Origin of the sequence: Chitinophaga niastensis, assembly GCF_003014755.1 — a bacterium.
Lineage (GTDB): Bacteria > Bacteroidota > Bacteroidia > Chitinophagales > Chitinophagaceae > Chitinophaga > Chitinophaga niastensis.
On the sequence record NZ_PYAW01000004.1, the window covers coordinates 461,372 to 576,714 of the forward strand.

Genomic DNA, 115,343 nt, shown 5'->3' on the forward strand with positions numbered 1-115,343 from the left:
GCCAGCAGCGAATTTTCTGTATGCGTACCGTCTGCCAGCACGGCTGCTAGTATACTTTCTTCATTTGCCAGTATAGACATGAAGGTGGTATTTGCATGTAAATCTGGCCGGGCTGTTGCCGTAGCGTGCAACTGGCGCACCTGTGAAGGATATGCCTCCATGGCAACTACCGAATCACGAATGTTTTCACCTTCACCCAGGCTTTTTTGTGATATAGCTTCATGGGCGTGAATATTGCTCATGCCAACACCAAAATCAAGACGTAGTCTTGTTAAAAGCAGGAAGGAAGAACGACGCTGTTGCGCATTGATATCTGCATATATCAGCCAGTTGGTATCCTTCATGGTTTGAAACAGGACATGGTCGTTTAATGCAGCCAGGCGTGCATGCATAGGTGGGCTCAGGTGTAATGCTGCGATTTCCGTTCTTACACGGGTCATTTCTGCTGGTAATGCTGCTGTCCATGCAGCCATTGCTGCTCTCCATGTTACTAGTTCAGCAGCAGTGGCTGTATGAGCAGGGTGACTGGGATGTGTGGGACGGTTTGGAACGGGGGTTATATGATGAGGGACGCCCACGTGTTCTATCCCTACGGAGTTGGAATTGACAGCAGTGGGATTGAGACGTGTTTGTTCAACCCGTCGGTTAACAGGAGATATCAGCGATATCTCACCGGTTTCACTAATCAGGTATTGTGCACCAACATGCTCACCATTGTCCATACGACTCTGGTAGGTATTTAATGTTGACGATTGTGTAGGACTCTCTGTTTGATGCAATATAATGTTATGCACGTTGGCCCGCGGCAGATTACCAGATTCCAGGTTTGCAAAAGTGCGGCTACGGTCTGTGATTTGTAAATCACGGTACATACCCAGTGTCATATTGGTCCAGGAACGTTGTATCCAGCCTGTTTGCGGAGTTGGTACAGCTACTGGTGGTTGTGTATTTTCAAATGCAGGCCCGGTTACCTGTATCCACTGCGGATCTGTAGGATGTATTGCCACAAAAGTAACGGTTGCATTATTCTCAAAAAACAGGTTGTGATGGTTGTTTTGCATGATGGTGTGCAGGTCTGTTTCACGGAGGAAACTCTGCTCATGCATTTCACCAGTGGCATAATCTGCTCCTGGCTGATGGCCGGCTGCGTGTGCAGGTGTTGTTGCAGGTGTTGGTATATGTGTTGGCGTTGGTGTATGTGTTGCAGGAGCTGGCGCAGGGGTAACAGCTATGGGTGCAGGCCCGGTAGGAGAAGGTGTAGGATGAGCAGGTGTCGCAGGTGTAGGGATCGCAGGTGTAGGGGTTGGTGTATGTGCAGGTGATGGCGATGGTGTAGGTGTAGGTGTAGGTGTAGGTGTAGGATGAGCAGGTGTTGGAGGCGCAGATGTTGCACCTGCTATTTGTCTTAGTGGTATACGAAGTTTCAGTCCTGCATGAATGTCGTTACTGGTAAGACGATTCACGGTCATCAGATCATTCACGGTCACACCAAATGAGCGACTGATCGAATATAAATGATCACCGTCGATCACCGTATATAACTCAGGGATCACCAGATGACGGCCTTCGAGGATAGTGTCGCTGTTTAAATGATTGGCAGCCCGGATAGCCGCAGCAGATACATGATAGAGGTGACTGAGTGAAAAAAGTGTATCGTCATGCGTTACGGTATGATTAACATCTCTTTGGATAAAAGGTGTCATACCTTTACGCTGCACAGGAGAGATGGGAGGTAATGAAGATCCTGCCTTATCTGTATTATCCGCATTTTGTTGTATCACATGTACCAGTTCGTGGGCCAGCAATCTTTTACCATCGAAAGAAGATGGGGCATATTGTCCCTGTCCGAATACAATATCATTACCGGTGGTGTAAGCTTTTGCCTGTATAGATTCCGCAGCGCCGGCGGCCGTATCATTTGTATGCACCTTTACGCCGCTGAAATCCCTGCCAAAACGGGATTCCATAAATGAGCGTGTTTCCCGGGGTAACGGATCTCCACTACCGGAAAGATCACCTGGTTGCACTGAAGCTGCTACCGGGCTTGTACCTGGCTTTTCTTTCCGCTGCAACTGAGGAGGTTCGGTCATACGCATTACCTGGTCGGCAATCTGGTCCGCTTGTAACTCATGTTCATCGCCGGGGTTACTAACGGTTATAGGTGTTTGATCAGCATTACTTCGCTGTTGCTGGGGGGTATTAACAATCGGGCGCATAACTATTTATTTAGGCATGAGGAAAACAGATGAAACTATGCTGAGTCCAGGGGTTAAATATTGTTCTGCTATTTCACTTTTGGGTGTTATGTATAAGATATAATAAAAGAGGGAGACTACAAAATATAATTGCTACCAGTACGCTTGTATCAGGAATTTTTCGCATGATGTTTATGATGCGCTTAATTTTTTTTCATTATTTTTAAATTAAAAAATGACGTATAATTCTTCCGTGATCCTCGCTGATAGCGCTGCTGCGCTGGCATCTCAATTGAATGCATTTTTTGAAGCCAATAAGAATATTGATGTTGTTTCTGCTACTCAAAGTCACAGTGACCGGGACGGGAAGCTGCAGATTGTTCATACAGTTATCTATAAAGAAGGCAGCCAAAAGAAAGCTGTATCGGGATTTGCAGCAGCTAAATAGTTATTATATTGCCGGCATTAAATTAATAGCCCTGATTTCATGGACCATGCACCACTGATCGTTACCTTAGAATTGCATCCAATGCATCAGCCATTTTTTAATGGGCTACGCAAGGCGCATTTCCCTGCTCATGCCAATTACCTGGATGCACATATTACCTTGTTCCACCATCTGCCGTCTAATGAACCATGCATCTATGAAACATTGACGGTACTTTCAAAACAGACCCCTTTCACCCTTAAGGTAAATGGGCTGCATCGTTTTGAAAATGGAGTAGCCTATACGCTGGCTTCAGATATACTGCAAACGCTCCATCAATCGATGCAGGAAAAATGGAAAGCATGGCTGGTATGGCGCGATCAGCAGCCACTGTGGCCACATATCACTATCCAGAATAAGGTAACTGCCTTCAAATCGCAGCAGCTACATGAAAAGTTGGGGGCGGCATTTGTTCCCTTTGAAGTGGCCGCCGTCGGTATTACTACCTGGCTTTATCTGAACGGGCCATGGGAGCGGGTGGCATATTTCCCGTTTACCAGCCAGGAGAAAGAGATCCCCACACAAAACCAGCAATAATTTTTTTATAGCACGTTTTTGTTCAATAAACTTAATACCTTATATTACCTGCGTTAAAATTCAGACAATGGCGATCAATTTACAAAAAGGACAGCGGATAGACATCGGTCTTTCCAAGATCAGCGTAGGACTTGGATGGAATCCCAACGAAGGAACAGGCGCAGATTTCGACCTGGATGCTTCTGCATTTATGATTGATGAAACCAGGCTCATTCCCCGGGAAGAATTTTTTATTTTCTATGGCAATACCGACTCTCCGGATAGCGCTTTGCATCATACAGGTGATGACCCTACAGGCGGCAACAGCGCAGATGGAGATGATGAAACAATAGAAGTGGATCTGACAAAAGTAGATCCCAGGGTGAAAGAAATTCTTTTCGTGGTAACAATTCACGATGCTGCTGCCAGAAGACAAAACTACGGACAGGTAAGAAATTCTTACATCCGTATCGTTGATCACAGCACTGGTCAGGAGATAGCCAAATATGAACTGGGAGAAGACTTTTCAATAGAAACCGGCGTGGAATTTGGCCGCCTGTACAACAAAGACGGCAAATGGAAATTTGAAGCTTCCGGTATCGGTTACAAACAGGACCTGGCTTTTTTTCTGTCAAAATATTTCAAAGGCCAAATTATTAAATAACCCTGTAAACGCTGTTATATGGCTATTAATTTAGTAAAAGGTCAAACAATTGACCTGCGCAAAAACGATAAAGGTGAAGAATTTGACCTGTCTACTGTAACTATCGGTTTGGGATGGGATGTGAAACAACAAAAGAATGAAACCGGTTTTTTTGGTAAACTATTTGGTGCCCCACAAAAAGAAGCGGAGTACGACCTAGATGCTATTGCCATGCTGCTGGACAGCAACGGAAAAGTAGCCAACTTAGGCAGGAAGGTAGCCACCAACGATGGCAGAACAATCAATTTATTTGAAGGCGATGTTATCTTCTTTAATTCTATGAAACACCCTTCCGGTCATATCTGGCTGACAGGTGATAACAGAACAGGCGCAGGTGATGGCGATGATGAACAGATCATTATTAAACTGGATTCACTGGATGCAAAATATCAGAAAATATTGTTCATGGTAACCATTTACCAGGGACGTGCAAATAATCAGCATTTTGGTTTAATCGATAATGCTTTCATTCGCGCAGTAGACAGCAGGGGTAAAGAAATTGCGAAGTTTAGTTTATCCGGAAACAATACCTACAACGGTATGTGCTCCATGACATTTGCTGAATTATACAGAAAAGATGGTGCCTGGAAATTCAGGGCTATCGGTGATCCGCATCAATCAGACAGCTTTGTGGATGAACTGAAAAAGTTGACGTACTCCTGATCATTTGTTTTCCCGGGTATTGTAGCAAATAACCTGATTATCGGCGCGGTCCATCCTCCGGATCGTTGCCTTAAGCCGTTTGTACAAATGAGAAAATTTCCGGTATACCTGCTATTGGATACACCCAACAACCTATATTAAAACAGCATAAAAATGAGTGAACTAATCCAACAAATTATTGACAATCCGCTTCCATCACTGATCGTAGTTGGTAACCTGGTGATTATTGAAAGTTTATTATCTGTAGATAATGCTGCAGTATTAGCTACCATGGTAATGGATTTACCTGAAAAGCAAAGAGACCGTGCCCTGAAATATGGTATTTTTGGAGCTTATTTTTTCCGTGGCCTGGCCATGATATTTGCTTCTTTCCTCATTAAGATCTGGTGGTTAAAACCTATCGGTGGTTTGTATCTGTTATACCTGGTGTACGGCTGGTGGAAAGGAAAACAGGCAGAAGGAGAAAAGGAAGAAGAAACAGTAGATAAAGGCAGCAACTGGCTATACAAGGCTACAGTAGGCGCTATCGGGCCATTCTGGGCCACGGTGGCACTGGTAGAACTAATGGATATGGCTTTCTCTATCGATAACATTTTTGCAGCGGTAGCCTTTACAGATAATATCGTGTTGGTTTGTACCGGGGTATTTATTGGTATTCTGGCGATGCGGTTTGTGGCACAGGCTTTTGTAAAGCTGATGACTAAATACGTTTTCCTCGAAGCAGCAGCTTTCATAGTAATCGCTATCCTGGGTATTAAGCTTACGATGTCTTTGTTTGAGCATTTCTTCCCTGAGTCGCCTGTTACGCAGTTCCTGGAAAGTTCTAAAGCAGATGTTATTACTTCTATTTTGACGGTAGGTATTTTCCTGATCCCGATTATTACCTCTGCCTTGTTTAATTTCCCGAAGAAAACAGTGGCTGCTAAAACAGAAGTGTAGTATATTAATTAATAGTCCTAATGTATTAATCATCTATTTCAATATATTGAAATAGGTGATTAATATATTGATCTGATTTTAAATTTTAGCTGATTATATTTTAATTAAAAAGTTCTTCGCATTATATATCAGCAATAACATTTTTATCAATAACTTCGCAGTCATTTTTAACATCTTCATCACATATGCGGAAACAATTAATAACGGCTTTCTTAATGCTGATATGGCTTTGCCAGCTATCAGGCCGTTATTTTGTGATGCTCGACTTCTATCTGAACCAACAATACATCGCTGCAAATCTTTGTGAAAACCGCAATAAGCCAGAGATGCATTGTAATGGTAAATGTCATTTGAAGAAACAGTTAAACGAAGAAGATAAAAAAAATCAGGAGAACCCTGAGCGTAGAGCCGATAATAAAAGTGAAATTTTTTATCCCCTTACAAACGAAGCTCATATTGCATCTCCGCCGATGACGGCTGATAATAAAAGTTATCACTATCCTAATGTAATAGGTATTCCTGTAGATCAACCTTCTGATTTATTTCGTCCCCCGGCTACTTGCTGATTTTATATTTTCATTTCTTTTTATCAAAAAATAATGCGTCATAGCTACTGCTTTGGCATGCCTGTACGGTATCATGGTATGGCACCCTGACAGTATTTTGCTGACGGTTATATTTCCTTGCTGATGCTTTGTAATAAAGGCGTTCAGCGTCTTTATTGCTATTGCTGAAAGAACAAAATAATTTTCTTTCAAAGGTGCCTTCTCTTGTTTATAGGGGAGATGCCATGCTATTGTCTTTACATTTCCTTATCTGCTTAAAAAACATTTTATGAAGCATATTTTAATATTGACCACTATAGCTGTTTTATTACTCACTGCCTGTGCAAAGAAAGATGATCCAATACCATCTAACAATAATAAGGCTACATTATCTATTCAATTTGATAACATCGTTGGTGCTAAAAATTTACAACTGAATACCGGTACCTATATCAATGCTGCCGGCGAAACATTTACTATCAGTTTATTACAATACTATATCAGTAATATAAAAGTTAAAACCGGCGATGGGAAAGAGTTTGTGGTGCCGCAGGATAGCAGTTATTTCCTTGTATCGGAAGCTGCGGGTGCTTCTCAGTTTGTGAAAGTACAGGTGCCGGAAGGAGATTACACTTCCCTGAGTTTTGTATTAGGTGTAGATAGTTTGCGCAGCACCATGGATATCAGTAAACGCACTGGTGTGCTGGACCCTTCCACTGGCATGGATGGCGCTATGTACTGGGGCTGGAACAGCGGTTATATCTTTTTCAAAATGGAAGGCATTTCCGCTGCGGCGCCTGCTGATCCAAGCGGACAACATAAATTCCGTTACCACGTAGGTGGCTTTGGTGGCTATGCTGCGGTTACTATGAACAATATCAAAACTATCAGTATTGATCTGAATGCAGGTGGTATTCCTAAAGTACGACAGGGGAGAGAGTCCAATGTACACCTGATGGTAGATGTGTTGAAGATGTTTAATGGTGCTACCAATATCAGCATTGCCAATAATCCTACAGTGATGTTCAGCGATTTCAGTGTAAAGGTGGCAAACAATTATGCCAGCATGTTCTCTCACGATCATACAGAAAATTAATATGAGTAAGCAACCCTGGATAGTGTTGGCAGTACTGGCGACGGGAATGTATGCCTGTAGTAAAAGTGCTGATGTGGTGGCCGCTTTCATTGGTTTCCGGCAGCCCGCTAATTTTCCGGCACCCGTATATCATCTTGATGATAACCATATTACCCAGGCTGGATTTGAGCTGGGACGTAAGCTGTTTTATGAACCGCGTTTGTCGCGCAACAATACTATTTCCTGTGGTGATTGTCATATTCAGACAGCTGCATTTACGCATCACGGGCATGATGTCAGTCATGGTATCGACGATAGGTTAGGCAGCAGAAATGCACCGCCTATCATGAACCTGGCCTGGCATACCACCTTTATGCTGGATGGCGGCGTGTTTGATCTGGACCTGCAGCCCATTGCGCCCATCACCAATTTTGTGGAAATGGATGAAACACTGGATAATGTCCTGAAAAAATTAAAGGCACATCCGCAGTATCCGGCCTTGTTTAAGAAAGCATTTGGTTCGGAAGAAATTACTACTGCACGTATGATGAAAGCTTTATCGCAGTTTATGGTGATGCTGGTAAGTGCCGGCTCAAAGTATGATAAAGTAATGCGCAAAGAAGGCAAAACCTTTACTGCGGACGAACAGGCGGGCTACACTCTTTTTCAGCAAAAGTGTAGTGCCTGTCATGCTGAACCACTTTTTACAGATCATTCCTTCCGCAATAATGGCATTGGTGCGGGGCCTAACAACGATGAAGGTCGTTATCCGATTACGTTAAATACGGCAGATAAATACAAGTTTAAAGTGCCCAGCCTGCGTAACCTTGCTTACACAGCACCATACATGCATGATGGCCGTTTTTACACATTGGACGGCGTGTTGGATCACTATACATCGGAAGTGCAGAATATGCCTACACTGGACCCTTTGCTCAAACAAAACGGACGCCTGGGGATTTCATTGACAGCAGCTGAGAAGCAACAGGTATTAGCGTTTCTGAATACTTTAAATGATAAAGCATTCATTACTGATAAAAGGTTTTCAGAACAGGCGCAGTAATATTAAAAAAGTATAAAATTTTTGGAAGATGAAAAGAGCGGTTTTTCTGATTATATTTTTTATAACAATCGTCTATGAGTCCCGTGCCTGCGATATTTGCGGCTGCGGCGTAGGTAGTTATTATATTGGTATTTTACCTGATTTCAAGAAACGTTTTATTGGTATAAGATATCAGTATAAAACATTGCGTACGCATCTTGGGCCTGCCGGTACAACTTCTTATCTCACCACAGATGAAACTTATCAAACGGCTGAACTATGGGGTGGCTGGAACATTGGTAGGCGCTTTCGTGTATTGGGATTTGTACCGGTTAACTTCAACGGGCGCAGCAACCAGGGTGTCAGTCAGCATAAAAACGGCCTGGGTGATATAGCAGTAGTAGGCTATTATCAACTGTTGGATAAACAACAAACGGTAGGGCGCAAACTATTGGTACAATCGCTCTGGATTGGTGGAGGAATAAAATTGCCTACCGGCAGATATGAACCTGTAGAAAAAAAGGAGAATGAAGAAACACCGAATAGTTTTCAGTTAGGTACCGGTAGTATGGATTTTACCCTGAATGCCATGTATGACGTGCGTTTGATGGATTTTGGCATCAATGCAAATGTTAGTTACAAAATAAATACTGCTAATAAATACGATTATCAGTATGGCAATAAATTTACCGCTAATGTGCTGGGCTATTATAAAATCAAAGTAGCGCAACAACTAACGGTGGCGCCTAATGTAGGTTTGTTGTATGAAACAGCAAAAAAGGATACAGAAGATAAACGCTTTACCATGGATGTTTCCGGCGGATATGCTTTACTCGCAACAGCGGGTGCGGAAGTGAGCTATAAAAATATAGCCATCGGCGGAAATTTTCAGCCGCCTGTTTCCCAGCAGCTGGCGGATATGCGGGTAAAATCCGGTAACAGGGCCATGGTACATGTAACGTATCTCTTTTAAAAATTATCTTATTAAATTAAAAAAGATGATCAGACATATTTGTATAATACTGTTAAGTGCATTCGGGTTTATGAGCTGTAATACGCCTGTGAAGCAGTCGCACACAGCTGCTAAGGCGGATAGTACAACAATAAGAGTAGCTGTTTTGGTATATCCGGGTGTAGAGCTGCTGGACTTTTCAGGTCCGGCGGAAGTGTTTAGTAATACCACCGGATGTGAAGTGTATCTTGTATCTACGGTGAATGGCCCTGTTGGCTCACGGCATAATATACTCACCATGATGCCGGACTATACTATTCATAATGCACCACAACCGGATATCCTGGTAATACCCGGTGCGCTGGTAGATTCCGTTACCGCTGCTTACAAAGATCCTGAAGTGTTGCGTTATATCAACCAGGTAAATAAAGGCACAAAGATGACGATGTCTGTATGTACCGGGGCGCTCTTACTCAGTAAAGCAGGCCTCACCAAAGGAAAAATAATTACCACGCATTGGGCCGTGGTGGATACACTGCAGGCAATAGATACAATGGCTACGGTGGTAAAAGACAAACGATTTGTAGCAGATGGAAAGATAATTACTACTGCCGGTATTTCGGCCGGTATAGATGGTGCTTTGCATGTAGTGGAAATGTTGAAAGGCATTAAAGAAGCTAACGCTGTATGCCGCGCTATGGAGTACGACAAGTGGAATCCTGCTGCCGGCCTTGTTGTGGGCAAAACAACTGTGATTTCATCTCCGGTTAAACAGTCCACTACCGGGGCGTTGCCTGCAGCAGGTACTGATCCGGTTTGTCATATGCCCATGAAAAAGGGAACCCTGATAACAGCTATGTATAAGGGAAAGATGTATGGATTTTGTTCAGATTATTGCAAGGCTGATTTTGTGAAGAACCCGACAGAATATGTGATGGATAAAAAATAGCGCACAGCATTTCAGCTTACATAAAATGCCTTTTATATTCCAATGGCTTCCTGCCGGTAGTGAGTTTAAACTGATGGAAAAAATGCGAAAGGTTATTATAACCGCATGCATAGCAGATCTCCGTGATGTTGCTGTCAGATTCAATTAACAACCGGCAGGCTTGTCCTATTCTTACCTCCGTTAAAAACTGCACATACGTTTTTCGTGTTTTAAGTTTGAAATAACGGCAAAAGGAAGGTTTGGTCATGTGGAGTAGTGCAGCTACGTTGTCGAGACTTATTTTGTCCCGGAAATGACTGTAGGTGTATTCGAAGATGGTGTTCAAACGATCGTTGTCGTTATGATCATGGTCGTAGCTGAAGCTTTTGCTGGTCAGCAACGTATAGTCGCTGCTCTCCGCAATCAGATGCAGGATTTGCAATAACAGCAACAATCTGCCGCCGGGCGACTGTGCCGGCAGTTCTTCCATCATATGCGCTATCTTCCTGCTGGTGGCGCCTTTTAGCTTTATACCTTGCCGGGCCGATGTTAGCAGTTGCGTGAGCTTACGCATCTCTGGCAAGGCAGCAAAGGTGGCGCCCAGCATATCCTGTTTAAATAATGCTACCACTGCTTCGCCGGGTTGCCCTTTCTGCTCGCGGATATAGGCATATTCATGCCGGAAGGAATGCGGTAAATTAGCGCCCAATAAAACTATATCTCCACTACGAAACGGACCAATAAAATCGCCGATCAGCCAGGTGCCGGAGCTTCTTTTTATAAATAATAATTCCAGCTCCGGGTGGTAATGCCAGTTGTTACGCATGTTTTCCCCGATATCTCTTCTCACAATAAAGGAGCTCTCCGGGTGTGGTGTTACTTTTCTTAATGCTGGTTTCATTACCGGTAATATAAATAGTTGTAGCTACAATAGGGTAATATTCCACACTTTTTTGCAAAAATGCTGAAAAAAAATCCGGATCGGCCTTCCTAGTTTTACGATTCAATTCCACGCGTATCAACTATGAAAAAGTATTTATCATTACTCATCTGCTGTATCCTGCTCCTGTGGGGGCATTACAGCTTTGCCCAGGAAAGATACCAGGCTAACTGGTCGTCACTGAAGCAATACCAGACACCGGAATGGTTCCGGGATGCCAAGTTCGGGATCTTTATTCACTGGGGAGTATACTCGGTTCCCGCCTGGGGCAGTGAATGGTATCCGCGAAATATGTACCAGCAAGGTTCCAGGGAAAACAAGCACCAGGTGGACACCTATGGCCCGTTGAATAAATCCGGCTACAAAGATTTTATTCCGCAGTTTAAAGCGGAGCAATTTAATGCGGATCAGTGGGTGGCTTTGTTTAAACAGGCAGGTGCAAAGTATGTGGTGCCGGTGGCAGAACATCATGATGGTTTTGCTATGTACAAAACAGTGCTCTCCAAATGGAATGCCGCTGAAATGGGCCCTAAACGGGATATTATAGGAGAGCTGGCAGCTGCCACCCGCAAGGAGGGGCTTATATTTGGACTGTCCTCTCACCGCATTGAGCATTGGTGGTTTATGAATGGTGGTCGTAAATTCGATAGTGATGTCAACGATCCGAAGTATGCCGATTTTTATGGTCCGGCCAGGGAAGAAAATGAAACCATGTCGCCTGAGTATATGAACGACTGGTTAATGAGATGTACGGAGCTGGTGGATAAATATCAACCGCAATTATTTTGGTTCGACTGGTGGATAGAGCAGCCGGCACTGGAGCCTTACCGCAAATCATTTGCAGCGTATTATTATAACAAAGGACAGGAGCTGAATAAAGGTGTGGTGATCAATTATAAAAATAACATTGCTTATCCGGATGGTACTGCGGTACTGGACCTGGAACGCGGTAAACTGGGTGGTATCCGGCAGCTGCCGTGGCAAACAGATGATGCCATTGGTAACCAATCCTGGGGATATATTAATAACAACACTTTCAAATCTGCGCAATATGTGATCACTAATCTCATAGATATTGTGAGTAAGAACGGGAACCTGTTACTCAACATCGGTCCCAAGCCAGATGGTACTATTACCGCAGAAGAAACAGCCGTATTGCTTGGTGTGGGCCAATGGCTTTCTGTCAACGGAGAAGCCATTTACGGCACCCGCCCCTGGAAGGCATATGGGGAGGGGCCTACCGAATCGGCCAGCGGATCTTTTGCTGATCAGAAAGTGCCCTATACCGCGCAGGATATACGCTTTACTACCAAAGGAGAAATTTTGTATGCGATTGCTTTGGGCGTACCTTCAGCAAATACAAAAATACAGGCCTTATCCTTAAAGGCGGGTCATGGTACTATTGAGAGGATCTCCCTGGTAGGTAGTGAGGAAAAAGTACGTTGGGCGCAAAAGCCTGATGGGCTTATCATTCAGCCGATGCAAAATTACCCTTCCACCAATGCGGTAACGTATAAAATTACTTTTAAGAAATAATATGAAATCATTAGTGTGCACGACACCGGGGCGATTGGCTTATGGTGAGATGAATGCGCCGGTTATCGTTCCGGGTCATGCCATTATTAAGATTAAAAGAATAGGAATTTGCGGCACTGATTTACACGCCTGGGAAGGAACCCAACCCTTTTTTAATTACCCCAGGATATTGGGACATGAATTATCCGGAGATCTTGTTGTAGCAGACAATGCACCTGGTTTTGTACCCGGCGAAGCCGTTACTATTATACCTTATTTCAGTTGTGGCACCTGTATTGCCTGTCGCAGCGGTAAGTCCAATTGCTGTACAAAAATACAGGTATGTGGTGTACATATAGATGGTGGTATGGTGGAATATTTATCTGTACCGTCCGATGCACTGGTACATGGCAACGGCCTAAGCTATGATGAGCTGGCCCTGATAGAACCATTGGCGATAGGAGCACATGGCATTCAACGCGCCGCAGTAAAGCCCGGTGAGTTTGTACTGGTAGTGGGAGCAGGGCCTATTGGACTGGCTGCAATGGAGTTTGCGCGTATCGCGGGGGCACAGGTGATAGCAATGGATGTGAATGTACAACGACTGTATTGCTGCAAAGAAAAACTGGATATCTTACACCTCATTCATGCTACATCCACAGCTGATGTATTGAAAAGAATATCGCACATTACTAACGGTGACATGCCTACGGTAATTATTGATGCTACCGGAAATTTAAACGCCATCAATAATAGTTTTCACTACCTCGCACATGGCGGCCGTTATGTACTTATAGGATTACAGAAAGAGGACATTGTATTTTCCCATCCCGAATTTCACAAGCGGGAAGCTACATTGATGAGCAGCCGTAACGCTACCCGCGCGGATTTTGAGCAGGTGATCGCTGCCATGAAAAACGGGTTAATAAATCCCGCTGCATATATTACCCATCACATTGCTTTTGATGAGCTGAAAGATGCATTTCCCGGATTGCTGCAACCTGAAGCAGGCGTGATCAAAGCGATGGTAACCTTAACGTAGGTAACTGTTCTGCGCATGATTTTGTATAAGCGGTATTAAACACATTAAATATTTGACTATATTTCGGTTCGATATAACTATGCTTATCCTGATTCAATAAACCGGAAACCTATGAAACATCTTTACTTTATTTTTACTGTGCTGCTCACAGTATCTTTATTTACTGCCACTGCACAGCAATCCGGTAATGCCGGCACAAGAGCCAAAGCAGCGATACAATTAACCAAAATACTCAACGACGCAGCAACAGCCTTTCCACCTCAATTATCTTATCAGACGGAAGCCAGTGCAGTCATAGAAAAACCTTTTAGCATCAGTCCCGAAGGCATATTATCTGTTACCTTCCGTTATCCGGTAGAGAAGAGTTTTATGCTGTATAAATTAACCGCACCGGTGAGTGCCATCAAAGGTGTATTCTACGATTATTATATTGGTCTTGAGTTTGATGGCGCTGTAGTACAAATATCAGAAAGCGAAAAAGGTAGCCGTGAATTAAAAGAAGATAATATCCTGGCACTTTTTCACGTGGCCAAACCTGGTGACGGTCCGGCTGGTGAATCCCTGAAAGTGAAAATGCAGAAGGGGTTAGAGACATTCAGAGAGAATTATAAGTAGGAATTTATCCTGATGAGCGAAGATTGTCTGAACTGTGATTTTTATGATTTTTGTGATTATCCTGATGAGCGAAGATCTTAGCGGATATTGTCTGAACCAGGATTTAACAGATTTAAAAGATTACCCTGATGGATGTTATGTTGTTTTATGTGAAAGATATACGTGAATATCTATGCTTAGATCTCCGGCACCCATCAGGGTAATCTTTTAAATCTGTTAAATCCTGGTTCAGACAATATCCGCTAAGATCTTCGCTCATCAGGATAATCCCCCTAATCATAATAATCACAGTTCAGACAATCTTCGCTGAATTCTTTCCGCGGGAAATAATATCAAACGATAAGATATGAACAGGAACAAATTATTGACAGGGTTATTACTATTATTATGCACCACTGTATTTGCACAGATACAAAAGGTGCCTGTATTTGTATCCGGCACGGAAGGCCACGCCAGCTACCGGATTCCGGCGGTGATCAGTTTGCCTGGCGGACAGCTCCTTGCTTTTGCAGAAGGGAGGGTGCACGACTCGGATGATTTCGGTGATATTAATATTGTGATGAAACACAGTAAAGATGGTGGTAAAACATGGTCGGCACTTACACAGGTGGTCGACTATGATAACAAACAAGCTGGTAACCCTGCGCCAGTGGTGGATCTTAGCGATCCGGCTTTTCCAGGTGGCAGGATCTTTCTTTTTTATAATACCGGCAACGCTCATGAAGGAGATCTGCGCAAAGGCCAAGGCTACCGCGAGGTATGGTACATCACATCTGCCGATGGAGGTATTACCTGGTCCGATGCAGTGAACATCACCACGGAGGTACATCGGCTCAACCAGCCGGCTGTTAATCCGGCTTATAATTTTAAGGGAGACTGGAGAGCCTATGCCAATACACCCGGGCATGCGATGCAGTTCAGTACCGGTAAGTACAGGGGACGTATGTATGTAGCCGCCAATCATTCTGAAGGAACGCCCCAAAAGGCTGCTGGGGATTATTGCGCACATGGTTATTATACAGATGATCACGGTAAAACTTTTCATCTCGGACAAAGCCTGCCTATGCCGGGTTCCAATGAATCTACCGCTGCGGAGCTGTCCGATGGAAAGCTGATGATCAACTCGCGTAACGAGCGTCATGATGTAAAAGCCCGCTTGATAGGTATCAGCAACGACGGCGGCGCTACCTGGAGCAAAACATATGTGGATCATCAGTTACCGGATCCCGTATGTGAAGGCAGCATCCTGACTATTGGCTGGAAAAAGAAGAAAGCTGTGCTGGCCTTTTGTAATGCAGCAGATACCGCTACCCGCGATAACCTCACATTGCGTATCAGCTATGACGAAGGCAAAACATGGCCTAAATCATATGTAGTGGCCAATAGCGGCAAGTCGGTTCCCGGTTATGCAGCCTATTCGGACATTGTGAAAGTGGACAAGGAAAAAATCGGGGTGCTGTATGAAGCAGATAGTTATAAGCAGATTGTATTTACCATAGTAGATCTTTAAAAATAAAAGAAGGTTCATAATAAACAAAAACAGCTTCCTGAAGGTCCGGGAAGCTGTTTTTATTTATACGCAGTTATCATCTCTCATTAATCATCTTTCACTCCGGCTCCAGCTGTTGATTAATTTTCTGCAACTGATCAATCACTTCGTTTAGTCGTGCTTGTTGTTTGCGGATAGTACGTGGCCGGAAATAAAACCAGTTGAGAGCAAACCAGCCGGCAGTAATACCGTAAGCTGCGATTTTTCCGGAGGTACTCATTCGCAAGGTATATTCAATCATATACAGAAAGATGCCGGCAGACAAAAGAATAAAGTAAAGCGTTAATATTTTCTTTTGAATAAAAGCTTGCCTGGTTCGTAACTGTAATAACTGCGTCAGTTGTTGTTTTATCGTCCTGTTCTCTTCATTATGGGTAAAGAGAAAGTGTACCAGGCTGCCTGAAACAAAAATAAATAGCAGGATGGCTGCGCAAACGAGGGCGGTGCCTATAATGGTGGTAGGCATTTGTGGCTTTGCGTAGTAGACTATCAGCAGAATAAGGACCATGGTGGCGGTAAGTAACAGTATGCTGAACAACGTTTTGTTGTTGATTTTTCGTTTAAGCTGGTTGGCCTTTGAAATAATTTCGCTGGCAGCAGGTGCGGTAGCTGTTGGCTGCCGGTTCCAGATATCTTTAAAATTAGTTTCCGGGCACATACGATTTGAATTTCTGTGTCAATTTATATTTGATGCGGTGAATTTTCACCCGTACATTGGATTCGGAGATGCCCAGTATCCCCGCTATTTCGGCCTGTTTAACATCTTCCAGTTCCAGGGAGATAATGAGCCTGTCGGTTTCATTTAATGCAGCTATGCATTTGTAAAGAAGTTTCACTTCTTCATCAGGATACATTACAGGCGTATCTTCCAGCTGTATGGGGAACTCTTTTTTTACAAAACGGCTGTTTTTTTCTATCTGCCGGAGGCAGTTATTACAAGCTATTCTGAAAATCCATGTACCTATGGCCGATTCATTTCTGAAGTTTGGCAATTGTTGCCAAACGGTAACAAAGGTATCCTGTGCGATGTCTTTGGCCCATTCATGATCATTCACATAACCCATACACAGCCGATACACTTTGTCCCAGTATATTTGATAGATCTGTTCAAAAAACATCCGGCGATTACTTTAAGAAATTATCTGTTTGCTGAAAGTACCATTCTTTATCATCATACATAATAAAGTGTAAACCTTTGGTCGCATATTGCATATTGGCGGTGAGGAGATTTTTAAACTGTGCTTCAACGGCAGGTTTGACACTAGCGAAAGAGGGCTCCAGCAGGATAAGTGCAGGACACTTAATAGTCGTAATTGTATTGCGCATATCTGTATTGCCATACTGGCAGCGCATGTCGGCAAAAGTTTTTCTGTCAGATTTTACACCCCATTGTACTACCTGCTCCAGGTGGGCAGTGTCGGCCAATAGTTGAGGAATGACCATTTTTTGTATCTGGTAAAATTGTGCATCATTCATTTGTGTCATACTGTTGATCATGGCACTGCAATCCAGGTGTTCCTGTGCCTTGAAGGCAGGATTGTACATTGTCATAAGACAGGGCAGTGCATCCACTACTACAATTTTGGATATCAGCTCCGGATGAGTGGCGGCCAGTATTAAAGCCATACCCCCGCCCATGCTGTGCCCCATGATGACAGGCGTATCAATTTTATTTTGCCGGATATAGGCAGCTATATCTGCTACCCATTTTTGCAGATCCGGCGATGTTTGTGCCGGCGTGCCTGCAAATCCGGCCATCGTTAAGATATAGCATTTATAATTATGCTGATAATGTTGTACGGTTTCTTCCCATACATCTCCGGAACAGGCAAATCCGGGTATTAAGATCAACGCCTGTTTGCCATCTCCTTTAATATCTACTTTAAAAGAAGGGGATGTACTTTGTGCAAATACATTATAATACAATGCGGTGAGCGCTATCAGGATAAATAAGAAGAATGATTTTTTCATGAGGTTGTTTTTATTTTTCTTTTAGATACGGGAAGGATTAAAATGTTACAGTTTTTCTGAAAATTATTTTTCTTTTTACGGGTGAGAATAAACAAGGTATTTCAACTAACAGTTGTCTGAGCGCAGTTGGGTAAATAATTAAAATGTATTACTCAAATTTTGTTTTGAATATAGAATTTACTTTTAGTAAGATGATTTAATATATTGTAAACCAGTATTTTATAAAAATAATAGGTGATCATCTTTTCCCAAAAATATGACCGCAAATATTACTCAAATCCGTATGGTTTTTCACAGGAAAAGCAAGGCTTTGTTTTTAAAGGGCAACTTACAACGGGATTTCGTCCTGCTACAAACCCCTTATCGTAGATTGAATAGCAAAACACTGTTTATAGGCTGAAGGAATTACCGGTAAATAGTTTATTAGCTAAAGACGTGATTTTGGGAGCATTAGATAAATATGACGTGAATTTTCCTGTAAGCTCTTATGAAGTGAATTGCTTACGCAGAAACCACTTTTACGGTAACGCCTAAACGAATTTTTTAGGGCACTCATTCCATAGATAACGAACAGGAGAAAGCACAATGGTATAACGATATGCCCGGGGAGATCCCTTTTGATCCGCAAATCAAAAAAGATCCCGGGATAGAAATGCCCCTGGAAGCACAATTCCTTCAAAACAAAACCGGTATCCAGCATTATTAGCCGGCAGCCAGGGCTGGTTCCGGTAACTGTTTGCTCATGTAGCCAATGAAGGTCCATATTTCAAGTACTTCTTCTATATGTATAGTAGTAGTATGGTAGACCGTATTGAGTGAATGTAGCGTCAGGGTGCCGTCCTGCTTAATCCTGTTGCCTACTACTTTGAAGACAATCTCTTCTTCCCCGCCTTTGAGTACGAGGATACACGCGGTGTTGTTTTTCAAATGCGACCAGTCCTGCAGGTATTGTGCAATGATATGGCTGCCATCGGGAATAGGTTCCATAGAGTCGCCGGAGATAGGAAACATGCGGATGGTTTTGCCTCTGGGCAGTTCCGGGAGGGTAAACTTAGGCAGGGCAGCAATAAAACCGGGATCGCTGAAGCCGCTACGGTAGCCGGCTTTGGCTTTTGCCGGTACATATTCCATATTTTCCTCGTTGCTGTTATCAACGGTAATGGGTAAAATACGTATATGTTTGCCCGTTAGGTCTGTTTTATTTCCTGCTTCGAGAGCTTCCAGCTGTTCTACGGGAATTGTTGACAGATCACTTTTTGCCAGGATATCTATATCTATCTGAAAAAAAGAGGAGATGAGCACCAGGTCTTCCATCCTGGGATTTTTTGTTTTGCCGCTTTCCTGCGCGGTAATTTTATTCCTGTTGAGTCCCAGTATATTTGACAAATGTTGTTGAGATATCTTCTTTCGCGTCCGTAATAATTTCAAATTAGCGGCCCAGAAAAGGGGCTGTTTGTCCATGCTGAATATATTTATAATAAACTATATTTATAATTAAGATGGACAAATGTAGAATTTTTTACTCATCCTTCGGGTTTAATAGCTCCGCCAGTTGCTGATCCAGTGCTGAACCCCGCAAACTTTTAGCGATGATCATACCGGTTGGATCTATCAGGAAATTCTGTGGAATGCCCTTTATATTGTATGCCTTAGCGGCTTCATTGACCGGGGAGCTGAGATCTGCTACATTGGTCCAGGTAAGGCTGTCGGCTATAATCGCTTCCTGCCATTTCTCTTTACTGCCGGGTTCGTCCAGGGCGATACTCAATACAGTAAAGTTTTTATCCTTGAAAGTTCTGTAAGCCCTTACCACATTTTTGTGTTCACGTCTGCAGGGGGGGCACCAGGAAGCCCAGAAATCCAGCAGCACATATTTTCCTTTGAAATCAGATACTTTCACCGGTTTACCATCCACGTCAAGTTGTACAAAGTCGGGTGCAGTGGCGCCAACGCATAGACTGCGTTCTTTTTCGATGGCCGCTGCAAACGTTTTGCCATCGGGGCTATTACGCACTTCTTCAGAAAGAATCTGGAACAAAGGATCAATTTGAGGAACATTTATAATGTCGCCGGCTATTTCCTTCAGGGCTACGAGGCTCAAAAAAGATTCGGGATTATCAATGATATATTTTTGTTGCAAAGTTTTTCTTGCCGATAAGGCGAGCAGGTAACGCTGATTCAGGGAGTTCTGGAAGGTTTTATCATTTTTTAATTCTTCAGGGGCCTTGTTATAATCTTCATTGATCTGTGCAATGGGTTTATCGGCGGGCTTCAGGAATTCCCTGTACTGTTCATCCATCTTATTAATATGGGAGCCCGTAATCCGGGCCTGGCTTATGATATCCTGCGCCACTAATTTGATAGTACCTTTTTCAAGGTATAACATCTTTTTGTCGGTGTTCGGGTCCTGTAGCAGCTTATCCACCCCTTCGCCTTTGTGGTCCATCAATAACATGGAATAGGAAGGGCCTCCCACATTGCCCTTAAACTGGAATATACCATTTTGTAACGTGACTGAATCTACCAGTATTTCCTCGTTTACAATCCTGGTGAGGTATATTTTAACGGGGGCTTTTTCTTTGCTTATTTTGCCATTTAACTCGTATTCCCCGCTTTGTGCGTGCATCAGCACCGGACAGCTAAGTAACGCTAGGATCGTTAGTGTTTTCATAAAAATGGATTATACTGTTAAAGTATAAACAAAATTTATTGCTCATGTAAACAGAATCTTAAAAATTCGCTTCTTTCGTAAAAGTATTGGTAATAGGAATGTAAAATGCATACCTAATATTTGTTAATACGAATTAACATACAGCTATGTCGAATGATTCAAAGTCGCCGCATATTCTAAACACCTCCACCAATTTATTGGGGTTTTGTTTAATCGTCCTGACCTCCATTAAAGTAGCGCGGTTTAACAATGCCACTATTATTGATGATTGTACCGGTGTTGCAGCTATGCTGCTGATGGCCAGTTGTTTGTTGTCGTTTTTGTCTATGCGCACCACGCAGGAGAAGTTGGGTGAGAAACTGGAAGCTGCTGCAGATTACACTTTCCTGGTGGCATTGGTATGTGTGAGCATCACCATTGTGTTTGTATCTTTTAATTTACTGAGCTAAAGCTATTACCCGTAATGCGCAGTACCTGAAAGAAGCGCAACACATTGCTGAAGCCAGCTATCAGCGGTTTTACCGGAATGGTCGTTTTTTATCGTCGTACTGGTTCAATGCTGTGCTGCTGCGTGGTTACGAAGCTTTATATAAAGCAGATAATAATAAAAAGTACGTAGCTGCCATGAAAGTATATGCAGATAACGTGTGGGAGCACGACCGTGATAAAAGCAATAATATGTTGGGGAAACGTCCGGCGAAAGAGTTACTCAGACAGGCGGGTATGATGGAGATATACGCGCGTTTGGCCGGTATTTAAGCGTATGTGTTTCACGCAAAGACACAAAGGAAAAAAGGCACAAAGAAATACTCTTTGCGCCTTTTTTCCTTTGTGTCTTTGCGTGAAGTTTCCTTATCGCCCAGTTATTTTTTGAAGAGAAACGACAGGCAGTCAGCATCGTCAACGGAAATGAAGCCGTTTATCTGATGATGGGCGGTATCCAGGTAATAGCCTTTCTGGTATTTATCTTTTTTACCGAGGGCGGAAGTAGTGTGCGGAGATAATAAGAGCAAAATGGTAACGCTCCCGATGATGAGTTTAATTGATTGCATGGTTTCAACAATTTAAGCTGTATGGGTTCCTGTATTGATTATACACCTTTGGGTGCCGGGTATTTTTTTCTTGATGGTACTCACTGGTACGAGTGTACTATTTTTTATAAAGCGCGTCTTTTTAAGGAGATAAGTTATTATTTTGCTATAATATTACGTAATTCCTTAATTTTATAAAATTTATCATTAATTTTTCACCGGGAATGGGGTATACCATTTCTGCATGAGAGGCTAAAAACCTAACCTATCCTATCCTTATGAGGCTTACGCTATTTTTGTTTTTTGCTTTCATGCAATTGTCTGTCATGGGACAGACGGCTGCGCCACCGGCAAAAAAGGGAAATCGCGAAACATCGTTTCAGATGAAGGAGGGGAGTTACCTCAGCTTTAACCAGGTAAATTTAAGTTTGGGTGAAATTGGTTTCAGGGTAGAAGTAGCCTGTGAACATCAGAAGAGCAATGCGCGGCTCGAATTTCGTATAGACAAGCCTAAAGGGAAAATTATCGGCACCCTTAGTATCCCGTATACAGGAGACAGCACTTATGCGTTAAAGTTAACCGGCAACCTCCGGCATGCAGAAGGCGTGCATGATTTATACCTCGTAGCCAGAGGCGGACTTCCTTTTAGTATCACCTCTTTCGGCTTTATTTATAATTATTAGTATAGCCATTTCCGTTAGTTCTCAAAAAAGTGTTTCATTTTTTTGGAAAAATGAAATGGCTGCTTATCTTTGCACCCCTGACACAATATCAGTTGCCCAGATGGCGAAATTGGTAGACGCACTGTGTTCAGGTCGCAGCGCTCGCAAGGGTGTGCTGGTTCGAATCCAGTTCTGGGCACTACTTTACAAAACCCGCTCTAGTAGCGGGTTTTGTCGTTTTAATGAGTTGCCTCCAGGTGCAACAAACTGGGAAACGGTATTTTTTTGACTGTTGCAATTATTTCAGCTAATTTATATCGTTAAAACCGGTTGAAATGAACGGAAACAGCTCAGCGAATCTGTATTGCGTTTATAACATACTCAACTTTATTGAGAATAACTATGATCAGTGTATTTCAATAAAGGAACTGGAAGAGGTTTCAAATTACTCTTACAGGAATATTCAGCGGATTTTCAGATATACATGTGGCGAAACTATTGGCGCTTATCAGAAAAGACTGAGAGTTGAGAATGCATATAAACTGATTCTTTATACTAAAGAAAGTATTACTTCCATTGCCCTTAAAGTCGGGTTTGCAAATCTGGCATCATTCTCCAAAGCCTTTAAACAATACTTCAACTGCTCGCCCAAAGAAGCAAAATCAAACAAAAAGCTACTATTCAACAAGGCCGATATCATTCCTGTTGAATCCGTTATGGTATTGAAACCGGAAATAATATACCTTCAACCTATGGAGGTTTACTATGAAAGCGCCTTTATACCTTATGAGAATGAACAGATTGAATTATTATGGAGCCGGTTTATGCAAAATGAATTCCCGGATACCGGAACTGCATATTTTGGCGTGATAGCAGATGAGCCATTAATAAAAGAAGAACTGAATTGCAGATACGATGCCTGCTCCTCTGCACAGGCAAAGCGTAAAAAACTGCCTTCAAAAATGATACTGGGTGGCAGGTACATTGAATTTATTCACGCTGGTAAATATGAAACTATAGAAGAAACCTATAAAAGCATCTATTCAGGCTGGATACTGGAATCAGAACTGGAATTTGCCCATACACCAATAATTGAAAGGTACTTAAAACACGCTGACAATACCGATTCTAAAGAAGATCAGGTGACAAGCATTCTGTTACCACTTAAATAAGATTGTCAATTTTGGACAACATTGCTCCTGGCTATTCATCTAGTTTTGCTGTATTACAAATACAACATACTTATTTAATCATGCATAAAATGGAAAATTTACTGCTGCTTTTGCCTACTCTGCTATTATCATGCACTAAAGAGATATCAACTAATAACCCGGCGCCTGCTGATACTACTATCGTTTATACAATGCCCGAAGAATCCGGCCCGCACGAGGGAACCTGGCTTCAATGGCCACACCAATATCAATATGGTAAAACTTTCCGCAATCGACTGGATGCAACCTGGATTACCATGACCAGGGAATTGATACAAGGCGAAAAAGTTCATATCATTGCCTACGACCAAACTGAGCAAGAACGGATAATCGCTTTGCTGGAAAAAGAAGACGTGCCATTATCGAATATAGATTTCAAAATCTACCCCACTGATGATGTATGGGTAAGGGATAACGGGCCTATCTATGTAAAAGATAAGAATGGCCAACTATTTATTGAAGATTGGGGATTCAATGGCTGGGGACGGAAAGCAGCTTACGATAACTGCAATGCTGTACCTACAAAAATTGCCGCTGATCAGCAAATACAAAAAATCGACCTCAATGCTGTCATGGTAAATGAAGGGGGCAGTGTTGAAATTGATGGGAAAGGTGTTTTGATGGCTTGCAAAAGTTCTGTTTTAAATGAGAACCGGAATCCAGGTATGACACAACAGCAGGCAGAAGAAATATTCACCAGATATCTGGGCATTAAGAAGTTTATCTGGCTGGAAGGAAAGGCAGGACTGGATATAACGGATATGCACATTGATGGATTTGCAAGATTTGCCAATGCTTCAACGATCATAACATTGAACAACGATGATTTGACTTATTGGCAGGTACCACAGGATGATATCAATAAATTATATGCTGCTACCAATAATGAATCTGTTGCCTACAAATTTGTAAAAGTACCACTCACTCAAAATGATGTAATAACCACCTACGGAAAAAATTTGGGTAAAGCTTCCTATATCAACTATTATATCGCCAACAACAGTGTGCTGGTACCAAAGTATAATGACCCCAATGATGCGGTTGCCATAAATATCATTCAACAGCTATATCCTGGTAAAAAAGTGGTTGGAATTGACTGCCGTAACCTTTTTGCCAATGGAGGAATGATCCATTGTGTTACCCAGCAACAGCCACGGTAATAACTCAGGATGCATATTGAACACAGGATAATGTTTAATTTACAACAAATAAAAACTCCTATACCAGTTAAAATTATGAAACAACACATCTTTTTCTTATCCATGTTGCTTGTTGCTAGCATGCATTTAAAGGCACAGCCTAAAACAGGGAAACAGGTCTGGAAATACAAAACCGGGGATAAAGTAGTTGCATCCCTGCTCATCCTCGGCCAACAGATCTATTATGGAAGTACAGACGGTTATGTCTATTGTAATGCTTTAGAAGATGGCAAATTATTGTGGAAGGCCAATCTTGGGAAGGCAATAAAATCTTCGGCAGGTGCGGGAGATGGTAAAATTTTTATAGGCTGTGAAAATGGAAATATCTATGCAATAGATGCGCTGAAGGGTAACATCTTATGGAAATTTAGCACCAATGGTGAAAAAGAATATGATTTATGGGACTATTATCGGTCATCTCCTCTATATAGCAATGGGAAAATATTTATGGGTAGTGGAGATGGCAGCATTTATTGCCTCAATGCTGCAGATGGAAAAGAAAGTTGGCGATTTCAAACAAACGGGATCGTACATGCCGATCCTGTGATCGATAAAGACACTTTGTACATCGGTAGTTTTGATGGATCTTTTTATGCGCTGGAGGCAGGTAATGGTCATTTAATTTGGAAATTTAAAACAATAGGTGACCGCTTTTTCCCTAAAGGGGAAATACAAAAAGCGGCACTTGTAACTAACGACGCGCTTTATTTTGGCAGCAGGGATTATAACATATACGCCCTTAATAAAAAAACAGGAACCGGGCTATGGAATATGAAAGAAAGAGGAAGCTGGATTATTGCTACTCCTTTTGAAAAGAATGGCAATCTATTCTTTGGCACATCAGATACTCATGCTTTTTATGCGCTTGGCAGTGAGTATGGCAAAGTTCGATGGAAGACAGCGCTGCCAATGCGCGTTTATGATACGCCTACAGCCTATGATACCCTCATATTTGCAGGTTGCCACAACGGATGCCTCTATGGCTTTGGACAAAATTCAGGAGAAATCAAATGGTGTTTTCAAACAGAGGACAGCAAAAAGAATTATGCTGCTGTATATACTGCAGATGGTCATTTCAGGAAAGATTTTAAGCTCTATGATGATGATGTAACTACAAAAGACAGTGAGCGAAAAATCCTTAATCTGGGCTCGATTCTATCTTCACCTGTTGTAAAAAACGGTATTGTTTATTTTGGAAGTACCGATGGATATATTTATGCAGTAAGAATTGATTGAGTAGGAGGCATGTGGTTAATTCCTATGCTGTTCCCTCTAGCCACCACACGTACGATTTCGTATACGGCGGTTCATCGTTTGCGTGATCGTATGTTTAAAAATTACTGACTAATAATAGTCCATGCAAAATAATTTAGATTTCTTAACACGATTCTTAGTGGATCAATATTCTTTCCCGGCGGAAGAAACTTTGCTTTTGTCAAAATTTAAGCGTGTAAATGTTAAGAAAAACTGTCTGCTTCTTACTTCTGGTGAGGTTTGCCAATATGCGTATTTTATCTGTAATGGTTGCTTAAGAACGTATTTTATAGACGGAAAAGGAGAAGAAAAAACACGCTATATAGCTTTTGAAAATAAATTTGTAAGTGCTTTCGCAAGTTTTATAACACAAGCCCCATCTGCAGAATGTGTTCAGGCATTAGAGGACTCAGAATTATTAAGAATCAGACAAGCTGATTTCTATCAACTTGTAGATACCAATGCTATTTTTTCTAAACTTTATCGGCAATCTTTAGAACAAGCACAGGTCATTGCCACATGGCGAATTGAAACTATGATTAGCATGACTGCGAAAGAAAGATATGAGAATTTATTGGAGCGAATGCCACAAGTCGTATTGCGACTATCTAACAAGCACGTTGCCTCCTTCCTGGGTATAACTCAGGAGTCATTAAGTCGACTTAAGAAGAAAGGATAAATTTTTTATCATTTGTCAATGTTTGATCTTTTCTTTCAAAATACTTTTGCTGAAAGAAAACGATCAAAAAAACAGATGATGATGCACATTAATTATGGAATAGACGGACCCAAATTTGTCAGAAACTTATTTCTTTTTTCCTTCCTCTTTTTTGGTATTGCTATAATCATTGCAAGAATTGAGAAGGTTGCCTTTTCAATTGTCCTGGCAGGAGGCTTTATATGCCTGGCAGAGGGCTTACTCATGCTTTTATATGCTAAAAAGGGCAAATTCAATCATAGGGACCGGATGCTGAATCTTGTCCATTGGACCGGTGATGAGCGGGTGTTGGATGTAGGGACTGGCTTAGGTTTATTAATGATAGGAGCTGCCAAAAAGTTAACTGGTGGAAAGGCAACAGGCATTGATATCTGGAATAAAGATGACCTGTCTGAAAATTCGTCAGGTAAGGCATATATGAACTCGGAAAAGCCGTTAAAAATTAGACATATCGTGGCATCAATGCTAAATATGAAAAATACTGAAATAGGACATACTCATGATAGTGCGGGCAGTTCCTGGCATGTTGGGCATGACGGATATTACTTTTATAATGGCTGAAGGTTTAAATGTCCCGTCTGTAAAAGCAGTGGATAGTATTAAAATATAACTAAATGGAAACGCATGTCAGATACGCAGAAGAACACGAAGTAATGATTCTTTTAAAAAGAATAATACCCTGTGTGTTAGAAAATCCGGATATGTATCTGAAGATGCATTTGAACTATTACAGAGCGTTAAACAAAAACAATAGGGTACTAAGATATGGCATGGCTTTAACAGGAAATTCAATTTGTATACTGTTACATGTTTTATCGGATAACGACTTTGAAAGTATAATATTAAATGACCCGGCATTGGATAAAATTTATGAGCTGGTTTCAATAGTTCCATTTGCCAATTTGTTGTAAATGGATGCACAATGAAATGTATGGATTGTAATTCTATAGAATGGAAAAAGCATATACTGTGCCTTAGGTACAGTATATGCTTTTGTTGATGGATATTCAGTAATTTTTGCGGATAGTTTATCCGAGCAACAATGATCCGTAATTATTTTTCTTCTGTTATTTTCTTTATCTGTTCCAATATAGGATTCCAGCCTTCTCCATTATTAAAGGTTTCTTTATATCTCCTTTCTCCTTCTGCCACGGTTGCAAAATCGCCCTGGGTAACAGTGAGCACGGTTTCTCCATTCACTGCCTGCAGATCATAAGTAACGTGCAGATAATTTTCGGAGACATCATTAATATTGGAATTGGGATCGATGGTGGTGTATATCAGTAATTTTTCAGGCACTATCTTTACGATGTCACCTTTTACAGCTACTAATTCCTTGCCTTCAAAAACACCTTTCCATAACAAAGAACTGCCTTCTTTCCAGTCAGAAACCGTTTCGCAACCGAACATATACTTCTTTGTTTGCTCCGGGTTGACCAGTGCATCCCAGACTTTAGCAGCGGGTGCATTAATAGTGATACGGCTTACTACGTTTAATGGTGTGCTCATCCTTCGTTGATTTTATTTTTGTAGTATGCAAATTAGGTTGTTTACCCGGGAAAGGATTGCATCTTACGGATTATTTCTAACCAAAAAAGGAGTAATGCCAAATTTCTTTTTAAAAGCGTTATTAAAATGCTGTGGTGTGGCATAGCCCATATCCAGTGCAATTTCGGCTGCTGTTTTATTGGTATCCCGCAGGTATTGATGTGCCAGATGCAGGCGCTGGTCTGTCAGGTAGCCAAATACGGTATTATTGAACACTTCCTTAAATCCACGTTTCAGTTTATACTCGTTTAATCCAACTGTTCTGGCTATTTCAGAGAGGTTAGGCGGGCAATGAATACGTTCATTGATGATATCCCTGACAGCAATCAGTTTTTCCTTATCCGCAGCCTGTTTGATAAACACGTCCTTTTTGCCGGCCGCAGCTATACAGGAGTCGGCAGAGAGCACCAGCAACTCTATACTTTTAGATAACAGGAATAATTTTTTAAGCTCCCCGCTGTACCTGCAATGCAACACCTGTGCTATTACCTGCTCCATATTGCTATCTATCGCGCCCCAGTTTTCAGAAAGCATTACGCTCTCTCCTTTCATGATACTTTCGCAAAACCGCTTTAAGGTATCATCGGCATTGGCGGTATATTTTATGAACTGTTCCTTTGGGAACTGGATGCCAAAAGTTTCCAGCACCAGGGTTCTGTTCTCTACCACCATATCAAAGGGATGGGAGTACATGATATTGTGATGCCCTCCAATAAGATGATAGGTTTTATTTAGCTGCTGATAGGTAAAGCTGTAGTTGCCTTTCATTCCGAAATGCAAACGTACCACATCTGCCTGGCTGCTTGCCGGGAAACTGCCCAACACCGTAGCTGTTGAAACAGCATGTCCTATTTTTATACCATCACAGTCCCAGGTAATGGCATCACGCACGCCGGTATCGAACTTGAATTGTTGTCTTTGTTCCATGAAAAACAAAAATAGCAAAATAAAGTGTTCCAGTGCCTGATTGACTCCCAGCTCATCTTTCTCCCAATTTTTTACCGGACTATTGATTTCAATCACATTAGTCATTATATTCATTGCCTGCTTCAGCATACTACATTCAATAAATAATTTACCCCGACTCATGAAAAAATTGCTTTTAGTCTCCTTTAGCCTCCTTTCAGTGCATTTTACAAATGCACAAACGCCAGCCTTCTGCGACAGCGTGTACCAATGGTTTAATGAAATAAAACAGGCCACCAGCGAAAGCCAGCAGCTTTGGCGTCATAACCTTTACGGCCCTATGCTGCTTGTAAACCCTGACACCAGGCAGGTGTTTGCCAATGAGCAGGATAGTGCAGGCTTGCTGAAAAAAACAGGCAGTATTTACATTGGTATGTTACCCTCAGAAAAAAACATTGCCAATACTGCCATTGACTGGAGTGGTAAAAAATGGGCCATGATCATACTGCCATTGCCGCCGGATTTCCATGAAAGGATTAACCTCATGGCACACGAACTGTTTCATAGAGCACAAACCAGCCTGCAATTTGATCTCCGGGAAGTAGCCAATAATCATCTTGATGAAATGAATGGCCGTATATACCTGCAACTGGAACTGGCTGCGCTGATGAAAGCACTGGAAAGCAGCCTGGCAGGCAGAAAACAGCATATTAAGGCAGCACTAATCTTCCGTGCCTACCGCTACAGCCTATATCCGGGGGCAGACAGCACAGAAAACGAAGTGGAAATAAATGAGGGACTGGCGGAATACACCGGGCTGATAACAAGCATGCGGAACAGGCAGGAAACACTGGTACATTTTCAGCAAGAGGCCGCGATACTGTTGCAAACAGCTTCTTTCGTAAGATCATTTGCTTTATACACTATACCGCTTTATGGCTATTTGCTGCACGATAGTCTTGCCCTATGGAATCAGGACATTACCAGCCATACTTCCCTTAATGCCTATTTTAAGAAGGCTTTCAACATCAGCCTGCCTGGCAATTTAAAAGCACAAACAGCTATATTGGCGCAGCAATATAACGGACAAACCATTATTGTTGCAGAAACAGCCAGAGAGGCAAAAAAACAACAGGAACTCGCCGCCTATAAACAATTATTTATACAACAACCCCACCTGGATATAGCGCTGGAAAAAATGAACTGTTCTTTTAACCCGGGAAAGATTATACCACTGGAAGATATAGGCGCTGTTTACCTCACCATGCGGGTAACGGACAACTGGGGCGTGTTAACGGTTGAAAAAGGTGCCCTCATGCACAACTCCTGGAAGAAAATAACCCTGAGTACCCCCTTGGCAACGCAGGGCAATACTATAGAAGGAGATGGCTGGAAACTGTTGCTTAAAGAAGGCTACACGGTAAAAAAAGACGCTGCAGGCGGCAACTATATGCTGGTGAAACAAGCCGATTAAGCAGTGTTCAAAAGCGGACAGTTTTTGTATCGAAAATGAACAAACCCGTATGCATGATACTACTACCGTACTGTAAATCAATCATATGATTATCCGGCACTATCTTGGCACACCATCCCGCAAAATCTGCCCGTTACATTTCAATGAATTGATATACTATGATTAGGAATTTCTTCAAAGTCGCTTACCGGAGCCTTCTGCGTAATAAAGGTTTTTCCGCCATCAATATTACGGGATTGGCCATTGGTATGGCTGCCGCGATACTTATTTTACTGTGGATACAAAATGAACTTAGCTACGACGAGTTTCATAAAAATAAAGACAGGATATACGAAGTATGGAATCGCGTACCAATTGATGGTAATATCTCGTCATGGAATACCGTATCTGCATTATTGGCCCGCACGCTGGAAAAAGATTTACCTGAAGTAGAGCGTGCAGTAAGGGTAAATTCGAATAATTTTCTCCTTTCAGTTGGTGATAAAAAAATAATAAAGTCGGGAAACATAGTTGATACTGGTTTTCTGCAAATGTTCAGCTTCCCGATGCTGAAAGGCAATCCTTCTACGGCACTGAATGATATGCACTCGGTGGTGCTTACTGAGAAAACAGCTAAAATTTTATTTGGCAATGAAGATGCAATGGGGAAAATTGTAAAAATCGGGGATAAAGATAATTTTACTGTTACCGGTATTCTTAAAGATTTGCCTAACAATACAAGGTTCAATTTTGAATATTTATTGCCTTGGTCATATTTAAAATACGGGGAGGGACAGGATTTAGGCTGGAACGATAATAGCACCCCTACTTATGTGATGCTGAAGCCAAACGCAAACTACGCTGCTGTGGCCCCTAAAATAAAAGGATTAAAACAGAAGTACGATGGTGAAGCAAAAACGATGAAATGGGAGCTATTTATTTACCCGCTTACCCGCTGGCGCTTGTATTCAAGCTTCACCAATGGTGTGGAAGACAACGGAGGCCGTAGCACATTCGTAAAACTATTTGGCATCATCGCAGGGTTTATATTATTGATTGCATGCATCAATTTTATGAACCTGAGTACTGCACGGAGTGAAAAACGGGCGAAGGAAGTAGGGATACGAAAAGTAGTGGGTGCTCAGAAAAGTTCTCTTATCAGCCAGTTTATCGGGGAATCTGTTTTTATCGCCTTTCTGGCAGGTATTGTAGCTATCATTATTGTTCAAATAAGCCTACCCGGCTACAACCAGCTTATTGATAAAAAACTATTCATAAACTTTGGCAATATCTATACATGGATGGCATTTATCGGGTTTATCCTGTTCACTGGTTTGTTAGCCGGCAGTTATCCTGCATTTTTTCTTTCATCTTTCCAGCCCATTAAAGTGTTAAAGGGCACATTTAAAAAAGCAAATGCATTGGTAACGCCAAGAAAAGCATTGGTTGTATTGCAGTTCACATTTGCCACCGTTCTTATCATCTGCACCATTATCGTAAAACAACAAATAGACTATGCCCGTGACCGGGTGACAGGGTATAACAAAGATAATCTCGTTTACCATTTCATGACGGGTGATATACCTAAGAACTACACACTGATAAAAAATGAATTGCTTGCATCAGGTATTGCGAAATCAATTACAAAAACAAACTCTCCACTTACTGAAAGGTGGAGCAATGGATGGGGGCAGAGTTGGGAAGGAAAGGACCCGAATGATAACACAGCTTTCGATCGGTATTTATCTGATGAAGGGTTGGGTGTTACTGCAGGTTTACAATTTATACAAGGCCGTGATTTCGATTTGAAACAATTTCCTACCGATTCAACGGGGCTGATTATAAATGAATCATCACTGAAAGTAATGAAGTTCAAAGACCCGATTGGTAAAATAGTAGGAGACCTTGGCATTAAATGGCATATTGTAGGGGTTATCAAAGATTTTATTCTTACCAGCCCTTATGAACCAACAAGGCCGATATTGATATGCGGTGCGAAGAGCAGCTTCATGAGTTTCAACGTGATGCAGATAAAACTAAACGGGAATAATGCTACTGCAAAAAATCTGAAAGGGGTAGCAGCTATTTTCAAAAAGTATAACGCTGAATATCCTTTTGATATAAAGTTTGTTGATGAAGAATATGCCAGGAAGTTTGAGGATGAAAAACTCCAGGGCACACTCGCTGGTTTGTTTGCCGGCCTCACCATATTTATTTCTTGTCTTGGTTTATTTGGCCTGGCCACATATATGGCGGAAAACAGGGTTAAAGAAATTGGTATACGAAAAATATTGGGCGCATCGGTAACCGGTATTACCACATTATTATCAAAAGATTTTGTAAAACTGGTGATCATTTCATTTTTAATAGCAGCACCGCTGGCATGGTGGGGCATGTATAAATGGTTGCAAAATTATACATACCGGGTCGGTATTGAATGGTGGGTGTTTGCAATAGCAGGTTTTTTATCCGTAGCAATAGCATTACTGACAGTAAGTTATCAGTCGATAAAAGCGGCAGTATCAAACCCGGTGAAAAGCCTGAGAACAGAATAAGTTCAGTTTCAAATGTAACCTTATCGCCGAAGATGAGGAATTTGAAGCTGAAAAACCCGGTCAGTAAATTTAAAACTTACTGACCGGGTTTTCAATATTAGCATTCTTTTTTTATGAAATCTCAATTAAAAAACCAATAAGAATGATGCTGGTGCATATTTCTTTAAATTAACAGTAAACGCTTTGTTTTTCACAACAATCCGTTTCCCGATCAGGTTTCCGCGCAAATCAATTGGTTGAACTGCTTTAGCATTGCTTTCTTCAGAAAATCTGACAGTACAATTTCCGGAAATACCTGATTGTTCCCACAAACGCAAAATAGTTCCGTCGCCATCGGGATTTTCGCCAAAAGCTGTTACCAGCACACCTGTTCTTGAAATAGATATACCAGTATTTTTTGCTGGTAATTTCCCGGCAGTACCTGCTGCTATTCCGGTTAATAAAGGTACACGCGCCTCCCATGATTTTTGAATCAGATTGGGTACTGTTGGTGTGTGTGTATCAATAGCCCAGATACGAACTCTTTCACTCCATGAACCTTCTTGCCATAACGGGAAATTGGTATTCCACATGTTATTATAAATATTGACAAATACTGCTGGTATCTCTGGTGAGTGTTCCAAAGAAAACTTCCATAACCCGGGTTCACCTAAACTAATCAAAGGAGCATCCATTGGTGTTAGTCCTACTCCCGATTTGTCTGCCTGTGTAATTGAAACGCCTGAATTAACAGCCATCAAATATCTGTTGCTGCCGGAAATAATGTCTGTTGCAGGATTTATAGGGCCCCCCAAACGACCAACCGTAAAGTCAGGTTTCTTAACTGCGAATGGGAAACAAAGCCATCCTCCTTCCGGTTGTTTATCAGGTGTTTTAGATGCTACAAACCATTCAACATCAACATAAGCCGCATTGCGTGGGAAGGTGAATGTTAAAGTATATTCTTTTGCAAACCCTTTTGTATTAAATGAAGTCAAAGTCGCGATATCTGCAATGTCTGAATGAACAACAGCGATTTTCCAGTCATTGGGCGTAAATGCTAAATACGGCGCCTTTTCTGCACTCATCATTCCGGGTTTGCCCAAATCATTTAAGCCCCAACCGTCTTTTATCCGGCTATAAGTATTAAACCATTTATCAACTTCATTTGTGCTGAACCGCTCATGCAAAAACTGACCAACAACATATTTAGAAGACTTATCAACTAATTCACGACCAGTTGTTTTTTCTATTAATGAAGATATTCCTCCCCGGGTTAAATCAAAAACTATTTTAAAATAAGGTGTACTAAATGCAGACTGCTCATCATTTATAATGGTTGATTCTTTTAAATCATTTTGAGAATAGGTAACATAACCACCCGGTGCAATTTCTTTAACATAAAAAGATGTTCCTTTTTTCCATGGATTTTCAATGATGCCTGATCTTTTCCACGGTAACGGATTATAAACTATCAAACGGTTTCCCGCTACATTTACGGATTTTGCAAGTAAATCAAGATGAGCGTTTAATTCATTACTTACAATATCGTTTGTATTACGGATGTATTGGCGTTTTACGTCATAAGAATGCAGCCATTTTCTTTTGCTTCCTTCGCTTGTGTTTAGTGCATCACTATTTTTAAGTTTTGAATAATCGCCATTTTCAGGAACAGGTTCTGCTTCGGCTGCTGCCAACCATTTTTTCCAATCATCACCATAGCTGTAACGTGGACCATATTCAGCATTCATACCCCATGTATGTTCGGCGTACAAAAGACTTTGCTCATACGCTTTTGCCAGCTTTGCCGAAATAGATTCTGTAGATATACCCCAAATTCTCATTTGTGTGTTCAGTCCATCAAGCGCTGATGCTAAGGGACGGATATTCCGTGCAATTTTTGTTTCCTGCGGATTTGAAAGTAAGCCTTGAATCCAGGAGTCAGGTGTATCTCCTTTAATAGTTGGTAAATCAGGGTGTTCAGCAAATATTGCTTTTGCAAAATCATCGAGCGTTCCAAGATGTATTTTTACGCCGGGCAGTTCTTTTTGGGTTTTTGCAATGATGTCTTCCACTTCTTTTTGATTGGGCGGGCCATGGTTGTCGCCGGTCATAATCATGGCGAGATAATTTTTACAAGGCCAGTCTGATGGTGGTTTCATTTCAGAACCATACAGAGAAGTATATTGGCATAAGACTTTAGAACCATCGGCACCTTCCCACCAAAAAAGTGGGGGAAAGCGGGGATACTGACTTGCAGGATTACAGCCTAATTGCAGAAACTTTATACCTGCATGATTTAATAATGTTGGCAGCACCCAGGAATGACTCGGAACATCAGTCATTTTAGCACTTATTGTCAAAGGTTGTCCATAGGCACGGGCAATCTTTGACGAGTAACCCAATCCGCGAACCAGGTCTTCATAATCAAGCGACTCGGTATGTGTGGTAAATGGGAGACCATGTACAACTATTGCGCCCTCTCTGATAGCTTTTTCTATCCTCGCTTTGCGTTCGGGGTTTTGCAATGGTCCTAATATCTGCGCATAAAGCGGCCATCCGGGTACTGTCCATGCAAAGCGCTGCTTGGGTGGTAGTGTTGCGTTTTTCTCTATGACCTTTAATGCATTATCCATCATTTCTCCCCGGTATCGCGCAAAAACATTCTCCGGTAAATCGGTAAACCCCAGGTCAAAGTGAGTTTTAAATACGACCCATACATCTGTTACTTTTGAAATGCCCGCATTATTTGTTGGCCGCTGTTGTGCAAATGCTCCTGTTGCTAATACTAATATTAAAACAACAAAAAATAAAGTGTGGATTTTTTTTATCATAAAAAGTTTAATCTTTTTCGGAGTTTGATGTTCGTTTGCTTGCGGCAGGGAGTTCATTTCTGCTAATTTTTTGTCACCTTAATACCTTTAGGCCCTGCTTCAAACGTATATTCCTTACCGGCAAAATGGATATTACTTAACTCGCCGGAAAAGGGGCGAGGTGTAGCTGAACCGGCAGGAATAGCTGCATTACCTGCTTCCGGAGCGAAGCCGAAGAAAGTGGTTATCACCACATCGCTGAAGGCCACGCCGCTGATACATTCTTTCATACAACCCTGCCTTGCTGCAATGCGCACGGGCGCATCATATCCGGTACGGTTGGGACCAAAAAATTCACGGGCCTGGGCAAAAGGGCCTTCGCGTGTAACCACTGCAGTATGACAATAGAACGCATAGGCGCCGGCAGGATCGCCCAGATTCCACATGGTATTAACGGTGAGTGGAATCCAACCATCATAGGCGCCCATTGGACCATGATCCGGTCGGTCTGAATTCACTGCCGCCGCATCTTTCAGGCTCATGGCACGCATCCAGTCACGGGTAAGTAGTTCATGCTTAACAAAGGAGATCATCTCTGACTTTTGCGTTGCGGAGAGATCTCTTTTTAAAGCATTGCCGGTATAAATGAAGTCCACACAATGACGTAGTTCCACACATTTACCATTTAATTGCCAGGCATTCCAAACGCCATCGCCTGGCTTGTAGAGTGCTATCACCCTGGGAAGTAAGGCGGCAGCTTTTGTTTCGAGTTCCTTCGCACGTACCGTATTACCATACAGGATATACCACTTTGCAGTTTGCCGCATCATCCAGATATTCTGCGCATTACAGGAAGGTACGCAATTGATATAAGCTGGTGCACATTCGAGCAAATTGTTATTCTCACCGTAGTTAGCCAATCCGTCATGCCCCTTTGGAAGCGTTTCCCAGTCGGTGGCCAATGCATCCATGGCTGCTATAACGGTTTTACCATTTTCCAGTTTTTCGTCGAGGAAGACACGATCGTTTGTCACGCGCAGGTATTCATCGATGGTCTTGAAAATAGTGCATGCGTTGAAGGCGTAACCACCTATGCTGTCGTAATGATTTGTATCAAAGCCCCTGACATCCCGTAAATCGAGCGCATATCCGCTGGCTTTTCCACTACGCGGATTTTGTACTAACCAGCGGCGCAGCGTAGCCTTCATGCCCGCAGGTTCAAGGAGCGCCCATGCAGTCGACTGCATAGATGCATCCCAGTAATACTGAGTACCATCTTCACGCTCACCACTGGTAATGAAAGAGCGCTGGTGGACTGGAAACTGCGTACGTTCTAAAGCTAACATGGTCCATGCGCCGACATAGTAGTTGCGCATCAGTGCAGCGTCATTACTTTTTAAAACAGGCAGGTGTCCCGAAAAATGTTTATTCCCGGGAGTGAAGGCGTCAGCCCAGCGATGCTCCCAGTTGGTTTTACAATCATCGAAGCAGGCATTGAAGTTGGCAGCCCATTTGGTGACAGCTGCATCGGTTTGAGCAACTTGTGGGGTCGCTTCATCTCCTGCAGCAAATTCAACACGCGTAGTACCACCCTTGGGAAGCTCCACTATCCAACGCCAAACAACAGTATCCTTTTCCACTGCCACCCCATCGGGTTTGCGTGCCGGACGTACGATAGCTATCACGCCCGGACGCTGGGTGCTATTAGAAACGCCAATGCCATCAGCCATGAGTTTGCCCGGCACACGGAGAGCAAGCGTAACGCGACGCGGTAATATGGTTGTATTGGTTGCAGTGATGCGGCACATTACATTTCTTGACTCATTGATCATTCGTATATCGGTTTCTATCGATATGCCATTACAATACCGGTTGCGACGAAGGGCCTTATAGGGAAAACAGCGGGTTTCCGTCGCCGGATATTCCTGCCCATCTATCGTCAATGTGGTTATGGGATGCCCTTTCCGCCAGGGATACAAACCTCCCGGATAATAGAAATAGGAGGTAAGATCCCGGTTGACCACCAACATATGATTGAAGTTATGCACCGCCGGCATATTATCAACTTGTTCCATCGGCATCCAGTCGCCGGCTATATCGTCAAGTGTAGGGATACCTGGTGCTGCGGCACGTTTTGAAGAAGAATCAGCAATAACTGTATGATGCTGATTTTCCAAAGCGGAGACCGAAAGTGTGCTGAAAACAGCTGCAGCAAGAATGAAATAAGCTGCATAAACTTGTTTTTTCATTTCAAAAATAATTTTCAAAGCTAAAAAATCAGCACCAGGTATTCCGGTGATCTCATGGAATTTACTTTGTTAATAAGAATTCAGCAACTCCCATAGCCGCTAATTTCACATCATCAGTTTTATGCTTTTTCTCTCCTGATTGTACATCAATGACAGCTGCAGGAAGCAATGATTTCCAAACAAATTTTGTCTGCTGCACAGCATGTTCCGGGTTAAATAAACGAATAAGATAACTTCCGTCTTCATTTGGTGTAATACTGGTAACTACAATACCATTATTGGTCAGCTCAAAGAGTTCATTGGGAAGTGTTGCTTCGTTTTTAACCTGCAATGCTATTAATGGTTGTGTAAATACTGCTGCAGCTTTTTCCATTTCTGAACCATTAACGATGCCATGAGGTCGTAATGCATACCTGAAATGAACAACTCCTTCCTGGTCTGCTTTATAATTTGTATGCCAGTAATTATTCATAACATAGCTGAACCAGGTAGCTGTTGGCTTGCCTTCTTTTTTCCATTCTTTATGGCTTTGTTGTATCGTACGTCTTTCATCAATCATATTGCCCGGCTCCACCAAAGGGGTTTCCAATAAAACCCACTGTAATCCTTTATCGGCAGCCGATACATCTACCCATCTGCGACCATATAAATAATCCATATTTGAACCAGGTAACTGATCAGTCAAATATTCCATGGAACCATAGCCCGCATCTAATGTTGTTTTAGTCAGCAATGCATTAAATGGAAATCCGAAATGAACGCCTTCTTTTTCGCGGATAGCTTTTTTATCAATGATATTTTCAATCTCCAATTCATCGCTTTCTGCATACAATGATATTCTTCTTTCTAATTTATTGGTGCCAGGCGCTTCGGATGTAATGGAGATAGTGGTAAGTACCGGTCCACTTTCTAAAACTTTTACCTGGATATTGCTGTTTGTTGCAGCATCTGCGGGATTTAAGCCCGGCACATACCAGTAGCTGTTCAATCCCTGGTTATTAAAATTGCCTGCATAATTAAAACTATTGCCGGCCTTTAAACTGGTGATGCTGCCATTTATTTTATCCCAACTCAACCAGATATTTCCATTCGAAACAGAACTGTCAGTAAGCATAAACTTTGTTGCAGCGGAAGGTGCTGCTGCAGCTGTAATTTCATATACAGCAGTTCCCAAAGGCGGCACATTGCTGGCCATAAATAGATAGCTGCCGTTACTTAGTTTTTGCAATGGTATTTTTTTGCCGGCAGCGTCTTTTACAGATTTACCGTTAACTGTCCCGGATATCATCACCGGCCCGCTACGTTTCCAGGAGGAAGTATTGAACACTGCAATTTTTTTTGATGGAGGATTACTGATCGGCTGCAGCAACACTTTTTCCAAATGAGTTACCTGCGCATCTGCATCAGACATAAATTGTTTTTTAATGCGCCATTGTGCTGTTACAAATGGTACATCGGGTTCTGTTGTACTGTTATAAGCCCCCCAGGTATGCTCATGAAACATAATCACATTTGTCCAGGCTTCATAAAATTGCTGCTTATTGTATTGCTGAGGAGCAAGCATGGAATAAAGTGTTGTCAACTGTTGCAGGCGCAAACTATTCACCCTGTTTTTACCTTCTTCAGCAGCGGTAGACATAGCGCCATCTTCCCAATATGGTGTAATATCTCCTTTAACTACCGGGATACTGTTTCCATATTTTTGTTCAAAGGCTTCAAATAATTTTTCGGTGGTGTTTAATATAATTTTGGGAGAAGCATATTTTTCATTCCATTGTTTAACAAAAGCTGAAATGGTGGTATCAATCGGTCCGTTATCTGAAACACAATTATATCTCCATTGCACCATGTCATAAGGATAATTTTTATCAGCAAGCTCATTAAGATAGGCTGCAATTTTTTTAGGCCCGCGCTCAAAGATAGCTCCCGGGGCAGTTCCATGCCATGAGGAATAACCTTTTGCACCAGTCCAGAATAACACTTTTTCTTCACCTGAAGGAGAGGTCCACCAAACAGGTTTATCCCCCCAGGTTTTTACAAAATATCCCGCCCTATCTCCTCCATAAGGGTGATTCTCTCCCATGTAATTAGGGCCGCTGGAAAAATATTTAACTTTTCCTTTGGCCAGGGCAGTCACTGTTGTCCAGGCATATCCCGGTACATCGGAGATCATGGCACTGTTGATAGTAAAGCCAAATTTTTTCCGGAGTTGTTCTGCAAAATCGGTATAATGAAACATTTCTTCCGGCTGACTCAAACCTGTAAGAATATTGGCATACAAAGCCGACAAGCAAATACTCCCGTCTTTTACGGCAGTAATAAATTTTTCTTTTTGTGTGGGAGATGCTTGTTTTAAATAATTTTCAACCACCCATAACGATTCAATATTCCATTTGAATTTTGCTTCAGCAGGGAAATTTTTAGTCATCTCAATCATTCGCAAGGCATCATCAATATTTTTAAGATGAATTTTTAAAACCTCCGGTTGAAGATGGGAATAGCCTATATCGGTATGCGAGTGATGAATAAAATGTAATTCGCGGTATATAACCGGCTTCAAATGCACAAACTTGTTGACCAAAATATTTTTTCCTGCAGTAGCACTGATGAACACACTATCCGGTTGTTGTACGGCATTTACCGGTATATCAAAAGTATTTACACCATCCTTCACTACAAATGAATAGGATGTTTTATTATTTACTTTGACCAGTAGCTGCTGATCTTCCCCAAAGTGTAAAGCAGTTAATACAATAGGTTGTTGCCCGTTTTTTAAAAGAAAAGGCATAGGAGTTATATCCACCTTTTCTTCAAATGAAAATTTGAAAGTCATATACCAGTCATTACTGTTTTGCGAATGACCAACCACTTTAATTTTAACTGCCTGTCCGGGTTTTACTTTGTTTACAGGCAACCGGAGAAAAGCCAGTCCATGTGCATCATTTGCAGCATCCCTTTTTGTTTGTTGAAATACCAATCTTGAACTATCGGGTGCGCCAAAAGTCCAGTTAGGCATTTGGTGAGCGGGCAGCGTAGTAAAGGTCAACAGTTTTTTATCATCAACGTATAAATCAAAACTACGGCTGCCGCTGCTGGTGCCCGAAGAATGAGCAGCCACCCAGCTGAAATAAACATATTGGCCTTTGATATTTTTGGGAACCGGTGCAGTTTCCCATTCAATGGTCTTGTTGCCATCAGTACAGCGGGATAATAAAGCTGTTGTGGCATAATCCGGGTAAGCAGAAAAATAACTGACATTTTCGCCACTGATTTCCCTTGCAAAACCATTAACCCAGTTTATTTTACCAAAATAAGGCACCTCTTTTTGCGCCATCACATTTTGTGTAAGCATCACAACTGTAAGTATTAAAAAGATGCTTTTAAGAGTGCGGTAAAAATTATTTGATAGCATATGTATACGCTTAAATTATTTGAAGAATTATATTATCCTGGTACTTTTTATGAATGCCAGAATGGAAGTAGATCATTTTATAAAACGTGGTTAAATTATACTTGCAGCACCTAAAAGTGGTGCATCTTCTCCCAGGATGGACAACACAAAAGAAATCTGTAAATGATATTTGTTTAACCCTTCCTGGAGTGCCGGGTTAAACAAAGAAAATGTTTTTGCAATATTGCCGCCTAATAATACCAGTTCAGGCGTTGGCCGTAACAAGGATAAAAAAAGCGCAAGGTTAGATCCAAATTCATGAAATACAGCTATGGCAGCCGGACATTCAGTTGCTGCAAGAGCGGCTATTTCTTTAACATTAGTAACCGTTTGGAGGCTGGTTAGCTCGTTGTAGCGCTTAACAAACCACCTGGAGCAAAAATAATCCTCTGCTCTGGACGCTAAAAAGGGCGTCTCAAAAAAGGAGGCATCCCTCGCTATACCATTTTCAGCAATGGCTGATCCAAAGCCGGTGCCTAGTATGAGTCCTGTTACCGTATGCTGGTTTTTTACTGCACCATTAAAAAGCTCACCCTGTAAAAAACAGCGTGCATCATTGGCTATTTTAATATACCGTGCTTCCGTTTGAAGTTGTTGAGCCAGCAGTTCTTTAATATTCAGGCCATATAAGGCTTCATATTTGTGAAGCCCCCTGATCAGGGAAATACCTGCTTCGTAATCTAAGGGGCCAGGCATAGCGATACCAATTTGATTTACACCGTTTGCTGTATCCAGGCTTTTTTGTATGATATCCCCCCAGCATTTGATTATCTCCCCGGCACTGCCATGACTATTTACATGAGCGCGGTATAATGAGCCGGGTATAATGGATCTGCTATGCTGATCAATGAGTGCCGTCGTAATATGTGAGCCCCCGATATCTGCCCCAAGTACAATGGAATGCTTCATCTTTAATGCATTATATTCTTCCAATTATTTTGAATTTGTTCCAGCGTTTGTCCCTTGGTTTCCGGAATCAGTTTATATACCGTTATAAATGCCAGCAGGCAAAACAAGGCGAAGAACCAGAAGGTTTGTGCGGTGCCTATGGAATGTAAAAGCATAGGGGTCAGCTGTCCGACTATTGCGTCAGCCACCCACATCACCATAATGCTTAATGATAAGGCTTTTGCCCGGATGCTGTCTGGGAATATCTCGGCAGCAATCACAAACTTCAAAGGACCGATAGAAAAGGCAAAGAACGCCAGGAAAGCCAGCACGCAAAGCAATAAGTAGATGCCGTTAGTGGCACCGTTATAAAAACAAAGACCTGTAAAGATCAGACTGATCATTGCTCCTGATGTACCCCAAAGATACAGAGGTCTTCTTCCAAGACTGTCTACTTTCCAAATAGCGAAAAATGTAAAGAAAACATTTGCAGCTCCGAAGAAAAGCTGGCTTAGCAGTGAATTATCAAGTGTGATACCTGCGTTGTGTAAAATAGTAGGCCCATAATAAATGATCGCATTGATGCCACTGAACTGAGAAAAGAGCGGGAGCAATATGCCTATCAGCAAAGCCCTGCGATATTGAGGCGCAAATAGCTGCCGGTAACCACTTTCCTCAGGTGCTGTAATAGCAGATCTGTCTGCCTTTTGCTTTAACCAGCGCGGGCTTTCGGGAATCCATAATATACCAAACAGGAACATGATAGCCGGGAGTGTGCCAACACCAAACATTTTTCGCCAAACATCCATGTTGTAAATGAAGTCTACCCATGTTCCGGTTGTGTGTTGTGATGGTGCCGGTGCATATTTCAGCAGTAAGATATTACTCCCGTAAGCGACAAATATGCCGATAGTCACTGCCAGTTGGTAAAAAGTTACCAAACGGCCTCTCTTATTGGCAGGGGCAATTTCCGATAGATATAGCGGCACCACACTGGAAGCAATACCCACTGCCATACCTGCCAGGATACGGGCTGCGATCAGCCAGGAGAATGAGGAGAGGAATGTACATCCCACTGCGGAAACCAGGAAAAGTAAGGCCGACAGTGCCAATAGTTTTTTTCTGCCTAATCTGTCGCTGATGTCACTGGCGAAGATCACACCGACGATACAACCTGCCAATGCGGAAGATACAAACCAACCTTCCTGTACAGAAGACAATCCAAACTGTTTCTGTACAAAAGGTAATATACCGGATACAACTGCCATATCAAAACCAAACAGGAGGCCGCCTAAAGAGACAACAAGTGTGGTCAGGGTCAGATTATTATTGGATTGTTGCTGCATGCTAATTTAGATGGATGTAATATTGGTGAATATATAATGTTCATCTTTTAAAAAAGCTTTGATCACTTTAGCCCTTTTGCTGCCCATATTTTTGATACGACATTCCCTTGCTGCAGCAGGTATTACAAAGGTTTCTGCATAGTGATAAATAATAGTTTCTCCGCTGGCAGTGATCACGGAAACAGCTGTACCTTCTACCAGCATGAGGACAAGGCAATTATTATTGGTATGGACAATTATTTCATTATCAAATTCCAAACGGTGTATATCGTAAAAGTGAGCCGCATGCGTAGGCAGATGTATGATCTGCCAATCAGTGCCCTGTTCAATGATAGTGGGTACAGACAGTAACTGACTGGTAACAGCAGCTCCCTGCCTGCTAAAATCCAGGTTATTGAATGCATGCTCAATGCTGATGGATCTTGGTTTTCCATCAAGCCCGGGACGCAGCCAATCGTACATTTTAAAAGTGAAAATATATGGCGTAGCACTGATCTCCAATACAAGATTATTGCTGCCTGCACTATGCACCGTGCCATTTGGTATTAAAAACAGATCATGTTTACCGGCACTATGCCGTTGTACATATTGTTCAATATTAACCGGAATGCCGTGATCCCTGCTGTTCTCCAGCTGATCCCTGAAAGCACCGGCGTCTATCCCTTCCTGGAAACCCAGGTATACTGCAGCATCTTCTTTACAGTCCAGGATATAATAGGTTTCATCCTGGGTAATGGTTTCACCGAAGTGTTCCCGGATATAGGAGAGGAATGGATGGCATTGAATAGACAGATTGCCGCCATCGAAGGTATCAAGAAAATCGAACCGTATGGGAAACTCATAGCGGAAAATAGCTGCATGCCGGCCAAGAATATTATTATGCCGGTAAAACATCATCCATTCAAACGGTATTTCCAGCAAATTACCATCGCTTTCAAACAGTATTCCGTTTTCAGGAACGATCATTTCAAACGACCATGCATAGTTTATTTCTTCCTTATTCAATGCGGAAATATGTTCCTTCATCCACTGTCCTCCCCAGGCTCCCGCTTCAAACCAGGGGCGCACGCGGAAGGTAGATTGACTGATTTTGTCAATTCCTTCCAGCAGATCAGTATTAAAAATCCAGGCAATGGTTTTCCGCCATTGTGTATCTGCCATGATGACTATCCTGTTCAGTAATGTTTGTTTATATTCATTCAGTACTACCCAGTCAACAAAATAAAAACGCTTATATATCTCTGCTGCAGCATCACCGGGTTTGCTGCCAAAGTTAGTAACAGCACCGGCACGCATCCTGTATTGCAGTTCATTTTTAGGGATATCCAGGTATACCACCGGCGCATCCGGATGCGTAAGTGCTGCTCCTGTACCAATAACAATATTAATATCGTAAGCCGGATCAAATGCAAGGGACGATAGTTGGCCGGTCTGGAAAAAGGCGGTTATATCCAGTGTACATTTTTTGCCCCAAACATCTCCTTCATTTCCTATAAAGGGAGTAACCAGCTGTTGAATGCTGCTCGTATCCTTTTGCAGTGCTTTTGTAAAATGCCATTTAACCTTTAATCCCTGCTTATAAAATTCCTGCTCCAGGGCTTCCTGTACTTCGTCCCAGCATATTCCAACATAGCCATCTATCAGTACCAGCGCTTGTGTAGCTATCCACCGGGCCAGTGTTGGATAGCCTGTATGTATTTTACCCTGACCAATCGGGTGCAGGGGATAAATATTATATCCATTTTCTTCCGTTGCTGCTATTTGTGCTGGCAATAATGATTGGGAAGAATTTCGCCAGACCACATTTTGATGATCAGCCACGTTTAAAGCAAGTTCTTGTATTTTCATATTCATTTAATTCCTACTCCTGTCTGTTATTTTGTTTTATAGTATCCTGTTTGCTGCAACTGATCAGCAGCGTTGCTGTTAATACCGGCAGCTATTTTTTTCATTGTTCACGTTCTTGGATGCTGATAGGCCGGCTATAAAAATGGCAAAGATTGTTTCATAACGCAGAACTTTATATGTACAAACATATGTACATAAAACAACTTTTACAAAGAATCAGGTAGAATTGTGAAAATAAATACTTATTTGTATCTAAATAATTGATAATGAATTTAAAGTAAATTATTATAATTGATATAATTATAATAGTAGTCACTGTATTTTTTATATTTGAACATACATACCTGCACATAAACACCCGTAAATTGTTTTTTTTGATATTTTTCCACTTGCTTTGCACATATGAATTTTAGTATTGATCATAAGAATCCTATTCCTCTTCACATTCAGGCAGAAAACCTGTTGCGTACAATTATAAACGACCCGCAATATGCGAATGGTAAATTCTTGCCTAATGAAGTACAATTGGCAAAACAATTGGCGATATCCAGATCAACGCTGCGCCAGGCTTTAAATAAACTGGTTTATGAAGGGTTACTGATCAGGAAGAAAGGGGTAGGAACAAAAGTAGCAGAACCAGCTATTAGTTCGAAATCAAAAAACTGGCTGAGCTTTACGCAGGAGATGAATGCCAGGGGAATAGTTATAAAAAATTTTGAATTGCATGTTACCTGGGTTACACCAGATGAAGCCGTTGCTAATTTTTTTGAGATCAGTACATCCAAAAAAGTACTCAAGCTGGAACGGCTCAGGGGCAAGGCGGAAGGGCCCTTTGTTTATTTCATTTCCTATTTTCATCCGAGAGTGGGCTTAACAGGAGAAGAAGACTTTAAGCGACCGCTATACGATATTCTTGAAAAGGATTACATGATAATTGCCACCATGTCTAAAGAGGAAATTGCTGCTAAGGCCGTAGATAAATTTATTGCTTCCAAACTGGAAGTGGAACCAGGAAGCCCCATACTTTTCAGAAAACGTTTTGTATTTGACCAGGGTGAACGGCCTATCGAATATAATTTGGGATATTACAGAGCTGATAGTTTCGTATATACGGTAGAAAGCAGGAGGGAGTAGTACATTTCCATCATGTATTTTTTAGCTGAATAAATCAGGTGCATATAGGTTGTAACATGCTATAAATTCCTGTAAATTTTTACAATGGAAAAGTATGGTAATGCGTTCCTGATTTCAGCAGTACAACACATTGTTTTTAATCAGGAAACATAATTATTTCTGTTCTTTTAATCAGAAATAATATTTGTAAAGATCTGATCTTCTCTGTGATTGCTCCCGGAAATGTAAGTTGTAATGCAGATACAGGCTATGGTCCCTTCTGCCAATCGATTTTAAAGCCGTATACAGCAAGCTGAAGACCGTAATAAATATATTCGTATAGGCATCACCGGTATATGCTGTATTATTTTTATTTCTCAATAACTTTTCGTAACCTTTGTTTATATCTCCGTTAGTATGGCTGAAATCGATTAAGTGGTTTTTCCTTTCTCTGGACCTGTGACCAATTTTCGATATGCTGATTTTAATATAGCCGTTTACGTTCCCCTCAAACTTACTCCAATGGAACACTCAATACGCTGAGGAAAAATTTTATCGGCACACTCAACCAACCAGACATGTGAATCATGCTATGCATGCGCATTATCAGGAGCCGTTTGCACTCCCTGATGAGGTGTATATTATTCATCTCCCAAAGAATAATAAATATGAAACCAAATCTAAATGAGCAATATCTACCTCTTATTAGTCCCGGAACGCAACCAAATTATTCCTGTACTTTTTTAGCGATATGCTTTTCCATTATTTTCCTGCTCTCTTTGTTTTTGCCCACCAGCATCCTGGCACAAAAAACTTTTACAGTTAATATGACAGGTGACGAAAGTGACCCAAACGCGGGCCAGATTGGTGATGACGGGGTATGTGATGTAGATCTGAATACACCAGGTAACCAATGTACTTTTCGTGCTGCTATAGAAAATCAAAACGGTAACCGCAACTTAGGTCAGAATATGATAATTTTTGAAATACCCAATGCACCTGGTTCCGGCAGCATCATTCTCCAAATAGGAAGCACCGGGTTAGGACCATTACCACCTATTCTTGGATCAGTAATTATCAGTGCCCTGAACAATGACGGCAGACGTATTGAACTGGATGGAACGATGGCCGGAGCCAATGCAATTGGGCTGCAATTGCTGGGTGGTCAGTGCCAGATTTCATTCTTTATCATCAACAAGTTTTCCTCTCATGGGATTTTTATTTCGGGCACCCCACCTCCGGGTGATGGCAGCCACATTATACAGAGCAACTACATCGGTACAGATGGTACAGGCACCATTGCCAAAGGAAATGGCGGAGATGGGATATTTATTGATAATACACCTGGCAACACCATTGGCGGTGTCGGTGTGTTAAGGAATATCATTTCCGGCAACACTGGTTATGGTATTAATATTAAAGGGCTTGATTCTACTCAGTTTGGCACCAATGGAGCGTCAAATAACCTGGCAAAGGGTAATCTTATTGGTCTCGATATCTCGGGGGAGAATGCACTGCCCAATAAAAAAGATGCCGTTATCCTTAATAATGCCCCCAACAATACTATCGGAGGAACAAATCCGGGAGAGGGGAATAAAATGGCGGGTGATAGTACCAGTAACGGCGTCACGGTCAAGGGCAGTCTGACAGAAGGGATTAAGATATTGGGCAATTTTATCGGAGAAAATAAAACAGGGGTTAAGTTTGCGGTGGGCATCTCGGCCAGTGCAAAGCCAATTACTATTGAAGGGAATTTTATTACCAATATTGCGGGAGTAGGTATAGATCTGTTTGCAAACGCAGATGGCAGTTACAATATCCGTAAGAACGGTTTTGAAGGTAATATGAAAATAGGTAGTAAACTGCGGTTTGCTGATGGCAGCACTATTCAGGTGATGTATCAGGGTAATCTCCATACCGGTAATGGTATGGCCATGGACGTGGTAGAATCGTTCAAAGGTAAAATCGATTGGGTCGTTGCCGGTGATACTTTGCGGCTGGGACAGGTGGGCTCCAACTTTATCTTTCATGCTGCGGGAAATAAAAATTTCAGCAACGGCATATATGATGCTAATACCGGTATTGCCTTTAATTATGTAGCAGACATCCCTGGCGGTGTGCAAATGGCACTCAGGGCCAATGGAGACATATACAGAAACAATGGCGCTGAAGGAAGAAAGGGAAGAGTAGTACTGAAAGCGGGAACAGAATTTAGTTATGCTGTCAGCGGTTCATCAGGTGTAAATAATGGAAAAGACGGCGACCGGATAGACGTGTTTACCGATGCTAATGCCATTGCTACATTCACATCAACAGATAACAAATTTGCCTTTAATGGAGGCGGGGGAATCCGCTGGATCAGTGATGGGAAAAACCTTCTTACAGTCCGTGCCTTTATAGAAAGAGATTTTATTGACAGAAATACGATCACTGGTATTGAAGTCACCAGCTTCTTAACAGGAAAGAGTATTCTTAATGATACTGTTACCAACAATGGTGGTCCTGGTATTTTAGTGGACGGCAACACTATTGCGCATATTGAAGGTAACCTCGTCTCCGGTAATGGCACAGGCATACTGGTGAATGATGCAGCAACAGCCAACATTGTAAGTAATACTGTTACTGCGAATGGAAAAGGCATCGCATTGGGTGGAACCGGAACAGGTAGTGCCATATCTGCTAATGCCATTTTCAAAAATCTCGGCCTGGGTATTGACCTGGGAAATGACGGGCCTACTCCTAATCATGTAGGCGTAGTTGCCGGCCCGAATAATTTCCAGAATTTCCCGGTATTAACCAGCGTGAATAATGCAGGCGGAAATACCAACATACAAGGTACTTTAAACAGCACCCATAATACTACTTTCAGACTGGAATTCTTTAGAAATGATGCATGCAACCCTACTGGTTTTGGGGAAGGCCAGGCTTTCCTCGATTCTCTTAATGTTACTACAGATGCCGGCGGAAATGTTGCTTTTAAAAATGTATTACCTGGTATAACGCTACCTGCCGGTACTGCTGTTACGGCTACAGCTACCGATCCCAATGGCAATACGAGTGAGTTCAGCGCCTGCCTGCAAGCGGGTAGTGTACCAACAGCTGATCTGGAATTAACCCAACAGGCCGATAAAGCACAGTACACTGTGGGCGGACAGGTAATATTTACGCTCAGTTTAGTTAATGCGGGACCAGCCAGTACAGGCGGTATTGTGGTAACGGATCTACTGCCGGCTGGTATTACTTTCGGCCATGCAACAGCATCTGCCGGTACTTATGATAATACCACAGGCAAATGGTTGGTGGGTACTTTAGATAGTAATAAAAAGGCCACATTGATTATTACCGGCATCGTTACGCAGCCCGGAACAATTACCAATACTGCCGGGGTTACTGCCAGCAACGTTCCGGATCCGGATGTACCCGCAACGGATAATCAAAGCAGTGTTGCTATACAGGTACATGTACCAACAGCCGATCTGGAATTGACCCAAAAGGCGGATAAAGTACAGTACACCGTTGGCGGACAGGTAATATTTACCATCAGTTTAGCTAATACAGGACCAGCAAGTACAGGCGGTATTGTGGTAACAGATCTACTGCCGGCTGGTATTACTTTCAGCCATGCAACAACATCTGCCGGTACTTATGATAATACTACCGGTAAATGGTCGGTGGGCACTTTAGATAGTAGTAAGCAGGCCACATTGATTATTACCGGCATCGTTACGCAGCCCGGAACAATTACCAATACTGCCGGGGTTACTGCCAGCAACGTTCCTGATCCGGATTCGCCTGCAGTAGATAATCAAAGCAGTGTTTCCATACAGGTAGTTCCGCAATCAGGTATAGCAGAACAATACAGACTGCTGATGCTGCAGGTGACCGCATTGGTAAATAGTGGTAAACTTACCTCTCAGGAAGGAGATTTTTTAAATGGGCTCCTGGCACTTTCATTAAAGCTGGAATCTAAAGGAGAAATAAAACCTGCTATTGCGCTGCTTAAAGTATTCATCATACTGGTGAAGAATGCTACGCATAGAACGCATCTTACAAACGCCGACCGGAAAGCGCTCATTCGGGCCGCCCAAAAGATCATTGATCAGCTTAAACCAATGGAAGATCATCATCGGAAATGGTGGGAAGATAACAATGATAATGGGGAAATGAATATGGAAAGTAGCGGTGGTAAAGTGTTTATGAGCTTCAGCTTAAATGGAAATTATCCTAACCCGTTCAGCAGCTTTACAACCATTTCATTTGAACTGGCTGATCAGCACAAGGTTCAATTAAACGTTTATGATGCAAATGGCAGGATGGTTACACGTTTGCTGGATAAAGTTATGCAGCCTGGTATCCAGACTGTTACCTGGCAAACTCCGGATCTGCCAGCGGGTATTTATATCCTCCAGTTGAAAGTGGATAATTTCACTAAAACATATAAGATGATGCACGTAAAACAATAACTAATAGCTGAAACGGACAAATTACTTTCCGGGAGAATAGGTATATTAAAGGTATGCAACCGGTAAAATGCGTCTTGTGTATTCAGCGTAAAAAAATGCACTTAACCAGTTGAAAGGAAGCACCAACATGTTTACAATGAACATGGTTGAATTATCAAACAATTAAATTAAAAAAATGAAAAAACAGCAATTGAATTTTCTACAACTGGATAATGTTAAACTATTGACAAGAAGTCAATTAAAAGATATATTAGGCGGAGCTGCCAGTGGAAGCGGAACTGGAGGATGCTCAGGTCCGGGGCAGTTTTGTAATTGGATGGATAGCAAGTGCTGCACAGGATTAACATGCTGGTCTACTAATAATCCTTCGAATCCGGATCAGGGGAAGTGCATCAACCTTCATCCATAGTAGTTAATGATGCCAATCAGGCGTTGAAAATATTAAGTTTTTTGAACGTAATTAAATTGACAAAGCGCTGGAGGTGGAATCTGGCGCTTTTTTGTGTTTAGCCTCGCTACAAAAACCGTGGCTGAATCAACTCCATAAACGGCGCCCTGAAAGTTTCGCTCAACGGTATACATTTTCCTGCAATGAAAATATGGTTGTCCTGAATTTTATCAATATGACCGGTGTTCACAATGTAAGAATTGTGTACACGGGTGAAAGGCGGAGAGAGCTGTTCAGTTAATTCTTTCAGTCGCTTGTAAATCAGTATTTCGCTTTTATTGGTGACTACACGCACATATTCCTTTTCCCCTTCAAAATATAATATCTCCGATAATTTAATCTGATGCAGTGTTTTACCTGATTTCAAAAAGAGATAGTCGCTATCAGGAATGGTGGCCTCCAACAAACCCTTATGTATAAACGCTGTTTCTATTTTCTGCCTGGCCGTCAGGAAGCGCTTGAGGGTAATTGGCTTCAGCAGATAATCAATTGTTTGAAAATTATAGCTGGCCAATGCATATTCTGCATATGCTGTGGTGAAAACTATCTTTAAATCCGGCGGAAGCAATCCGGCCAGCTCCATACCATCCAGTTTGGGCATATTGATATCCAGGAAGATCACATCTGCTTTATTGTTTTTCAATATATTCAATGCTTCCAACGCATTGTAGCATTTGGCTACCAACTGCCATTCCGTTGTTTGCTGGATATGCAACTCCAGCAAATTCACCGCATTGGGCTCATCATCTACTATAATACATTTCAGGTTCATATGGGAACAGATAAAAAGGCGGTAAAATGATGTTCAGATTTTTCTGTGCGAATGGTGAAATTGTCACCATATAATAGTGATAATCGTTTTTGCAGATTTTCCACTCCTGATCCCCGGCTACGCTGACTATTACCATTTTCAGGCAAACCATTACGGGTACTGAAATGTAACCTGTTGCCCTCCTGTACCAGGGAGATATCGATGATATTGTCCTTGCGGGACTTATCAATACCATGCTTAAAAATATTCTCCACAAATGTCATCAGCAACATAGGAGGAATGCTGGAAGACTCGTCTGCCTGCCTGACAAAATTCAACGATATCTCATGGCGGATACGTATTTTTTCCAGGGCAATATAGTTCTCCAGAAAATTAATTTCTGTAGATAAAGGCACCTGATCTTTAGGGCTTTCATCTACAAAATATCGCATTATTTCAGAGAGGCGTTCTATTAAAACGGCTGTCCTGGGAGATTCCAGGTAGGCTTCGTAATAAATGTTATTTAATGTATTGAAAAGAAAATGCGGTTGCACCTGCGACTTCAACAGGTTCAACTCAGTTTGGGTATTTTGAAGCAGCAGTGCCGCAGCCTGACGTTTTAAAGTAAAATAAACAACCACTATTCTAAAAAAGAAGCTAAGCAAAAAGATCAGCGGTATACCACTGAGGTACCTGATTAAAATACTGCCGGTTATAGGGAGCGGCATCGTAGTAAACCATTTATTATAAATCCAGTCTAACAGATACCCTCTGCCCAAACCAGCGATTGTCAGGAATAACAAAACAGCTATCACATACAAGGCTATACGTCCTTTTTCATAGAACCTGGGATATAACCAACTGATATTACCGTAGATCACAATGGCATAAAATAATGTATTGAGAAAAGAAAATACCATCGCCTGCAAAAAACCATCTCCTGGCAATATGGAAAAGAACATCATCGCAAACACGACTAGCCACAGAAACCATTGCAGGCGGGTACTCATGGTGATATCTCTAAAATTCCGCATCCCCCAATTTACGAAGGTTTTAATCTTTTTTTATTACCGGAGCAGGTATTTCTGTATTTACATAACGATTTTCAACAAATGTTGGTGGTCATTCAACCAATAGGTCTGATTTTTAAATGGTTCGCCTGATATCTCCATTACCGTTATTCATTGAAATGCTGTTGGGTATGATTGAATTTATTTTTTGGAAAATAAAAGAGATAGAATCTTTGATGAAAATATTTCAAATTTATTCATCTGTAAAAAAGCATCACATGCATTTCTTCAAATCCTTCCAACTTTATAAACGTATTATCCTTGCCGTTGCGATAATAGCAATACTGGCAGCGCAAAGCGCTATAGCACAAACGGACACAATTGATCCGCAACATCATAAATTAAATACAAAATTACTGAACCCTGGTGTAAGACAGTATATCGTATATTTTGTAAGACCCGGTTTTGAAAAAATGTTATGGCTTAATCTGTGGATCAGGCAAATTGAAAAAGCTACTCAAAACAAAGAAGACGTATTCAAAATATCACAATATTGGTATAGTGAAGATAGTACCAGGTATCACCATATTACCTCTATCAACAGTGCTGCTGACTTTTCACCCATTTACCACGCCGCTTATGTAGGCAGTGACCTGAAAGCCTATAACTGGTCGGCCACAGGAATTAAAGGAACGGCCATCGCAGATAATAAAGCCGCTGATTACAAACTGGACTTTGCAAGCCCTAACTACAACTGGAACCTGGACATTGAAACATTCGAAATGCTGCCTTTAGCGGAAGGTAAATCCTTTGTTATCCAATTCTACGACGCGGGCTTAGAGCCGCCAGCTTATGTTACCTACAAAGTTACGGGTGCTGAATCCATCTCAACCTTAGATAACAAAAAAGTAGATTGCTGGAAACTCTTCACTGAAGGAAATTCACCCAAAGGAGGACATTACACCCAAATCTTTTGGATCAGCAAAACAGGCCACGAGCTATTAAAAGAAGAAGATCATTTTGGCGGTATGTTGCGTTATAAAGTAAAGCTGCCAGGATTTGCCTCCTTTGTGCCTGATAAATTCGCTAAGCAGTAATTCATTGATGAATATTTTTCCGGCGATTCCTCCTATTCTAATGGGAGGAATCGCTTTTAATTTGCTGATATCCCATAACGTAGTTCTACGGTACTTTTAATAAAATAAACAGTAGTACTACTGTTTATTTTACCAGGAGAAGGCAGTAATTTAGGCATCGAAAAAATAACTATTTATATTTCAATCCAAATATTTGCCATTGTAAAACACACAAAACCCTGATACTGATGAAATACACATTATGCCTGCTTTGTACATTGTTATTGGTAAGCAGATGTATTGCACAGGAGAACGACTACAATCAGCATTTTTTTAAATTCAATTCCTATCTCAAATTTAGTTTCGGTGTAAATGAGCATGGGCAATTAATGCTTTGTAATGAAAAAGGTGAACTGGTAGTGGCTAAGCAGGTGAAAGGTAAGTGGGAACGGCTGCATGAAGGGTTAAAAGATATCTTTTATGAGCATCTCCTTTTCTTTAATAATGATACCGGAATCATTGTAAGTAATGGAGATTTTTTTCATTTCATTGCCGGTAGTACCGTTTTACAAACGTCAGACGGAGGAAGGAGTTGGGAACGTGTCTTACTCACAGAGGTTGCCTCGCGCAGGATTGATGACGGCACATACCTGAACAGCGGTCAGGCCTGGTTATTCTATTCATCGGGTTATGATAACAGCCAGGTGGCTGACAAACCTGCATCTGATACGCCTGTTGTCAGGCGCACTCCGGGATGTATTTACTATACAAATGATTTCGGCCATACATGGTTGTCATTTAAAACGCCGGGGAATAACCAGCGGTTCTGCCATATATTCTTTAATGATCAGCAACAGGGCCTGATAGGTTCATTATGGAATGTACTGGCTTATACTGCTGATAATTGCAGTAGCTGGAATACACTTCCTACACCGCTTGATCAGGGGAAATATAATAAGACAGCCATCTGTAACCGTCCACAAATCAATAATGTGGCCATATGGAATGATTATTTCCTGGTAAGGCAGGAAGAGCTGGTATTCTATTCAAAGAGAAATAAGATCAACTGGAAATGCCTGCCAGGAATAAAAGATTTTTTCACGGATGCAGCAACCAGCAGCTTATATTTTGTATCAGACAGGAATGAAGTGAATAAAATAAACAGCCGGCTTCAATCTGAAAAAAAATATACGCAACGGGCGCTTTACTTAAATGCAGTATGTAAAAACGGTAGCTTTTATACCTGGGATGGTAGTCATGTAACACAGTATAGACCAGATGGGGAAATAGTAAGCAGTCCCCTTTATGCAGGTAAAAGTGTTGAATGGCAACCTACCGCAGTCGGACACTCCGGGGATACTACCTATGGCCTGTCAGATAATAAATTATATCAGCAACAAACCTATGGCCTGAACTGGGATTATAACAGCGACTTGCCTTTTAAAATTAACAAAGGTACGGCAATGATAGTAGCGGGAAAACAATTGCTGTATACACCGGGAAACGATTCGCTTTATTATTATGGAATTGATACCAAACAACTAAAAAAAGTAACGGTACAGGAATCATTATCTGCTTTTTATCAGCAGCCGGTTAAAAGTATTGCATTTATAATGAGAGGATCTGTTTTCATGAAAGAGGACACAGTAGTTTATAAAAGAAACAATCAGCAATTTGAGCGACCCCAAAGTACAGCAAATGAAACAGACACCGGTTGGATAGTAAAAATGCCAGCAACCATCAGTACAGGCAGTATTGATTCATTAGCCGGTAACATAAAAAATAGCTGTTATCAATACGATAAAATAGCAGATTTCAAATTTTCAAAGCAGGAGTATCAACATTGCAAAAAACAAATTAATACATTTCAATTAGCTGTGAAGGCACATGTTATTCCGGAAAGTCCTGCTGCAGATTTTTGGATAAATATCAATAATCTAAATTTTGACAGATTAATTGATTTAGTTGATTCGATCCCTTTGCTTGATTCTTTGAAATTGCATAAAATACTGGTGTTACCGGAAGGATTATGGAGTAATAATTTTGTTGTTATAGGCCCGGAGATTGCCAACCTTGGCGATTTTATGGAGAAAGCCTATGAATCAATGAAAAAAAACAACCCTGGTGGCACTGAAAGCCCTGCACTATTAAAATACTTGCTTGAGGCAACAGATTCATTAACCTGGAATGATTGCAGGCCAACTCCTTCAGGAAGCTGGAACATGTATAATAACTGGGTTCAGCTCATCCTGACTAACCAGGAAGGCCATACTTTGATCATACGCAATTTCAGGTATCAGACTTATCCTCTTTTTTCTCCCTGGACAGTTGAGCTGGATGGCTATGTAATTACAGAAAAGAGTAGTGTGTTGATGGATCAATTTATGACAGCCATGGCTCCTCCGCTTATCGATAAAGAAGGCAGGCAGCATATGCTGCAAAAACTGGTTAAAGCTATGTATTTTTCAAACCTGTTGGAATGATGGAAGAATTACAAAAAGTGTGTCAGCCTTCCCATAATGCTATCATCGCTTTATAATCAAACTCGCCCCAATCTTTGTTGAAAAAATTATCACGATATGCTTCTAAATCAGCGGCGCTCAGTTCTTTTCCATTTTGGAGATTCAGCGAAATCAATGTGGCCCAGCCTTCCTTAAAAACATAAGGACAATGGGTTTTACCTTGCACTATCAGAGAACCTTGTTCAAAGCCATTGGCGCTGCATTCGATATGAGTTTTGGCTACGAGGTCGCCACCAATAAGGATTTCGTTATCTTTCATGAACAGGCGGTTACAGCTCAGGTTTCCGGTAACATACACCCCAAAATCATTATCGCCGTCTTCGTCGAGGCTTCCGGCATAAAAATCTTTGGTGAAGGCAGCATCACCATTTATGACAATAAAATCAGGCTTTTCGGTTTCAAAATTATTGAAGGAAAAATTTTCGGCAGTATAATTACCCTCAAACATCAAAACGTTTTTCGGGGAATATCCATATTTACTAAAGGTTTGGTTTACCTCGTTTAAAGCGGGGAATTTTTCAATGGCTTGCTGCCAATTGATATTTTTTTTCATGTTTTTATTTTAATTGCCGTAAAGGCATAAGGCTGTCAAGGTCTTCCCTCAACGGTTTAAACAAGATATAATTTTATTGCTTATGCAGTGGAAAATAACCTGTATAGCCGCGAAAGTATATATTTTGTAATAATTCCGGAAATTATCTAAGTAAGAAGTTCACTCATCCTCAGCAATACGATGAAATATTTTTTCTCCCATCGCGGCATGTCTTGGGTTATTTATTAATCCGGTGTCCAGTAGTAGCGCAGCAAAAAGTATAGCCCATCCTTTGGCGCGTTGCCAGGTTGCCTCAGAAACATTTATATAGGCTGATATCGCGGCTCTTCGGGCATCCTGGTTCGGAAAGATCATCCAGATAGCAGCCAGGTCTGTTGCAATATCGCCGGCCGTTATATCTCCCCAGTCGATGATGCCTGTAATCTGCCCGTTTTCAACAAGCACATTTTGCGCATGAAGATCACCATGAATCCATTTTTTCTGAACATCCAGCGGAGCGCTTAAACCTATACTCCATGTATCCTCTATCTTTTTAGTGATTAGATCAGTCTTAACTTTTAGCCGTTGTATACGCTCTTCTACAACAAGTGCCCGTTGATGAAGCGGTACGCTGCGTGCAGGATTTAATGGCGCATCGGAGGGTGGATGCTTATGCAATGCTTTGAGGAATGCCGCAAAAATTTTTGCCTGGTCAGCATCAGGCGCTTCTTCGTCTGCAGGTACACCTGGTAGCCAGGGTAATATACTCCATCGCCAGGGGTAAGCACTGTTAGGCTTTCCAATCCTGTAAGGAGCAGGTATAGCTAAAGGCAACCCTTCCATCAGTAATGGAAGCCAGGTTTGTTCATGCTCAATCAGCATCGTTGCTGCCTTCCGACGAGGTAATCTCACCAGCATTTGTTCTCCCAAACGGAAAATTACATTATCCCAACCCGCTTGTTCAAAATGAAGCGGCAAGTGTATTAAATCCGGATGCTGTTCTTTCAGCAAAGCATAAACCAGTGCTTCATTTATCCTGATTTCGGCGTCAGGGGTTCCTGATGAATTTATTTTTTTTCCGGGCTGCATATAGAACGGACAAGCTTATTTTTAGTTAGCAAATGTAGTTGATGATTTATAATATATCCGCCTTTTATCCGGATAATACCAGTGAGCAATAAAAAGGCTGACCTAAAAGCATTGTTTCTTTTTTGGTCAGCCCGGCATTTAATACGTTGCGCAGATCAACGTTCCTCTGTGATCTATTCTTTTATTAGTTTAAGCGGCTGCTTTCCTTCATCTACTATTAAAATATACAACCCGTTGGCCCAGGCACCTACTGCAATGCTGCTGCCCATTTGGAATTGGCGGTTGAAGTAAACCAACCGACCGGACATGTCATATACTTTTACGAGGTGATGGCCGGTGGCTAAGCCGGATATCCGGCAGCTTTCCTGTGCGGGGTTGGGTACTATCAACAGGGCGATGGGCTTTAGCGTGCCGGAATGAAAGGAAGCATTATAGCTGCCTCGTTGCAGTCCCCGGAGAGGTAAGAGGGACATTACACCTTTCAGGCTTCCACTATAAAAATGCCGGTTATCATGCGTTACCATGTTTAACCGGTAATATACATTTGTAGTGAGTGTAGCCGTGTCCGTAAAATTATAGGACCGTATGGTATTGGAATTGCCTGCTGCTCCTATGGTGCCGGTATTATTCCAACTCAGGGAATCTGTACTGCGCTCTATGATAAACTGGTAAGTATTGGCTTCTGCGCTGGTAGACCAATTGAATACGAATTTCCCCTGTTGTAAGGTAAGCGCAAAGGTAGCCAGGCGGAATGGCCGGGAGTACATCGTATCGGGCGTTCCTTTTATGGCGGCACTAAAGAAATGCCGGTTGTCCAGGGTCACCATCTCCAGGCGGTAGTATTGCGCGTTTGTGCGTATGGTGGTATCAGGATAATTGTAGGAACGTTGCCCCGGATAACTACCTGCCGCCGTAATGCTGCCTATATTATTCCAGTTGAGGGAATCACTGCTTCGCGCTATGATGAACAATGAACTATTGGCTTCGTTGCTGGTAGCCCAGTTCAGGTGCAGCTGATCATGATACTGGTTGACGGAAAATGTCGTGAGGTTAAAAGGATTGCTGACGGGAACTGTATCCGGGCCTGGTGACAGGCTTTTGATTCCCTGACTATAGAAATGCCTGTTGTCGTGAGTAGACATATTCAGCCGGTACCAGGCTGCAGTAATTCGTGTAGCCGTATCCGTGAAACTATAAGATCGTATGGTCACGGAATTACCTGCTGCATTAACATTTCCGATACTATTCCAGGTAAGAGAATCGGTACTGCGCTCTATTGTAAACATGTTGGTATTTTTTTCTGCCCGGGTAGTCCAGCTCAGGAGGTACTTGTTTTGCTGCAAGGCCACAGTGAAGACATCCAGCCGGAAGGGGTTTGTATACATGGTATCCGGCAGCCCTTTTATAACAGTACTGAAAAAATGACGGCTGTCTGTGGTTACCATGTTTAACCGGTAATACTGGGCACTCAGATATATACTAGTATCTATAAAACTGTAGAAGCGGGAACCGGTATAGTTACCGGCTGCCGTCAACGTACCAACTGTATTCCAGCTCAGGGAATCAGCACTGTGCTCTATGATAATCCGGGAAGTATTTTTTTCATTATTGGTATACCAGATTAAATAAAGCTTGTTCTGTACCTGGTTTACAGCAAAAGAAGTAAGATGGAAGGGATTAACACTGCTGCCGGCATTACAAAGTACATCCCGTATATTGCTGCTCACCACCCTGGTATACAGTAACTGGTGCCCCGCATCATTCAAATGTATACCATCACCATAGCTATAAATATGCCTGATAGAATCATTGGGTTCTGTGAGGTCAGTCCAGAAGTCTATAGCCTTATTGCCGAAATAGGAGATTGTCCAGTCACGCATCGTCTTTAAAGCGGCTATCTGCCCGGCGTTATAAGCGTTTCGGGGCTGGGTGGTAGTAACCCATACTTGCACGCCCTGCGCTGTTGCTGCACTGATCATTCGTTTATAATTATCCTGCTGCTCCGTTAACGTATAGTCCCGGCCTACGTCATTGGTGGGCAGATTAATGATAATCGCGTCCGGGTGCAGCAACAAAGCCCTGGTGATGTTATGATTTGTATCAGGCAAGGGTCTGGATGGCGGCGGCACAAATCCGGTGGGGCACAGATCGTAAGTAGTATATCCACCTACCGCCAGGTTATCTACCTGGTAATTGATGTTAATGCCTTTCAGATATTGCGTATACAGGGCCACCCAGCCATGGTTGGGCGTGGCCCCCATTCCGGCTGCAGTAGACGAACCTATTACTACAATATGATAAGGTGTGTTACAAACCTGGGCATTGACATAATAATTGCTACATAACAGACATAGGAGTAAAATAATTTTCCTCATTGGGATTAAATTAAAAGGGTTAAATGATAAGGTATCGGGCTACGGTAGGGGGTATACTGTTAATCAGGAACTACAATACAAAATGGCATATTTGTCACCAAAAAGATAATACATTCAGTTGGTAAAATCTACAATTAAAAATAGTTATCACCAAAAAATCGGGAAATGATTAACAGGGTATTTAATGCCTTCATTTATTTAGTGGTAGCGCGCAGCATTATGTACTATTAGTACAGCCTTCGGACAAAAGAACAAAGCTATAAGTAGTTTGAAATACCCATCCGAATTTTTTTGTTCAATTCCGTTTTTTATTTACCTTCATGCCGCAATTTTAGTTGCAGACTAAATATTGCTAATGCCAATTTTAAACCCTTTATAGTTGATTTAATAAAAAGATTAACGGAACCTGTTTAAAGAAGCCATGGGCTTGTGAGAAACTCCATTTTACTTCTTTTTTTTCGTTTAAGAGATGCATGCACTGTCTGAAAAGAGATTGATGAATAATAGCGCTGATGGCTACTAGTCATGTTAGCCACTATAGGTGGAAATTGTCATTATATAGTCGTGCGTAATGTTACTTTATAACACCAGAACATAGCAGGAAAGCAGCTATTAATTTTTCTTTTTTATGTTTAAGCGTGAACATTTGTTAACAAACGCTTAAATAGTTGTTCAATTAAAATAACCTTTAGAGATGAAATTACTATCCTCGTACATGCCAGGTACGCCTTAATTTTTCCAGTCACTAAATTTCATGGATGCCCGGAGCATAAATCAAACGGTTGATTGATATGCTACCTACGCCTGAATGTTCATAGTACCGGATTTGCCATTAACCTATTTTCCACAGCTGTACATAGCTGAATGGGAGAGTTATTGTTTGTTATATACAGATGACATTACTATCCAGGACCCTTTTTAAATCTTTTAACGCTCAGTTTATGCCACTTCAAGTTTCGCCGCTACATCCTGCACAACGGGATATCTTCATGGACCAATTGATCAATATAGGAAGCGCATCTTATAATATTGGTTGTTATACAAAATTAACCGGGCTCCTCGACAAAGAAAAGTTCATTGCGGCAGTTCGCACACTACCGGAAGTATTTGATGTATATAAAATGAGGTTTGACCTCGATGACCCGCAACCCCAGGCCTGGTTTGATGAAGAATATAAGGTACTTGAACTCACGTTGCTTGATTTTAGCCATGAGAAAAAAGAAACCATAGAAGAATGGATGAAAACCTGTCTGGAAACCCCATTCATTATTAAGAAAAATCAATTACTATTTGCGCATTATCTGATTAAAATAACAGAAAATGAGCATTGGTATTTTTATAAATTTCATCATCTGATCAACGACGGATATGGTATTGCTGCCGGTACCCAATACGTTGCCCGCAAATACCATTCACTGTTACACAACCCGGCAACAGCGTTGAAGTATATTTCATACAGGGAAGCCGCTGAAAACGCACTGGCATATTATCATTCTCCGGCTTATACAAAGGAGGCTGCATATTGGCAAAACAGCATAGATAAAAAGCCGCCGCAATTATTGGAAAGAAAATACCACACCACAACGTCATCCGGTAATAAGTCGCAAGCACTGAATATTGATTTCTCTAAAGAAGAAATTACGCTGCTGGAGGAATTACAGCAACAAACCAATGCAGGATTGCAGCAATTAACGCTTGCTGCATTAATGATATATTTTTCCAGGATTACAGATCAATCTGAATTTGTTTTTGGTACACCCGTGCATAGAAGAAAAAACCGCGAAATGGCAACTGTTTCCGGTATGTTTTCAGGCATCATGCCATTCAAAGGAGCTTGCCGGCCGGGAACTACGGTACTGGAGCTGATCAAAAGTATTGCTTCCACCAGGCGACAGGATTACCGCTATCAAAACTATCAGACGGCAGATTTGAACAGGTTCCTTAAGCTAAATGCGACGGAACATCAGCTCACAGAGATTATTGTGAATCATGCCACCCTTAATTTTGAGCTGGATTTTGGAGAAGCATTACAGGGAATTACCTATGATGTATCAAATGAAAATACAAGATATCCGCTGGAATTATTCTGGAGAGACTACGGTAGTCAACAGCCATTGCAGCTGAAAATAGATTTTCAGTTATCATATTTTACCTCCACCGATATCCGGTTATTGTTACAAAGGATGATGTTTATCCTGCAGCAATTTAAAACCAGGTTGCACGATAAGGTAGAAGATATCAGTATCCTGCCGGATGGAGAACTTCTTTTGCTGGAAGGTTTTAATCACAAGGAGGCGCAACCTGTTTCCTATAAAACTATCGTGGAATTTCTGGAAACACAGGCTGCCCTTACACCGGACGCTACTGCATTGGTTTTTGAGGAACAGTCATTCACCTATAAAGAACTGGACAAACGCGCTAATCAACTAGGGCACTACCTCAGGAGCAAAGGCGTCAGGGAAGAAATGATGGTATCCGTTTGCATGGAACGCTCTGCTGAAATGATCATAGGGATATTAGGCGTATTAAAGGCTGGCGGGGTCTATGTTCCGGTTGATCCTTCCTATCCTGCAGGCAGGATTGATTTTATGCTGGAAGATACCGGTACTTCCATTATTATAACGAATACACACTTCAGTTGGCTGGCAGATAATAATGACTCACGGCAGATCATTGATATCAATAAAGACTGGCCTGAAATTGCGCAATTTCCAGCCACGAGCGTGGAAACGCAGCTGGGACCGGATAATCTGGCCTATGTAATTTATACTTCTGGTTCTACCGGTAATCCCAAAGGCGTTACCATCACGCATAAGGGACTGGTAGCTTCTACTTTGTCCAGATCTGCGTACTATAATGCAACAGGAGCGGCCTTACTGATACCTTCTTTTTCTTTTGATTCATCCGTAGCCGTTATATTCGGCACTTTGTGCACAAACGGGAAACTAATCCTGTGTAAGGATGATGCACTGAAAGATGCAGCCGTTGTAAAAACACTGTTAAAAGATACAGATACAATTTTATGTGTGCCTTCTTATTACCGTTTTTTACTGGAAGAAGGATTGGTGCAACAAGCTGGCCTGACAAATGTAATACTCGCCGGGGAGCCACTGGAAACGGTACTGGCGGATCGCCATTTCCGTGAAACGGAACAGGTATCTCTCTATAACGAATACGGACCTACGGAAGGTACTGTTTGGTCAACAGTAGCAAAGGTTTTACCCGGGGATAGTTTAATCACGATAGGCAAACCGGTAAACAATCTGAATATTTATATCCTTGATGCCAACAACCGCTTATTGCCGGTAGGTATCAGCGGAGAGCTGCACATTGGCGGGCCACAAGTGGCACGTGGTTACTTAAATCGTCAGGAGCTGACGGCAGAAAAATTTATTCCGGATCCATTCAGTAAAACACCCGGCAGCCGGTTATATAAAACAGGTGATATTGGCAGATGGCTGCCAGATGGCAATATTGAATACCAGGGCCGGGTAGATGACCAGGTAAAGATCCGTGGTTATCGTATAGAGTTAGGAGAGGTGGCACATGTATTACAAACCTGCGAAGGCGTAAAACAAGCGGTGGTAGTGGCATGGGCTGATGAAAGAAGGAATAAGCGCCTGGTGGGTTATATAACAGGAACCGGTTCCTTTGACAAAGCAGCGGCGTTTGCTGTACTGAAAGAAAAATTACCTGAATATATGGTACCATCTGTACTGATGGTATTGGAACAATTCCCCTTATCAACAAATGGTAAGATAGATAAGAAGGTATTGCCGGCACCTGCAGCCGATGATCTGCAGCTGAACAGCTATGTGGCGCCCCGTAATGAGCAGGAAAGGCTGCTGACAGGCATCTGGCAGGAATTGCTGGGAATAGAACGGATAGGGATATACGATAATTTCTTTGAGCTGGGTGGAGATTCCATTATCTCCATGCAGGTGGTAAGCAGGGCCAAACGCCTGGGGCTTGAGCTGAAGGCCAGGGATTTATTTGTACATCAGACCATCCACAACCTTTCTTCCCTGTTATCATTAGAAAATAATAATACCACATCTGCAGAACAGGATGTGCTGGCTGGTAGCAGCGGGCTGTTACCCATCCAGCAATGGTATTTTGAAGCAGGTGCAACTACGCCGCCTGTATTTATGCAACATGTTTTATTGGAAACAGATAAAACGCTGACTGCTATTGATCTGGAATCGGCGATAAAAAAACTGGTACAGTATCATGATGCGCTCCGGTTTGTATACCAGCAAGGAATAGAAGGCTGGGATCAAACTTATGGCTCCTTCGGAGGAACACTGGACGTAGTTGATTTCCGGGAAATAGCTGCCGGTGAACTGCCCGGTAGTATCAGCAGCTGCATGAATAATTGTGAGGCTGATTTAGATATCACAAAAGGAATACTGATAAAAACAGTATTGCTGTTAATGCCGGAGAGTGAACCTTGCAACCGCCTGTTGGTGATGGTACATCACCTGGCGGTAGATGGCGTATCCTGGCGTATCCTGCTGGAAGACCTGGAATTATTATTGAAAAATAATGCACAAACCGCAGAAGCAGTACTTGGGCATAAGGGAAGCTCTTATCGTCAATGGTATAATACACTGGCAGATTATGCGCAAAGTGATCGTTTAGCCGGTCAGGTTAGTTACTGGGAACAACAAACTGCAGCTAACATGCCATTGCTGACGGATAGGGTATACGATGGCAAAGTGAGGGTAGCAGACACCGGTATACAGGTGCTGCGCCTGGATGCTTTACAAACACGTCGTTTATTACAGGAAGTCCCCCGGGCTTATCATACGGAAATCAATGATATCCTGTTATGTGCCCTGGCACTCACTATGTCAGAATGGAATGGCACTGCCGGCATCCTGGTTGGTATGGAAGGACATGGCCGGGAAGAGATAGCAGCAGGTATCGCCATTAATCGCACTGTAGGATGGTTTACAAGCCAGTATCCTGTTTGGCTGGAGATTAGTAGCAAGGAAGATATTGGTGTTAGTTTAAAGGAGATAAAAGAGCAATTGCGGCAAGTGCCGGAAAAAGGGATTGGATACGGTGTGTTAAAATACATCCGTAAAACAACCTCCTTACAGCAGGTAACGCCATGGGAAATAGCATTCAACTACCTCGGACAGGGAGATAACATGACCAGCCGGGATGGAGCAGTAAAATTATCACTGGCTTCATTGGGAGCCGGAGGTGCAGCAGAGCGGGTAGTACCGGAAAAATTAACGGTTGACAGTATGATCCGCCAGGGTGAGTTGATCATCCAATGGGGATTCAGCCAAAAACATTACGAAGCAGCTACGGTAGCTCAACTGGCCAATACTTACCTGTCACACCTGGAATCCCTGATAGCGCATTGTGTGGCACAGGATCCGTCCCTGCCGGTTCATACACCATCAGATTACGGACTGGGTGGGGTAATGAGTAATGCGGAGCTGGATACATTCCTCGATGCAACATATCAGGGTGTACCCAGACGTAATCAGCTAACCGGTTTGTATCGTTTAACCGGTTTGCAGGAAGGTATGTTGTTCCATGGATTGTATGATGAAACCGGAGGCGCTTACATTGAGCAGTTCAGTTGTGAGTTACCAGATTTACAGGTGGAAGCATTTTTGCAAAGCTGGAAACGATTATTAGCACAGCACAGTATTTTCAGGAGTGCTTTTTATGCGAATGTATTCAGCATACCGGTACAGTGCGTATACCGCGAGGTAACGTTACCGGTAACTATCCTGGATTATCGCGGAATGACCATACATGCACAGCAGGAAGCTATCAATGAATATCTGGCAGCAGACCGCCGCAAAGGATTTGATTTTGAAACGGCTCCGCTGATGCGTATCTGTTTGATACAGCTGGAGGAAAACCGCTACAGGATGCAATGGAGCTACCATCACATGTTAATGGATGGTTGGTCGCTGCCCGTTTTGCTGGGCGAATTATTACATACCTATGAATCTTTAGTGACAGGTAAGGCTTTACCGGCTGTGAAGGAAGACCGCTTCGGGGATTACATCCGCTACCAGGAACGGCGTGATAAAGTGCAGGAAGAACAATACTGGCGTACGTACATGCAAGGTGTAAATGAAGGTATCCTCTTGCCCTTTGTGAGCACTACCACCGGACGAACCAAAGAAACCGGTATTTATAAAGAAGAATTACTGTGCCTTGATACAGAAACGAAGGCGCAAATAGAACGTTACACACAACAGCATCATATTACACTTAATACGCTGATGCAGGGCGTGTGGGCGTACCTGTTATACCGTTACACCGGTAAGCAGGATGTGGTGTATGGAGTAACGGTAGCCGGCCGGCCCGATGAGTTGTCCGGTATAGAGCAACGGGTAGGTTTGTATATTAATACGCTGCCGCTGCATGCAATAGTGACAGAAGAAAAATTGGTGGCCAACTGGCTGAAGGAACTGCAAACGGCGCAGTTACAGAGCCGCGAACACCAATACGCTTCCCTGAACGAAATACAGCGCTGGATAGCTATAAAAGGAGATCTGTTTGACAGCTTACTGGTCTTTGAAAATTACCCTGTCAATAAAGCCCTGACAGCACAACCCTGGCGCCTGCAGATAGAAAAATTGCAGGTGGCAGAACAAACCAACTATCCGCTAAGCATCAGGATCATGACGGAAGGTGCGATCAGCATTGGTTTTGGTTATAATGCCGCTATCCTGGAAAAAATATATGTGCAGAAAATAACCCGTCATTTTGAACAGGTGTTATTACAGATGACTGCAGCTGCAACAAATTGCTTAAAGGATATTCAACTGCTCACAGCAGAAGAACGCGGGCAGTTACTGACCAGCTTTAACGATACCGGGGTAAGTTATCCTGCAGAAAAAACGATCAAAGATCTGTTTGAAGAACAGGCAGCGCTTACACCACATGCTACCGCTGTTGTATTTGAAACAGCCGTATTAACGTACCAGGAGCTGGATGAGCGTTCCAATCAACTAGCACATTATCTGCGCAGTAAAGAGTTGAAAGCAGGAGCATTGGTACCCCTTTGCATGGAACGGTCATTAGACCTGATGGTAAGTATACTGGGCATATTGAAAGCAGGTGGTGCTTATGTGCCTGTTGATCCGCAGTATCCCGCAGAACGTATCAGTCATATTTTGTCAGATTGTAACAGTACCCTGATCATTACAACAGCTGCCTATCGGGAACGACTGAACGAAGTAAAAGGAAATATGGAGCTGTGCTGTATAGATGAGATGACCGGCATTTTATCCGGACAGCAAACAGACAGTATCCCCGGTTCCACTGCGACGCATCACATGGCGTATGTAATGTATACTTCCGGCTCTACCGGCAAACCCAAAGGGGTGGCGGTAACGCATCAGAATGTTGTCAGCCTCGTAAAAGGAGCCAATTATATTACGCTTACCGCAGAAGATGTAATATTATCTGCCGGCTCTCTTTCATTTGATGCTACCACATTTGAATATTGGGGTACATTGTTGAACGGCGCCACACTGGTATTAAGTGCTGAAAAGAGTTTGCTGGATATTCAATTGTTGAAGAAAGAATTGTACAGCAGACAGGTAACTAAAATGTTTTTCACCACCAGCTGGTTCAATCAGCTGGTAGATACCGATATCACCGTTTTTGAGAAATTGTCGGCTATATTAACCGGAGGAGAAAAACTCTCAGAAAAACATGCGGGCAAATTCAGACATACTTATCCACATATCGATTTCAGTAATATTTACGGGCCTACAGAAAATACTACTTTTTCATTAAGCTACCGGATCAATAGCCAAACGATTGCCCGTCATACCCCGATAGGACGTCCGTTAAACAACAGGAGTGCCTTTATACTGGATGCTGCGCAAAGGCTGGTACCAGTTGGTGTAGCGGGAGAATTATATGTAGGTGGCGATGGGGTAGCCCTTGGTTATCTGCATCTTCCTGAACTCACTGCAGAGCGTTTTATCCCACATCCGTTTGTTATACAGCCAGGTAAAAAAGTATACAGAACAGGCGATCTGGCACGCTGGCTGCCGGATGGCAATATAGAATACCTGGGCCGGATAGATGAACAGGTAAAGATCCGCGGCTTCCGTATTGAGCCGGGTGAAACAACACGTGTGCTGGAGCAATGTGAAGCCGTAAAACAAGCGGTGGTAGTGGCCTGGTCTAATAAACAGGATAACAAATACCTGGTGGGATATGTAGTACCCCATGATACTTTTGACAGAGAAAGTATACTTACCTACCTGAAAAACAGGTTGCCGGATTATATGGTGCCATCGCTGCTGATACCGATGGAGCAATTGCCTTTAACACCAAATGGTAAAGTCGATAAAAAAGCGCTGCCCGTTCCGGATACGGCTTTGTTATCATCTGCTGCTTATGTAGCTCCCCGTAATGCAACAGAACAAACACTGGCGAATATCTGGCAGGAGTTGCTGGGTATACCACGTATAGGCGTTCAGGATAGCTTCTTTGAACTGGGTGGACATTCCCTGCTGGCAATGCGTTTGCAGTCGGCCTTACGTAAGCACCTGGCGGTGGAAGTGCCTGTGAAGGCTATTTTCCAGCATCAAACCATTGCGGGGCTGGCGATATATATTCATGAACAGGCAGGAGGAGCATTATCTGCTATTAAAAAGTACGATCGTTCAGGAAATACGCCATTGTCATTCGGACAGGAACGTTTATGGTTTATCGACCGGTTGGCCGGGAGTGTCCAGTACCATATTTCAATGGCATTCAGATTAAAGGGCCACCTCAATAAAGAGGCCCTGGCATACGCTTTACAAAGTATCGTTAACCGGCATGAAATACTGCGTACTGTTATTGTGCTTGACAATGATAGGACGCATCAGCAGTTACTGAACAAAGATGAATGGCGATTAAATATTTTGGAAAATAGCAGCTGGCAAACAGATACTATAGCATTACATGCTACTATGCAAAGGCTGATTGATGCACCATTTAATTTGTCGGCAGACCATATGTTACGGGCGCATTTGCTGATGCTGGGCGCAGCGGAGCATATACTGGTGATGACGATGCACCATATTGCTTCCGATGGCTGGTCCATCAGCATTTTTGCAAAGGAACTGGTGGAATTATATAACACTTATGAAACAGGCGGTGTCCCACAATTACCTGTATTGGATATACAGTATGCAGACTATGCCATCTGGCAGCATGCTTATATGTCGGGTACTACCATGGAAGCACAGCTGGCCTATTGGAAAGAGAAATTGCATCAGGTAACCACTTTGCAGTTACCGCTGGATGAGGCACGACCAGCTGTATTCAGCACACATGGCGCTATTATCCGGTTCCGGTTAGACGGGGAGTTGCAGCAGCAGCTGCAGGCATTGTCACGGCAGGAGGGAACTACCCTGTTTATGACGTTGCTGGCAGCTTTCAAAGTATTGTTATACCGTTACAGCGGACAGGAAGATATCTGTGTGGGCAGCCCGGTGTCCGGCCGTACCCAACAGGAAATGGAAGGATTGATCGGCTGCTTTGTGAATTCGCTCGCTTTACGCAGCGACCTGCGTAATAATCCTTCATTTATATCATTACTGCAACAGGTAAAAGAAACTACATTAAGCGCCTATGAACACCAGGAAATTCCTTTTGAGAAAATAGTGGAGGCAGTGGTGAAAGAGCGCGATATGAGCAGCAGCCCGTTATTCCAGGTGATGTTTGTATTGCAGAATATGCCCAGTATCCCGTCTCTTCGTTTGGGGGGATTACAATTACAGGAAGAAGTAATTGAATACACTACCGCGCAGGTAGACCTGAATTTTACTTTTGAAGAAACCGCTGACGGCCTGGTAGGAGGAGTGGAATATTGTACAGACCTTTTCCATGCAGATACGATCCGGCGTATGATTGCTCATTTTGAGCAATTGTTACGTTCCATTGTAATGTCGCCTGTTACGCAGATAGGTCTTTTGCCAATGTTGAGTGTAAGAGAAGAACAGCGATTACTGACCACCTTTAATAACACGCTTCCTTTCTATCAGTCAGGCAGCAATATAGTGGCGTTATTGGAGGAACAGGCCGCACTTACACCGGATGCAACAGCATTGGTGTCCGGAGAGGTAACGATGACCTATAAAACGCTGGATGAACGTTCCAATCAGCTGGCTCATTACCTGCGCACTAAAGGGGTGCAGGCAGAAATGCGTGTGCCTCTATGTATAAATCGTTCCATAGAGATGATCGTTGGTATATGGGGGATATTGAAAGCAGGCGCCGCTTATGTTCCTGTTGATCCTAATTATCCAATGGAACGTATCAGTTATATGCTGTCGGAGAGCAACAGCACGTTGATTATTACAGAAAATGCGCAGCTGGAAAACCTGCAACAGGCAAACACCACTATGGAGCTGCTTTGCCTGGATAATATCACGGCGCTGTTATCGGCACAGGATACAGACCGTGTAAATACAATCATTGATCCCGGCAACCTGGCCTATGTGATCTATACCTCCGGTTCTACCGGTAACCCCAAAGGCGTTACTATCACACATCAGGGACTGGTAGCATCTACTTTGTCCAGACGTGCTTATTATAATGCAACAGGGGCTGCCTTATTAATACCTTCTTTTTCTTTTGATTCATCCGTAGCCGTTATATTCGGCACTTTGTGCACAGGTGGAAAACTGATCCTGTGTAAGGATGACGTACTGAAAGATGCCACTGCTGTAAAACCACTGTTAAAAGATACAGATACGATTTTATGTGTGCCTTCTTATTACCGTTTTTTACTGGAGGAAGGATTGGTACAACAAGCGGGCCTGACTAATGTAATACTGGCCGGGGAGCCACTGGAAGCCGCATTGGCGGATCGCCATTTCCGTGAAACGGAACAGGTATCTCTCTATAACGAATACGGACCTACGGAGGGCACCGTTTGGTCAACAGTAGCAGCTGTATTACCCGGAGATAGCTTAATTACGATAGGTAAACCGGTGGATAATGTGAATGTTTATATCCTTGATGCCAATAACCAGTTGTTGCCGGTAGGTATCAGCGGGGAGCTGCACATTGGTGGCCCACAGGTGGCACGCGGTTACTTAAATCGTCAGGAGCTGACAGCAGAAAAATTTATCCCTGATTTCTTCAGTAAAACACCCGGCAGCCGGTTATATAAAACGGGTGATATTGGCAGATGGCTGCCAGATGGTAATATTGAATACCTGGGTCGTATAGATGACCAGGTAAAGATCCGCGGTTATCGTATAGAATTAGGAGAGGTGGCGCATGTATTACAAACCTGCGAAGGCGTAAAACAGGCGATTGTAATAGCATGGTCTGACGAAAGAGGTAATAAACGATTGGTAGGTTATGTAACAGGAACTGATTCCTTTGAGAAAGCAGCAGCATTTGCTGCACTGAAAGAAAAACTACCTGAATATATGGTGCCATCGCTGTTGGTAGTATTGGAGCAATTCCCTTTAACAACAAATGGTAAGATAGATAAGAAGGCATTACCGGCACCTGCAGCCGATGATCTGCAGCTGAACAGCTATGTGGCCCCTCGTAATGAGCAGGAACGTATCCTGACAGCTATCTGGCAGGAATTGCTGGGAGTAGAACGGATAGGGATATACGATAATTTCTTTGAGCTGGGCGGACATTCACTGCTCGTCACAAGAGTGATATCTGCCATACGCCGGGAACTGGAAGTGGAAATACCGATCAGGGAATTATTCACCCATCCTGTTATTGCTGATCTTTCTGTACATATTCAAAGTTTGCAGAAGGGAATTGTATTACCTGCTGTTACCGCCATGCAACGCAACGGTAAGCTGCCTTTGTCTTCTTCCCAGGAACGGCTTTGGTTCATTGATAGAATGGAAGGCAGTGTCCCATATCATATACCGGCTGTATTACGGCTACAGGGAAATCTCAACAGAACAGCCCTGGAGTTTGCACTTAAAACAATTATAGACAGACACGAAGTATTGCGCACTGTTTTTAAGGAAGAGGAGGGAGAAGTCAGCCAGGAGATTATATCCGCAGCACACTGGCATTTACAGGAGGTGCAGCATAATAGTTTTTCTGATGAGAAAGAAGCACTGGAACAGATAGCGCAATTGATTAATACACCGTTTGATTTGTCGGAAGATTTTATGTTACGTGCACATTTGCTGCCGTTAACTACCGGTGAACATTTATTGGTAATTAATCAACATCATATTGCATCAGACGGATGGTCTGCCTCTATCCTGGTAAAAGAACTGGTGGAGTTATACCAATCCTTTCACCAGCAAAGACCACATGTGTTGTCACCACTCCAGGTACAATACGCAGACTATACATTATGGCAACGCCTTTATCTACAGGGGGATTTACTGGATAAACAACTGGCCTACTGGAAAGAAAAGCTGGATGATACAGCTGTATTACAATTGCCCACCGATTATCCAAGACCGGCAGTACAGAGCACACGTGGTCATACTATTTATTATGAGATAGATCCATCCCTGGCAAAAGCACTGGAATTGTTTTCCCGTCAACAGGGTGCTACCTTGTTTATGACGATGTTGTCTGTATTTAAAGTGTTGTTGTATCGTTACAGCGGTCAGGAAGATATATGTGTGGGTAGTCCCATCGCTAATCGTATGCAACAGGCTATTGAGCCATTAATAGGTTTTTTTGTCAACACTATAGCGCTGCGGAGTGACCTTAGCGGTGAGCCGGACTTTAAAACTTTACTGGCGCGGGTGAAGACAACATTGCTGGAAGCCTACATGCATCAGGACACACCTTTTGAAAAAGTAGTGGAAGCAGTGGGGAGTGAACGGGATATGAGCCGCACGCCATTATTCCAGGTAATGTTCATCCTGCAGAATGTACCGGAAATACCAGCACTGGATCTGGACGAATTGCAGATAACCATTCAACCGGTACCCAACATCACTGCCAAGTTTGATCTTACGGTAGATGTAATGACAACGGATACCGGTCTTCGCCTGCGTGTGGAATATTGCAGCGACTTATATGACGCTGCTACCATTGCCCGGATGATGGATCATTACCTGGTATTACTGCATGGGGTAGTAGCACATCCTGATCAGCAGATCAGCACATTACCGATGCTCACCGCAGCAGAAGAACAACAGCTATTAGTGGAATTTAACAATACAGATCGCACGTATCCACTGGATAAATCAGTGATTGACCTGTTCGAAGAACAGGCCGCTGACTCCCCGGATGCCCCGGCTGTACTGTTTGAAGGGCAACAGTATACTTACCGGCAACTGAATGAAAAAGCCAATCAGCTGGCACATTACCTGCGCAATAAAGGGGTAATGGAAAATGTGCTGGTGCCTGTTTGCATGACACGATCACTGGAGATGATCACTGCTATTTTAGGCATATTAAAAGCAGGAGGCACCTATGTACCTGTTGATCCTGCCTACCCGGAAGCACGTATCCGCTATATACTCTCAGATACGCAGTTCATGGTAACGCTTACGGATACACGTAACCGCTCTCTGCTCTCGGATATAGAAGAAGAACGCATCCTGGTGTTGACAGCAGACACGGAAAATATCCTGTCTTCAATGCCATCTTCAAACATTACAAGAGCCGTTTGCCCGGATAAACTTACTTACCTGATCTATACCTCCGGATCTACAGGAAACCCCAAAGGAGTAGAAATGCCGGACAGTGCATTGTTTAATCTGTTATGCTGGCAGCAGGAACAGGTAAGTAATAACTACCCCAGAAGAGTGTTGCAGTTTGCCAGCATCAATTTTGATGTAAGCTTCCAGGAGATATTTTTTGCACTTTGTTACGGAGGTAGTTTGCATCTGATAGAAGAACAGCGCAGAAAGGATATGTCGGTGTTGATGGAACAGATCAATACAGATGGTATTACCTGTTTGTTCATGCCATATGTAGTATTAAAAAACCTGGTAGAATATGCACAGGAAAGTGGTATATATCCCCGGATGTTGCAGGAAGTATTTACGGCGGGTGAGCAATTAAAGCTCAGCGCTGATCTGGAAACATTCCTTGCGCATGCAGGAGCAAGGCTGCATAATCAATACGGCCCTACGGAAGCGCATGTGGTGAGCGCTTATATGGTACAGCCTTCGGATTATATACATCGTGTATTACCGCCTATCGGAAAGCCCATCAGCAATACGAAGTTGTATATTCTGGGTGCCGGCAATAGTTTATGTCCTGTTGGCGTGCCGGGAGAGTTGTATATAGGAGGTGTGCAGGTAGCACACGGGTATCTGCATCTGCCGGAACTGACCGCAGAACGTTTTATGGCAGATCCTTTTGATGTACACGGGAATGGCCGCATGTATAAAACGGGAGATGTTTGTTGCTGGTTGCCGGATGGAAATATATCTTACCTCGGCCGCAAAGACGACCAGGTAAAGATCAGGGGCAACAGGGTGGAGATTGGTGAAGTGGAAAGTGTGCTGGCACAATGTGAACAGGTGAGCCAGTGTGTAGTACTTGCAAAGGCTGATCAGTATGGTAATAAACGCCTCGTGGCATACATTGTACCGGAAGACCGCTTTAATAAAGAAGATATCCGGCTTTTCCTGCAATCCAGGTTACCGGATTACATGATCCCTTCTTTATTTGTGGAGCTGCAGGAACTACCGTTGACCAATAACGGTAAAGTCAACAAAAAAGCGCTGCCTGATCCTGATGTCTCTTTGTTAGGATTTGTAACGTATACGGCTGCACGTAATTTGACAGAACAGCAACTGGTATCAATATGGGAATCATTGCTGCAGATAGAACGGGTAGGCATATACGACAACTTCTTCGAGTTGGGCGGACATTCTTTACTGGCCATGCGTTTGCAATCAGCTTTACGGAAAAAGCTGGAAGTGGAAGTGTCTATAAAATCAATATTTGCACATCCTACCATCGCACGTTTGGCAGCATTTATCCAACGCAATGGCAACGGATGGGTGCTCCCCACTATTACTTTACAAACACGCCCTTCATTTATTCCACTTTCCTATAGCCAGGAACGCCTGTGGTTTATTGATCAGATGGAAGGCAGTACGCAGTACCATATGCCACTGGTATTGCGGTTAAAGGGATCACTGGACAGAGCAGCACTGGAATGTGCGCTGCAACAGGTTATTAACCGTCATGAAGTATTGCGGACGGTAATTGTGCAGGAAGATGGTCATTCCTTCCAGCGGATACAGGAAAAAGACCGGTGGAGCTTACAGATCATCAATAACCCGGTATATAAGAAAGATGCTGCTGCTTGTCGCTCATTGATACATAAATTGATCGATACGCCTTTCGACTTAGGGAAAGATCATATGCTGCGGGCACACTTAATCGCATCCGGAGAAGAGGAGTATGTGCTGGTATTAACCATGCACCATATTGCCTCCGATGGCTGGTCAATCAGTATTCTTTTCAGGGAATTGATAGCGATGTATGATAGTTACACCGCAGGAAATGTTGTAAAATTACCTGTTCCCGAAATACAGTATGCAGATTATGCCATCTGGCAAAGGCAGTATATGTCGGATGAATTATTAGCCACACAGTTAGGTTACTGGAAAGATAAACTGACAGGCGTAGCCGCATTACAATTGCCTACTGACTATCAGCGCCCCGCTATTAAAGGTAAGAATGGGTCGGTAGTCTGTCTGGATCTTGACAGGGAGTTGACGGATCAGCTGCAAACACTGTCGCAGCAGGAAGGCACTACTTTGTTTATGACATTACTGGCTGCTTTAAATGTATTGTTATATCGTTATAGCGGTCAGGAAGATATTTGTGTGGGAAGTCCTATTTCCGGTCGTACCAGGCAGGAAGTAGAAGGATTGGTGGGCTTCTTTATTAATACCCTGGCATTGCGCAATAATTTGGGCGATAACCCTGCATTCCTTTCTTTACTGCAACAGGTAAAACAAACTACCCTGAGCGCTTACGAATACCAGGAAGTACCATTTGAAAAAATAGTGGATGCCGTTGTAACAGAGCGGGATATGAGCCGCAGTCCATTGTTCCAGATCATGCTCGTTTTACAGAACACACCTGACGTTCCTGTCCTTCAATTGGGTGAAGTACAATTATCAGAAGTGTCGCTGGATCATGTAACCGCTGTATTTGATCTGAATTTTTGTTTGAAGGAAACGGCAGACGGATTATCACTCATTATACAATACAGCACAGATCTTTTTTCTGCAGATACGGTTACACGTATGGGCCGCCACTTTGAACAACTATTGCGTTCTATTGTGAAAATGCCGGCAACACATATTTGTGCACTACCTATGTTGAGCGCTGCAGAAGAGCATCAGTTGCTGGTTGTATTTAATGATAACACCGTTCCTTATCCGGAAGATAAGTCGCTCATTAATTTATTTGCATCACAGGTATCAGCGTCGCCGGATGCTATGGCGGTGATGTTTGAGGACAATACGTTAACATACCGGGAACTGCATGAGCGCTCAAACCAGTTGGCACATTACCTCCGCAGCCTGGGTGTTACCAAAGGGGCCCTGGTGCCGCTGTGCATAGAGCGTTCCCTGGAAATGATTGTAGCCATGTTGGCTATCATGAAGGCAGGAGGTGCCTACGTACCTGTTGATCAGGAATATCCGCTGGACCGGATCAGCTATATCCTGGAAGATACAGGGGCCGGTATAATGATAGGCAGCAGTGCTGTTAAACAAAGGCTGGCGCCGATAGCAGGATCAATAAAGATGATATTGGCCGATGGGGACCATGAGCTGATCACCGGTTATCCGGGAACAGATATGACAACAGCGCCCGAAGCAAATGATCTGGCATACGTGATATATACGTCCGGCTCTACCGGCAAGCCTAAAGGAGTCCTGATAGAACACCGTGGAGTGGTAAACCTGATGGTAAGTCAGCGGGAAATGTTGCAGCTACGTTCCGACAGCAGGATACTGCAGTTTGCATCGTTTGGTTTTGATGCTTCCTGCCTGGAGATCTTCCAGTCGCTGACGGTTGGTGCTTTGCTGGTATTGCCCAGAAAAGAAGATCTGCTGTCATCAGCAGGTTTTGCCACCCTGATCAATAAACGGAAAATAGACACCCTTTTATTGTCACCTTCTTATCTGCATAGTGTCAGGGATATGCTGGGTAGTAGTGTGAAAACAATTGTATCCGGCGGGGAGGCCTTAAACAGGGAAGACTGGAAGTATCTCCATGCTAAGGGTATCCGGGTGATCAATGCTTATGGACCTACAGAAAATACTATTTGCACTACCATTACAGCAGCTCCGGTTACATCAGATAATATCGTTGTGATAGGTAAGCCGGTAGCTAATATGCAGGTGTATATCCAGGATGTGCATGGTGGTTTATGCCCGATTGGTGTAGCGGGAGAGATTTGTGTAAGTGGTACCGGCCTGGCACGCGGTTATCTGAATCGTCCGGAGTTGACAATGGAGAAATTTACACAGAATCCTTTCAGTTCCGAACCGGAATCAAGGATGTATAAAACAGGTGATCTGGGCCGGTGGCTGTCCGATGGTAATATAGAATACCTGGGTCGTATAGATGACCAGGTAAAAGTGCGTGGCTACCGGATTGAACTGGGAGAGATTGAAAATGTTTTGCATGAGTGCAGCCTGGTAAGAGAGGCGGTAGTAATGGTGAAAGGTGGTCAGCATGATAATAAACTGCTGGTAGGATATGTAGTGCCGCAGGATACTTTTGACAAGGAAGGCATTATCGCTTACCTGAAAACGAAGCTCCCGGACTTCATGATTCCTTCTTTACTGGTGGAGCTGAAAGGGTTACCGACGACCGCCAACGGAAAGGTGGATAAGAAAGCGTTGCCAGCGCTGGAAAGTATTCAACTGGCTAATAAAGAGCATGATGGCAGCCCAAGGAACGACATGGAAGAACAGTTACTGCTCATCTGGAGAGAGGTTTTAAATTTCCAACAGTTAAGCATATACGATAATTTCTTTGCGGCAGGAGGGAACTCTATTACAGCCATCAGGCTGATTGCTAAAATGAAAGTGAACTTCCAGGTGTCGATAAATAATTTGTTCCAGCATCCGACAGTGGCGGGTATTTCAAAACATGTTATTTATGAGCAAAATCATTTCAAAAATAAGCTGGCCGCATTAATAACAAAATTTGATATCAATCATGAAGAGCAGATAGTATCAGGGGAGAAAGCCGCCCGGATGCAGGAAGAAATGGCCATCCAAAAGCAACAGTACATTAATAATATCAAACAGTTGCCGGATATAGACCCAACGGAGACGATCAGGTATGATAAGATATTGTTATTGGGCGCTACAGGTTATTTAGGTATTCATCTGCTGCATGATCTGCTCCTCAGGCAGGACGCCGATATATGCGTATTGATAAGGGCAGATACAGATGAAGATGCCTTTATACGATTAGCAGAAAAATATATGTTCTATTTTGGCGTACCGTTGTTAAAAGATAAGTACCGGCTGCAGGTAATAAAGGGAGATATCACGAAACATCACTTTGGTTTGTCCGGCAGCTTATTTCATGCCGTGATGAATGAAACCGACTGTATTCTAAATACAGCTGCTAACGTAAAACACTATGGTAGTTATCATGAATTTGAGCTGGTAAATACCAGATCGGTACAGGTGATACTGGATCATTGCAGGGAGGGTAAAGTAAAAGTGATCCATCATATATCCACCACCAGTGTGGCGGGTATGTCTCCTGAAGGTAGCCATGATTACCTGTATACGGAAGCAGATCTTTTCAAGAATCAGGAGGTCCCTAATTTTTATACTAAAAGTAAACTGGAAGCAGAGAAACTATTGGATAAGGCCAGAGAAAGTGGTATACAGATAAATATTTACCGGGTAGGTCATCTTTCTTTCCACTCATCAACAGGTAGATTCCAGGAGAATATCGACAACAACGCTTTCTATAATCAGATAAAAGGATTTATTTCTTTCAGAGCGGTACCACAGGAAATTGCAGAACTGGAGTTGTCTAATATAGATGAAGTATCTGATGCGATCCTTCAGATTTTTGATAAAAAACAATTGCTGAACAGGAATTTTCATATTCGTAATCCTCATACCTTAACAGCAGCTATGTTTGTGGAATACCTTAATAGCTATGGTTTTGAAGCAGCCCTGATGAGCACGAAAGCTTATATAGAAAAAATGCTGAGTGAATATGAATCTAAGAAGGATATGATTGACCGGTTATTCCTGCAGGCAGACTTGTTCAGTGAAGAGAAGGAAGATGCAGGTGTGGTATATCAGTTGTGTTCAGAAGAAACCAATGCGATTTTGAAAAAATTGCAATTCAAATGGGGACGGATAAATGAAGAGAAAGTTCACCTTATGCTGAGTTATGCGGAGCAGGTGGGATTTTTTGAATCCAGTAAGAAGAAAGGCATTTTGATAGAGTAGAAAAAGATGGCAAAGGGAAGGCGCCTTCCCTTTGCCATTGCCATATCGGAGATAACTTATTGGGACGAATAATTGATCTGCGTGCAGGCGTTACTACAACTTTGACAGGTACGGTACTTTCCCGGTGCTATCATTGTGTTATCATAGGGAGTTAAAGCGTACTACATCACCACCGGGCTATTCTCATTCCATCTTTTCTACAAAAATAAGCTCAATGGTTGTTTTGCCTGCATTCCATGCATGATGGGGAGTTTCTGGCCCTCTATGCATTGCATCACCAGCTTTCAACATATGGCTTTCTTTTTTCCCATCGTCATAGGCTATCTTTAACAAACCGCCCTTCACGACGTATCCCATATTTACCGGATGGGTATGCGTGGCGAGTTTAGCTCCTGGCGGAAGCGTGATGAGCATCATTCTTACGCCTGCGGTGTCACTTAATAATTTACAATACTTTGGATTTGTGCTGCAAACGTCTTGCCCATAGGCATTATTGAAAACAAGTCCTGCAAATACAATAAAAATTAGTAAAAGCATCTTTTTCATAATCTGGAAAATTTGGTGTACTAAAAATTGTTTATTAGACACAAGTCATTGAAATAAAATGGCCATACTTGCAATGGTTTAATATTGGAAGTATGGTCATTTTAATACAAACAGATTATTGCTACAGAGAAAATGAAAATAAGAAGGTAACCGTTTTACATTACGGTAATGTCTAGTTTTTTAGTATTAATAGCAGCTCCTTCTTTTTCCCATATCCTGCGTTGTTCAAATACAACAATGGCTTTGCCGGGAGCCTTACCGGTGATCATAAACACTTCATCATTGCTGGTGCCGGCGTCACGAAACATAGTATCTACTGTGTAATCATAAGGTTTCACCGCTATACAGCTGGTATCATCTACCTGGAAAAACCACTGAAAGCCTGCTGTTCCTAATCCGGGCAAAATAACAGGCAGAGAGGTCCCCACCTTTATTTCTTTTATTTCACTTTCCATATACGAGTTTTTTATACATACGAATTACGGATACAAGGAGCATCCCGACTGTATTAAAGATGCTCCTTGTATCTGGCCCCAATCTTCGGGCCAGATTGTAATCCGTCATTCGTAGTTTATAATACCCGCCTATACATACCATTTATGGTACATAGCAGAATCTGTTCCTTCCACAAAACAATCAAGTCTGCCTTCCTGCCATGAGCATACACCTACATCTGAGGAGAGGACACCACCCAGGTCTGAGTCGCCATTCCAGGTGCTTCCATCCCACCATTTATGCATCATGCTGTATGTTTGACCCGGATAAAAGATATCGATCCGGTTAGGACCCCATGAAACAGCCGCAGGGCTACCGAACATATTAGATTGCAGATCTTCCCATCCGCTCCATCCGTTACTATACCATTTATGCCAGAGATGATTATTTTGTCCTCTTGCAAAACAGTCGAGTCTTCCTGGTGCCCATGAAGATACCGCAGGTGCAGAAGTGATAATTCCGCCCAGGTCTTCCCAGCCATGCCATGCGCCATCCCACCAGAGATGCCACATAGATGAATTCATACCACGGGCAAAAATATCAATACGGTTAGGTCCCCAGCTCACGCAGGCAGGTTCTGATGATAATGTACCACCAAGGTCTTCCCAGGCACTCCATCCACCCTGGAAGTATTTATGCCACAGGTGATGGTTCAAGCCTACTGCAAAAATATCCAGCCGGCCATTGGCCCATGAACAAATAGCAGGTGCACCCTGAATTTGTCCGCCTAATGATTCCCAACCATACCAACCATTTCCATCCCACCATTTATGATACACGGCACTATCCAGTCCTCTTACCACTACATCAATCCGGTTTGCTGCCCATGAAACCGCATTGGGTCTGGAAGTAAGTAAGCCTCCCAGGTTTTCATAACCATGCCAGCCATGAGCCGGAGCAGGCAATTTTATACCACTGGCAGTCCAGAATGGGAATTCTGTGTCAATACCTGCCTGGCCGTAAGCTATTTTGAAAAAGCCTCCTTTGCCCCATCCGGCGCCCCAGGAATTTTTGCATAACCAGCACTGTTCTGCTTCAGAGTAACCGATCACAGTAACACAGTGTAACCCTTTATCTACACCGGTTACATGTATGTATACGCCATCTGCATAAGAAAAGAAATCTTCATACACGTGCATCACGGCAGAGCAGGGTCCATTAGTGGACAAATAATTTTTACGATCTGTTATATCTGCCAATGTAGTAGAGTTGGTGATTTTCACAGCTCTTGCGTCACGGTTGGGTCCCACTGTACAATGGGGAGCTTGTCCGCTCCAGATATTATTACCCGGGAAAGCGCTGGCATAAGGGAAGCAGGCTTCATCAGGAATGCCGCGGGTCTTTATCTGGCCATACGCGTCTGTAGGCCACCAGCCACCGCAATTAGCACCATGTGAGGAGCAAAAATGAAGATCTGCTTCAGACAGATCCAGTAATTGTCCTTGTTCAATAGATGCCATTGCTTCTGTAACAGCAGTAGTGCAGAAAGATACGCAGGAGCCACATCCTCCCTGATCTTTTATTGGCGTGATGTGGTTGCCGTTGTGGTTCCGCCAGTCAACCGCAGGTGCATAATTGGCCGCTGATGCCGCGCCTGCCTTGGGTTTCATGATAGTTGCCAGTTCCGCTGTATTTACTACAACGCCTAACAGGCCTTTTTGCTGATCTTCCGGTAGCTGTGAAACGGCAGTTTCGCGTGCCTGCCATCGGTTATTTGTTTTTTCAAGGTTAGCTACGAGGTCAGTGATACTGAAATTTGACATAAACTCGTGATTTTTGAGAGTGAACAAATAGAGGTTTCGATATTAATTGAAAATAATGGGGTCGTGCGACGTTGAATACGTTGATTAATGATCGTGTGTACGCTTTGAATACCGGAAAAAATCTGGTGATGAATGAAAAGCCCGAATAAAAGACAATAGTGAATCAATGAACTCAACCAAGCTGATGTGGTGAGAAAAATAGGGTGAAGAAAATTAAAGGAGAATGCCATTCACATAACAATCATATTTCTTCGTTGCCAAAGTTAGGAAGGAGCTATAACATAGCAAAATAAAGGTTGGTTGCAATCCTTTGCATTCTAAAAAAATAATTTGCACTATACTTTTTAATAACAAAATCGTTGATTTTACAAGTATGTTTATTGTTAGCTATGTGGCATGCCATCTGTATAAAATTGAATCGGAAAAGCCGCTGCTATCTATACAGGAAGAATAACGTGGGGCTTCCTCAAACATAGACAGCACCGGCTTTTTGGGGCATTTTTAAAACGATTAAAAGAGATCAGGAATTTTGCGCGGCTGCAAGACCTTTTTGCAAGTCCTCTAAATTCATGACAGGATGAAATTCCACTTTAGCATTCATCTTCATAAAAAAGGGTTCAGCAATACCTGGTATTTCCGATGGATCTTTAAGATCAAATACCATAAAGAATGATCTGCAGCCATCAACGGCATGGAAGTAGGAGGCCTCCGGCTTAATTTTATCCGTTGTTGATTTAATAAGCTGGGGCAGTGAACCATCTGTGATGGCCTTGTTTGATGCTGCCACATCCATAATAACTTTCATTATTGTTCGCATGACTTTGGGATTTAATGAAAACCAAATGTCATACATTTTTTAATCTAAAACATTATTAATAATAAAAATCAGGATGCTCTTTGTGTTCAATAAACGCAAAGAAGCAAGTGGTTTTTCTTTGTGTTAAATGAACGCAAAGTGTGATCTGTACTGTTTTTAATGTATGTATAGTTAGGCTTCCAAATTAACTTGTTTCTTTTGTAAACCTTTCCGGTTGTTTGATGTTAATCTATCAGGAGTTTATATATCTCTACCCCATTACCCCGCTAACTATTCACTTAATGATCAACTGTCATCTATGATTAAGCACGTAAAAAGCATTTTAATCCTGGGGAGCATTTTTATTGCCATCACTGCCCGATCACAGGTAGTGGTGCAGGTAAATGCAGGTTCCCGCGCATTGTGGGGCACCAATCAGAATCTGTTTATAGATCAACAGGGACATTGTCAATTTTATCTGAACGAAGTTCGTGGTACTGTAAAAGATTCTTCCTCATTTAACATTCCGGTATCCCAGCTTGTGTCTTTTTTGGACAAGGCTAAGCAGGTTGGCTTCTTTAACCTCAAAAACAAGTATGATGGAGGCCTCGCAGATGGATCCGGCATCTTTTTATCACTGAACAATTCAGGGCAAAAGCACTATGTTGAGCTACTGAATAAAGACATCCCCGAAGTGCATGAACTTGTTGTTGAGCTCAACACTATCCTTGCACCGCATGGTATTAAGATCAACTATGGTCAATAACTTTCCCCCAAAAAAACTAATCATGAAATACTTTATTTTCCTGGCATTGATATTTGCCGGTTTTTTACTGATACAAGGTTGTGCAGTACAAAACCATGCTACCACAGTAGAACGGGATAAAGAGAATGGTTGTACAATACATGTCATTCTGCAGATCGGCATCGAGGGGACAGATGCTGATGTGATTGCGGTGCGTGATCAGCTGGAAGAATGTTATTCTAAAAAATGTGTAATACCATGTGAAAACGATAACTCAGTGGGATGCCCGGTGCTCAGCCATGTAAACGTAAAGAAATGGTCTGCACTCAGCGACGATGAGAAAAAATCATTTCATCATATTACAATGGTTAACAATGATGGTCAGCCTTCCAATGCCCATATCGGTACACCAAACGGTGGCCCCAAAACAGGTACATGGCGCCGGGACGAACCTCCCAGAACCTATTGCCATGAAGTGTTACACCTGGCAGGATTAAAAGATCAATATTGTTCGCGGGTATATGATACCGTTACACACACTTCCGTGGTAGAGGTAACTTGCGACCCACCTCCTGATCCGGACGGAAATAACTGTTGTACTGCCACCGCAGCGATGATACGTTGTGGTCAGCCTTGCCCTGGGCATAACAATGATCTCATGGCAACACTAACGCCTGAACTTTCCTGTGATAATATCCTGGATGTAGTTAAAAAAGCCGGATTGAACAGCTGCCCGGAAGCTTGTTGTCCTCATCATCACACTTATTATAATCCGAAGAACCTGATCTTTATAGGGCCCAGTTACGTGCATTTCGGAGATAAGGATCTTCACTACGGCAGCTATGGGGGCACAGGGGAGTATACCCATTTTTTTACTCCCAAGATCGGCGCCACGGTGGATATAGGAATTTATTTTCATAATGATAAACAGAATGAATTAACAACGCACTATCAACAATGGAATGCAACAGCCGGTATTACTTTTATACCGATTACCAAACCAAAACCGCATGTTATTTTCTCCACCCACGCCTTATTCGGTATTTCAACATATTCGTATAAATTCACAGGCAATGGTTTCACCAGTAACAAAACCTCACAGCATTCATTCACTCCAAACATAGGAGTAGCACTGGATTGGCCTGTGAGTAAATCGTTCGCTATCCGGTTAGTGCAGGCAGATTATATGCCTACCTTTTTTTCTAAGTCTACCCAAAATAATTTCAGGATCAGTATAGGAGCAGCCTGGATGTTCTAGCGGAGGAATAGTCTGTTTTTATATATCCTGTAAACTAACATATCTGTGCTGATTGCCGGGCAATCGGGGTGAGTAATAAATGATCTCGCTCTGGTTGCCTGCGGCTATTTTACAAAGGTCCCTCAGTACCTTTATAGAAATAAGCCCGAATTTATTTATGAGTTTGCAGCTTACCACCGCCAATAAAGAGGAAATCAGCTACCAGAAATATGTTCCCCAAGCATTGTTGAACCACGTAATTGCAAATGCTCAGCTGTATTATTGCAGTGGTGATTACGGACAACTCATTTTTCAGGAAATTGCCGGATCCGATTTCAGTATATGGTATAGTGAATATCTCATAGCGCAAAACACTACTATATATGCGTACGGTGATGAACCATGCCTTGAATTACATTTCACTTTAAATAACAAACAGGTTTGCGATCTGGAAGGATTGGGAAACGTAGTAATATCTGCCTGGCAGTATAATATTATTTATCTGCCCTTTGTTCAAAGTAAGTCCACCTTTAAGCAGGGAAAAGGATGTACCAGTTTTGACATTCACTTTTCCAAAGAATATCTTTTTAAATTAATTCCCTATTTTCCTTTGATAGGCCAATTCATGGAAAATGTGGACCGGGAAATAGCCTGTATTTTTAGTCCGCAGAATGCGGCAGCATCTCCTCAAATGATCGCCATTATTAATAAAATACTGTACTGCGGATATACAGGTGTCATTAAAGATATCTACCTGGAAAATAAAGCCCATGAATTACTCTTACTCGCATTGGAGAAACTAACCTGGCGGGAGGATATGCATAATGATATGGAGTTGCGCCCGGATGATATTGAACGTTTACAGGAAGCCAGAAATTTGCTGCTGCAAAACATGGACAATCCCTGCTCGCTCAGGGAGCTGGCGCATAAAGTATTTATTAATGAGTTCAAATTAAAGAAAGGATTCAAACAACTATTTGGTGCTACGGTATTTGATTTTTTACTAAATGCCCGAATGGAAAAGGCTTATTTGTTACTAACGGAAACGGATATGCTGATTAAGGAAATAACCATGATAACAGGATATAAGAATGTCTCAAATTTTACCGCTGCATTTAAAAAGAAATACGGGTATCCTCCAGGTAGATTTAAAAACAATTTGCGGGAGGAAATAACTGTTCTGTAAGCACCTTATCAATTGATATAATTGCCAACTATTCCGAAGTAATATTTTAGAAAATTTGAGTCAAAAGGAACCCCATGTCTTTTACCCGGTTTCAGGGAGAGGAGATCACCTTTGTTGTCTGTACTGAAAATTTGCCATCATCTCTGGCAGGGTATGGCTTGCCGCATTGCTGTGCATTACATGCCTATGGCGATTTTGGAGATATGCTTTTTCAGGAAATTCCAGGCAATGGCTTTAGTATCCGGTATAATAATTACCTGATACGAAAGGAGGTGACTTTTAGTAATGTACCAGATACCCCGGTACTGGAATTGCATTTTTCATTAAAGAATAATATGCATTTTTTAATGGAAGGTATCGGCGCAGTAGTGATACATGAAATGCAGTATAATCTCATCTATTTGCCTTACCTGCGTAATACCTCCTCCTTTAAGGCGGATACTGAATACTGTACGTTTAACATACGTTTTACTACTGAGTACCTTCATCGTTTTAGTGATGCTTTTCCTTCATTGCATATATTTATGCAACAGGTACAGGCAGGAAAGGCGGGGCAACTAAGCCCGTGGCATGGATATATCACTGCAGAGATGAAAGGAATTATTGACAGCATCTTACATTGTAACTATACCGGTGAACCTCGTACCATTTACATCATTGCCAAGGTAGGAGAATTGTTGTTGCTGGCTTTACAAAGACTGGAGCATCCTGTTGGTAAAAATCCGCTGGTATTAAACGAGGAAGATATTGAAAAGTTGCTGGCTGCTAAAAAATGGCTGGAGAACAATATGGCGCATCCCTGTTCACTGAAAGAACTGGCCAATAGGGTAGGCACTAACGATTTTAAATTGAAGAAGGGCTTCCGGCAACTGTTTGGTACTACTGTTTTTGATTATTTGAAGGAAGTGCGTTTGGATAAAGCATTGCAGTTGTTGTACGAAATGGATACCTCTATAGGGGATATTGCGAAGATAATAGGGTTTAGAAATGCACCTAATTTTATTGTAGCATTTAAGAAGAAATTTGGTTTTCCACCTGGTGCGCTAAAAAAGAAAAAATGAGCAAGAGATGTGGTGGTGCCTATTCACGAACAAGCCTCAAAAGAGATTTTGAGGCCAGTTCAAAAGCCATCTTCCTTAATAAGAAATAGCGTTCCATATTCCATTAATTACATTCCAAAGAGTTAATATTATAAGATAATGAGGTGCTTATTTTGTCAGCTGTAATGATTTATACTGCGAAGGTAAGAACAAACGGACTGGGACACTTATTCTCAGCGGATAACAATATTTCTTAAAAAGGATTATTTAACTAAATTCTCCAAAATATAACTTTTTCAAATTGTTGGAGTCCGCAATTATTATTATGAAAATAAAACACCCTAATATTAATGGCTCAAATTATTCTGCATCTTTAAGTTACACCGAAACAATAAATTTAAGAGCAAGCTCATAAAAATCTGACAGGCAGTTGATTTTTAATTAAGAAAGCGTTATCTTTATAAAGACACACTCTCACAATTATAAGCTTTACGCAACCAGGTCAACCAATCATCTTTTCCCTCGAGACTTCATCTTTTGTTGCGTTAAATGTGCCCCACAAACACTTACTAACCTAAAATGGCCGTTTAAATTTGGTTAGGCCATTAAGCGCTTTATTATGAACCAGGAAAAGATCTGCTTGGATGCAACCACTGTGTATGCATTAAAAAACGGTAACACAAAAGCCCTCACTGATTTATTCAAATTTTACTATCCCCAGTTATGTTTATTTGCAGCACGCTTGATTACTAATGAACCTGCAGCCGAAGAAATTGCAGAAGAAACCTTTATGAAATTCTGGCAACGGCGCGATAATTTTGAAACCATACAAAACATTAAAGCCTTCCTGTATATCACTACACGCAACAGCTGTATGGATTATTTAAGAAAAGCAGTGCGGGAAGAACACTCCCTGAAACAGCTGACTTATATTACGAGAGAGGATGATGATGAATTTATGCAGACCTCCATCATCCATTCAGAAGTGTTAGGTGAAATCTACCGTGAGATAGAACAGCTCCCCCCAAAGTGCAAACAAATATTTAAACTCAGTTTTATTGAAGGCATGAAAAATCAGGAAATTGCCGATCACCTCGGGCTTGCTTTGCCTACTGTAAAAAATCAGAAAACCCGGGCAGTATGTCTTTTAAAGACAGTCTTACTGAAAAAGGATGTCTGGACCATGGTGATATTACTATTCTCTCTGCTGCGGTTATTAACAATGTATTAACAATAAATCAGCTGTATGCTTTAGTGCTAAAGCAAAGAATAAACGTTTTTATAACGGCAGGTGATATTGACAGGTAGGTAGTGCAGCATTCATAACAGAAAACAATAACGTGACCGTTTTAATATATTATCCTTAGAAAACCAACCAGCAACCTTACACCATTTTTTTTCGATCAGATTCCCTTGTTACCAGCCCCAAAGGACACATAACCGGATACGTGTATAACACACGCCCGGTTATTTTCTTTCCTACCTGACCTGCCTCCTCCATTTCAGCAGATAAATTAAGTTTGTTTATCCTTATCCACCGGTGTTTTAAAAGCGCAAACACCGTGTAAAAGATATAATGTGAAAATCCGCCTGTTGAAACTTTTTACTCCCGCAAACATAAGTAACGATGTGATTTAATAGGGATATTTATTTTTTCGTATCACTGTTATAACCCTGTATGAAAAAATTCCTCATTGCCATCCTGAGTATGTTTTTTTTTGTAAGCACCTGTTGGGGACAGTCGGCAGACATAAAGGGAATAATAAGAGATACACTGAATAAAAACAACATGAATGGCGCCGTGATCATGTTATTACGTGCCAGCGATTCCACACTTGTTACATTTACGCGGAGTAATGAAGACGGTAATTTTGTGATGCGGCAGTTAACCCCCGGCCATTTTTTGATGTTGGTTACCTATCCGGACTATGCAGATTATGAAGATGAGATAACCCTTAAAGATACTTCACACATTAACCTCGGTAATATTAGCCTCACTACCCGGATGCGCATGCTGAAAGAAATAATTGTGCGCCAAAGTTCACCTATGCGCCTCAAAGGTGATACCCTGGAATATGCAGCAGATAGCTTTAAAGTAAGGCCCAATGCCAATGTGGAAGATTTATTGAAGCAGTTACCAGGCATACAGGTAAACAGGAAAGGAGAGATCACTGCACAGGGGCAGCAGGTGCAGAAAATATTGGTAGATGGGGAGGAATTCTTCAGTGAAGATCCCACCATTGCCACACAAAACCTGCGGGCCGATATGGTGGAAAAAGTGAAGGTATACGATAAAAAAAGCGATCAGGCAGTGTTTACGGGCATAGATGATGGGGTGAAAATTAAAACGATTGACCTGAAATTAAAAGAAGATAAAAAGAAAGGGTATTTCGGAAAGGTGGAAGGGGGGACCGATTTTAATAAATACTATGACAACCGGGGCATGATCAGCGCTTTTAAGGGGAGGCGAAAGATAGCAGTGGTGGGTGTAATGTCTAATACCGGCAGTGGCACTTTAAGAGTAGATGAAGCAGACAATTTCAGTGGTGCAGGCGGGGTAGGTATAGAATTGGAAGAAGGAATGGGATTACCCCAAACAGCTGATGAAGGAGGAGGGGCAGGGCCTGGCGGTATTCCCGTTAGCTGGAATGGGGGTGCGCATTATTCCAACAAATGGAAAGATGATCAGTATTATCTGAATACTAATTACCGGTTTGGTAAAACTATTGTAAACCCTATAGGGGGTACTATTACCCAGCAAAACGTACAGGATGGTATGTTTGATAGCCGGCAACAAAGTGATGCAACCATACAAAATGAGCGGCATGTCTTTAACAGTAACCTGGTAGTGGCAACAGATTCATTATCCACACTCGATATCAGGCTGAATACAGCGATCAGTAAAGCCAGTAGCCAGAATACGTTTTCTACCAATACACTTAAAAATGGTATACAAGTAAATAATGGTAGCCGGATAACAGGCAATACTGCGGATGCCAGGGATTTTCAGGCAAATATGATCTGGCGTAGAAAATTCATGAAAAAAGGTCGTAGTTTATTATTATACGCAAATATAAAAACCGGAGATAATAAAGCAGATGGCTCGCTGTATGCCGTAAATGATTTTTACAACACAAGCGGAACACATCTGAATGCAGATACTACTAATCAGCAAAAGCTGAATCAAAACAATGGTACGCTGCTCACGGGGAAAATAATATATACAGAACCGCTATGGAAAAATGCTTTTATTATGCTGAGTTATGGTCTGGCGCTCAATAACCAGGAATCACTTAGAAGTACCTATGATAACCTACCTGGAGGAAAGCAGGTATATGTTGACAGCCTTAGCAATAATTACACCCTCCGGACTATCACACATAGAGCAGGTATGTATTTAAACATGGCCGGTAAAAAAACGGATTACACCATAGGAGGGGATGTTTCACGGGCAGATTATCACCAGCATAATGCGGTGAAAGATGGGGTGTTTGATCACCAGTTCATCAATTTTTTTCCTAAACTGAATATCCGGTACCGGCTAAATACTTACAAGGACCTTACCTTTTCCTATACCGGTATTACACAGCAACCATCTATTCAACAACTACAGCCTTTAAAGGATAACTATGATCCACTGAATATTTATATAGGCAATTCCCTGCTTAAACGGGCATTCAATCATACACTGAATTTGAGTTTTAAGCGTTTTAAAGTAATTAAAAGCAGCTACTTTATTGCAGATATTTCTTACAGCACCATACAGGATGCTATTACAAGCCGTAATTCTATAGATACAGCCGGAAGGAGCATCATTCAACCTGTAAATGTAAATGGCAATCAAAGTATAATGGGAAGTGTAAATTATGGTACAGCGTCTGATAAGTCGCACCTGGGAGCAAGTATAGGAACAAAATTTTCGTTGAGCCGTAGTGTTAGTTTTATCAATGATCAGCTAAACAATACGAATTACTTTAGCCCGGCTGTTACACTGGGAGTGGGTTGGTATAATGGAGATAAGAGTAGTTTAACCCTTACTTCCAACATAAATTATAACTATTCCAGTTCTTCTGTTAATCCGGATCTGATTACGAAATACTGGATGCAGGAATATACTGCTTTACTTTCTGTTACTTTATTTAAACAGGTTTATTTCAATACAGAGGCTTATTTCTCCTTGCGCCAGAAAACAAGTGCTTTCGATAAAAATAACAATGTGATCAAATGGAATGCCTATGTGACAAAAACAGTATTGAAAGGCAGCATGAACCTGAAATTATCCGTGAATGATATACTGGATCAAAATATCGGCTTCTCTCGTTTGGTAGGTGCCGGCACTATTACAGAAAATAATTATAATACGCTGCGCAGGTACTGGATGTTATCTGTAATATGGAATTTTAATACAACCGGAAGATAATCCTCGTTTCTCAATAACCGATTAAACTATTTATTTATGAGATACATATTATTGTTGCTGATATGCCTGGTTACAGCTACTGCTGTTGCACAATCATTTATCAGCAGTGGTAAAATAATGTTCGAGAAAAAAATAAATTTAACGCGCATATACCAGGAGAAAGGATTGACAGAATTTATGAAAAATCAACCCCAATCTAATACTACCTATTTCGAGCTTAGTTTTTCATCAAATAAAACACTTTATAAGCCAGGTAGAGCAGGAGATCCTCCTGTTGCGGGTACGGCAGCAGGTAATATCGTATTTACTGATTTTAATACAGGCTTTGTTTATGCAAAAAAAGAAGTGTTCGAATCTACTTACCTCGTAGCAGACAGTATTGCTAAAATAACATGGAAAATAACACCGGATACACGGATGATTGCAGGTGTCAACTGTAGAAAAGCAGTGGGCGTTATCATGGATTCATTAGTAATTATTGCATTTTACACAGACAGGATACCAGTAAGCGGTGGTCCTGAATCATTTGTCGGGTTGCCGGGTATGATTATGGGCCTGGCTATTCCTAAAATGCATACCACCTGGTATGCCAGCAGTGTGCAACAGATAGATGAAAAGGATGCTGCGATGATAAAAATACCTGCTGCAGGGAAAACCCTTACGCGTAAGGAACTATTAACTACTTTGCAGAAAACGCTGCATGGTGGCAGGGATGATGAACATAATATTTGGCAGATACTGATATGAAAAATTTAATATTCTATGAAGCGGTATTAACATTGCATTAACTTGATAGTCCGTATTAACCAGGTGTTAACAAGGATGAAGTAATTAAAATTATTAAAACAATGCATGTGTAAATTATATTCCACCAAATAATTATCTATTATTTCTCGATTTTTATTGCAGGCATCTACTTCCACTTTATCATTTTGAGAATTATCCGGCTTAGTACTGGCGTGAATAACCAGCGTTTTATAGGTAAATGCTACTGATAACCAGCTGCAGTGTATAAGAAAATTGCTTAGTGAATAAATGTAATCAAAATGATGAATGAAAAAGATGCCGGACCTACCAGTGCTATTGCAACCCTGATTATAAAATATCTGCAGGGAAATTTGCAGGAGGTGGAACGGAAATCTCTTGAAAGCTGGTTACAGGAAAGTGAAACGCATCGTGCACTGTTGCACACACTCAGGAATGAAAATAAAACACAGGAATCAATAAACTACTTAAATAGTATAGATAAAGAAGCTGCCATAAAACGGATTAGTAGGCGCATTAATGAACAACATACTATTCACAGATTGTCGTTGCGGTCCTGGAAATATATTGCTGCTGCAATGGTGTTATTGATCGTAAGTAGTGCTGTCATGTTATATCTCACAAGAGTTTCACGCACTACCATCAGTCCCAATGATGATATAAGTATTCGATATAAAAACGATATACGACCAGGTGGTAATAAAGCGCAACTCATACTTGCTAACGGGCACACCGTGCAATTGGATGCGCCGGCAGATTCCTCCTTTATGGCTGATAATGCCACCCTTATCAACAAACACAATGGTGTGTTAACTTATAGCAATAATGCTGCAGGAGTAGCTGCATATAATACTGTAGCTACACCTATAGGGGGCACTTATAAAATTGTGTTGAGTGATGGCTCACAGGTATGGCTAAACGCTGGTTCCTCTCTGCGCTTCCCTACTCATTTTACCGGTAAAGAGCGCCGGGTACTGCTTAGCGGGGAAGGATATTTTTCAATAGCTAAAAACGCACAACAAACATTTATTGTAGCTACTGATAACCTGGAGATACAGGCGCTTGGTACTGCCTTTAACGTAATGGCCTATACGACCGAGGAAAAAAGTGCGACCACACTGGCTGAGGGCCTGGTAAAGGTCACTTATGCGCATCAAAGCTATACGTTACATCCTGGTACAGCAGCAGTGGTCAGCAATAACCAGGTATCTGTTGAACCGGCTGATGTAGCAGCGGTGACTGCCTGGAAAGAAGGTCTATTTATATTCAAAAATACAGATGTAGCCACCGTTATGCAACAACTGGCCCGGTGGTATAATGTGAAAGTATCTTACATCGGAGATAAAACGCCTGATCTGCATTTTACAGGAGAAATAGACCGCAATGTTACAATGGCGCAAATACTGCAAATGCTGGAATTAACAGGAGGTGTACAATTCACTATTGACAAGAACAATGTTACCATTTCACAAGTCAACCATTAGTTCATAAATCAATCAATCTTTCTTTTATTTCACCTTTGTTCCTTCTCCCCAAAAAAAACACCGGATAATGTGTAAACACATCTGGTTGTATGTCATGATGAATAAAATTCCCCTGTTATTTGACAAGGGAGGCTTTTCTACCAACTTCATTATATATTATGGGATCTACATTACATGGCCAAAAGCATGGTCCGAGGTTGGCATGTTTGGCCCCAATAATGATTGTCATGAAACTTACATGGATATTAGTGCTAAGCACCTGCCTGCAGGTAGCTGGAGCCCCGGCCCGTTCTCAGGGAGGGATTACACTTTCCCTGCATAATGTGTCGCTGGAGCAGGTATTCCTGGAAATAAAACATCAAAGCAAATATAAGTTCCTATACAACGATGAAATGATAAAGAAAGCAGGGAAGGTGAATGTAGAAGTGAGGAATGCCAGCATAGAAATGGTATTAACGCAATGTTTTTTACACTTGCCTTTAGGTTATAAGATTAAAGCAGGGACGATCATTGTGACGCATAAGGAGGATGAAAAAAAAAGTGTGAGTATTGGAGGTGAAGTACCGAAAGAGAAGCAAGGGGAAGACCTGCCAAGTGTCGGTGGAAAAGTGATGGATGAAAATGGAAAGCCGGTAGCCGGTGCAACAGTAATTGTAAAAGGAACTAACATAGGGACGCTTACGAACGATAACGGTCAATTTTCATTAAAAGACGTTAAAAAAAATGCGACCCTGATAATTAGTAATATAGGCTATGAAAGCCAGAATATTGTTTTGAAAGGTAATAATACGATTAATGTTATACTAAAGATATATGTCAATAGGTTAGATGAGACAGTAATAATTGCCTATGGTGCCACCACCGAACGTTTAAAAACAGGTAATGTATTCAGCGTAAAGGCTGCTGATATAGCAAAACAACCGGTAAGTAACCCTTTACTTGCCCTGGAAGGTCGAGTACCTGGTTTGTTCATTACACAAAGTACGGGCCTGCCAGGCAGTGGGGTAACAGTACGCATACAAGGATTAAATAGTATAGCTTCAGGGAATGATCCATTTTATGTGATTGATGGAATACCTTATACTGCTCAACTATTACCAACCTATGCGAATGTTTTAGGTGGTTCCGGAGGAGCAGGAGTTGACGGATTTAGGAACGGAGCTGGTAATCCGCTTAGTTATATCAACCCTGCCGATATAGAGTCCATTGATATATTAAAAGATGCCGATGCAACATCTATTTATGGGTCTCGTGCAGCTAATGGTGCTATACTCATCACCACTAAAAAAGGAAAAGCAGGACAGACCAAAGTAGATATCAATATGCAAAATGGCTGGGGGAAAGTGACTCGAAAACTGGATTTGCTGAATACACAACAATACCTGCAAATGCGGCATGAAGCCTTAAGGAATGATGGGCTGATACCAGATTCAACAGTGGATTTTGATTTAACAGCTTGGGATACTACCCGATATACCGACTGGCAAAAAGTACTAATTGGGGGAATGGCGAAATATACAGATGCACAAATAAGTGTATCAGGTGGTAATACGAGTACCCAATTTTTAGCAGGCGCTGGCTACCATCGGGAAACTACTGTATTCCCTGGTGATCTCTCTGATCAGAAAGGGTCATTGCATTTCAGTATCAATCATATTTCTCTCAATCAGAAATTCCGATTCCAGTTGACCGGTAATTACCTCGTAGATAATAACCGGTTAATAAGCACGGACCTAACACAAACAGCGATAACACTTGCTCCCGATGCACCCCCTCTTTACAATGCAGATGGTAGCCTCAACTGGGCCCCACTCGCTTCAGGCAATTCTACATGGCAAAACCCGCTTTCATATTTATCACAAAAGTATAAAAACAAGGCCAATAATTTAGTAAGCAGTGCGTTGATCAGTTACCAGATTTTGCCTGGGTTGGACATTAAAAGCAGTTTTGGTTATACCTACCAGCAATCAAATGAAACCGATCTCTATCCGCTGATTTTTAATGCTCCGGAACAACGGCCATTTTTGGAAAGAAGTTCATCTTTTGCAAATAATAACATCACTACCTGGATAGTTGAGCCTCAGGTTAGTTATGAAACCATGATTGGAAAGGGAAAACTCATGAGCCTCATTGGTACTACGATTCAACAAAATAATAGCAATACATTAAAGTTATCAGCTGCTGGCTTTATCAGTGATGCAGTGCTGGAAGATCCCAGCGCTGCTGCTCACTTAGGAACTGACGCTTATATTGCTTCTGTCTATAAATACAATGCCTTATTTAGTAGGATCAATTATAATTGGAAGGATAAATACCTCATTAATTTCAATGGTCGTCGGGATGGTAGTTCTCGCTTCGGATCGAAAAACAGATTCCATGATTTTAGTTCAATTGGAGCGGGTTGGGTTTTTTCAAATGAACCTTTCATTCAGAAGAATTTACCAATTGTTAGTTTTGGAAAAATAAGAGGAAGCTATGGAACTACCGGAAATGACCAGATCTCAAATTATTTGTTTCTATCTCAGTATAAGACACCGCCGAATGTGTTAACCCCCTATCAGGGAAGCCCAGGACTTTTGCCAAATGGTCTTTACAATCCTTATTTGCAATGGGAGGAAACTAAAAAATTGCAATTTGGCTTAGATCTAGGTTTTTTTAAAGATAGAGTATTACTTAATATGAATTATTTTCATAACCGTTCTTCCAATTTGTTACTACCTTATACATTGCCTCTTATTACCGGTTTTGGGAGTATTACAAAAAATTTTCCTGCTACCATACAAAATTCCGGTTGGGAATTTGCGCTTAATACTATGTTTTTTCAAGCAAAAGATTTTACCTGGTCGGGTAATATTAACTTGACCCTTCCTGAAAATAAATTGGTGGCATTTCCGAACCTGACTTCATCTAGTTATGCAGATATTTTGGTGATTGGTCAGCCTATCACAGTTAGGAAGGTTTTTCATTTATTGGGAGTAGATCCCGCAACTGGTGTTTATCAGTTTGCTGACAGTCATGGAAAATCTACTTCTTCCCCTGTTTTTCCAGTTGATCAAACCGTGTTGGAAAATCCTTCTCCTAAATTCTATGGAGGTATTGAAAATAGGTTTAGGTATAAAGGATTTGAATTAGATTTCTTATTTCAGATTGTAAAGCAAACGGGAGTAAATTATGTTTATGGGAATTATCCTGGTGGTTTTTATTGGGGCAATCAACCTGTCAGCGTGTTGGATCGCTGGCAAAAGGCAGGAGATATAGCCGCTCAGCAACGATATAATACTGATTATAGTTTATTCACTCAATATGGTAACGCAGCTTACAGCAGCGATGCGGCTTGGTCGGATGCATCTTATATCAGGCTCCGAAATGTGTCCTTATCCTGGCAATTCCCGGGAATATGGATGAGGAAAGCGCATATACAAAACTGCCGACTTTATATGCAGGGAGAGAATTTACTCACCATCACTCACTACAAAGGTTTGGATCCTGAAACTCCCGGCTCGTCATTCTTGCCTCCTTTACGAATATGGACAATGGGGGTGCAATTGACTTTATAATAAATAATAAGAAATGTCTGAGTTGATAACATATTTAAAGGAATTTAAAATGCAATTAATTAATAAAATCATATACAAGCACCGCTTTATAAGCGTCTGTTCTGCTTGGACGACAGCTGGGGGGATTTTTCTCTTCTTGCTTATTCAAACTGGTTGCAAGAAACTGGTGGAAGTGGATGCCCCCTTTACAAGTATAAATGTAGGTAATGTATATACCAATGATGCCACAGCGGTAGCTGTATTAACAGGTATTTATACTAAGATGAGTTTAAGTGATGTAAGGTTTAGCGATGGTGGGCTTATCAGTTTGTCATTATTTCCAGGATTATCTTCAGATGAACTGACGCTCTACAACCTTTCAAATGAAAATGAACGTCAATATTACTCTAATGCATTAAATAATTTAAATAATATTGATTTTTGGGTTGAGATTTATCCGATCATTTTTATTGCGAATTCCGCCATTGAAAGTTTAACGAATGCTACTGGGTTGACCCCCGTTGTAAAACAGCAATTGATAGGAGAAGCAAAATTCATCCGTGCCTTTTGTTACTTCTACCTGGTTAATTTGTATGGAGATGTGCCATTGGTAACCGGAACGGATTATACAATAAATGCCCTGCTATCCCGTACCTCAATGACAAAAGTATGGGAGCAGATCGTCACCGACCTGAAAGACGCCCAAAGTCTGCTAAGTACTAATTACTTGGATGCGACTCTCTTAAATGTGACAACCGAAAAAGTGAGACCAACTAAATGGGCAGCTACTGCATTATTAGCCAGAGCTTATTTATATATCGGAGACGAAGTGCAGGCCGAAGCGCAAGCTACTGTTGTTATTAATAATTCCTCCTTATACAGTCTGGATACGCTGAACAGCGTATTTCTTAAAAACAGTAACGAGGCTATCTGGCAATTACAACCCGTAGGGGCAGGCGTGGCTGCCAATACAGGAGCAGGCAGGTTATTTATCCTTCCTGCTGGGGGGCCTAACCTGTTTGACCACCCCGTTTATTTAAGTGATAACATAACCAATAGTTTTGAGACTGGTGATCAGCGTAAAACAAGTTGGGTCAATAGCATTACGGTAAGTGGTGCTACGTATTACTATCCTTATAAGTATAAAATTGGCGCAGTTAATACTAGTACTAATGAATACATAATGGTTCTTCGCTTAGGTGAGCAGTATCTGGTACGGGCAGAGGCAAGGGCGCAACAAGGTAATATTGCCGGTGCAGCTGCAGATCTGAATATTATACGCACCAGGGCAGGGTTGATGAACACTACGGCTGCTACACAAGTGGGCTTATTGGCTGCTATTCAACGGGAACGTAAGGTAGAATTATTCACAGAATGGGGTCATCGTTGGCTTGATCTGAAAAGAACAAATATGGTGGATGCTGTGATGAGTGAGGTAACACCACAAAAAGGCGGCACCTGGAATACAAACTGGCAGTGGTATCCCATTATATTAAGCGAATTGAAAGCAAATCCGAATCTGGTACAAAATATAGGTTACTAGGGAGAGAAAAAATATTTTCATACTAAGTCTGAACGATAAAATCAAAAACTAATAAAATGAAATGGACATTGTATTTATTGATGTACTTCCCATTACTTATTAAAGCACAGGATGAAAAGGGAATTAAATTTGAACAAAGTCTTAGTTGGCAACAATTGCAAGCCAAAGCGAAAGCAGAAAACAAATACATTTTCGTGGACTGCTATACTACTTGGTGCGGGCCCTGCAAGGCAATGGAAAAAGATGTATATCCGTCAGATAAGCTAGGTGCCTACCTTAACGATAAATTCATTTCTGTAAAAATGCAGATGGATACCTCCAAAACTGATGGTAATGCTGTGCAAAAAAGATATGGGGATGCGCATGCCATACAGCAACAATATAAAATAACAGGTTACCCTACATTTTTATTCTTTTCACCTGATGGCAGATTAGTACATAGAGGTCTAGGATATAGGCAGGTAGATGATTTTATTCGACTTGCGGGTGAGGCAAATGACCCATCAAAGCAATATTACACCTTAATGGAAAACTATCAGCATGGCAAAAAGGATTATACAAAAATGGCTTCTTTGGCGCTAATTACCCAGGAACAGGGTGATCAGGATTTAGCCAATACCATTGCTGGTGATTATGTAAATAACTACTTAGATAAACTAAATGAGGAAGAACTATATACAAAAGAAAATATCTGGTTTATGGGTCAGTTTCCTGCATTGCTGTTTTCAGCAGGTTCAAAAGGGAAGTACTTTAATTTATTTTATCATCATTCTGATAAAGTGGATAGCATTTTGGATTTGAAAGATTATGCAGACTATTATGTTAAGATGGTCATTGGAAAGGAAGAGATAAACGACAAATTATGGCAAAGTGATAAGCCTGTTACCAGGAAGCCGGACTGGAATAAAATCAGCAAAAATATAAGTAAAAAATATAATATTAGTTACGCCGAAACTCTTATCTATCCTGCTCAACTGGCATTTTACATGCGTATAAAAGATTGGAGGGAATTCGCCAGACTCCGGGAAGACAAAATAAAAAAGCATCCACCAAAACCAGCAACAGATAGTAGCCAGAGAGGCTTAGCTAGGGATGCTTGGGTCTTGAATGTTGACGCCTGGAATGTTTTTGAACTGTGCAATGATAAACGTGTTTTAGCTAAAGCACTTAGTTGGAGCGATCTATCTATAAAATTAGATTCAGAGAATGTTCAGGTCTTAGATACAAAGGCAAATCTATTATACAAATTAGGAAGGGTTAAAGAAGCCATTGATTTGGAAGAAAAGGCTTTAGAAATAGCCAGATCTACTAAACAAGAAGCAATCGCTAGTGATTATGTGGAAAATTTAGCCAAAATGCAAAATCGGGAACCTACCTGGACAGTGAAGTGAAACGATATTTTTTATAGTGGTTGCATTGATCTTTTCTGTTGTTCATATTTTTTGTATCTTCTATGTCCAAAGTAACTTAATCTAGATTGGGAATCTTTTCGTTGTAATGATAATCGTTTATATGTAATTTATATATTGCTTGTCTATGAAATATGCCATTGTATGTACACTCTTTGTGTTCTACACCTACTGTTGTTTTGCTCAAAAACTACCCACAGACACCAGTGTCTTTGGTAAATGGTTATCGGTTAAATCTCCAATTATTAGTAATAATGGGGAATATGCTTTATATACTATTAATAATGAACCAGTAAACAATCATACTTTAGTAATACAGGCTATTCATACTAATTGGAAAATGGAGATACCGGGTACTGGCAATGCGGCAATAACTCAGGACAGTCGTATGGTTGTTTTTATCAAGCCCGGAGACACTTTATGTTTGCTTACACTAAGCACATCTGTTGTTGAATATTTACCTCATGTCAGTTCTTTCCAGCTTTTTAAGCAGGATGGGAAAGAGTGCTTAGCTTACCAGTTAAATGATAGGAGAAAGGAATTTGTTCTGCGTGACCTGGGGACTGGCAACCATGAATCTTTTACTGGGGTAACTAACTATTTGTTGAGTCATGATGGTAATACAATACTGCTCCAAACGGAGTCAAAGCTGGATAGTGTTATAACATTATCGTTGAAGTGGGTGAACATCCCAAGTGGTAATATGATTACTATCTGGTCTACAGGATTTGGTGAGCAGGAAAAAAAGGCAAGTAACTTTGTTTTTGATGCCAGTAATGCTCAGTTGGCATATATTGTACAAGAAGGTGTGGATAATGATTCAGAAACTTCCTTTTGGTACTATAAGGCGGGAACTAGTAAAGCCATTATGTTGGTCAACAATCAATCGGTAGGTATCGACCATGGTCTACGATTAAATAATATTACTAGTTTCAGTAAGGATGGTAACAGGCTTTTTTTTACATTAAAAGAAAAGGAAGTACCAACACCGAAGAGAGTTGCAGTAAAAGTAGATATTTGGAGTTATACCGATTCGAAATTGCAATCACAACAGTTATATGAATCTGGCCAAGAAGAACAAGATACTTATACAGCTGTTATCCAAATTGATGATCAGCATATCTTCCGTTTGCAACAGGAGGTAGATGATAGTTATTTACGATTTTTCGATGTTAAATCTAATGATATTACATTTACTTGTAACAGTAGAGGAAATTGGGATGAGCGTAATTGGAATGCTAATGCTGTTAGCAGTGATGCTACCTATTTAATAAATACTAGGAATGGGGAAAGAATACGAACAGATGGGAATTTTATAGCAGATGTGCAATCAGGAGGGAAATATGTCATTTTATTAAATAGGGATGTATTGAGTTATGAGATTGCAACCGGTGTGACACGCAACATTACCCAATTCCTCCATATTCCCTTGGTAGATAACGAGTTTGATGATAATCCAGGTCCCAAGCCTCGTGGACTAAGCGTAGTGGCCTGGTTAGATAATGAGGAGGCAGTACTTATCTGTGACAAGTATGATATCTGGAAGGTGGACCCGGCAGGAAGAAAACCAGCAGTAAACCTTACCAATGGTTATGGCCGTAAACATAACATTGTATTTCGCCTGACTGAGGATAAGAAATATCGCAATAAGTTTATTGCTAATAACGAGAAGCTTATTTTAGATGCATTTGACCGAACGACTAAAAATAGTGGTTTTTATAGTATTGCATTGGGCAGCAAAGGAGATCCTGAGCTATTGTCTATGGGTCCATATACCTTTCGCCTTGCTTCCTCAGCATTGGATACTACGGCGTATATTGTGGAGCGAAGTAACGCCAGCCAGTCTCCTAATTACTTTTGGACATCAGATTTTAAAACCTTTACACCTTTAAGTCATGTTTACCCTGAAGCGGCTTACAACTGGCTCAGCTCAGCATTAATAACCTGGAAAACCTTCGATGGACGTTCCACACAAGGGGTGCTGTATAAACCGGAGAACTTTGATCCAAAAAAGAAATACCCGGTAATTTTTTATTATTATGAAAAATTGTCGGATGAGCTGAATAAATACCGGGAGCCCGAAGCCGCGGAAGGTTGGATAAACATTCCTTGGTTTGTTAGTAATGGATATTTAGTCTTTACCCCTGATATTCATTATACGACGGGTAAACCTGGCGAAAGTGCCTACAATTCAGTTGTTTCTGCCGCAAAATACTTAGCTGAGTTCCCTTGGGTAGATGCTACTAAAATGGGGATCCAGGGGCATAGTTTTGGTGGGTATGAAACTAATTATATTGTGACACATACCAATGTGTTTGCTGCTGCCATGTCCGCGTCAGGGATAGCTGATTGTATTAGTGGTTATGGATCTTTATCGAAGGAGGGAGGGAGTTTACAATACTTTTATGAAGTAGATCAAACTCGGATAGGGGCTACACTTTGGGGAAAGCCAAGTTTATATATAAAGAATTCCCCCATTTTTTTTGCAGATAAAGTGACCACCCCGCTTTTATTGATGAACAATAAAGAAGATGCTGTAGTTCCTTTTGCCCAAGGAGTAGAATTTTTCACGGCGTTGCGCCGCTTAGGTAAAAAAGCCTGGATGCTGCAGTATGACGGAGAAGCGCATTCACTTCAAGATGAAAAAGCAATCAAAGACTATACTATCCGGATTACTCAGTTTTTTGATCATTATCTGAAGGGGGCTCTACCACCTAAATGGATGACAAGAGGTATATCTGCTAAAATGAAAGGAATAGATGACGGATTGGAGTTAGACGATAGTATAAAGACTCCCGGACCTGGATTATTATCAGTAATCAAATGAATAGATGATCTTGCAATAAAGCTGTATATGGTGTCAGCTATCAAATGACAACTAGTGAGAAAAGAGCGTCCACTGTAAAATAATTTTGTAGTACCCTTTTTGAAACGATTGTTTAAATAACCGCTCATTTTGTGTAAGTATAGCACTTCTTGTATTGTATATAAGATCCCCGTTTTTACCATATCTTTTTCGTTATGATGCATCAATAGTTATCTGCTAAAGTGCGTTCAACTTTAGAAGTAGTTATTATGGAAAGACGATTCACAAAAAAAGTAATTGCCGAAAAATTGTTTTTGTGACGATTCCTTTTTGAAACGGTTACTTAAAAGGACACAAATCATATAAGCATAGTATCAGTATTAACCATAGGATAACCATTTTATTGCCTGACAGTTATATGGACTAGAAGAGTGCATGGGTTCACTGAGGTGCTTGCACAAAATGAAATCGTAGCACTTATATCGGTGGTAATGGTTTTGTTGATTTATAGGACGTGGCAAATTGGTGATGACACAGCGCTACAGAATATGCATGCCCCAAAATTGTGTGCTTTAACGGCTAATCCGCCACCAATCATTGTTAAAACTACAGCCGTAACCAATATGATTTTACTTTTTTTCATAATAATAGTTGCTTTTAAATCCTAAAACTAGATTTTAATTTTACAATTTTCCCACTTTATTCCGATGGTTTTCGGCCACCCATTTCATTTACTACATTATTTGCTACGATATGTCAATTGTTACCTGTTAATATGCTTTCAATCTTCTAAGTATCAGCTATCAAAAGGCGGCTCGTTTCAAAAGGGAATCGCTTCAGAGTTATTTTAATGACGCTTCCTTTTGAAATGATTACTTAAACGGCCGCCTATTGTATAGGCCTGATATCTTTCCATGTGACTACATATATTTATTTTATTGCATGTTAGTTATATGGGTCGGGAAAAGACATGTGCCGGTTGTTAAATTTGTGCAAAATGAAGTCGGGGCATTTACAGACATAGTAATTGTTTTGTTAAGTAATACAAGAGGACAATTCTGGGATTGCCCAAGGCTACAAAATATGCGTGATCCCGAAATCTTTGCTTTAACGGCTAATCCACCACCAACGATTGCTATAATTACAATAATAGCTAGGGCAATTCTTGCTTTTTTCATATAATAAGTGCTTTTTGAATGAAAAAGCTAAACTTTAATTTTACAATCTGTTTACTCTGTTCTAATCGTTTTCGGCAATCCCATTTTTAATGTACATGAACCATCAGCTATCCAATGGCGATTTATAAAAAAAGAACCGCCGCAAAATTCCTTTTGTGACGGTTCCTTTTGAAACGATTACGTAGATAGCCGTGCATTGTATAAGATTAACATCTTTCTACACCGGCTATAAGATCCCCATTTTATTGCTTAACAGTTACATGGGTAGTAAAAAGGCAATTACCAGTTATGGTATTATCTGTACAAAATGAAACCGGAGCACTTGTAAGGGTGGTAATTGTTTTGTTCGGTACTAAAAGAGGGCAATTCTGTGATGCTACTGTGCTACAGAAAATGCGCGCTCCAAAAGTGTGCGCTTTAACGGCTAATCCACCACCAACAATTGCTACAACTGCAATAGCAGCCAGGATGATTCTTGCTTTTTTCATAATAATAGGTGCTTTTTAAATCAAAAAGCTAAACTTTAATTTTACAATTTGCCTACTCTGTTCTGATGGTTTTCGGCTATCCCATTTTCTTCACCATACAGTTTGCTATGATGCATCAATAGTTGTCAGTTTGGTGAAAGTGTTAATTCACTCATCCCCATCATGATTAAGGTTGAGCTTTGTCCTCTTAACCTATCCGTTGACAGGATATGGTTTGTCCACACCGTATTATCTGATCAGGGCAACACCTGCGTGGTTGTAAAACATTTTTATTTCTCAGCAATTTCTTTGATCTGACTCCCCCCCACTTTGCCAACAAACGCTTCGTTTAGACGTTTATCTCTTCCATAAATAGCCATATAAGGCACTCCAATCGCCTTGAAATAATCTGAAAAAAAATTATCGTAATCCAACCCTACGGCCATATTTGGGTATTTTCTTAATTGGTAATGATCATAAAATCCTTTCATCTCCGGAAAAGGAGCAGTAGTGAAAATATAAAACTGGATATCCTTCAGCGATGGCATATTTTCAATAATTTCATCCATCTGTGCACGGGAATAAGGGCAATTAGGTCCGAAATAGAATAATACAATTGGCTTTCCAGCAGGTATGGATATTGTATTCAAATGAGTAATACTGTCTGCCAGTAGCAAATTAAAGGACGGCATGGATTTGCCTTTCAATACGGTTTTTTCGGGCTCCCGGCCAAAGCAACCACATAACCCAACCAACAGTAGTAAGATAATAGCGTTTTTCATTTTTTTGATTGTTGAATCGTAAAATAAAATTCTGAAAAATTATTTTATTCATGTAAATCCTTTAACCTTGATTAACTATAAGAGGAGGGGAGTTCTTTAGCTTGCATCAATCGTTTTCCTATTGCAATACCCGCCAATGCCAGTGCAATAAAAATTCCATTAAATATCAAGTGTGCTTTCCACGAAAGTATTTCTAATACGCCTCCGCAGCTGCAGGGAAGTTGTTCATTAAAGTTTAGAATAAAAATAATATACCCGGTAAATATCAGCATCAACCCCAAGGCGGCGTATAGCCCTTTTAAGCGCCAACGGGGAATAACTAATAAAACAGTCACTACAAATTCTGACAACGGCAGCATCCAAGAGATCCAACGGGAAACAGGTGCTAGTAAAGGAGATGTGGCAATTTGTTCTTTAAAAACAGGATAATCCATTACCTTACTGATACCAGTATATAAAAACAGGATAACAAATAACAATGCAATGATCTCTACAATATTTTTCCGGATATTCATATTTATTGCAGTTTTAATTTTTAAAGGCCTCAGTGAATAGCTTCGTATTTGTCTTTTATGACTGTCTTCAAATTTATGTTCCTGATAAGTATGACTTTGAAATCATAGTCTCTGGACTCTGGACTTCAGGTGTAGAACTCATTGCCGCTTTAATGATGAATTCCATGAATAAAAAAGCAAACGATTCAGTAACTATGATAGGGAACATTTGAAACCTGAGAGCAATGGGCGAAGCAAAAACACTGAACCCAAAATTAATCAGCCACAAACCTATTATCAGTATCAGGCTCTTAGAGAGCAGTGGATATTGTTTGTTGCCTTGCAGGAGAATAAAACCCAACGCACTGAATAAGAAGAGTACATTAAATATACCTGCCAATAAAGGATAGAAATCAAGTATAGTTACTTTAAAATCTTTAAAATGACTGTGTATTTTGTTGCTTTTATATCCAAACCAGATCTTAGCTATTGGCTCTACAGAGTCTACTCCCATATTATAGGTTTCGAGGAATTCAACCGGCGGAACATAATATTTTATGGCGTTGGGCCACAAATAGTATCGGGCAAATGTTAAAGGGTATTGGCGAATCAGGTAACTACCGTAACCCGCGTACAAAGGTGCCACTGATGCCCATCTTTTTAGCTCTCCTGCAGCAGTATCCTTTTTAAACTGTTCTTTCATGTAGTGCTGCAAAGGAGTACGGCCATCCCACATATATACTGTACTGGCCAGTACCATTTCATCCGGATGTGTTCTTACATCGCGAGTTGTATCAAAATAGTGACGTACCATCTTATCCAATTGCAGGAACCGCTTTGGTACCGGTTTTACATCCACGCTATCTATATAGCGGTAAGCATACATGGCATTGTTTGCCATTTGCCAGCCAGTAAAAGGTGTGAACTGGCGTTTCCCTGACAGCTCATAATATTTGGAACTGGTATATCGTACAAAAGATCCTATTAGTACAATACATAGTGCCAATCCAGTTAATTTCAGTAATACGCGTTGCTTCGATAATAGGAAAGCAATACATGCTATTATAGGATAGTACAAGGCATTGTATCGTATCATAAAAGCTAAGAATAATACTACCGCATGTAATACTATCAAACGGGTAGTTGGCCGGTATATGATCCACAGCAACAGGGTAAACCATATCAAACTGAGTGATAGAAACATCGCATCACTGGATACATAGTTGCACAGGTACAGAAATACCGGGTTAAACAGCATATACCCGAATAGCAATATTTTAACAGGTTTACCCGGGTTGTAAAAATAGAACATTGTAAACACCAGTGATAAAACGCTCACTTGCAATAACAGGTATTGAAACGCTACCAGCGCGGTATCTGAATGTGTGAAAACGCTGAATAACCGCAGGAACATCGAATAACCAATGGGGTAGGTGTTAATATCAAAATTATGATAAGCTGTTTCCAGATATACATAAGAATCTCCATTGATAAAGCCTGCATAAGGGTATAAATATTTAAAAACAACCAACTGCAGGATGATGCCAATAATGCCAATCTTCACAAACCACTTATAAGCCGGATTTTTAAATATATAATTCCAGAGATTTAGATGCCATATTGGTTCTTGCATAGATGATTTGTTTTCTGTATTGACTGCTTCTTTTTCGCCCGCTTTCTCCTCATGATATTCCTGCTCCGTATTAATCGACCATATATTGGCTTTATCTGTGATCCCCGCATAAATATTATCTACCGCCACCATAGCTGTCAGCATGGAGTGATCGGAGTTGTTGTATTTATGCATTCCATTTCTTCCTACCAGGAAAATATTTTCAAATCCATCAATATATTGTCGGATGGTATCAAACCTATCATACGTTCCAAAGTAAGCAGGATATGTTTTTTCCATACGCAGTACTGTAGTATCCAACACATTGGCAACAGCTGCCAGCCCTATCTTCTCCAGTTCACTAATAGCCAGTTGTTTAATTTCTTCATCCTTCAGGTTCCAGAAGGCATCTTGCTTATTGCAGAAGAATTCCATACCCACCCAAATTGTATCCGGGTCTTTCACCATATATGGGCTCCAATTGTTGAATAACTGTATGCGCCCTACTTTTACGGCTTGTTCCTGTATATAGATCCAGGTATCTTCCAGTTTCAATGGCTTCCATTCTCCGGTCTTTTGATCTAAGAAGGACAGCTGTTTCAGCAAAATGCCCACGGTAATAAAATCCCGGTACTGGAGGCCTGCTGCTACTTCCTTCACTTCATCAGGTATAGTGCCGTCCATACTTGCAATCAACTCCTGCACCGGCATGGTGGAAAAGAAATAATCGCCTTCCAGCAAACTGGTTTCACCGGTTATATTGTTGATAGCTGCAACAGCGGCTATCTGGTTATTATTATACGATGTATAGATACGTTTGACGTCGTGATGCATTAATATTTTACCTCCCATTTCTTCTACCTGCCTGGCTACTTCTTCCCACAATTGTCCTGGTCCGAATTTGGGATACAGGAACTGTTCAATTAAACTGGTCTCTGTATTTTTTTGAGTAATATCATCACCCTTTTTATTGCGCTTCATGAGCGTCGCAGCTGCATGCTGAATGGCTTTACTGATAGATACACCTTTGATGCGCTGTGCGCCCCATTCGGCAGAAATAGCATTACAAGGAATGCCCCATACTTTCTCGGTATAATCTTTAAAAAAGAGCTCATATAAAGTATGACCAAAACGATTGATCATAAAATCTTCCAGTGTTTTTTCCGGTTTGCGGGGGAATAACTGCGCTTTCAGATAAGAGAACATGATCGAGATGGTTCTCAGTAACCCAAGTTTACGCAGCGTATCTATCGACAATTGAATAGGATAAGCAAAGAATTTGCGCAGGAAATAGATCCTGGATAAACGTTTGCGCAACAACATCACTTTATCAGGATCTTTTCCCACGTTGTCTGCTTGGATAATTGATTCAGCATCTATCTTATTTGATTTATTTTGGTAACTGATGTTAAAGTTACTTTGCCCTTCAGTTTGCACCGGCATAATATTGAACCACCAGTTCATTACCCGGTCCGATTTAGAAAAGAAACGATGCCCGCCAATATCCATCCGGTTACCCTTATAGTTAACTGTTTTGGAAATACCACCTATATCTCCGGATTTCTCCAGAATGATAGGTATTATATCGGTTCTCTTTAATAATTCGTAAGCGGCAGTGAGTCCTGCCGGACCAGCACCAATAATGATAGCCTTTTTACTCATAGTTGGACGATATTAGCTGTGAGTCTGAAAAACAAAAGATGATCACTTCCATTGGAAGAGGATATTAGTTTTTCTCTGTACTATTTTTGTTTAATAGTATAGTGTGTAGATAATCTATAAAATAGATATATAATACATACATCAGTAGTTTAGGGTTATGTACTATAGTGCCAGATGATGAATGCATACACCCTGGAGGTGTATCAGGAATTACAGTGATTATTTTATAATGGTTATAATGGAATTACAGTGTTCTTTATTCGAAAGGATTTTCAGGTAGCCGGTTATACAGTGGCTCAACAGCATATTCCAAACATTACACCCTTTCTACATGCTGCCTGATGCTTTCCTATGTAAATGTCGGGATATTTAAAATCCAACACTTACGTTTCAGGTATAAAAAAGATGCTTATAAGGGAGTAATTGGGTATTAATGCAACTGACAGATCTACAGATGAGGAAAGAGCTGTAGAAATACCCGGATCAAAGAATCTTGTGTGTTTTTCTTATTTTTTGTACCTTATATATCTAAAGAAACCAATGCCAGAGTAGGGACTTTACTGCTGTAATGATTGTTGTTTACATGTAATTTATATACGCTTTATCTATGAAACATTTCATTGTAAGTATCCCATTTGTTTTTTATTCGATCTGTTGTTTTGCTCAAAAGCCCCCCATTGATACCAGTGTTTTTGATAAATGGCCATCAGTTAGGTATGCAGCTATTAGTAATAATGGAAATTACGCTTTATATACTATCTATAATCAACCGGTAAACAGCCGTACTTTGATATTGCAAGCCATCCACAATAATTGGAAAATGGAGCTACCCGTTACTGATTATTCAACATTTACTCAGGATAGTCGCATGGCTGTTTTTATGAAGTCGGGAGATAGTTTGTGCCTGCTTACATTGGGAACTTCTGCTATTGAATATTTGCCCCACGTCAGTTCTTTCTGGCTTTTTAAGCAGGATGACGGGGAATGCCTGGCTTACCAGTTAAATACTAAGGGGAAGGAGCTGGTAGTACGGAACATGGCAACTGGCAGACAAAAATCTTTTACAGGAGTGACGAATTTTTTGTTGAGTAATGACGGTAAGACGTTACTGCTGCAAACGGAGTCAAAGAAGGATAGTGCGATAACACAATCGTTGAACTGGGTGAACCTTCCAGATGGTAATATGATTCCTATCTGGTCTACAGGACCAGGTGAGCAGAGAAGTAAAACCGACAACTTTGTTTTTGATGCTACTAATAAACAGCTGGCGTTCGTAGTACAAGCCAAGGTGAATAATCAGGCAGCAATTTCTTTCTGGTATTATAAATCTGGAACCGATAAAGCTATCCTACTGGCCAATAACCAATCGGCCGGCATAGACCCTGGTTTGCGATTAAATAATATTATTAGTTTTAGTAAGGATGGCAGTAGGATTTTTTTTAGGTTAAAAGAAAAGGATGCTCCAAAACCTAATCCCGATGCAGTAAAAGTGGATATCTGGAGTTATACAGATCCAAAATTGCAGTCGCAACAATTAGAGGAATTAGACAACGGAGAACAAGGTGGTTATACAGCTGCTATCCAATTAGAAGATCATCACATTATCCGGTTGACGCAGGAAGATGAAATCGATTATATGCGATTTTTCGAAGTTAAATCGAATGATATTGCATTTACCTGCCATAGGAAAGGAGCTATGGAAGAGGTAAATTGGAATACACTTGGTAAGGGTACTAACTATTTAATAAATACGAGAAATGGAGATAGAATACAAGCAGATGGAGATTTTTCATTTGTGCAATCAGGAGGGAAATATGTCATTTTATTGAACAAAGATGTATTTAGTTATGAAGTTGCAACCGGCGTGACCCGCAATATTACCCAATCCCTCCCTATTCCCCTGGTTGATAACGAATCGGACGATAATCCTCTTCCCAAGCCTCGTGGGCTTAGTGTAGCAGCCTGGTTAGATAATGAGGAGGCAATACTTATCTGTGACAAGTATGATATCTGGCAGGTGGATCCGGCGGGGAGAAAGCCGGCTATTAACCTTACCAATGGTTATGGTCGCAAACACAACATTGTATTTCGCCTCACTGATGAGAGGAAGTATGATGATAAGTCCATCACTAATAACGCAAAACTTATTTTAACTGCATTTGACCGGACGACTAAAAACAGCGGTTTTTACAGTATTGTATTGGGTCGTAATGGGGATCCTGAGCGGTTGACTATGGGGCCATATACCTTTAGCCTTGCATCTTCCGCCCGGGATACAGCAATATATATTGTGGAACGTAGCAACGCCAGTCAGTCGAGGAACTACTTTTGGACGTCAGATTTTAAAACCTTTATACCGGTAAGCGATGTTTACCCTGAAGCTGCCTACAACTGGCTGAGCTCAACATTAATCACCTGGAAAACCTTTGATGGATATTCCACACAAGGGGTGCTGTATGAACCAACGAACTTTGATCCGAAAAAGAAGTACCCGGTAATTTTTTATTATTATGAAAAAATGTCGGATGAGCTAAATCAATATCGGGAACCTGAAGCTTCTCCAGGTTGGATAAACATTCCCTGGTTTGTTAGTAATGGTTATTTAGTTGTTACTCCTGATATTCATTATACTGTGGGTGAGCCTGGGAAAAGTGCTTATAATTCGGTTGTTTCTGCCGCAAAATACTTAGCTAAATTCCCTTGGGTAGATGCTGCTAAAATGGGAATACAGGGACATAGTTTTGGGGGATACGAAACGAATTATATTGTAACGCATACCAACTTATTCGCTGCTGCTATGTCCGCATCAGGAATAGCTGATTTAATTAGTGATTATGGATCTCTAATGAGAAACGGAGCGAGTCTGCAATTTTTTTGTGAAGTAGATCAGTTACGGATAGGCCCTACGCTTTGGCAAAGACCGGATTTATATATAAAAAATTCCCCTATTTTTCGTGCAGATAAAGTGACCACACCACTTCTATTGATGAACAACAAGGAGGATGCTGTGGTGCCCTTTGCCCAGGGAGTAGAATTCTTTACTGCGTTGCGTCGCCTTGGTAAAAAAGCCTGGATGCTGCAGTATGACGGAGAAGCGCATTCACTTGTAGATGAAAAAGCAACCAAGGACTTTACCATCCGGGTTACGCAGTTTTTTGATCATTATCTGAAAGGCGCACTACCACCTAAATGGATGACAAAGGGTATACCTGCTAAAATGAAAGGAATAGATGATGGATTGGAATTAGATGATAGTATAAAGACTCCCGGGACTGGATTATTATCAACAATTAAATGAATAGGATGATAGATTTAGAAAGAGCAATATACGTGATATCCGCTATCAAAGAGGCCTCGTTTCAAAAGGGAACCACCACAAAAGTAGTTTTGTGGTGGTTCCCTTTTGAAACAATTGATTAAATAGACGTGCATTATATAGGCAAAGCATCTTTCCGCGCTGGCAGTAGGATGCCCATTTTATAGATGCGGCGTTATATAAGTTAAATTGCAAACGGCAACTGGGTCAGTAGTACAAAATGAAGTCACGCCTGAAAAGGGAGTAATAGTATAGTTAAGTTTTACGGGGCAATGATCGGATTTTGTAGTGCTACAATATATTACACCTCCCAAAGTCTTTGCTTTAACGGCCAATCCACCACCAACTACAGCTACAACTGCAATGACAGCCAGCATAATTCTTGCTTTTTTCATACGAATAGGCGCTTTTTAAATCAAAAAGCTAAACTTTAATTTTACAATTCGCTTACTCTGTTCTGATGGTTTTCGGCTACCCCATTTTAATCACCACATTATTTGCTAAGATGCATCAATAGTTACCTGTTAATATGCTTTTAACCTTATAAATATCAGCTATCAAACGATTACTTAAATAGCCCGCATCTTTATGCATAACATCTTTCTGCGCTGGTTATAAAATGCCCATTTTATTGTACTACGGTTACATGGACTGCAAAATTGCAACAGCCAACCGGGTCAGTTGTACAAAATGAAAGTGGAGCATTTATATTAGTGGTAGTGGTTTTGTTTAATAATACAGGACACGTACATGTAGCTTTTGTGCTACAGAATAGGCGCGCTCCCCAAGTCTTCGCTTTAACGGCTAATCCGCCGCTAATAACTGCTACAACTGCAATGGCAGCCAGCATGGTTCTTTCTTTTTTCATAATAACAGGCGCCTTTTAAATCAAAAAGCTAAACTTTAATTTTGCAATTCGCCTACTCTGTTCTGATGGTTTTCGGCTACCCCATTTTCTTTACCGCAATGTTTGCTACGATGCATCAATAACTGCCAGTTTGGTATGCGTGTCTATTTACTCATCCCCATAATATGACTAAGAATGAGCTTTATCTTCCATAAAACTATCAACACAGTGGCTATTGTTTTTCCTTCATACTTTTATGATATTAACAGTAGATCAGAAACACAAAAGATGGTCACTTGCATTGGAAGAAAAATTTAGTTTCTATCAGTATTATTTTTGTTTAATAGGATAGTGCAGATAATTTATACAATGTATACATCAGTAGTTTAGGATTATATATAACGATGCCAGTTGATGAATGCTTACCATCTTGAAGGGTATTAGAAATTACAGTGATTATTTTATAGTGGAATTACAATGTTCCCGTGTAAATGTCAGGATATTTAAAATCCCGCACTTACGTTTCCCGTATAAAAAGATGCTTATAAGGGAGTAATTAGGATACTATCCCGTACTTTCAACGAAGCAATTTCCTTATCTTTATAAATAGGCTAATTCCAGGGAAGACCATTTTTTGATACAACAACCAACCGGCAGCAATAAGAATGCATGCTGCTGCCTCAAATGAAGGACCATGTATGTTAATAGAGATGCCCCATTAAAACCATAAATATGAAAACTACTACATCTTCAGAAAAAGATGATAATATCAGGCCTGCACCCCAGGATATGCAATCCACACTTGCCGGTATATTAGAAAGTGCCGAACTGATAGCGCTGTATAATCAGGACTATAAGAATGAGAGTATTCGCTATCAGACAGAAGTGATTAAGTTACAGGTGATGTTACTGGAACTGCAGATCGCCAACATGACCAGTATTTATCCTTAGGGAAAGCTTT

General features: G+C 41.5%; 75 protein-coding genes and 1 tRNA gene (1 of these 76 cut by a window edge). 45 read left to right on the forward strand and 31 right to left on the reverse strand.

The window, feature by feature from the left end:
- Positions 1-2,216 carry the 5' portion of an eCIS core domain-containing protein gene (locus CLV51_RS29455; RefSeq protein WP_106529940.1) on the reverse strand. The gene continues 178 nt to the left of window position 1, outside the view, so only the first 2,216 of its 2,394 coding nucleotides appear in the window; it begins with the start codon at positions 2,214-2,216; the stop codon falls past the left edge of the window.
- 214 nt (positions 2,217-2,430) lie between these two features.
- Between CLV51_RS29455 and CLV51_RS20470 the strand changes: the two genes are divergently transcribed.
- The 10 genes from CLV51_RS20470 (at position 2,431) to CLV51_RS20515 (ending at position 10,066) form a co-directional block, all read left to right on the forward strand.
- Complete coding sequence (locus tag CLV51_RS20470; RefSeq protein WP_106529941.1) at positions 2,431-2,643, forward strand: hypothetical protein; 213 nt, start codon at positions 2,431-2,433, stop codon at positions 2,641-2,643.
- Positions 2,644-2,682: 39 nt separating this feature from the next.
- Positions 2,683-3,219, forward strand: coding sequence for a 2'-5' RNA ligase family protein (locus CLV51_RS20475; protein WP_106529942.1), 537 nt, complete (start codon positions 2,683-2,685; stop codon positions 3,217-3,219).
- Positions 3,220-3,286: 67 nt separating this feature from the next.
- Complete coding sequence (locus tag CLV51_RS20480; protein ID WP_106529943.1) at positions 3,287-3,862, forward strand: TerD family protein; 576 nt, start codon at positions 3,287-3,289, stop codon at positions 3,860-3,862.
- Positions 3,863-3,880: 18 nt separating this feature from the next.
- Positions 3,881-4,564, forward strand: a complete 684-nt coding sequence (locus tag CLV51_RS20485) for a TerD family protein (RefSeq protein WP_106529944.1) — start codon at positions 3,881-3,883, stop codon at positions 4,562-4,564.
- Between the two features lie 153 nt (positions 4,565-4,717).
- A complete protein-coding gene (locus tag CLV51_RS20490) occupies positions 4,718-5,503 on the forward strand; it encodes a TerC family protein (protein ID WP_106529945.1) in 786 nt (261 codons plus the stop codon).
- Between the two features lie 185 nt (positions 5,504-5,688).
- Entirely contained in the window at positions 5,689-6,069 is a 381-nt protein-coding gene (locus CLV51_RS20495; protein WP_146151334.1) for a hypothetical protein, read from the forward strand.
- A gap of 268 nt (positions 6,070-6,337) precedes the next feature.
- A complete protein-coding gene (locus tag CLV51_RS20500; protein ID WP_106529947.1) occupies positions 6,338-7,144 on the forward strand; it encodes an MbnP family protein in 807 nt (268 codons plus the stop codon).
- 1 nt (position 7,145) lies between these two features.
- Positions 7,146-8,186: a cytochrome-c peroxidase gene (locus tag CLV51_RS20505; protein ID WP_106529948.1), complete on the forward strand. Its 1,041-nt coding sequence runs from the start codon at positions 7,146-7,148 to the stop codon at positions 8,184-8,186.
- A gap of 28 nt (positions 8,187-8,214) precedes the next feature.
- Positions 8,215-9,138, forward strand: coding sequence for a transporter (locus CLV51_RS20510; RefSeq protein WP_106529949.1), 924 nt, complete (start codon positions 8,215-8,217; stop codon positions 9,136-9,138).
- Between the two features lie 25 nt (positions 9,139-9,163).
- A complete protein-coding gene (locus CLV51_RS20515) occupies positions 9,164-10,066 on the forward strand; it encodes a DJ-1/PfpI family protein (RefSeq protein WP_106529950.1) in 903 nt (300 codons plus the stop codon).
- A 16-nt stretch (positions 10,067-10,082) separates the two neighbouring features.
- On the opposite strand, the gene CLV51_RS20520 is transcribed toward CLV51_RS20515, so the two are convergent.
- The gene (locus CLV51_RS20520; protein ID WP_106529951.1) at positions 10,083-10,946 is read right to left on the reverse strand and encodes an AraC family transcriptional regulator; all 864 of its coding nucleotides are present in this window, start codon (positions 10,944-10,946) and stop codon (positions 10,083-10,085) included.
- A gap of 123 nt (positions 10,947-11,069) precedes the next feature.
- On the opposite strand from CLV51_RS20520, the gene CLV51_RS20525 reads away from it, so the two are divergent.
- The 4 genes from CLV51_RS20525 (at position 11,070) to CLV51_RS20540 (ending at position 15,667) form a co-directional block, all read left to right on the forward strand.
- On the forward strand, positions 11,070-12,521 hold the full coding sequence (locus CLV51_RS20525; protein WP_106529952.1) for an alpha-L-fucosidase: 1,452 nt from the start codon (positions 11,070-11,072) through the stop codon (positions 12,519-12,521).
- A gap of 1 nt (position 12,522) precedes the next feature.
- Positions 12,523-13,542, forward strand: a complete 1,020-nt coding sequence (locus CLV51_RS20530) for a zinc-binding alcohol dehydrogenase family protein (protein ID WP_106529953.1) — start codon at positions 12,523-12,525, stop codon at positions 13,540-13,542.
- A 111-nt stretch (positions 13,543-13,653) separates the two neighbouring features.
- On the forward strand, positions 13,654-14,157 hold the full coding sequence (locus CLV51_RS20535; RefSeq protein ID WP_106529954.1) for a hypothetical protein: 504 nt from the start codon (positions 13,654-13,656) through the stop codon (positions 14,155-14,157).
- A 346-nt stretch (positions 14,158-14,503) separates the two neighbouring features.
- Positions 14,504-15,667: a sialidase family protein gene (locus tag CLV51_RS20540; RefSeq protein ID WP_106529955.1), complete on the forward strand. Its 1,164-nt coding sequence runs from the start codon at positions 14,504-14,506 to the stop codon at positions 15,665-15,667.
- Positions 15,668-15,764: 97 nt separating this feature from the next.
- Here the strand turns inward: CLV51_RS20540 and CLV51_RS20545 are convergent, their stop codons facing one another.
- The 5 genes from CLV51_RS20545 to CLV51_RS20565 form a co-directional block, all read right to left on the reverse strand.
- Positions 15,765-16,364: a hypothetical protein gene (locus tag CLV51_RS20545; protein WP_106529956.1), complete on the reverse strand. Its 600-nt coding sequence runs from the start codon at positions 16,362-16,364 to the stop codon at positions 15,765-15,767.
- Positions 16,348-16,824: an RNA polymerase sigma factor gene (locus CLV51_RS20550; protein ID WP_106529957.1), complete on the reverse strand. Its 477-nt coding sequence runs from the start codon at positions 16,822-16,824 to the stop codon at positions 16,348-16,350. Before CLV51_RS20550 ends, CLV51_RS20545 begins: the two co-directional genes overlap by 17 nt.
- Before the next feature lie 7 nt (positions 16,825-16,831).
- Positions 16,832-17,677 (reverse strand): alpha/beta hydrolase, encoded by an 846-nt coding sequence (locus CLV51_RS20555; RefSeq protein ID WP_106529958.1) that lies wholly within the window; start codon positions 17,675-17,677, stop codon positions 16,832-16,834.
- Between the two features lie 702 nt (positions 17,678-18,379).
- A complete protein-coding gene (locus tag CLV51_RS20560; protein ID WP_106529959.1) occupies positions 18,380-19,138 on the reverse strand; it encodes an XRE family transcriptional regulator in 759 nt (252 codons plus the stop codon).
- Positions 19,139-19,196: 58 nt separating this feature from the next.
- On the reverse strand, positions 19,197-20,348 hold the full coding sequence (locus CLV51_RS20565; RefSeq protein WP_106529960.1) for a TlpA disulfide reductase family protein: 1,152 nt from the start codon (positions 20,346-20,348) through the stop codon (positions 19,197-19,199).
- Positions 20,349-20,494: 146 nt separating this feature from the next.
- On the opposite strand from CLV51_RS20565, the gene CLV51_RS20570 reads away from it, so the two are divergent.
- Together CLV51_RS20570 and CLV51_RS29795 are read left to right on the forward strand one after the other, a co-directional pair.
- Positions 20,495-20,797 (forward strand): hypothetical protein, encoded by a 303-nt coding sequence (locus tag CLV51_RS20570; protein ID WP_106529961.1) that lies wholly within the window; start codon positions 20,495-20,497, stop codon positions 20,795-20,797.
- 175 nt (positions 20,798-20,972) lie between these two features.
- On the forward strand, positions 20,973-21,107 hold the full coding sequence (locus CLV51_RS29795; protein ID WP_281261532.1) for a hypothetical protein: 135 nt from the start codon (positions 20,973-20,975) through the stop codon (positions 21,105-21,107).
- Between the two features lie 104 nt (positions 21,108-21,211).
- Here the strand turns inward: CLV51_RS29795 and CLV51_RS20580 are convergent, their stop codons facing one another.
- Positions 21,212-21,400, reverse strand: coding sequence for a hypothetical protein (locus CLV51_RS20580; protein ID WP_106529963.1), 189 nt, complete (start codon positions 21,398-21,400; stop codon positions 21,212-21,214).
- Positions 21,401-21,657: 257 nt separating this feature from the next.
- Here CLV51_RS20580 and CLV51_RS20585 point away from each other — a divergent pair, with 257 nt between their 5' ends.
- The 8 genes from CLV51_RS20585 (at position 21,658) to CLV51_RS20620 (ending at position 27,334) form a co-directional block, all read left to right on the forward strand.
- A complete protein-coding gene (locus CLV51_RS20585) occupies positions 21,658-22,062 on the forward strand; it encodes a carbohydrate-binding protein (RefSeq protein ID WP_106529964.1) in 405 nt (134 codons plus the stop codon).
- A 94-nt stretch (positions 22,063-22,156) separates the two neighbouring features.
- Positions 22,157-22,240: transfer RNA gene (locus CLV51_RS20590), tRNA-Leu, on the forward strand.
- A 136-nt stretch (positions 22,241-22,376) separates the two neighbouring features.
- Positions 22,377-23,213, forward strand: coding sequence for an AraC family transcriptional regulator (locus CLV51_RS20595; protein WP_106529965.1), 837 nt, complete (start codon positions 22,377-22,379; stop codon positions 23,211-23,213).
- A gap of 89 nt (positions 23,214-23,302) precedes the next feature.
- Positions 23,303-24,412, forward strand: a complete 1,110-nt coding sequence (locus CLV51_RS20600; RefSeq protein WP_211302067.1) for an agmatine deiminase family protein — start codon at positions 23,303-23,305, stop codon at positions 24,410-24,412.
- Between the two features lie 9 nt (positions 24,413-24,421).
- A complete protein-coding gene (locus tag CLV51_RS20605; RefSeq protein ID WP_106529966.1) occupies positions 24,422-25,687 on the forward strand; it encodes an outer membrane protein assembly factor BamB family protein in 1,266 nt (421 codons plus the stop codon).
- A gap of 121 nt (positions 25,688-25,808) precedes the next feature.
- Positions 25,809-26,384, forward strand: coding sequence for a Crp/Fnr family transcriptional regulator (locus CLV51_RS20610; RefSeq protein ID WP_106529967.1), 576 nt, complete (start codon positions 25,809-25,811; stop codon positions 26,382-26,384).
- Positions 26,385-26,402: 18 nt separating this feature from the next.
- Entirely contained in the window at positions 26,403-26,984 is a 582-nt protein-coding gene (locus CLV51_RS20615; RefSeq protein ID WP_106529968.1) for a class I SAM-dependent methyltransferase, read from the forward strand.
- Positions 26,985-27,037: 53 nt separating this feature from the next.
- The gene (locus CLV51_RS20620; RefSeq protein ID WP_106529969.1) at positions 27,038-27,334 is read left to right on the forward strand and encodes a hypothetical protein; all 297 of its coding nucleotides are present in this window, start codon (positions 27,038-27,040) and stop codon (positions 27,332-27,334) included.
- Between the two features lie 142 nt (positions 27,335-27,476).
- On the opposite strand, the gene CLV51_RS20625 is transcribed toward CLV51_RS20620, so the two are convergent.
- Together CLV51_RS20625 and CLV51_RS20630 are read right to left on the reverse strand one after the other, a co-directional pair.
- Entirely contained in the window at positions 27,477-27,932 is a 456-nt protein-coding gene (locus CLV51_RS20625) for an SRPBCC family protein (protein WP_106529970.1), read from the reverse strand.
- A 63-nt stretch (positions 27,933-27,995) separates the two neighbouring features.
- Positions 27,996-29,027 (reverse strand): helix-turn-helix transcriptional regulator, encoded by a 1,032-nt coding sequence (locus CLV51_RS20630; RefSeq protein WP_158267081.1) that lies wholly within the window; start codon positions 29,025-29,027, stop codon positions 27,996-27,998.
- Between the two features lie 31 nt (positions 29,028-29,058).
- Here CLV51_RS20630 and CLV51_RS20635 point away from each other — a divergent pair, with 31 nt between their 5' ends.
- Together CLV51_RS20635 and CLV51_RS20640 are read left to right on the forward strand one after the other, a co-directional pair.
- A complete protein-coding gene (locus CLV51_RS20635) occupies positions 29,059-30,351 on the forward strand; it encodes a hypothetical protein (RefSeq protein ID WP_106529972.1) in 1,293 nt (430 codons plus the stop codon).
- A gap of 158 nt (positions 30,352-30,509) precedes the next feature.
- Complete coding sequence (locus CLV51_RS20640; protein ID WP_106529973.1) at positions 30,510-32,885, forward strand: ABC transporter permease; 2,376 nt, start codon at positions 30,510-30,512, stop codon at positions 32,883-32,885.
- A 125-nt stretch (positions 32,886-33,010) separates the two neighbouring features.
- On the opposite strand, the gene CLV51_RS20645 is transcribed toward CLV51_RS20640, so the two are convergent.
- From CLV51_RS20645 to CLV51_RS20670, 6 genes are all read right to left on the reverse strand, one after another.
- Positions 33,011-35,755, reverse strand: a complete 2,745-nt coding sequence (locus CLV51_RS20645) for a glycoside hydrolase family 38 N-terminal domain-containing protein (protein WP_106529974.1) — start codon at positions 35,753-35,755, stop codon at positions 33,011-33,013.
- 5 nt (positions 35,756-35,760) lie between these two features.
- Complete coding sequence (locus CLV51_RS20650) at positions 35,761-37,926, reverse strand: hypothetical protein (RefSeq protein WP_106529975.1); 2,166 nt, start codon at positions 37,924-37,926, stop codon at positions 35,761-35,763.
- 61 nt (positions 37,927-37,987) lie between these two features.
- The gene (locus CLV51_RS20655) at positions 37,988-41,278 is read right to left on the reverse strand and encodes a glycoside hydrolase family 38 N-terminal domain-containing protein (RefSeq protein ID WP_106529976.1); all 3,291 of its coding nucleotides are present in this window, start codon (positions 41,276-41,278) and stop codon (positions 37,988-37,990) included.
- Positions 41,279-41,428: 150 nt separating this feature from the next.
- Positions 41,429-42,286 carry an ROK family protein gene (locus CLV51_RS20660; RefSeq protein WP_146151335.1) on the reverse strand — a complete coding sequence of 286 codons (858 nt, stop codon included), beginning with the start codon at positions 42,284-42,286 and terminating at the stop codon, positions 41,429-41,431.
- 2 nt (positions 42,287-42,288) lie between these two features.
- Positions 42,289-43,611 carry an MFS transporter gene (locus tag CLV51_RS20665; protein WP_106529978.1) on the reverse strand — a complete coding sequence of 441 codons (1,323 nt, stop codon included), beginning with the start codon at positions 43,609-43,611 and terminating at the stop codon, positions 42,289-42,291.
- A 6-nt stretch (positions 43,612-43,617) separates the two neighbouring features.
- A complete protein-coding gene (locus CLV51_RS20670) occupies positions 43,618-45,459 on the reverse strand; it encodes a class I mannose-6-phosphate isomerase (protein ID WP_106530073.1) in 1,842 nt (613 codons plus the stop codon).
- A 402-nt stretch (positions 45,460-45,861) separates the two neighbouring features.
- Here CLV51_RS20670 and CLV51_RS20675 point away from each other — a divergent pair, with 402 nt between their 5' ends.
- Positions 45,862-46,593: a GntR family transcriptional regulator gene (locus tag CLV51_RS20675; protein ID WP_106529979.1), complete on the forward strand. Its 732-nt coding sequence runs from the start codon at positions 45,862-45,864 to the stop codon at positions 46,591-46,593.
- Positions 46,594-47,240: 647 nt separating this feature from the next.
- The gene (locus tag CLV51_RS20685; RefSeq protein WP_158267082.1) at positions 47,241-51,035 is read left to right on the forward strand and encodes a T9SS type A sorting domain-containing protein; all 3,795 of its coding nucleotides are present in this window, start codon (positions 47,241-47,243) and stop codon (positions 51,033-51,035) included.
- 515 nt (positions 51,036-51,550) lie between these two features.
- On the opposite strand, the gene CLV51_RS20690 is transcribed toward CLV51_RS20685, so the two are convergent.
- Positions 51,551-52,255 carry a LytR/AlgR family response regulator transcription factor gene (locus CLV51_RS20690; protein WP_106529982.1) on the reverse strand — a complete coding sequence of 235 codons (705 nt, stop codon included), beginning with the start codon at positions 52,253-52,255 and terminating at the stop codon, positions 51,551-51,553.
- Entirely contained in the window at positions 52,252-53,268 is a 1,017-nt protein-coding gene (locus CLV51_RS20695; protein ID WP_106529983.1) for a sensor histidine kinase, read from the reverse strand. Before CLV51_RS20695 ends, CLV51_RS20690 begins: the two co-directional genes overlap by 4 nt.
- Positions 53,269-53,522: 254 nt before the next feature.
- Between CLV51_RS20695 and CLV51_RS20700 the strand changes: the two genes are divergently transcribed.
- Positions 53,523-54,341: a DUF3108 domain-containing protein gene (locus tag CLV51_RS20700; RefSeq protein WP_146151336.1), complete on the forward strand. Its 819-nt coding sequence runs from the start codon at positions 53,523-53,525 to the stop codon at positions 54,339-54,341.
- Positions 54,342-54,568: 227 nt separating this feature from the next.
- Entirely contained in the window at positions 54,569-56,803 is a 2,235-nt protein-coding gene (locus tag CLV51_RS20705) for a WD40/YVTN/BNR-like repeat-containing protein (protein WP_106529985.1), read from the forward strand.
- A 22-nt stretch (positions 56,804-56,825) separates the two neighbouring features.
- On the opposite strand, the gene CLV51_RS20710 is transcribed toward CLV51_RS20705, so the two are convergent.
- From CLV51_RS20710 to CLV51_RS20720, 3 genes are all read right to left on the reverse strand, one after another.
- Complete coding sequence (locus tag CLV51_RS20710; RefSeq protein WP_106529986.1) at positions 56,826-57,395, reverse strand: hypothetical protein; 570 nt, start codon at positions 57,393-57,395, stop codon at positions 56,826-56,828.
- 159 nt (positions 57,396-57,554) lie between these two features.
- Entirely contained in the window at positions 57,555-58,463 is a 909-nt protein-coding gene (locus tag CLV51_RS20715; RefSeq protein WP_211302069.1) for an aminoglycoside phosphotransferase family protein, read from the reverse strand.
- Positions 58,464-58,636: 173 nt separating this feature from the next.
- Complete coding sequence (locus tag CLV51_RS20720; protein WP_106529987.1) at positions 58,637-60,838, reverse strand: SGNH/GDSL hydrolase family protein; 2,202 nt, start codon at positions 60,836-60,838, stop codon at positions 58,637-58,639.
- A 941-nt stretch (positions 60,839-61,779) separates the two neighbouring features.
- Between CLV51_RS20720 and CLV51_RS20725 the strand changes: the two genes are divergently transcribed.
- Positions 61,780-80,253, forward strand: coding sequence for a non-ribosomal peptide synthase/polyketide synthase (locus CLV51_RS20725; protein ID WP_158267083.1), 18,474 nt, complete (start codon positions 61,780-61,782; stop codon positions 80,251-80,253).
- 183 nt (positions 80,254-80,436) lie between these two features.
- Here the strand turns inward: CLV51_RS20725 and CLV51_RS20730 are convergent, their stop codons facing one another.
- The 4 genes from CLV51_RS20730 to CLV51_RS20745 form a co-directional block, all read right to left on the reverse strand.
- Positions 80,437-80,799, reverse strand: coding sequence for a cupin domain-containing protein (locus CLV51_RS20730; RefSeq protein ID WP_106529989.1), 363 nt, complete (start codon positions 80,797-80,799; stop codon positions 80,437-80,439).
- 155 nt (positions 80,800-80,954) lie between these two features.
- Positions 80,955-81,254, reverse strand: a complete 300-nt coding sequence (locus CLV51_RS20735) for a protease inhibitor I42 family protein (RefSeq protein WP_106529990.1) — start codon at positions 81,252-81,254, stop codon at positions 80,955-80,957.
- Positions 81,255-81,383: 129 nt separating this feature from the next.
- Positions 81,384-83,057 (reverse strand): DUF8189 domain-containing protein, encoded by a 1,674-nt coding sequence (locus CLV51_RS20740; protein ID WP_106529991.1) that lies wholly within the window; start codon positions 83,055-83,057, stop codon positions 81,384-81,386.
- A 520-nt stretch (positions 83,058-83,577) separates the two neighbouring features.
- Entirely contained in the window at positions 83,578-83,874 is a 297-nt protein-coding gene (locus CLV51_RS20745; protein ID WP_106530075.1) for a hypothetical protein, read from the reverse strand.
- Between the two features lie 298 nt (positions 83,875-84,172).
- Between CLV51_RS20745 and CLV51_RS20750 the strand changes: the two genes are divergently transcribed.
- From CLV51_RS20750 to CLV51_RS20805, 12 genes are all read left to right on the forward strand, one after another.
- On the forward strand, positions 84,173-84,619 hold the full coding sequence (locus CLV51_RS20750; RefSeq protein ID WP_106529992.1) for a hypothetical protein: 447 nt from the start codon (positions 84,173-84,175) through the stop codon (positions 84,617-84,619).
- A gap of 22 nt (positions 84,620-84,641) precedes the next feature.
- Entirely contained in the window at positions 84,642-85,856 is a 1,215-nt protein-coding gene (locus CLV51_RS20755) for a transporter family protein (protein ID WP_106529993.1), read from the forward strand.
- Positions 85,857-86,013: 157 nt separating this feature from the next.
- Positions 86,014-87,021, forward strand: coding sequence for a helix-turn-helix domain-containing protein (locus CLV51_RS20760; protein WP_158267084.1), 1,008 nt, complete (start codon positions 86,014-86,016; stop codon positions 87,019-87,021).
- 74 nt (positions 87,022-87,095) lie between these two features.
- Positions 87,096-88,082, forward strand: coding sequence for a helix-turn-helix transcriptional regulator (locus CLV51_RS20765; protein ID WP_106529995.1), 987 nt, complete (start codon positions 87,096-87,098; stop codon positions 88,080-88,082).
- A gap of 598 nt (positions 88,083-88,680) precedes the next feature.
- Positions 88,681-89,292 carry an RNA polymerase sigma-70 factor gene (locus tag CLV51_RS20770; protein ID WP_106529996.1) on the forward strand — a complete coding sequence of 204 codons (612 nt, stop codon included), beginning with the start codon at positions 88,681-88,683 and terminating at the stop codon, positions 89,290-89,292.
- A 447-nt stretch (positions 89,293-89,739) separates the two neighbouring features.
- Positions 89,740-92,481: a TonB-dependent receptor gene (locus CLV51_RS20775; RefSeq protein WP_106529997.1), complete on the forward strand. Its 2,742-nt coding sequence runs from the start codon at positions 89,740-89,742 to the stop codon at positions 92,479-92,481.
- Positions 92,482-92,517: 36 nt separating this feature from the next.
- Complete coding sequence (locus CLV51_RS20780; protein ID WP_106529998.1) at positions 92,518-93,228, forward strand: GLPGLI family protein; 711 nt, start codon at positions 92,518-92,520, stop codon at positions 93,226-93,228.
- A 299-nt stretch (positions 93,229-93,527) separates the two neighbouring features.
- Positions 93,528-94,730 carry a FecR domain-containing protein gene (locus tag CLV51_RS20785; protein ID WP_106529999.1) on the forward strand — a complete coding sequence of 401 codons (1,203 nt, stop codon included), beginning with the start codon at positions 93,528-93,530 and terminating at the stop codon, positions 94,728-94,730.
- 227 nt (positions 94,731-94,957) lie between these two features.
- Complete coding sequence (locus CLV51_RS20790; RefSeq protein ID WP_158267085.1) at positions 94,958-98,287, forward strand: SusC/RagA family TonB-linked outer membrane protein; 3,330 nt, start codon at positions 94,958-94,960, stop codon at positions 98,285-98,287.
- Between the two features lie 13 nt (positions 98,288-98,300).
- Positions 98,301-99,809, forward strand: a complete 1,509-nt coding sequence (locus tag CLV51_RS20795; RefSeq protein ID WP_106530001.1) for a RagB/SusD family nutrient uptake outer membrane protein — start codon at positions 98,301-98,303, stop codon at positions 99,807-99,809.
- Between the two features lie 56 nt (positions 99,810-99,865).
- Positions 99,866-101,200 (forward strand): thioredoxin family protein, encoded by a 1,335-nt coding sequence (locus CLV51_RS20800; RefSeq protein ID WP_106530002.1) that lies wholly within the window; start codon positions 99,866-99,868, stop codon positions 101,198-101,200.
- 145 nt (positions 101,201-101,345) lie between these two features.
- Positions 101,346-104,045, forward strand: coding sequence for an alpha/beta hydrolase family protein (locus tag CLV51_RS20805; RefSeq protein WP_106530003.1), 2,700 nt, complete (start codon positions 101,346-101,348; stop codon positions 104,043-104,045).
- Between the two features lie 914 nt (positions 104,046-104,959).
- Here the strand turns inward: CLV51_RS20805 and CLV51_RS28950 are convergent.
- The 5 genes from CLV51_RS28950 to CLV51_RS20835 form a co-directional block, all read right to left on the reverse strand.
- Positions 104,960-105,202, reverse strand: a complete 243-nt coding sequence (locus tag CLV51_RS28950; RefSeq protein ID WP_146151337.1) for a hypothetical protein — start codon at positions 105,200-105,202, stop codon at positions 104,960-104,962.
- A 242-nt stretch (positions 105,203-105,444) separates the two neighbouring features.
- Positions 105,445-105,690: a hypothetical protein gene (locus tag CLV51_RS20820; protein WP_106530006.1), complete on the reverse strand. Its 246-nt coding sequence runs from the start codon at positions 105,688-105,690 to the stop codon at positions 105,445-105,447.
- 269 nt (positions 105,691-105,959) lie between these two features.
- Positions 105,960-106,451 carry a TlpA family protein disulfide reductase gene (locus tag CLV51_RS20825; protein ID WP_106530007.1) on the reverse strand — a complete coding sequence of 164 codons (492 nt, stop codon included), beginning with the start codon at positions 106,449-106,451 and terminating at the stop codon, positions 105,960-105,962.
- 71 nt (positions 106,452-106,522) lie between these two features.
- Positions 106,523-106,966: a MauE/DoxX family redox-associated membrane protein gene (locus tag CLV51_RS20830; RefSeq protein ID WP_106530008.1), complete on the reverse strand. Its 444-nt coding sequence runs from the start codon at positions 106,964-106,966 to the stop codon at positions 106,523-106,525.
- Between the two features lie 73 nt (positions 106,967-107,039).
- Positions 107,040-110,219: an NAD(P)/FAD-dependent oxidoreductase gene (locus CLV51_RS20835; protein ID WP_106530009.1), complete on the reverse strand. Its 3,180-nt coding sequence runs from the start codon at positions 110,217-110,219 to the stop codon at positions 107,040-107,042.
- Between the two features lie 607 nt (positions 110,220-110,826).
- Here CLV51_RS20835 and CLV51_RS20840 point away from each other — a divergent pair.
- Complete coding sequence (locus tag CLV51_RS20840) at positions 110,827-113,517, forward strand: alpha/beta hydrolase family protein (protein WP_106530010.1); 2,691 nt, start codon at positions 110,827-110,829, stop codon at positions 113,515-113,517.
- A 179-nt stretch (positions 113,518-113,696) separates the two neighbouring features.
- On the opposite strand, the gene CLV51_RS20845 is transcribed toward CLV51_RS20840, so the two are convergent.
- Positions 113,697-113,930 (reverse strand): hypothetical protein, encoded by a 234-nt coding sequence (locus CLV51_RS20845; RefSeq protein ID WP_106530011.1) that lies wholly within the window; start codon positions 113,928-113,930, stop codon positions 113,697-113,699.
- A 1,184-nt stretch (positions 113,931-115,114) separates the two neighbouring features.
- Between CLV51_RS20845 and CLV51_RS20855 the strand changes: the two genes are divergently transcribed.
- A complete protein-coding gene (locus CLV51_RS20855) occupies positions 115,115-115,333 on the forward strand; it encodes a hypothetical protein (protein WP_106530013.1) in 219 nt (72 codons plus the stop codon).
- The last annotated feature ends 10 nt before the right edge of the window (positions 115,334-115,343 follow it).

Bases quoted from the DNA above. Each gene is read 5' to 3' on its own strand.
- CLV51_RS20470 (WP_106529941.1), top strand. From the start codon at position 2,431: ATGACGTATAATTCTTCCGTGATCCTCGCTGATAGCGCTGCTGCGCTG.
- CLV51_RS20475 (WP_106529942.1), top strand. From the start codon at position 2,683: ATGGACCATGCACCACTGATCGTTACCTTAGAATTGCATCCAATGCAT.
- CLV51_RS20480 (WP_106529943.1), top strand. From the start codon at position 3,287: ATGGCGATCAATTTACAAAAAGGACAGCGGATAGACATCGGTCTTTCC.
- CLV51_RS20485 (WP_106529944.1), top strand. From the start codon at position 3,881: ATGGCTATTAATTTAGTAAAAGGTCAAACAATTGACCTGCGCAAAAAC.
- CLV51_RS20490 (WP_106529945.1), top strand. From the start codon at position 4,718: ATGAGTGAACTAATCCAACAAATTATTGACAATCCGCTTCCATCACTG.
- CLV51_RS20495 (WP_146151334.1), top strand. From the start codon at position 5,689: ATGCGGAAACAATTAATAACGGCTTTCTTAATGCTGATATGGCTTTGC.
- CLV51_RS20500 (WP_106529947.1), top strand. From the start codon at position 6,338: ATGAAGCATATTTTAATATTGACCACTATAGCTGTTTTATTACTCACT.
- CLV51_RS20505 (WP_106529948.1), top strand. From the start codon at position 7,146: ATGAGTAAGCAACCCTGGATAGTGTTGGCAGTACTGGCGACGGGAATG.
- CLV51_RS20510 (WP_106529949.1), top strand. From the start codon at position 8,215: ATGAAAAGAGCGGTTTTTCTGATTATATTTTTTATAACAATCGTCTAT.
- CLV51_RS20515 (WP_106529950.1), top strand. From the start codon at position 9,164: ATGATCAGACATATTTGTATAATACTGTTAAGTGCATTCGGGTTTATG.
- CLV51_RS20520 (WP_106529951.1), bottom strand. From the start codon at position 10,946: ATGAAACCAGCATTAAGAAAAGTAACACCACACCCGGAGAGCTCCTTT.
- CLV51_RS20525 (WP_106529952.1), top strand. From the start codon at position 11,070: ATGAAAAAGTATTTATCATTACTCATCTGCTGTATCCTGCTCCTGTGG.
- CLV51_RS20530 (WP_106529953.1), top strand. From the start codon at position 12,523: ATGAAATCATTAGTGTGCACGACACCGGGGCGATTGGCTTATGGTGAG.
- CLV51_RS20535 (WP_106529954.1), top strand. From the start codon at position 13,654: ATGAAACATCTTTACTTTATTTTTACTGTGCTGCTCACAGTATCTTTA.
- CLV51_RS20540 (WP_106529955.1), top strand. From the start codon at position 14,504: ATGAACAGGAACAAATTATTGACAGGGTTATTACTATTATTATGCACC.
- CLV51_RS20545 (WP_106529956.1), bottom strand. From the start codon at position 16,364: ATGTGCCCGGAAACTAATTTTAAAGATATCTGGAACCGGCAGCCAACA.
- CLV51_RS20550 (WP_106529957.1), bottom strand. From the start codon at position 16,824: ATGTTTTTTGAACAGATCTATCAAATATACTGGGACAAAGTGTATCGG.
- CLV51_RS20555 (WP_106529958.1), bottom strand. From the start codon at position 17,677: ATGAAAAAATCATTCTTCTTATTTATCCTGATAGCGCTCACCGCATTG.
- CLV51_RS20560 (WP_106529959.1), bottom strand. From the start codon at position 19,138: ATGGACAAACAGCCCCTTTTCTGGGCCGCTAATTTGAAATTATTACGG.
- CLV51_RS20565 (WP_106529960.1), bottom strand. From the start codon at position 20,348: ATGAAAACACTAACGATCCTAGCGTTACTTAGCTGTCCGGTGCTGATG.
- CLV51_RS20570 (WP_106529961.1), top strand. From the start codon at position 20,495: ATGTCGAATGATTCAAAGTCGCCGCATATTCTAAACACCTCCACCAAT.
- CLV51_RS29795 (WP_281261532.1), top strand. From the start codon at position 20,973: ATGAAAGTATATGCAGATAACGTGTGGGAGCACGACCGTGATAAAAGC.
- CLV51_RS20580 (WP_106529963.1), bottom strand. From the start codon at position 21,400: ATGCAATCAATTAAACTCATCATCGGGAGCGTTACCATTTTGCTCTTA.
- CLV51_RS20585 (WP_106529964.1), top strand. From the start codon at position 21,658: ATGAGGCTTACGCTATTTTTGTTTTTTGCTTTCATGCAATTGTCTGTC.
- CLV51_RS20595 (WP_106529965.1), top strand. From the start codon at position 22,377: ATGAACGGAAACAGCTCAGCGAATCTGTATTGCGTTTATAACATACTC.
- CLV51_RS20600 (WP_211302067.1), top strand. From the start codon at position 23,303: ATGGAAAATTTACTGCTGCTTTTGCCTACTCTGCTATTATCATGCACT.
- CLV51_RS20605 (WP_106529966.1), top strand. From the start codon at position 24,422: ATGCATATTGAACACAGGATAATGTTTAATTTACAACAAATAAAAACT.
- CLV51_RS20610 (WP_106529967.1), top strand. From the start codon at position 25,809: ATGCAAAATAATTTAGATTTCTTAACACGATTCTTAGTGGATCAATAT.
- CLV51_RS20615 (WP_106529968.1), top strand. From the start codon at position 26,403: ATGTTTGATCTTTTCTTTCAAAATACTTTTGCTGAAAGAAAACGATCA.
- CLV51_RS20620 (WP_106529969.1), top strand. From the start codon at position 27,038: ATGGAAACGCATGTCAGATACGCAGAAGAACACGAAGTAATGATTCTT.
- CLV51_RS20625 (WP_106529970.1), bottom strand. From the start codon at position 27,932: ATGAGCACACCATTAAACGTAGTAAGCCGTATCACTATTAATGCACCC.
- CLV51_RS20630 (WP_158267081.1), bottom strand. From the start codon at position 29,027: ATGCTGAAGCAGGCAATGAATATAATGACTAATGTGATTGAAATCAAT.
- CLV51_RS20635 (WP_106529972.1), top strand. From the start codon at position 29,059: ATGAAAAAATTGCTTTTAGTCTCCTTTAGCCTCCTTTCAGTGCATTTT.
- CLV51_RS20640 (WP_106529973.1), top strand. From the start codon at position 30,510: ATGATTAGGAATTTCTTCAAAGTCGCTTACCGGAGCCTTCTGCGTAAT.
- CLV51_RS20645 (WP_106529974.1), bottom strand. From the start codon at position 35,755: ATGAACTCCCTGCCGCAAGCAAACGAACATCAAACTCCGAAAAAGATT.
- CLV51_RS20650 (WP_106529975.1), bottom strand. From the start codon at position 37,926: ATGAAAAAACAAGTTTATGCAGCTTATTTCATTCTTGCTGCAGCTGTT.
- CLV51_RS20655 (WP_106529976.1), bottom strand. From the start codon at position 41,278: ATGCTTACACAAAATGTGATGGCGCAAAAAGAGGTGCCTTATTTTGGT.
- CLV51_RS20660 (WP_146151335.1), bottom strand. From the start codon at position 42,286: ATGAAGCATTCCATTGTACTTGGGGCAGATATCGGGGGCTCACATATT.
- CLV51_RS20665 (WP_106529978.1), bottom strand. From the start codon at position 43,611: ATGCAGCAACAATCCAATAATAATCTGACCCTGACCACACTTGTTGTC.
- CLV51_RS20670 (WP_106530073.1), bottom strand. From the start codon at position 45,459: ATGAAAATACAAGAACTTGCTTTAAACGTGGCTGATCATCAAAATGTG.
- CLV51_RS20675 (WP_106529979.1), top strand. From the start codon at position 45,862: ATGAATTTTAGTATTGATCATAAGAATCCTATTCCTCTTCACATTCAG.
- CLV51_RS20685 (WP_158267082.1), top strand. From the start codon at position 47,241: ATGAAACCAAATCTAAATGAGCAATATCTACCTCTTATTAGTCCCGGA.
- CLV51_RS20690 (WP_106529982.1), bottom strand. From the start codon at position 52,255: ATGAACCTGAAATGTATTATAGTAGATGATGAGCCCAATGCGGTGAAT.
- CLV51_RS20695 (WP_106529983.1), bottom strand. From the start codon at position 53,268: ATGCGGAATTTTAGAGATATCACCATGAGTACCCGCCTGCAATGGTTT.
- CLV51_RS20700 (WP_146151336.1), top strand. From the start codon at position 53,523: ATGCATTTCTTCAAATCCTTCCAACTTTATAAACGTATTATCCTTGCC.
- CLV51_RS20705 (WP_106529985.1), top strand. From the start codon at position 54,569: ATGAAATACACATTATGCCTGCTTTGTACATTGTTATTGGTAAGCAGA.
- CLV51_RS20710 (WP_106529986.1), bottom strand. From the start codon at position 57,395: ATGAAAAAAAATATCAATTGGCAGCAAGCCATTGAAAAATTCCCCGCT.
- CLV51_RS20715 (WP_211302069.1), bottom strand. From the start codon at position 58,463: ATGCAGCCCGGAAAAAAAATAAATTCATCAGGAACCCCTGACGCCGAA.
- CLV51_RS20720 (WP_106529987.1), bottom strand. From the start codon at position 60,838: ATGAGGAAAATTATTTTACTCCTATGTCTGTTATGTAGCAATTATTAT.
- CLV51_RS20725 (WP_158267083.1), top strand. From the start codon at position 61,780: ATGCCACTTCAAGTTTCGCCGCTACATCCTGCACAACGGGATATCTTC.
- CLV51_RS20730 (WP_106529989.1), bottom strand. From the start codon at position 80,799: ATGAAAAAGATGCTTTTACTAATTTTTATTGTATTTGCAGGACTTGTT.
- CLV51_RS20735 (WP_106529990.1), bottom strand. From the start codon at position 81,254: ATGGAAAGTGAAATAAAAGAAATAAAGGTGGGGACCTCTCTGCCTGTT.
- CLV51_RS20740 (WP_106529991.1), bottom strand. From the start codon at position 83,057: ATGTCAAATTTCAGTATCACTGACCTCGTAGCTAACCTTGAAAAAACA.
- CLV51_RS20745 (WP_106530075.1), bottom strand. From the start codon at position 83,874: ATGCGAACAATAATGAAAGTTATTATGGATGTGGCAGCATCAAACAAG.
- CLV51_RS20750 (WP_106529992.1), top strand. From the start codon at position 84,173: ATGATTAAGCACGTAAAAAGCATTTTAATCCTGGGGAGCATTTTTATT.
- CLV51_RS20755 (WP_106529993.1), top strand. From the start codon at position 84,642: ATGAAATACTTTATTTTCCTGGCATTGATATTTGCCGGTTTTTTACTG.
- CLV51_RS20760 (WP_158267084.1), top strand. From the start codon at position 86,014: ATGAGTTTGCAGCTTACCACCGCCAATAAAGAGGAAATCAGCTACCAG.
- CLV51_RS20765 (WP_106529995.1), top strand. From the start codon at position 87,096: ATGTCTTTTACCCGGTTTCAGGGAGAGGAGATCACCTTTGTTGTCTGT.
- CLV51_RS20770 (WP_106529996.1), top strand. From the start codon at position 88,681: ATGAACCAGGAAAAGATCTGCTTGGATGCAACCACTGTGTATGCATTA.
- CLV51_RS20775 (WP_106529997.1), top strand. From the start codon at position 89,740: ATGAAAAAATTCCTCATTGCCATCCTGAGTATGTTTTTTTTTGTAAGC.
- CLV51_RS20780 (WP_106529998.1), top strand. From the start codon at position 92,518: ATGAGATACATATTATTGTTGCTGATATGCCTGGTTACAGCTACTGCT.
- CLV51_RS20785 (WP_106529999.1), top strand. From the start codon at position 93,528: ATGATGAATGAAAAAGATGCCGGACCTACCAGTGCTATTGCAACCCTG.
- CLV51_RS20790 (WP_158267085.1), top strand. From the start codon at position 94,958: ATGAAACTTACATGGATATTAGTGCTAAGCACCTGCCTGCAGGTAGCT.
- CLV51_RS20795 (WP_106530001.1), top strand. From the start codon at position 98,301: ATGTCTGAGTTGATAACATATTTAAAGGAATTTAAAATGCAATTAATT.
- CLV51_RS20800 (WP_106530002.1), top strand. From the start codon at position 99,866: ATGAAATGGACATTGTATTTATTGATGTACTTCCCATTACTTATTAAA.
- CLV51_RS20805 (WP_106530003.1), top strand. From the start codon at position 101,346: ATGAAATATGCCATTGTATGTACACTCTTTGTGTTCTACACCTACTGT.
- CLV51_RS28950 (WP_146151337.1), bottom strand. From the start codon at position 105,202: ATGAAAAAAGCAAGAATTGCCCTAGCTATTATTGTAATTATAGCAATC.
- CLV51_RS20820 (WP_106530006.1), bottom strand. From the start codon at position 105,690: ATGAAAAAAGCAAGAATCATCCTGGCTGCTATTGCAGTTGTAGCAATT.
- CLV51_RS20825 (WP_106530007.1), bottom strand. From the start codon at position 106,451: ATGAAAAACGCTATTATCTTACTACTGTTGGTTGGGTTATGTGGTTGC.
- CLV51_RS20830 (WP_106530008.1), bottom strand. From the start codon at position 106,966: ATGAATATCCGGAAAAATATTGTAGAGATCATTGCATTGTTATTTGTT.
- CLV51_RS20835 (WP_106530009.1), bottom strand. From the start codon at position 110,219: ATGAGTAAAAAGGCTATCATTATTGGTGCTGGTCCGGCAGGACTCACT.
- CLV51_RS20840 (WP_106530010.1), top strand. From the start codon at position 110,827: ATGAAACATTTCATTGTAAGTATCCCATTTGTTTTTTATTCGATCTGT.
- CLV51_RS20845 (WP_106530011.1), bottom strand. From the start codon at position 113,930: ATGAAAAAAGCAAGAATTATGCTGGCTGTCATTGCAGTTGTAGCTGTA.
- CLV51_RS20855 (WP_106530013.1), top strand. From the start codon at position 115,115: ATGAAAACTACTACATCTTCAGAAAAAGATGATAATATCAGGCCTGCA.